We start from the raw sequence: 108,609 nt of genomic DNA on the forward strand, positions 1-108,609 counted from the left end.
TCCGGTTTGAATGGACAGATTTGCGTCAATTTTTGATGCCCGCCGCCGCATCCCCGTCAGACCATAACGGGGCCTGTCGGCACTTTGGGCGGCACCAACGTCAAACCCAAGACCATCATCCGAAACCGCGACCCGCCGGTGGTCGGCATAGACCGTAATCGTGCTGGCACGCGCGTGTTTGATCACATTGGTGATCGCCTCTTGCACGATCCGCGCGATGTGCAAATTGTCAGACGGGTTTTCAGTCGGCCAGAGTGGCTCGTCCTGGATTTGCCACTCAAAGCTGACACCGTGTTTGGCCAAAAGCCCCTCAAGCCGTGTGCGCATCATGCCCAGGAGCGTGGCCAGACTGTCCTGGCTTTCGATGCTGTCCATCATCAAGGCCAGATCGCGCAGGGCGTCCTCCAAAGCGGTGCGCAGGGTCGGGTCGTCGATGGATTGGCTTTCCATATAGGCCAGCGTGTTGACCAATTGGCCCCCTACCCCGTCATGCAGTTCCAACAAAATGCGGCTGCGTTCCTGACTGATTGTTTGGGTCTTTCTCACCGTGGCCAATTCGTTGAAACTTGTTTCAAGCTGCGCTGATTTTTCGGCGATCGTACTGTGCAATGTCGCGGCCAACTCTGCATGCGCCGACAGGCTTCGGATCAATTGCGACAGGATCAGCCAGAGACAGACCAGCGCGGTCAAAAGCGGCATCAGATGCAGCAAATTCATGCTGCGGGCCTGCGAGTGGGTCAACACTAAAAACAACCCGTCAAAGGCAAGCGCAAGGGCAAGGGACAGCGCCGGGAAAAAGATCAGAAAGTCGATTTTTGGCACCGAATGGCGATGCTGCCACATAACCGCAACGGTAACGAGACCGGCGATTGCGGCGCATAAATTGACCGCCATGGTGGCCGGATAGACGTATTGCATGGGCAACAGAAACGCGACCAAAATACCGAAACAGATCAACCACGGCAGCACCCGCTCGCTGCGCAAAGGCGCGATGCCAAGGAAGCTGCGCACAAATTTCAACATGAACAAGACGTAGCTTGCGACAAAAAGGGCATGCAGGCTTTGAGAGATTTGGTAGTCGCCAACGGTGACATGCGTCCCAAGTAAAGCCAAAAAGCCACAGGCCGACACACAGGACAGAGCAATCCAAAGAAACATCCGCTCCTTGGTCCGTGCAAGCCAGACGACAAAATACCCTAAGGTGAGCAGGATCATCAAACCCAAGGCCAACTGTGTCAGTCCCTGCGTGAGCATAAATCGGGTGTCATAGGGCGTGCTCAGCATCTCCAAGTCGCCAAAATGAAAAGGCTGCAAATCAAGTTGCCCCGGTACCGGACCTGACAGATCGAACATCACTCTATTTTCGCCCAGCTTCAAAAGGCTAGGCGACACTTCGACCAGCAAAGGCGCCATCCAAGGATGCCTTTGATGCGGCAGCGCGTGGACCAAGGCCCCATTCACCGTGATCTGTAGGTGATGGTTATACTTGGGAATGAAAAACGCCTGCATCTGTGTCGGCACCTCATCCAAGGGGACCGTAAACTGCAAAACCTGATGCTCGATCCCCGGCGTGTAGCGCGCGGGCGTCGAAAATGGCAGGTCCAATGGCACCGGGTCGTCACAGTCAGGTTGCGCGCAAGAGGCAACACGATCAAAAAACATCGTGTGTTCAATCGGTCGAATGTCTCCGATGTCTACAACGGAGAGCACCGTGAGCATGGCAAGAATCCAGACCACGACACCGCCATAAACCCGCGCGCCCGCTCCCATCAGATCATGCCATTCTTTGCCGCCTGTGCGACGGCCTCAGTGTTGGAACTGACCTTGAGCTTGCGGTAAATCTGCGTGATGTGATTGCCGACTGTACCGCCAGAAATACCAAGCTGATCACCAATTTCGCGACGTTTGTAGCCGCGTGCGATGGCGCGAAGAATTTCCGTTTCACGCCCGGTGAGCATCTCCATTTGGCTCGTCGCTATGCCTGCATGATCGCTCAAAAGGTTCAAAACATGGCGCGCAATCGCCGGGCTGATCGGACTGCCGCCATCAATCAACGTTTGGATATCATCGCCAACTTGCCCGAGATCGCCCCCCTTTAAGATGTAACCCCGCGCCCCCGCTTGAATCGCTTCGACCACACGGGCCTCGTCGCCAAAGATCGAAATGACCAGCGCATCGACCTCCCAATCGGCAGCGGCAACCGCTTTGATCGCTTCGATCCCCGACCCGTCCGGCAGGCCAAGATCAACGAGAACAACCCGCGGTTTGAGATCAAAAAGCCGTTGCAGCCCATGATCCAAAGTCCAACAGACATCGCCCACGACCAAATTGGCATGCACCGCCACAGCATTTTTCAACCGCGCCGCAATGTCTGGCCTGTCTTCTATAATTAAAACGCAATGAGGCATCATCTGCCGACCAATCTTTGGATGTGATCGGGCGAAACTATCATGTTGGGCCCTCTTGCCTAGGGCTTATTGACGTTTAGGCTTCCCCTCATTGCATAACGTTTGCTTCAAGGTTGCAAACAGGGGAAAGCAGACAGGGCGCGATCCACGATTGTGCGTTGAGGCTGTTTTGTGGATTGTCAGAACCGGGGCACAATGGCGCACGTTGCCCGAGGAATCCGGCAATTGGGATTCGGTGTTCAAGCGCTTCCGGCGATGGGTCAAGGCCGATGCTTTTTCAGGATGTTCAAAGCGTTGTCCGGTCAGTCTGACTTGAAATACGCCATGATCGACAGCTCCATCATCAAGGGCCACCGCTCAGGTCAGGACACTAAGGGGGTCTCAGGGCGAAGCTATGGGGCGCCCACGCGGCGTGCCAGAGTTGATCGACGGGCCTGCCGCCGATCACCTGTTGGCAAACCGGGCCTTTGACACAAACCGGCTGCGCGCCGCGCTGTCGGTCAGGTTGCGCCATTTGATCCAAAACGCCTTCGGAAAGTTAAGGGAAAACAGCGGCATCGCGATAAGATCCTGAAAAACCGACCAAATCGTCCGCGCCTTCACCCCTCTGCGACCACCCTTGTTCACTTCAAATGAGCGTCAACAAGCCCTAGATAATTTGGTTTCGCGCGGCGCAACCCACTCGTCATTCGCCTGCCAAAGGGTGGAAAAACACATATTCGCCTACTTCAAAGACCAATCGCTGTGCGAAACCAAGCAATCATTCAAACGCGCATTCCGTCGCACAAAGTGCATAAATCTGCTTGGCACGACGATGCGCCCGAATGTCGGCGGCCATACCGGGTTGAACTTCGTTCGCCGTCCCGAGCTGCCCGATATAGGTCAGTTCATGCGACACATGTAGCGACACGGTCTCCTTGGTGTCAGCCTGTGGAGATCTGACCATGACGAAGCGATCCGATGCAATGTCCGCCGCTTGGAACACTGAAAACCTCTCGTCTGATCGATGTTCATATGGGGCGCCAATCCAGATAACCGACCTTGAACGGCCATTCCGGTCTCTCGGAGCCCGTCAGGATGCCACTGTCGAATCCCATAAGACTGATAGCGATTTTGAACGTGGACGCAGGTGAAATCCGCTTGTCGCACAGCCCTTCCGCAACCAGATGGCCTGTGACCCGATCTCCCACGCCATCGTGCAGATCACACGCTCTGTGGCCACGACTTGAGACGCTAGCACGATCCGTGCCGCTGCTGCGCCATCATTAACTGTCTCATTTTGATAACCCCATCTCTGTTCAAGAGGCGTGTAATCCGGTCAAAGCATGCGCGGCCAAGTCATTGCCGACTGATACGCGCACAAACTGGCATGCTACGGGTATCTGGCAGGCGGCCCCTATCCGGCTTCGGCCAACTTCGGCGTGACCTCGGTAGGCACCCTGTCGAGCCGCCGATTCCTGTGCCCGGTCTGTTATCAGAATCAGCCGGAAAATCATCTGTCCGAGGACCTGCGCAGACCCTTGGCGGTGCCCCCTCACCGGGGCCTCACTCCTCGCCCGAAACCTGAATGACCCGGCAACTGGCCTCGGCGCAGCGTGCCAGGACCTCTGGCGCCAGCGCCGCCCCGGTGACCACCACGTCGTAGTCCCAAACCATCTGCTTGCGGCAGGGCAACTCGCGGCCCAGTTTGGCGCGGTCCATCACCAAGACCCGCCTGCGGGCACATCCAGCGATTGCAGTTCGCGCGGTGACCTCTTCGGTGTTGTAGTCCAGCACCTCGCCCGCCTCCGAAAGCCCGCCACAGCTGAACACCGCGATATCAACAAGATAATCGGCAAAAAAAGCGGTCGAGGCCGTGCCGATCATGTCGAGATCGCGCAGCCGCACCGTGCCCCCCGCCAGCGTTACCACCGCACCCGGCGCCCCTTGTAGCGCGATCACCGCATGGATCGAGTTGGTCGCCACGAACAGCCCCTCGCGATGAGCCGCCAGAATCCGCGCGCAGGCCTCGACCGTGGTGCCCGTCCCCAGCGCCACCCGCGCGCCATCACTGACCAGATTCCGCACCGCCATGGCGATCTGTTGCTTCTCACCGCGCGCCTGACTGATCCTCGGGGCATAGCCGATATTCTCGGACGGCTGCCTGAGGCGCACGACGCCATTGCGTCGCTGCACCAGCGCCGCCTCATCGAGTTCGCGCAGATCGGTGCGGATGGTCTGCACCGAAACTGCGAGCCGTGCCGCCAGATCCGCCGCCGATATTTCGCCCACGTCACACAACAGCCCGATGATTTCATCCCGCCGGCGGGTCATCTCCTCTTTACGCATTCGCTTTCCTTTGAAAGTGAATAATCCTTTCTGCCTCCTAGCAGCACTCAGGATCCACGGGCAAGATAATAATAAATTTGGAAAAATGTCATAAAAAGTTTTCAGACTCCGGGAATAAGGGCCGCCATTACTTTCGTACGAAAACCAACACCGGAGACCTCGGATGAAATCCCTGTTGACCGCCGCCGCCCTGACCCTCGCCGCTTCGGCCTCCTTTGCCGAGACGCTGACCCTTTACACCTCGCAGCCCAACACCGACGCGCAGATGACCGTCGACGCCTTTATGGCCGCCAACCCCGGCATCGAAGTCGAGTGGGTCCGCGATGGCACCACTCAGCTGATGGCCCGTTTGATGGCCGAGATCGAAGCGGGCAGCCCGCAGCCCGACGTCCTGCTCATCGCCGATACCGTGACCCTTGAGGGTATGGCGCAGGCCGGTCAGCTCAAGGCCTATCAGTCGCCTGAAGCAACCGCCTATGACCCGGCGCTCTATTCGGCGGATGGCTACTATTACTCGACCAAGCTGATCACCACGGGCATCATCTATAACTCCGGCGCGGCGATGCAGCCCTCCTCCTGGGCTGATCTTGCCGACCCGTCCCTCAAGGGTCAGGTCGTAATGCCCTCGCCGCTCTATTCCGGCGCGGCCCTCATCCACCTTGCGACCCTGACCGGCGACAAGGACCTCGGTTGGGACTATTACAGCACCCTCGCTGCGCATGACGCCCGCGCCCAAGGCGGCAACGGTGGCGTGTTCAAGGCGGTTGCCTCGGGCGAGAAGCCCTATGGCGTCGTCGTCGACTTCCTCGCGATCCGCAGCAAAGCCGATGGCTCGCCGGTCGAGTTCGTCTTCCCGAAAGAGGGCGTTTCCTACGTGACCGAGCCGGTCGCCATCCTTGAGAGCGCCAAAAACGTCGACGCCGCGCAGAAATTTGTCGACTTCGTGTTGTCCCAGAAAGGTCAGGATCTGGTCCTCGACATGGGTTACATCCCGGCGCGCAACGACATGGGCGTCCCCTCTGGTTTTCCGGCGCGCGAAGAGATCAAGCTGATGTCCTTTGACGCCGCCAAGGCGCTGGCGGATGCCGAAGCCAACAAGGCCAAGTTCACCGAGCTTTTCGGCGCAGAATGAGCCTCGTCGCTACAAACTCCAGCAGCAGCCGGTCCGAGGGCCGGCTGCTGTCGCTCGCCCTCGCGCTGGCAGTGCTGATCACGCTGGCCCCTGTGGCGCGGCTGTTTCTTGAGGGCATCACCGCAGGTGGCAGCCTCAATCCCGGGTTTTTCACCGAGGTGGTGGCGAAACCTGCGACGCTCTCCGCCCTGCGCCATTCGTTGGTGACGGCGGGCCTTGGCACGGTGATTTCTGTACTGATCGGTGGAACTTTCGCCTTTCTCGTGGCGCTGACCGACCTGCGCCGCAAGGGCGCGCTGGTCTTTTGCCTGATGATCCCGATGATGATCCCGCCGCAAATCACCGCCCTATCCTGGACGCAAGTCTTGGGGCCCTCGTCGGTATTCTTAAAGACCCTCGGCCTTGCCCCCCCGATCGGCGCACCGCAGCCTCTCTATTCCTCCGGCGGCATCATTTTCCTCTTGGGGATTCAGCACACCTCGATCATCTTTCTGACTTTACGCGCCGGCCTGCGCGCCATCCCGCAAGAGGTTGTCGAGGCCGCCCGCATTTCCGGCGCAAAGGGTTTTCGCATCTGGGGTCAGATCGTGCTGCCCCTGAGCCTGTCGAGCCTTCTTGCTGGCATCGCCATCACCTTCGTGACCGCGCTTGGCAATTTCGGCATCCCTGCGATGCTCGGTATTCCCGCCGGTTATTCGACCCTGCCAACGCTGATTTATCAACGCCTTGCGAGCATGGGCTCCACCGTCTTGGCCGAGGTCGCGGTGCTCGCCATCCTGATCGGCCTCGTCGCCACTCTTGGCATCCTGTTGCAGCGCTTCTTCCAGCGCCGCCAACGGGTGCATCTGGTGGGCAGCACTGGCCAACCACTGGCGATCCCCCTGAGCAAGGCCCGCCTGCCGGTAGAAATCGCCCTTTGGGCCGTGATCTGCGCCATTCTGGTGCTACCTATGTTGGGGCTTCTGGCGACCTCTTTGGTGCCCGCCTATGGCGTGCCACTCAGGCTCGACACAATCTCGCTGTCTGGTTGGCACGAGGTGCTGTTCCGACAGCCAGTGACCCAACGCGCGTTCGTGAATTCCTTTGCGCTCTCCATCAGCGCCGCAACCCTTCTGATGGCGCTCTGCCTGCCGCTCGCCTGGCTGATGGACCGCCACAAGACGCCGCTCGGCCGCGCTTTCGACAGCCTGTTGGACCTACCCTATGCCCTGCCCGGCGTGGTGCTGGCGATCGCGATGATCCTGCTGCTGATCAACCTGCCCTTCACCGAGGCCACCCTCTACGGCACCATCTGGATCATTTTCCTCGCCTACCTGGCGCGGTTCTTCGCGGTGATGTTCCGGCCCGTGCAATCTTCTTTGCGTCAACTCGACCCCTCGATGGACGAGGCGGCGCAATCGGTCGGCGCCCCCCTGTCGCGCCGTCTGCGCGATATTATCCTGCCGCTCTCCGCCCCTTCGGCGGCGGCAGGTGCGATCCTCGTCTTCCTCACCGCCTTCAACGAGCTGACCGTCTCGGCCCTCCTGTGGTCCTCGGGCACGGAAACGCTCGGCGTGGTGATCTTCAACCTCGACGACAGCGGCGAGACGGTGATGGCCTCCGCCGTCGCCATGACCATCGTCTTTGTCGTCATGTTCCTGATGGCGGTGATCCAAGCGACCTCCCGCCGCCTGCCCAAAGGAGTTGTGCCATGGCAGAACTGACCCTGACCGATATTGCCAAACATTTTGGAGACGCGGCGGCGCTGAAATCCGTCACCACCACCATGCGCGATGGCGAGTTTCTGGCCCTCCTCGGTCCCTCCGGCTGCGGCAAGTCCACCCTGCTGCGCCTGCTGGCCGGGTTTGAACACCCCACCAAAGGCAGCATCCGCATCGGAGACCGCGAGGTTGCCAATGCCGCAAGCCGCCTGAACGTGCCGCCTGAGGACCGTAACATCGGCATTGTCTTCCAGTCCTATGCCCTTTGGCCGCATATGAGTGTGCGCCGCAACGTCGGCTATCCCCTGGAAATCCGCCGCCTGTCCAAAGCGGAGCGCGAGGCGCGCATCGACGCCGCTCTCGCCGCCACTGCGCTGGAGCCTTACGGTGATCGTATGCCTTCCGACCTCTCTGGCGGGCAAAGGCAAAGGGTGGCCTTGGCGCGTTGTCTGGTCTCCGACCCCACTGCCGTACTGCTGGATGAGCCGCTGGCGAATCTCGACGTGGCTCTGCGTGCCTCAATGCAGGCGGTGTTCTCCGACTTCCACCGCCGCACCACGGCCACCATGGTCTATGTCACCCACGATCAGGCCGAGGCTATGGCCATGGCCGACCGCATCGCGGTGATGAACAATGGCGTGATTGTCCAACTCGACACGCCGGAGGCGCTCTACGCCCGCCCCCGCAGCCGCTTTGTTGCCGAGTTCATCGGTGAGGGTGCTGTGGTCCCCCTCACCGGCGCGACCCAGAGTGACACAGGCGCAGAGGCCACCCTGCTCGGCGCCCGCCTCAAGGTGGAAACCGACACCGCCTTGCCCGCCTTCGCCTGCCTGCGCCCGGAGAATCTCACCATTGCGGAAACCGGCGACATCCGCGCGCGTGTGGAGCGTGTCACCTACCTCGGCGGGCGCTATCGCCTCAACCTCACCGCGGCGAGTGGCGAGGCTTTGGTCACGCAATCCGCCACCCGGCTAACCCCCGGCGATCAAATCGGCCTCGCGCTCTCTGCGCCATGGGCCTTTGCCGCCGCCTGACAGGACCCTGATCATGAGCACCATCACCGTTCTCTCCGGCATCGGAGACAAGGGCCCAGCCGCCATGCGACTCGACACCGCGTGTCACCGCTGGCTGCTGGACTGTGGATTCGGCCCTGAGGCCAATGCCAATTTCGACCCCAAGTGGTTGGAGGGCGTCGACGCGGTCTTTGTGACCCACGACCATATCGACCATATCGGCGGTGCCGCCTATGCCGTGGAGGCGGGTCTGCCGATCCACGCCACCCGCCGCACCGCGCAGGCGCTGCCGCCCTCGGCGCAGGTGATCGCGCTGCCGGAACGGGGCGAGACCCTCATTGACGGCATCCGCCTGACCACCGGGCGCAATGGCCATGCGCTTGGCGGCGTCTGGTTCCATTTCGATCTTGGCGAGGGGCTTTTCTATTCCGGCGATTGGTCGGAGGAGAGCGATTGGTTCGCTTTTGATACGCCGCCAAAGGCCGCCACCGCAATCATCGACTGCTCCTATCACCTGAGCGACGTGCCACAATCCCAGCGCCTTGCCGATCTCGATGCGCTCATTGACACCCTGTCTGGTCAAGTGCTCTTTCCGGTGCCGCCTTCTGGGCGCGCGGGCGAGCTGGCCTTGCATCTGATGCGTCGGTTTGGACCTGAGGCGGTGCTGCTGGACCCCGAATGCTGCCATGCCTTGCGTGCGGCGCTCGCCTCCGACTCCATCGCCGCATCCGCGCAGGAGATCGCACCGCTCTTGGAGCGCGGCCCGCTGGACGCCGCGCGTTTCCTGATCTGCGACACGCCGAACGCCGATGGCGGGGCCGCTTGGGCCTATGTGCGCGCCTGGCGCGAGAGCGGACGGCTCGGACGCGACGCCCATGTGGTCTTTACGGGCCATATGACCGCTCACGCCCGTGGCATCGAGACCGTCGAGGGCGGCTATTTCCGCCGCTGGAATGTGCATCCGCCGCTCTCCGACCAGATCGCGATGATCCGCCGCTTGGGCGCACTGCGCTTTGCGCCGACCTTCTGCACCCTGCCAGAAGACTATCTGGTCGAAAACGCCTTTGGGGCACAGGTCTTCCTGCACGACACGGTGACACTGTGAGCCCCCTCTTTTCTGACCTGCCCCGCCTGCCCGCGCGTCCCTTCGTGCTGATCCGCCACGGCGAGACCACGGCGAACCGCGATCAGATCATTGCCGGACGTCTGGAGGTCGAACTGACCGAGGCGGGGCGGGATCAGGCGCGCGCACTGGCCCAACTCGTTTGGCCGCAACCGCTCGCGCTCTTTACCAGCCCGATGCGCCGCGCGCGTGAAACCGCCACGCTCGCCTTTCCTGCGCAGCCCGCCACGAGCCACCCTGGCCTAAAGGAACGCGACTGGGGCATCTATGAGGGCCGTCCCCTGCCTGAGCTGCCCCCGCGCAACGCCACGCCAGAGGGCGGCGAGGGTTGGCGGGAGATGATCCAACGCGTGCACGCCGCCCTCACCGCCTGCCTGATCGAGGCCAGATCCAACCTCCCCGTTGTGATCTGTCATTCCGGTGTGATTCGCGCCACGCGGCTGTTGACCGGCCAGCCCAGCGTCGGCTCCCGTGCGCCCAACGCCCGCCCCCTTCACTACCGTCCGGCACATGGTCCGACGGGCAACACCTTTGAGGAAACTCTAAATGAGCTTTGACAGCCCCAAACTCACCCGCCCCTGCGCAGTCTTCGACATCGACGGCACGCTGGCGGAATTCGACGCCGACACCCTCGGCCCATTGGTGCATGGGGTGGAAAAACACTGGGACGCCTTTCACGACGCCATGGCGACCACGCCGGAAATCGCCCCGGTCGCCCGCGTCCTGCGTCACCTGAAGGTGGGGGGAGAGGCCATCGTCCTGTGCTCCGGCCGCCCCGAGGGCTGGGTCAACCGCACGGTCGAGTGGCTCCACGCCAATGACCTGCCCTTTGACGGCATCTACCTGCGCCCTGACGGCGCGGATGAAATGAGTGACCCTGAGGTGAAACATGCCCTCCTGACCCGGATGCGCAGCGATGGTTTCGAGCCCTGGATCGTGTTCGACGATCGCGCCACGGTCGTCGACTTCTGGCGCAGCGAGGGTCTCATCTGCCTACAATGCGCGCCGGGAATGTTTTGAAGGTGCCTCGGGGTCGGCGTCAGGAGCCTCTTGGCCTTGTCCGTGACCCTGACGATGTCTGTATCTTGGAAAACCGTATCTGGCATTCCCACCACGCAGCATTCGGGATCGCCAACGCCAATGAATACGACGCCGCCCCTGTTGTTCGCCAAGGCTGCAATAGCTCGGATAATTGGCTCCATTCGACGCGGCTCGAATTGCACCTTGCATTCCTGTTCGGACGTCTCGCCATCCCCTAGATACCAGTTGCCTTCGGCGCGCTGAACAAACCTCGCTTGCGCTCGCGCGGCCAGCGTCGACTCGCGTTGTTCCCCGGCTTCAATCACAACGGCCACCTCGGCAGGCGCAAACCGTTTTCCTCGCGCTTTTCGTGCTGGGCGTGGTGATGTGCCTCTAACCTGGCACCGCCCCAGCGGTGCCGACCTGCGGGTTTATCGCGGACTGTGCGCCGCCTTTGCTTTGATCAGCCCCGCGAGATACATGCCATATTCGGTCTTTCTGAACGTCTCAGAGGGGTGTGCATCGTGTCATCACTGATCCCACCTTGTTCATAGGCGCACTCGCCGTCAAAACGCACTGATGAGGCGTGGTCTTTTATATCTGAATCATTGGCGGAGGCTGGTAGTATCTGTCCACCATCTTGGACGATGACGGCCACTCTATCAGCGCTTGGAAACTCAGTACAAATATGCGGGCTGAGGATGTGACGGACACGCTCGAACTGACACCAAACCAAGAAAACCCGTGCCCTCCTCGCAAATGACCACTTTACAAGCGATCTTGTGCGTCAGATCGGGGAGGTCGCCGAGAAGTACAACAACAACCGCGCCACCGCTTGTGGGTGAGAACAGCCCATCGCCCTCAAGTGCAAGGTGCACTTGCCCTAGCGTCTGGGACAATACGAAAGCGCAAAGGGCCAACACGAGCGCATGACATCCAAATAGGCGCAATGAGAGAGAACGCCTTAGGTTTTCCTTTGCGTGATTCGCACTTCATATGCGCATATGATGAACAACACATAAACACGAAAGGAGAGTGCTGCTGCCCCCAAACTTGCTTATTTTGGAGCCATAAAAAGAACGTAGTTTTCGAAGAAATGCAGGGCGCGGACACCCCTGTCGCAAAAGTACCGGCAATTTGACTTACCTCTTCTCCCCGCGTTTTTGCAATTTTCAAATGATACCGAGATCACCCAAAGATAACGGGGGTGAAACGTAAGAGCAGGTTACCTGCCATCATAAACAGGGAGACACGGGGTGCAGATGACAACCCTTGACGGAGCCTGCGCGGTGCGCAGATCCTATGCGTTCATACGGATGGCACCCCTGCATACCGCGGGGGGAGCAGATCGCCTTGCACTCCCGGCAGCGCGAGAGCTTGGCGAGAGCCATGTTCAACGCAGCTGTAGAAACACATACACGCCTTCGTTCTCCTTCGAGATGAGACAAATCGCCTCTCTTTTGTCCAGCTTATGCCTCGACGTTTTCCAGAGAACAGGTGGCACAAACGCTCTTTTGAATTCTCATTCGGATCGCATGGCACAGCCGCTCCACCGATCCCCCTTCTCCCAGCCATCTACTGTAGCCGAGGTCCATGATTATGCGTGATCCCATTAATATCCCCGCTCTGGTCGAACGTCGCGCGGCTTACAAAAGCCTCGAAGCGCCGTTTTACAACTCCCCCGAAATTCTGGACCTCGATATTGAGGTGATCTTCGGCAACCACTGGATTTTTGTGGGCACCGAACCGGAACTGCCCGAGCCGGGCGATTGCATCACGGTCGAGATTGGCAAAGTCTCCGTGTTGCTGCTGCGTGGCGATGACGAAGAGATCCGTGGGTTCCACAACGTTTGTCGCCACCGGGGAGCCAAGCTTGTGGATGAGAAATCCACCACCATCGGCAACATCGTCTGCCGCTATCATGGCTGGACCTACAATGAGGATGGTGAACTGATCCTGGCGGAGCACATGGGCAAGGAATTCGACAAATCCTGCCATGGCCTGAGGACAGTCCATGTGCGCTCCATTGCGGGCCTGATCTTTATCTGTCTGGCCAAAGACGCCCCGACGGATATGGACCGCATGGCGGAAACGATGGAAAAATACATCGCACCGCATGACATCAAGAACACCAAAGTGGCCTTCCAATCTGAATTGATTGAGGAAGGCAACTGGAAGCTGACGCTGGAAAACAACCGCGAGTGCTACCACTGCGAAGGCAACCACCCGCAGTTGACTGTACCGCTGTCCGAATTCGGCTTTGGTTTCTCCCCTGACGAGTTGGACGAACGCCGCTCCGCCGATGTTGAAAAATACGCGCAGGATGTTCGGGACAGCCATGCCAAGTGGGAAGCATGCGGCCTGCCTTCCTCTGAGGAAGAACACCTGTCCGATGTCACGGGGTTCCGCACCATGCGTTTGCCGTTGATGTGGGAAGGCGAAAGCCACACCGTCGACACCAAGGTCGCCTCCAAGAAACTTCTGGGCAAGTTTGACAATGCCAAACTTGGCGGCCTGAGCTTCTGGACCCATCCGAATTCCTGGCATCACTTCATGTCGGATCACATCGTCACCTTCTCTGTGATCCCCTTGTCCGCGGATCGCACCTTGGTGCGGACCACTTGGCTTGTGCATAAAGATGCGATCGAAGGTCAGGATTACAACCTCGACAATCTCACACAGGTCTGGACCTACACCAACCAACAAGATGCCGATCTCGTGCGCCTTGCGCAGTTGGGCAGCGCACAGTTGGGGTATCAGCCGGGGCCGTATTCGCGTTTCACCGAACCGCATGTTGAATCTTTCGCGGCATGGTACATCGGGCGTTTGAAAGCGTATTTCGATCAGACCCAAACCACGGCAGCGGCAGAATGAGCGCGCCGAGCAACGAAAACCTGACCGAAGCGACAGGCGTACCGATGTGGGACCCGGAGGTGGACGATGTTCTCGTTTGCCGCCAGGTCCGGCAGGAAACGCATGACGTGAAGACTTTCGTGTTCTCTGCCCGTGAACCGCGCGATTTCCGGTTCTACCCAGGTCAGCACATGACCTTTGAACTGCCGGTCGACGGCATGGTCACGCGCAGCTACACGATTTCCGCCTCTGCGGCGCGCCCCTACCGGATCGAGATCACGGTCAAACGTGTTCCGGGCGGGCCGGGGTCCAACTGGCTGCATGACAACATGCTGCCGGGCAAGGAGATCAACGTCATCGGCCCGTCGGGGGATTTCACCACCGACGCCAACGCAGAAGAAAAGCTCCTGTTCATTTCTGCAGGCAGCGGCATCACCCCAATGATGTCGATGACACGCACCGCCTGTGATTTGTCAGAGCCGTATGATCTGCATTTCATTCATGCCGCGCGCAGCCCGTCAGATATCATTTTTCACAAGGAACTCGAGCTTCTGGCCAGCCAGAACCCGACTTTGCGTCTTGCATTCACCTGTGACACCACCTCGGCGCATCACAGCTGGAGCGGCTATATCGGGCGGCTCAACATTCAGATGTTGGCCATGATGTCCTCAGACTACAAAGAGCGGAAAATCTTCTGCTGTGGTCCTGCACGGTTCATGGAAGGCGTGCGCGCCATGCTCCAAGACGTCGGGTTCAACATGGACCAGTATTTCGAGGAAAGTTTTGATTTCGGTGCCGAAACGGCTGGGACCATTGAGGAACCGAGCTCTGCGCCAGAGATCAGCGGCGACACCTATCGCGTCAGCTTCCCTAAAACCGGACATGTTGTCGTGGTCAGCCCCGGCATGACCATCCTGTCGGCGGCAAAAGAGGCGGGGCTTTTGCCGATGTCCTCTTGTCAGCGCGGCATCTGCGGCACCTGTAAGTCGAAATTGCTCTCAGGAGAGGTCGACATGCAGCACGGTGGCGGCATTCGCAAACGCGAAATTGATCAAGGCAAAATTCTGATTTGCTGTTCGACGCCGTTGTCCGATGTCGAGGTCGAACTCTAACACTTCACGTTTCGTCGCGCGTGTCAGTGCTTTGCTGAGCTTCGCCACATGGCACGCGCGCCCGTAAATTTTGAACAAAGGTCCATCAAGAGACCTAACGGCGGGACCTACCCGCATAACCGACAATGGAGGGATATCCATGACTGCCCCAAATGATTCCGAACAAACGCCCCACGAGGCGCCACCAGAGAGCGCCATCGACACCGATTACGACATTGGTCAGGACAACATCGAAGGCACTCTCGGGCCATTCGGCTTTGACCTGCACAATCCGGTTTTCCCGATTTCGGCTCTGACTGTCATCGCATTTGTTGTCTTCACACTGCTGTTTCCCGAACTGGCTGGCACGACGTTCAGCGCGGTGTTTTCTTTCGTAACCAAAGGTTTCGACTGGTTCTTTATCGGCGCAGCGGATATTTTCGTGATCCTTTGCCTCGTGATCGTCATCAGCCCCTACGGCAAAATCCGTTTGGGTGGCCCAGATGCCAAACCCGATTTCACCTATACAAGCTGGTTCGCGATGCTCTTCGCGGCTGGCATGGGCATCGGCTTGATGTTCTACGGTGTGTCGGAACCGCTGAGCCACTTCTCCTCGTCTCTGGGCGGCGTCGTCGTCGGCGAAAACGGTATTCGCACCGACTGGGCCCCATTGGGTGCCGCAGCTGGCAACGAAGCCGAAGCGATCCGTCTCGGCATGGCTGCGTCTATTTTCCACTGGGCCCTGCATCCTTGGGCGATCTACGCCATCGTGGCCCTGAGCCTTGCGCTGTTCTCCTATAACAAGGGTCTGCCGCTGACGATCCGTTCCGCCTTTTACCCGATCTTCGGGGAACGCGTCTGGGGCTGGCCGGGTCACATCATCGACATTTTGGCCGTGTTTGCGACCCTGTTCGGTCTCGCCACCTCTCTCGGGCTTGGGGCTGCTCAGGCAAACTCTGGCTTCAACAAACTCTTCGGAATGCCGATCAACGACACGTCTCAGGTGATCTTGATCTGTGGCATCACTGCGGTCGCCTTGTTCTCCGTGATTCGTGGCCTCGAAGCCGGGGTCAAACTGCTCTCCGAGATCAACATGGGCGTCGCCTTCTTGCTCTGGGCTTTCGTGCTCATCGCCGGGCCGACGCTGCTCTTGGCCACTGACATGCTCGACTTCCTTGGCGCCTACCTTAAATACCTGCCAGCGCTGTCGAACCCCATCGGTCGTGAAGACGTCAACTTTGCTCAAGGCTGGACCTCCTTCTACTGGGCTTGGTGGATTTCCTGGTCACCGTTCGTGGGGATGTTCATCGCCCGCGTCTCTCGTGGTCGCACCGTGCGCGAATTCATCATCTCCGTGCTGCTCGTGCCGTCTCTCGTTTGTGTGGCCTGGATGTCCGTCTTTGGTGGATCCGCAATCAGCCAGGTTGTCCGTGACGGCTACACCGCCGTGGCCGAAGCCGCTCTGCCATTACAGCTCTTCACCATGCTCGACGCCATGCCTTGGACCTCTATCACCTCCTTCATCGGGATCATTCTGGTCATCGTCTTCTTTGTGACCTCCTCAGACTCCGGGTCTCTGGTGATCGACACCATCGCCGCCGGTGGTAAGGTGGATGCGCCCGTGCCGCAGCGTGTGTTCTGGTGCCTTTTCGAAGGAATCGTCGCCATCGTCCTGCTGCTCTCAGCCGGTGGTCTTGGGACTTTGCAGTCCATGGTGATCTCGACTGGCCTGCCCTTTACAGTGGTGCTTTTGGTCATGTGTGTCGCCATCTGGCGTGGTCTGGCCTCAGAACCGCGCTGATCTAAAGGGCTTTTCCCCCGCCCCACTCTCGCCGCCGGATGTATATGCCGGCGGCGTTTTCATTCCTTCCCCCCTGCTCTTTCGTCGAGGCCCCCATGTCTGACCGGATTTTTATCAGCAATCTATGCCTCTACGGCTTTCACGGTGTAATGCCCGAGGAACAACGCATCGGGCAAAGGTTTTACATTGATCTGGCTTGTGAACTTGATCTTGCCCCTGCGGGTGAGGCGGATGATTACAACCTCACCACCTGTTACGATGCCCTGTGCCGACTGGCGCAAACCACCTCAGACAGCGGCCCGTTCAACCTGATCGAAACGCTGGGGGAACGCATTGCACAGGCGGTTCTGAGCCAATTCAGCTCGGTGAACTCGGTGCGCGTCACTGTGCGTAAACCCTCGGCCCCGATTCAGGCCAGCCTAGATCATGTTGGTATTGAAATCTTGCGCCGCCGCTAAAACCATAACGCCCCCACCATAGGACAAATGCGGCACGTGCAAACAGGACCGCCCCTCCCCGCTGCGTCGCAGAGTTACGCCCCTCTACAGATGTTTCTCGCGGAATGGGTCGCGCCTTGGACACTGGCCTCGAGTCGATCTCAATTGTGGCCAAAAACCAATAAAACTAAGGGAGATTATGCCAAAATTCTATGCAGTATCCAGATTAGAACAGGCCCGACCCGTTAGGATTTTCGACTAAGACGACAAAAACGTGACGATGACGCATACCTTCACCATCTGTGGCGCAAATATCCGATTATTCGCCCGTTGAAGACGCAATCATCGTCCAATCCCTTCTCTCGCAGAGAAAGTTGCACGATGACTCGCTTCAATGCACTGAACCTTGTTAAGAACGCCCTGACCGGGCACAAAAACTGGACCGAGCAATGGCCGGACTCCCAGCCGAAAACCGAATATGACGTCGTCATCGTCGGGGCTGGTGGTCACGGGCTTGGCGCCGCCTACTATTTGGCCAAACAGCACGGCATCACCAATGTCGCCGTGATCGACAAAGGCTGGCTCGGGGGCGGCAACACGGGCCGGAACACCACGATCATTCGCTCGAACTACCTCTACGACGAAAGCGCGCGTCTGTTCGACCACGCGCTGGACCTGTGGCAGGACCTGAGCCAGGAACTGAACTACAACGTCATGTATTCCAACCGCGGCTGTCTGATGCTGGCCCACACAGTGCATGACGTGCAGAGCTTTAAGCGTCACGTGCATTCCAACCGTTTGAACGGTGTGGACAACCGCTGGCTGACCCCGCAAGAGTGCAAGGAATATTGTCCGCCCATCAATATCGCGCCGGATGCCCGCTACCCGGTGATGGGTGGTGCGTTGCAAGAACGCGCCGGGACCGCCCGTCACGACGCCGTGGCTTGGGGTTATGCCCGTGGTGCCGCCGAGCGTGGCGTGGATATCATCCAAAACTGTGCCGTCACCGCGATCCGCCGCCACCCTGACGGGTCCGTCGCCGGGGTCGAAACCGAGAAGGGCTTTATCAAAGCCAAAAAGGTTGCCGTCTCTGCCTCCGGTCACAACTCCATGGTGATGGAAACCGCTGGTGTACGTCTGCCGCTTGAAAGCACGCCGCTTCAGGCGCTGGTCTCCGAGCCGGTCAAACCGATCTTCCCCTGTGTGGTGATGTCGAACGCTGTGCACGCCTATTGCAGCCAGTCTGACAAAGGTGAATTGGTGATCGGCTCCGGCACCGACCAATACGTGTCTTATTCGCAGCGGGGTGGTTTGCCTCTGATCGAGCACACGGTTGCCGCGATTTCCGAGGTTTTCCCCATCTTCAACCGGATGCGCATGTTGCGCAAATGGGGCGGCATCGTTGACAACACACCGGATCGTTCCGCGATCATCGGCAAAACCCCGGTGCAAAACCTCTACGTCAACTGTGGCTGGGGCACCGGCGGGTTCAAAGCCACACCCGGCGCAGCCCACACGCTTGCGTGGACCGTGGCCAAAGACGAACCGCACCCGATCAATGCGCCTTTCACGCTGGATCGTTTCCGCACCGGCCGGCTGATCGACGAAGCCGCCGCCGCCGCCGTGGCCCACTAAGGAGAGACATAAAATGATTCAGATTCATTGTCCCTATTGCGGCGAAACCCTGCCCGAACTGGAATTCGCCTATGCCGGTGAAGCCCATATTGTCCGTCCGGAGTCCCCCTCGGAGCAGACAGACGAAGAATGGGCAGCGTTCCTTTTCCTTCGTGACAACGTGAAAGGCCCGCATTTCGAACGCTGGCGCCATGCCCATGGCTGTGGCCGGTTCTTCAACGCGGTGCGCAATACGATCACCGACCGTTTCTACATCACCTACAAAGCTGGCGAACCGCGTCCGGATTTGGCCAAGCTTCTGGAGGAAAGCAAATGAGCAAACATCGCCTTCGTGGACGCGGTCGCGTCGACGCCTCCCAACCCGTCGTTTTCACGTTTGACGGCAAACCGTACACAGGCCTGAAAGGCGACACCGTCGCCTCTGCCTTGCTCGCCCATGGCGTGCACCTGATGGGCCGGTCGTTCAAATACCACCGTCCGCGCGGTGCCATCGCCGCCGGGTCCGAAGAGCCGAACGCGCTGATCGGTACGCGCCGCGGGCCGGGCCGGTTCGAACCGAACACCCGCGCCACGGTGCAGGAAATCTGGGACGGCCTGGAGACCAACTCGCAGAACAAATTCCCCAGCCTGAAATGGGACGTGGGCGCCGTCAATGACGCCGCTTACATGCTGTTTTCGGCGGGCTTTTACTACAAAACCTTCATGTGGCCGCGGTCCTTTTGGGACAAGGTTTATGAGCCGTTCATCCGCGCCGCGGCCGGTCTCGGTGTCTCGCCGTCTGAAGAAGACCCGGACACCTATGCCTCGCGCTATCTTTACTGCGATTTGCTGATCGTGGGTGCGGGTCCCGCCGGGATTGCCGCCGCACGCGAAGCTGCGGGCAAAGGCCTGTCGGTCGTGTTGGTGGATGAGAATTCGGAAATGGGCGGGACACTTTTGTCCGAACCACAGTCCAAGATCGACGGCAAATCGGCGTGGACCTGGCTAGAAGACGAGTTGGCCGCCCTGAAAGAGGCCGGTGTCAAGCTGATGACCCGGACCACGGCGATTGGCTACTACCACGAAAACATGATCGGCATGGTCGAGAAACTGACCGACCACCTGCCGACCCTGCCCGCAGACACACCGCGCGAGCGAATGTGGCGCGTGCGTGCGAAACAGGTCGTTCTGGCGCAGGGCGCGCTTGAAAAACCGCTGGTGTTCCATGGCAACGACCGTCCGGGCGTGATGCTCGCTGGCTCCGCGCAGACCTACCTGCATCGCTATGGCGTCAAAGTCGGGGAAAGCCCCGTCGTCGTCACCTCGCATGACAGCGCGTGGTACGCAGCTTTTGATCTTCAGGCGGCTGGTGCCTATGTGCAGGCCATTGTCGATACCCGGCCGCAAGTGCGTCAGGATCTTCAGGCCGAGGCCCGCACCCGCGGCATCCCGGTCAAACTTGGCCACACGGTCACGGCGACCGGCGGTCGTCTGCGCATCAACACGGTGCGAGTGAACCCGCTCAACGGCACCCATGTCGGCAATGGCCAGTGGATCAAATGCGATGCGCTTTTGATGTCTGGCGGCTGGACCCCGTCGCTGCACCTGTTCTCGCACACCAAGGGCAGCCTGATCTGGGACGACGATCTGACCACGTTCCTGCCCAAGGATACACCAGAAGACTGCATCATCACTGGCGCGTCGCGCGGACTTTGGGGCGTCGAAGCCGCGCTCAAAGACGGGTCTGTACGTGTTGGTGAAGCGCTGAGCAAACTGGGTGTCGAGGCCACGGTCTCTGACTACACCGTCGCGGACGACCGCGTCGGCACAGGCGTCACCATGCGCGAATTGCCGACCGATCGCAGCGCGGGCAAAGCGAAAGCTTTTGTCGACTTCCAAAACGATGTGACCGCAAAAGACCTGCGTCTCGCCGTGCGCGAGGGCATGCGCTCCATCGAGCATGTGAAACGCTACACCACCAACGGCATGGCAACCGATCAGGGCAAGATGTCCAACATCAACGGCCTGAACATCGCCGCCGACGCTCTGGGCAAAAAGCAACCGCAGGTGGGTCTCACGACCTTCCGCCCGCCCTACACGCCGACCACCTTTGGGGCCTTCGCGGGCTATCACCGCGGCGATCATTTCGAAGTGGTCCGCAAGACCCAGATCGACGGTTGGGCCGAAGAAAACGCAGCCGTGTTTGAACCCGTGGGCCAGTGGCGCCGGGCGCGGTACTTCCCGAAAGCGGGTGAGACCATGGATCAAGCCGTGGCGCGCGAATGTGCAGCGACGCGGGCTTCCGTGGGCATCTTTGATGCCTCCACTCTGGGCAAGATCGAAGTGGTCGGGCCGGATGCGGCCGAATTCGTCAACCGCATGTACACCAACCCGTTCATGAAACTTGCACCGGGCAAGTGCCGTTACGGTCTTCTTTTGGGCGATGACGGATATATTCGCGACGACGGTGTGATCGCACGCATTTCCGACGAACGGTTCCACGTGACCACCACCACCGGTGGGGCTGCGCGGGTGCTGACGATGATGGAAGACTACCTCCAAACCGAGTGGCCCGACCTGAATGTCTGGCTCACCTCGACCACAGAGCAATGGTCCACCGTTGCGGTGAACGGACCGAATGCCGCGAAACTGCTTCAGCCCTTCGTCAAGGATTTCGCCCTGACCGAAGACAATTTCCCGCACATGTCCTGCGTCGAAGTTGAGGTTGCGGGCTATCCCGCGCGTCTGTGGCGCGTAAGCTTCACCGGCGAGATCGGCTTCGAGATCAACGTGCCCGCCCCTTACGGTCGCGCACTTTGGGAAACCCTGTGGGACGCGGGTCAGGCATATGACATCACCGCCTACGGGACAGAAACCATGCACGTGCTGCGCGCTGAAAAGGGCTACATCATCGTCGGTCAGGACACTGACGGTACGGTGACCCCCTATGACGCGGGCATGGGTTGGGCGGTTGGCACCAAGAAAGCCGACTTTGTTGGGATGCGCGGGCTGAAGCGGCCCGATCTCGTCGCGAAGAACCGCAAACAGCTTGTCGGTCTGGTGACCGAGGACCAGTCCTGTCTCGAAGAAGGGGCCCAGATCGTCTTGGATCCGAACCAGCCCATCCCGATGAAAATGGTCGGTCACGTGACCTCGTCTTATCATCAGGGCACAACGGATCACCCGATCGCATTGGCGTTGGTCGAAGGTGGCCATTCGAAAATGGGCGAGACGGTTTATATCCCGATGCCCGACCGGACCATTGCCGCGAAAGTCACCGGGACCGTCTTTGTCGATCCTGAAAACGCTCGTTTGAAAATCTGATTGGAGGTCAGACATGTCCAAGCATATCTCTTCTCTGGCTCCATCGGTCGTGGTGGATACCGCGGCTGCCCATGTGGCCGTCACGCCAATGACCGGACGGATTTCGCTGCGCGCGCGCGGCGATCTGGCGGCGATCGGCAAGGCCATTGGCGTCAGCTTGCCGACCCAAATTGGCATCTGCGCCAAAACTGACGGGATTGAGGTTGTGTGCCTCGGCCCTGATGAGTGGACCCTGCTTGTGCCGCTCGATCAGATCGAAAAGGTGCAAGGCGCTTTGGCGACCCTCGCCCCGTCGTTGCCGCACTCGATGACCGAAATCACCGGACGCGAGATCACCTTTCAGATCGAAGGCCCGCACGCCGCTGACCTGATGAGCATTGGCTGTCCGCGCGACATTTCCACCATCAAGGTGGGTCAGGCGCGCCGCACGCTTTTTGACGGTGCCACCGTCGTTCTCTGGCGCGATGCCGAGACCAGTTTCCGCATGGATGTCTGGAACAGCTTCGCCCCTTTCCTTGCCTCAACCCTTGAGACCGGTGCGAAAGAACTCGCCGCCGAACTCGCTTGACCCCGAAGGATTTTCCGCATGTTTGACCGCCTGCAAAGACCCGAGATCGCCGATGCCGATGTTGCTTCCGCGATTGGTGAGGAACTCGACCGTCAACAAACCCAGATCGAACTGATCGCTTCCGAGAACATCGTGTCCCCGGACGTGATGGCCGCGCAAGGTTCTGTGCTGACCAACAAATACGCCGAAGGCTATGCTGGCAAGCGCTACTACGGTGGCTGTGAGTTTGTCGACAAGGTTGAAGTGTTGGCCATTGAGCGCCTGAAGAAATTGTTCGGGGCCGAATACGCCAACGTGCAGCCGCACTCCGGCGCGCAGGCCAATCAGGCCGTGTTCCTGGCGCTTCTGCAACCGGGCGACCGTATCATGGGTCTTTCGCTGGCCCACGGCGGTCACCTGACCCACGGCTCTCCTGTGACCATGTCCGGCAAATGGTTCGATGTCGTCTCCTATGAGGTCGACCCTGAAACCCACCTGATCGACATGGAAAAGGTGCGTGAGAAAGCGCTCGAAACCAAGCCGAAGCTGATCGTGGCCGGTGCCTCTGCCTACCCGCGCGTCATCGACTTCGAAGGCTTCCGCAAAATCGCCGACGAAGTGGGCGCCTACCTGATGGTCGACATGGCGCACTATGCCGGTCTGATCGCGGGCGGCAAATACCCGAACCCGGTGCCGCACGCGCATGTGACCACCTCCACCACCCACAAGACCCTGCGCGGTCCGCGTGGTGGCGTGATCTTGTCGAACGACGAAGCGATTGCGAAAAAACTGAACTCCGCCGTCTTCCCGGGCAATCAGGGCGGCCCGCTGATGCACGTCATCGCAGCGAAAGCCGTGGCGTTTGGCGAGGCGCTTCAGCCGTCCTTCGCGGACTACGCCGGTCAGGTGATCGAGAACGCGAAAGCTCTGGCGGACGTTCTCAAAGTCGGCGGTCTGGGCATCGTTTCTGGCGGCACCGATTGTCACATGGTTCTCGTCGATCTGCGCCCAAAAGGCGTGACCGGCAAAATGGCCGAGATCGCTTTGGAACGGGCTGGTCTGACCTGTAACAAGAACTCGATCCCGAACGACCCGGAGAAGCCTTTCGTGACCTCCGGCGTGCGTCTGGGCACCTCTGCGGGCACCACACGTGGGTTCAAAGAGGCCGAGTTCGAACAGATTGGCTCGCTGATCCTGCGCGTGCTCAACGCCTTGTCGGACAATCCCGAGGGGGACGCCGCGGTCGAAGCCGAGGTTCTCGCAGACGTGCGCAAACTTTGCGCCGATTTCCCGATCTACGGCGCATAATCCAGACGCGGCATCCCGCCGGGGGGTGCCGCGCGGCCCGAACACATGTTGATCTTGGATTGATCGCCTGATTGATCGCTCGATATACCTCCGGGGCCTGTCGTAGAACACGCAGGCCCCGATTTGCGAAAGGCTTCCCATGTTCCTGTCTGTCTTCGACGTTTTCAAAATCGGCATCGGGCCCTCTTCGTCGCACACGATGGGGCCGATGGTCGCCGCCGCGCGGTTCATCGAAGAACTCCACGACCGGAATTTCAATATTCCCGGCGCGGGCAAACTTCATCGTCTCGGCGCCAGCCTTCACGGTTCCCTGGCCTTTACCGGCAAGGGCCACGCCACCGATCGTGCTGTCCTTCTTGGGTTTTGCGGCTATACGCCGGAGACCCTTGATCCCAACGCAATCGACGAGATCGAAGACCGGGTCCGGCGCGAAAAGGTCGTGCATCTGGAGGGTCTGGGCACGCTTGCGTTCGATCCTGACGTGGATCTCGTTTTCGACTGGGGCCCCCCGCTTGAAGGCCATGCCAACGGGCTGATCCTGAAAGCCTTCGACAAAGCCGGTAACGCCTATCAAACGCGCACCTTCTATTCCATTGGTGGCGGCTTTGTTGTCACCGCCGAAGAGTTGGCCGCGCAGAAAAACGACACCCAGAGCCTGCACAACGAAAAAGCGGCACGGGCTTTTCCCTACCCCTTTGGCTCTGCCAAGGAGATGCTCGATATGGGCATCACGTCCGGCAAAACCATTGCCGAGATGAAACGTGCCAATGAGCGCAAAGTCTATGGTGCCGATCTGGAACCGAAACTTGACCGGATCATCGAGACCATGAACGAGTGTATCGACCGTGGACTTGCACAAGACGGCATCCTCCCCGGTGGGCTGAACGTCAAACGCCGGGCCAAGGGCATCCATGAATCTCTGAAGGCCGAACAAGGTCTCAACATCACCGCACCGCATGTCGCCAACGACTGGATGAGCGTCTACGCCATGGCGGTGAACGAGGAAAACGCCGCCGGGGGCCGGGTCGTGACCTCCCCCACCAACGGGGCGGCAGGTGTTGTCCCGGCGGTGATGCGCTATTATCGCCATCATTGTGTCGGCGCGAGCGACGCGAAACTGCGCGACTTTTTGTTGGTCGCAGCGGCCATTGGCGGGCTGATCAAACACAACGCCTCAATCTCTGGTGCGGAAGTCGGGTGCCAAGGCGAAGTGGGATCTGCGGCGGCAATGGCGGCGGGCGCGCTGTGCGCCGTGCTGGGCGGCACCAATGCGCAGGTGGAGAACGCCGCTGAAATCGCTCTGGAACATCACCTCGGCATGACCTGTGATCCCGCGGCCGGGCTTGTTCAGGTGCCATGCATCGAACGCAACGCGCTTGGCGCGATCAAGGCGGTGTCGGCGGCATCTCTGTCCCTGCGCGGCGACGGCACGCATTTCATGCCGCTCGACAACTGTATTCAAGTGATGTTGGAAACCGGGCGCGACATGAACCTCAAATACAAAGAGACGTCCACGGGTGGCATCGCGGTCAATTTGCCGGAGTGCTGATCTTCCCCGTGTGACAGGCCTCAAAACGCGCGCAGCTTTGGCTTCGCGCGTTTTTCTGTGTTGGTTCTTCGCCCAACGCGCACGAAAAAGGGCGACCCATGGGGCCGCCCTGTCCGTGTCATCTCGCAAACGGGTCAGCTTGCTTTCAGCATCCCATGCGGGTCGAGGACGAATTTCTTCGCGGCCCCGTGATCGAAGGCATCGTAGCCCGCCGCGGCGTCTTCGAGAGAGATGATCTGGGCATTCACGATTTTCGCAATCGGCAAACGACCATGCAGGATCGCCTGCATGAGCTGACGGTTGTATTTCAGCACCGGCGTCTGACCGGTGTGAAAACTCTGAGCTTTCGCCCAACCCTGACCGAAGCGCAGCGACAGGCTACCAACTTTGGCGGCTTCGTCCACAGCGCCCGGATCTTCGGTCACGTAGAGGCCGGGGATGCCGATGGAACCTGCAACACGGGTGATTTCCATCATCTGGTTGAGCACGATGGCGGGCTGTTCGCCGCCGGTGTGACCGCGGGCTTCAAAGCCCACAGCGTCAATGGCGGCATCCACTTCGGGGCTACCAGTGATTTCGGCGATCATCTCGCCAAGGCGATCGCCCTTGTTCAAATCGACCGGGACAAACCCCATCTTGGCGGCGTGATCGAGGCGCTCTTTGTTGAAATCACCGATCAGAACCACAGCCGCCCCGAGAACCTGAGCGGAAGCCGCCGCAGCCAGACCAACGGGACCCGCGCCTGCGACATAGACGATGGAGCCGACGCCCACACCCGCCTGAACCGCACCGTGAAACCCGGTCGGAAGAATGTCGGACAGCATGGTCAGATCGGTGATCTTGTCGAGGGCTTGATCACGATCCGGGAACTTCAGAAGGTTGAAGTCGGCGTAAGGCACCATGACATAGCGCGCCTGACCGCCGACCCAGCCGCCCATATCGACATAGCCATAGGCCCCGCCTGCACGTTCGGGGTTCACGGTGAGACAGACGCCCGTGTCCTGTTCTTTACAGCACCGGCACCGGCCACAAGCGACGTTAAACGGCACGGAGACGATGTCGCCGATCTCAAGCATCTCGACGTCAGAGCCTTTTTCGATCACTTCGCCGGTGATCTCGTGACCGAGGACAAGGCCCTCGGGCGCGGTGGTGCGGCCACGCACCATGTGCTGGTCGGAGCCACAGATGTTGGTGGACACCACTTTCAGGATCACGGCGTGACCGAGCTTGCGCCCATCCGGCGCGGCCATGGTCGGGTCTGCAATGTCCTGAACCTCGACCTTGCCGGGGCCCATGTAGACGACACCTCTGTTGGAACTCATGATATATCCTCCCATTGCGAGCGGGCTAGGCCGCCCTCTTACTTGCACATGTTCAGGGATCGAACGCTCCGTCCTCTCGGAGCGAGCCAACCCCTTGCACGTTGCGGACTGGCCGCACGCGCGTCCGTTCAGCAGACAGTGTCAGGCCGGGTCGAGGCGCGGAGAGATGAGGCAAACGCGCAGGACATTTGCGCCAGATGTAAAAACGCGCCCTTCCCAGCGGAAAGGCGCGCAATCAGGACAGATGTCTTTGGCAGGAAACCGCTGCTACATGCGCCTTAATGCGCTGCAACCCCCCGGAGCCGTTCAGACCGGCGGCGCAGAATTTCTACGACGGTCAAAAGCGCGATCGAGATCACCACAAGGATCGTCGCCACAGCAAGGATCGCAGGGCTGATCTGTTCGCGAATGCCGCTCCACATTTCACGCGGGATGGTTTGCTGATCCGGGCCCGCGATGAACAGCACGGCGACCACTTCGTCAAAGGAGGTCACAAAGGCAAAGAGACCGCCCGAAATCACACCCGGCAGGATCAACGGCATCACCACTTTGAAGAAGGTGCGGCGTGGGTTGGCACCCAGGCTTGCCGCAGCCCGGATCAGGGACTGGTCAAAACCCGACAGCGTCGCCGTCACGGTGATGATCACAAACGGAATGCCAAGAGCGGCGTGGGCCAAAACGACGCCGGTGTAGGTCGAGGTCAACCGACCGCATCCAAAGCCGAAAATGGCGCAGGGGTTCGAATAGAAAAAGAACATCCCGGTTGCAACGATGATGATCGGCACGATCATCGGGCTGATCAGGATCGCCATGATCGTCCGCCGCCATGGCATTTCCGGGCGTGACAGGCCAAGTGCAGCCAATGTCCCCAGAATGGTTGACAGGATGGTCGCCCAAAAGCCGATGATCACGGAATTCTTCGCCGCTTTCACCCAATCCGCATTGTGCCACAGATCGGACCACCACGCCCCATCACGCACCGCTTCGGAGGCTTGCATCCCCGAGGTCAAAAGCGAGTCATACCAGCGCATGCTATAGCCCTCGGCATCAAAGCTCAGCATTTTCTCCGTGTAGGTGAAATACGGCTCCGCGTTGAAGGACAGGGGGACGATAACAAGGATCGGCGAAATCAGGAAGACGAACACCAGAACGCAGATCACCAGATAGGTGGCATGCCAAGCGCGTTCGAGTGGGGAGGCATAGGTCGGAAGGGCCATCAGTCTCTCTCCTTAACCGAGTTTCAATTTGTCGATGCCGATCAGGCGATCATAGAGCCAGTAGAGCACCAGCACCCCGACCAGAAGCATGGTCGCCAGAGCCGCCGCCATGGACCAGTTGGCCTTGGTCATGTGGAACTGCACCATGTTCGAGAAGAGCTGACCATCGGCACCGCCGACCAATGCCGGAGTGATGTAGTAGCCAACCGCGAGGATAAAGACCAAGAGCACGCCAGCCCCAATGCCGGGGATGGTCTGCGGCAGGTAAATACGGCGGAAGGTCGTCCAGCTCGTCGCGCCAAGGCTACGGGCCGCGCGGGTGTAACTTGGTGGGATCACACGCATCACGGAATAGAGCGGCAACACCATGAAGGGCAAAAGGATATGCACCATGGCAATGATCGTGCCGGTCTGGTTGTAGATCATCTGAATACGGCCATCGTCGCCGATGATGCCAAGCGCCACGAGGATGCTGTTGATGACCCCTTGGCCTTGCAAAAGCACAATCCAACTTGTCGTTCGCACCAAAAGCGAGGTCCAGAACGGCAACAACACAAGGATCATCAACAGGTTGGCCTTGGCCATCGGCAGGGTCGCAAGCAAATGCGCGACCGGGAAGGCCAAAAGCAAGCAAATCGCCGTGATGACTGCAGCAACAACAAAGGTTTTGATATAAAGTTTGAAATAGATGCGCTGGTTCTCATCCACCTTGACGAGTTTGCCGTCCGCATCCCGTTCACGGTCAAAGGCGATGGTGTAAAAATCCAACGTCCAAGGGCTGGAGGCCGTCCGCATCGCATTCCAGACACGCGGGTCCTGCCAATCCTCATCAATATCGAGCAGCGCGGCCATATAAGGCGGCTCAAGATCCGCAGCCTTGCGCGCGGACTTGGTAAAGAGCGAGCGCATGCCAGACACAACATAGTTGATCCGGGTGCCGGCATCCCCCGCCATACGCGTCTCTTTCATCAGGTTGAGATCGGAGGCCAGCGCCGCATAGGCGGCCTCATCGGGCACGGTGCCCTTTGGGTTCGCCTCGAACCATTGCGTCAGCGCCGGAACGGTTTGGGAAAAGCCGTCATTGTACACCGAACGCTGCAACATCTGGCCGATGGGCACGGCGAATGTAATCACAATGAATGCGAGCAACGGCAGGACCAGAAAGAAGGCCCGGCGTTTTGCACGAGCCTGTGCCGTGGCCAAAGCGGCCTTGAGCGGGCGCCCGTCCGCGGTGGTCAACTGAGAAGCGACGTCAGACATCCTTTTTCCTATCTTGCTTTATGCGCCAAAGCGGCGCGCCATGCTGCGGCCACTTGTTGACGTCCGAGTCAGAACACGGTTCGGCGAAAGAGCTCAGAACGCGCTTTCGCCAGTTTGCCGGAAAACGAGGGGAAGGACGTCCTCCGGCAAGCTTTCGATCCGATGTCGGATCAGTTGGACAGGAGCCACGCGTTGAAACGCTCGCCCAGCTCGGTCTCACGGTCGACCCAGAAATCCGCAGAAGAGGCCAGCGCGTTGGTCATGTTCGCCGGGTAGGTCGGCAGGTTCGGCGCCATCGGAATGTCGGTGCCGTTGACATTGCCCACCAGCGGTGCGGCGGATTTACGCGGCGTGCCGTAGGAGATGCGCTCGGAGAAGCGCGCGGAGGGGGCGCTGGAGGTCGCGAATTTGATGTACTCCATCGCAGCTTCTGTGTTTGGAGCACCTTCGGGGATCACGTAACCTTCCCACTCAAACACCTGACCGTCCCAGAGCACTTCGAAGGGTTTGCCTTCGTTCACGGCGGCGTTGAAAATCCGACCGTTGTAGGACATGGTCATGACCACTTCGCCATCGGCCAAAAGCTGCGGCGGCTGTGCGCCAGCTTCCCAATAGATCGCGTCATTCTTGATGGTGTCGAGTTTCGCGAAAGCGCGATCCACACCTTCGTCGGTGTCGAGCACGTCATAAACCTCGGCTGCGGGAACGCCATCGGCCATCAACGCCATTTCCAGAACCACTTTCGGGCTCTTCAAAACCCCGCGTTTGCCTGGGAATTTCTCGGTGTCGAAGAAATCGGCGATGGAGGACGGTGCCGCACCTTCGGCGAATTTCGACGCATCAAACGCAACGGCGGTGGCATAGATGTCGTTCGGCACCATGCATTCGCTCAGCGTGCCTTCGAGGAAATCGTCCATCGCCGGGGTGCCATCGATCCCATCGGGCAGCATCGAGGCATCAATCGGCATCAATTGACCTTCGTCGCACAGGCGCACGGCATCGGAGAGCAGGAACAGCGCCACGTCGGTGGTCACGTTGCCCGCATCCACTTGGGCTTTCACCGGAGTGGCGGGGTTGTCGGCGTCGACAGAAACAATACCAATGCCAGTTTCTGCGGTGAATGGCTTGTAATACGCTTCGGTTTCAGCCGCGGAATAAGACCCACCCCAGCTCATGATGGTGATGTCATCGGCCAGCGTTGGAAGTGCAAGGCCACCAAGCGCCGTGGTGAGCGCGAAAAGAGTCTTCTTGTTCATATTTCTCTCCATGTTGGATCGGGACTTTCGCGCGGTTCAAGCCGCGCGTCTCTTGCCTCGCCCCGGTTGAACCGAAGCGAAGAAAACTCAGATCATGTCCAGCGCACGCGCATCAAGCGGGTTCCAACCAATGCGAATGCGTTGGCCGGGGGACAAGGGAACCTGGTCAATGGTGTTGCGACATTTCAAGACGAACTCATCATGGCCCGCCACCTTCATGCGGGTGCGCAGAATGTCCCCCATGTAAATCACTTCGAGCACTTCCGCGTCGATGGTGTGCGACCCTTCAGGGATCAGTTCGGGTTTGAATTCAACACGTTCCGGGCGAATGGACACCAAAGTCTTTTCGCCTTTTGCGCGGACATTCACCGCCGTCGCATGAATCCGTTCGCCATTCTCAAGACACACCACGGCCCGGTCGCCGTTCAGCTCTTCGATCACGCCGGGCAGTTTGTTATTCTCGCCAATGAAGCCCGCAACGAAACTGTTGTCCGGCCGTTCATAAAGTTCCGCAGGTGGCGCGAGCTGTTGAATGCGGCCATCGTTGAACACGGCGACGCGATCCGACATGGTTAGCGCCTCGCCTTGGTCATGGGTCACATAGACGACGGTGATGCCAAGGCTCTCGTGCAGGTGTTTGATCTCGAATTGCATATGTTCGCGCAGTTGCTTGTCGAGTGCACCGAGCGGTTCGTCCATCAACACCAGCTTGGGGTCAAACACCAAAGCGCGAGCCAAGGCGATCCGCTGTTGCTGCCCGCCCGAAAGCTGGGCCGGGCGACGATTGGCAAAGGCCCCCATCTGCACCATATCAAGGGCGCGTTTGACCTTTGTTTCGCGCTCGGATTTGCCCATGCCGCGCACTTCGAGCGGGAAAGCAAGGTTCTCACCCACCGTCATATGCGGGAAAAGTGCGTAGTTCTGGAACACCATACCGATGCCGCGTTTGTGCGGCGGCACCTGGTTGATCGGTTGACCATCGAGGCGGATCTCGCCATGGGTTGCCGTTTCAAACCCGGCCAACATCATCAGACAGGTGGTTTTGCCACTGCCTGACGGTCCAAGCATGGTCAGGAACTCACCCTTGGCCAGTTGCAGGTTGAGGTCTTTCACCACGAGGGTCTCGCCATCGTAGCTTTTCTGTACATGTTCGAAAGACACGAACGCATTGTCGCTGGATGCAACCATGACCCAAACTCTCCCCGAGTTTTTTATTGTTGAGCCGTGCTGAGCCAATGAAGCCCGCCGACAAAGATTGGGAGGAGTATTGGGAGATGAAAAGTGCGCGGGGAGTAAATATACGTCAAAACAACAGTATTATCACGACATCAGACGAAGATCCCGCCTAACAAATTTGCAAAGCGTCATATTTTTGTGCAAATATGTCACTTTTAAATGCCGTCAAGGTCAATAACGCGTCTAATTTTTAATTTTCCACGACGGATGATTGTCGGAAAGACTGGGGCGTATCGCCGTAACGCCGCCGAAACATGCGACTCAAATGCGAAGAATCACAGAAACCGCAGTCCACGGCGATCTGAGCGACAGACTTTTGCGTCTTCTCAATCAAGTGTTTGGCAAGGTCCAATCGCATGTCGAGAAAAGCCGCCTGTGGTGACGTGTTCAAGGCGAGGCGGAAGTGGCGCTCAATCTGACGTTTGCTGTTGCCCATCCGTAGCGCGACGTCCTGAACCGAGATCGGCGTGTCGATGTTTTGCTGCATCAATAACAGCGCACGCTGGACAATCGGGTCCTGCGTCTTGAGATCAAGCGGCAGACCCGGCTGTGGTTTTTCCGCCTGAAGCGCATCGTCGATGATCATAATATGCAGGCTTTTGCTGGCCTGCGAGCGGCCAACATGTTTGTCCACCAAATAGGCGGCCAAATGCGCCGAACTCACCCCACCCGAACAAGTCAGGCGGTCACGATCGACCACAAAAATCTGATCCGCGACAGGGCTGAGACCTTCGAATTGCTCTAAAAAATCAGAATGATGAAACCAGCTCACGCAACAACGATACCCGTTGAGCAACCCAACCTGGTGCAGGAAAAAGGCACCAGTGCAAACCCCAACCAAGGGAACGCCCGCATCCGCAGCCTGATGCAGAAAGCGGTGATAGGCCTGCCCCAGACTGGGAGTTTCATCCATCAACCCGCCCACCACAACAATGTAATCAAACCGCCGCGGATCGCCCAATCGCTCCTTCGGCTGCACTGTGATGCCACAGCTCGACTGCACAGGATCCATCGTGTCAGACAGCACAGTCCAGTCACAGAGAATCGGACGGCTGCGATCCCCATCATCGGCGGCAAGACGCAACACATCGACGAAATTGGCAAAGGCACAGAGCGTAAAGCGGCGCGCTAGGACAAACCCGACGGAAAGACGCGGCCCCTCATCTCTCGCTTTCAGCGCACGCAAGTTTGTCGTGCGCGGTTGCGAAACTGACTCTTGTGAAGACGGAGTCGTCATCTTTGTCTCTCCAAACAGGAAACCCCATATCTTTGTCGTAGCGATAATCTCGCTTTGACGCAAACATTCTATTTTTCGACGCAAAAAGTCGTCAGGTTGCTCCTCACGATGCCGTAATCCGGTTCTCTTGGTGAAAAACGACAAGTGACGTCGGGAGGGTAGGTCAACAGGATCGCAAACAACCGCTGACACTGGCGGTCCGTCCGAACGTTTGCGAACACCGCTGCACCTGCGCTCCAAAGATAGCCAAAGACCTGGTGATCGGCATGGCAAACCCGGCCAGACTGGGAACGCCACCGGGAGCATCGCTTCGGCACCCTGCTCCCCAATCTTGGAAATAATTCAAAGGCCTCGCCATAGGTGAGGGCCACCCCGAAGACTTTGCGTTTCGGGGCCGACAGAAGAGGGAAACATGAAAGTACTCGTTCCTGTAAAACGGGTGGTCGATTATAATGTGAAAATCCGCGTCAAGGCGGACAATTCCGGTGTCGACCTCGCCAATGTCAAAATGTCCATGAACCCCTTTGACGAGATCGCCGTCGAAGAGGCCGTGCGTCTGAAAGAAGCGGGCAAGGCGGATGAGATCATCGCCGTATCCGTTGGTCCGGCACAAGCGCAAGACGTGTTGCGCACCGCGCTCGCCATGGGCGCAGATCGCGCCATTCTGATCACCGTCGACGGCACTGTTGAGCCGCTCACCGTTGCGAAACTCCTTAAAGGTGTTGTCGCAGACGTGGCCCCCGAACTGGTAATCCTCGGCAAACAGGCGATCGACGATGACGCCAACCAAACCGGTCAGATGCTCTCCGCTCTTCTCGGCTGGTCGCAGGCCACCTTTGCCTCCGAAATCGAGCTGGGCGATGGCACCGCAAAAGTCACCCGCGAGATCGACGACGGTCTTCAGGCCATTGAGGTCAAACTCCCGGCCATCGTGACCGCCGACCTGCGCCTCAATGAGCCGCGCTACGCCTCTTTGCCGAACATCATGAAGGCCAAGAAAAAGCCGTTCGAGACAAAAGAACCCGGCGATTATGGCGTCACTGTCGAGCGTCGCCTGAACGTGTTGCGCGTCGAAGAGCCGTCTCAACGCGAAGCGGGGATCAAAGTGTCCTCTGCCGCCGAGCTGATCGACAAGCTCAAAAACGAAGCCGGCGTCATCTGACCCAGAGGGAACTTTCAACATGGCTATTCTTCTTTTCGCAGAACATGACAATGCGAGCCTGTCGGAGCAAACCGCAAAGGCTCTGACGGCCGCGTCCCAAATCGGTGGCGACGTCGATATTTTGATCGCGGGCAAAAGTGCGTCTGCCGCCGCCGAAGCCGCCGCAAAACTAAGTGGCGTGCGCAAGGTGTTGTTGGCCGAAAGCGAGGCGCTCGAACAGCGTCTGGCCGAAGCCGCCGCAGCGCTCATCGTTTCGCTTGCGCCGGAGTATGACACTATTCTGGCCCCAGCCACGACCAGTGGCAAAAACGTACTGCCGCGCGTCGCGGCGCTGCTCGATGTGATGCAGGTGTCAGAGGTCACCGAAGTGGTGTCCGCCGACACGTTCAAACGTCCGATCTATGCCGGCAACGCCATCGAAGTCGTGCAACCCACGGATGCCACCAAGGTTCTGACCGTGCGCACCGCGGGCTTTGCCGCCGCAACGGACGGCGGCTCCGCAGAGGTCAGCCCCATCGATGCCCCCTCAAACGGCAGCGATCTGTCCTCTTTCATCAAGAACATTCAAACGGAAAGCGACCGCCCGGAACTGAACTCCGCCAAGATCATCGTCTCCGGGGGCCGTGCTCTTGGGTCTGAAGACAAGTTCAACGAGGTCATCACGCCTCTGGCCGACAAACTCGGTGCCGCTGTGGGGGCGTCCCGCGCCGCAGTGGATGCGGGCTATGCGGCGAACGATCTTCAGGTAGGTCAAACCGGCAAGGTTGTCGCCCCCGATCTCTACATTGCCTGCGGCATCTCTGGTGCAATCCAGCACCTCGCAGGGATGAAAGATTCGAAAATCATCGTGGCGATCAATACCGATGAAGACGCCCCAATCTTCCAAGTGGCGGATTATGGCATCGTTGGCGATCTCTTCGACATCCTGCCCGAGCTCGCGCGCCAACTCTGACGCGCGCCTCTCAGACATTTATGAACGGAACCAGACATATGAGCTCCAATTCCTACATTCTGCGCGTCGCCTGTGACGACCAGCCGGGCATCGTTGCCACCATCAGCGCCGCCATGTCCTCACGCGGGGCAAACCTCGCTGAATCCAACCAGTTCTGGGATCGCAAGACGAACAAATTCTTCCTGCGTATGTCCTGCCTTTTTCCCGAGTCTGTCACCAAGGACAGTGTCGAACTGGCCTTGAAACCTGCCGTCGACCGGTTCAGCCTGAAACTCAAGGTCGAGGATGAGACCCGCAAGCCGAAGATCATCATCATGGTGTCGAAATTCGACCACGCGATGCTGCACCTTCTGTACCAGATCAAAACCGGCTGGCTTGACGCCGAAGTGGCGGCCATCGTGTCCAACCACGAAGACGCCCGCAAAGTCGCCGAACAGGAAGGCATTCCCTTCTATTGCTGGCCGGTGAACAAAGAGAACAAGACCGAACAGGAAGATAAACTGGCCGCCCTCGTTCAGGAAACCGGGGCCGAGCTGGTGATCCTTGCACGCTACATGCAGGTGATTTCCAACGAGCTGTCCAATCAGCTCTTTGGTATGATCATCAACATCCACCATTCCTTCTTGCCGTCCTTCAAAGGCGCGAAGCCCTATCACCAGGCCTATGACCGTGGTGTCAAACTCATCGGGGCGACCGCGCATTATGTGACGCCTGATCTTGATGAGGGCCCGATCATCGAACAGGAAACCGAGCGCGTCACCCACACCATGTCCGCCGAGGATTTCGTCGCAACAGGTCGCGACATCGAATCTCGCGTTCTGGCCCGTGCGGTGAAATATCACCTCGAAGGTCGTGTCATGCTGAATGACAACCGTACCGTCGTTTTCACTCCGTAATCCCTGTCCGGGAGGGGGCCGGTACGCCGGTCCCTTTTTGACTTTTCAAGGAGGTGCGTCCATGACGGCACATATCATCGACGGAAAGGCATTTGCCGCAGGTCTTGGGGATCGGATTGCCGAGGGTGCTGCTGCGTTTGCTGACAGGACGGGCCGCGCGCCCGGTCTTGCGGTTGTGCTGGTCGGCTCTGACCCGGCCAGTGAAATCTATGTCCGCAGCAAGGGCCTGATGGCCCGTAAGCTCGGCATGGAGAGTTTCGAACATACCCTGCCCGCAGAGACCACGCAGGACACATTGATGGCGCTCATCGCGGAATTGAACGCCAATGAGGCGGTGGACGGCATTCTTGTTCAGCTCCCCCTGCCCGACCACCTCGACAGCCTTCAGGTGATCGAAGCGATTGACCCGGCCAAGGATGTCGACGGGCTGCATCCGCTGAGCGCGGGGTATCTCGCCTCCGGTCTGCCCGGTCTGGTGTCCTGCACCCCACTGGGCTGTCTGATGCTGCTCAAAGATCAACTTGGATCCCTCTCTGGACTTGATGCGATTGTCGTCGGGCGCTCGATTCTCGTCGGCAAACCGATGGCTCAGCTTTTGTTGGCGGAAAACTGCACCGTGACCATGGCGCATTCACGCACGGCTGATCTGGCGGAAAAAGTCGGCAAGGCTGATATCGTCGTGGCCGCCGTCGGTCGTGCCGAAATGATCAAAGGCGACTGGATCAAAGACGGCGCCACCGTGATCGACGTCGGCACCAGCCGCGTCATCCGCGATGGGCAAAAGTACCTCGTGGGGGATGTCGACTTTGCCGCCGCGTCTGAAAAAGCCCGCGCCATCACGCCGGTTCCGGGCGGCGTTGGTCCGATGACCATCATGACGCTGATGCACAACACGCTGATCGCCGCTTACCGGCGCAAGAATTATCCAGTTCCGGAGTTGGGTGCATGACGCCCTGCGACGATATGAAGATCGGCACAGATTCTGGCCGCGCGACGGGTGTGTCCCGGTGTGTCCCGTCGCGCGGCTTTTGTCGGTTTCGGGGCCGACGTTTTCCCCCGTGAATCCCGGCGCAGTTTCCCCGCGCTATCCACAGACAAGCACCTCGAAAAGAAGGATTGAGAGATATGTCTTCGTTCCCCAACAGGGCCAAAGTTGTCATCGTCGGTCTCGGCGGTATCGTCGGCGCCTCCGTCGCGCATCATCTCATTGAAAACGGCTGGGACGATATTGTCGGCATCGACAAATCCGCCGTTCCCACAGACATCGGATCGACCGGACACGCGTCGGACTTCTGTTTCGCCACGAGCCACGATCTTTTGAGCACGTGGAGCACCATGTACTCGATGGATTTCTACGAGAAGATGGGCCGTTACTCCCGCATCGGTGGGATCGAAGTGTGCCGCAAGGGAGACGATGATCGCCTGACTGAGCTCAAGCGCCGCTGTGACAGTGGTCGTGCCTTTGGCTCCAACGTCCGCATGATCACCGCCGCAGAGGCCAAAGAGAAATTCCCGCTTCTCGAAGAAGACCAGATCGAATGCGCCATGTGGGACCCCGACGCCGGTCTCGTGGTGCCGCGCTCCCAAGCCGTCGCAGGCGAATTGATCGACGCCGCCGAGAAAAGCGGCAAGCTCAAAGTCTTCGCCAACACCCCTGCGCTGGAACTGATCACCGAGAATGGCCGCGTCACCGGCGTGAAAACCCACCGTGGCACGATCATGGCCGATTACGTTGTGGTCTGTGCCGGCCTCTGGGGTCGTTTGATTGCTGAGATGGCGGGCGAAGACCTCCCGGTCATGCCGGTCGACCACCCGCTGACCTTCTTTGGGCCCTATGATGAATTCGCTGGCACCGGTCTCGAAATCGGTCGTCCGCTGCTGCGCGATCAGGGCAACTCCGCCTATATGCGTGACACCGGCGACCCTGCGACCACCGAGGGTGGCCAGATGGAATGGGGCTACTATTACGAGAAAGACGTGCGCATGGTGCATCCGCGCGACATTCTTGAAAAAGAAGAGGCCCGCATGGGTCCGTCCATGCGCGACCTCGTGCTGGAGGACGTGATCGAGCCGCTTGAAAAAGCCATGGAGCTGACGCCGATCCTCGCCGAACTTGGTTTCAACGAAGGTCACTCCTTCAACGGTCTTCTGCAAACCACCACCGATGGCGGTCCGTCGATGGGCGAAAGCCGCAAGCTGCGGGGCCTGTGGTACGCCGTCGCGATCTGGGTCAAAGACGGTCCTGGCATGGGCAAGCTCATTGCCGACTGGATGACCAAGGGCCGCACGGATGTCGACCACAACGGCATCGATTACGCGCGCTTCAACGACTACCAACTGACCGAAGACTACATTTGGGGCCGGTGCGAAGAAACCGCCGCGAAAATCTACAACCCGCCGGTCCACCCGCGCGAACCCTTCGCGAATGCCCGTGGCATCCGTCGCTCGCCTTTCTATGAGCGCGAAGTCGAGCTGGGGGGCTATTTTATGGAGCTTGGCGGCTGGGAACGGGCGCATGGCTATGCGGCCAACGAGCATCTTCTCGAAAAATATGCTGATCAAGTGCCGGTGCGCGAAGCCGAGTGGGACAACCGTCACTTCTGGCGCGTGTCCAACGCCGAACAGCTTGAGATGAGCGCGGATTGTGGCATCATCAACCTGTCGCACTTCCACATGACCGACATCTCCGGTCCCGATCACGTTGCGCTGATGGAATATCTCTGTGCGGCCAAAATCGGCGGTGACAACATGATCGGCAAGGGGATTTACACCCATATGCTTGATGACGAAGGCATGGTGCGCGCCGACTTTACGGTGTTCCGCATGGAAGACCGTTGCCGTCTGGTGAACGGGGCTGACGCCGGTCCGCGTGATCTGATGTGCATGAAACGTATGGCCCAAGATCGCGGTCTCGACGTCACCATCACGGACGTGACCGAGGATTACACCACGGTTGGCATTTGGGGTCCGAACGCGCGTGAGAACCTCAAAAAGGTTGTCGCCGATCCCGATATGCTCGACGTGGAAAACTTCCCCTTCGCTGCGATCAAGACGATCGAGATTGCGGGTAAAAAAGTCTCCGCTTTCCGCATTTCCTATGTCGGGGAGCAAGGCTGGGAACTTCACATGCGCTACGAGGACGGTCTGGCCGTCTGGGACGCGCTGCGGGCTGAGGGTGTTCTGGCCGTGGGGGTTGAAACCTATGCCAACTCGCGTCGTCTGGAGAAATCCCTGCGCCTGCAAAACGCCGATCTCAACACGATGTACAACCTCTACGAAGCTGATCTGTCGCGTCCGAAGGTGAAAGAAGCGGAGTTTCGCGGCAAAGAGAAACACCTCGAATACCGTGCGCGGGACCACCAACCGGCGATGCTTTGTACCCTCGTGATGAAAGAGCACACCGACGCAAACGGCGTGAAGCGCTATCCGAACACCACCCTGCCGGTGATGGACCCGGAAACGGGCGAGGTGCTGATCGACGAGCTGGGGCGTCGGTCCTTTACCTCTTCTGTCGCGTTCGGTCCGACTGTGGGCAAGAACATCGCGCTGGCCTACCTGCCGTGGGACTATTGTCAGGTCGGGCGCGAGCTCAACGTCACCTATCTTGACGAGACCTATCCGGTTGAAGTTGCAGGTGTCGGCTACGCACCGCTCTATGACCCGGAAAACACCAAACCGCGCAGCTAAGGCGCGGGGCCGTGGCTAAACATCAAAGGGGCGCCAAGTGCGCCCCTTTTTCATTTGGGTGGGGAATCGCCGCGTCGTCCTGACGCGTCAGGAAAGAGGCACTGGGGCCGCCTGCGCAGCCCCAGCCAGTTGTATTAGTCTTTTATAGCCCGTTCCGCTTGAAGGCCTCGCGCCACCGCGAAGCACATCAGCAACAACACGACGGTAAACGGCAAACCTGTCGAGATGACCATGGATTGCAGGGATTGCAGCCCGCCCGCACTCAGCAACAAGACGATGGCAACAGCCCCTTCAAAGATGCACCAAAAGGCACGCTGTGGAACCGGTGCGTCCACTTTGCCGCCTGCCGTGATCGTATCAATGACCAGCGACCCCGAGTCCGATGACGTCACAAAGAACACCACCACCAGAACGATCCCGACGAGCGAGGTGATCGCGCTGAGAGGCAAGACATCCAACATCTTGAAAAGTTTGAGTTCAAGAGAGGCGTCCTGCGCCATCGTGTACCCATCGTTGATCACCTGATAGAGAGCCGTGCCGCCAAAAACGGACATCCACAGCACACAGACCAGAGACGGAATCAACAGCACACAGACAACGAATTCGCGGACGGTCCGACCCCGGCTCACACGGGCAATGAACATGCCGACAAAAGGCGACCAACTGATCCACCACGCCCAATAGAACGACGTCCACCCTTGGCTAAAGTTGACATCTTCGCGGCCAATCGGGTTCGACAGCGCCGGAAGATATTCGATATAGGCCATCAGGGAGCTGCCGAAGAGTTTGATGAGATAGGCCGTCGGCCCAATCAACAGAACAAAAACGAGCAGCAAGAAAGCCAGACCCATATTGATTTCCGACAGGATTTTGACACCGCCATCAAGACCGCGAAGCACGGAAACAAGTGCAATCGCCGTGATGCCGGAAATCAAAAGCACCTCAGTGGTTGGTCCGACGGGCAAACCGAACAATTCGTTCAGACCCGCATTGGCCTGCGTCGCGCCGAAACCAAGGGATGTTGCCAACCCAAAGAGCGTTGCGAACACAGCCAGCGTGTCAATGATATGGCCGACCCAGCCCCAAACCGCGTCCCCGAAAATCGGGTAAAACGCAGATCGGATGGTGAGAGGCAGGCCCTTGTTATAGCTGAACAGGGCCAAAGCCAAAGCCACGACGGCATAAATCGCCCAAGGGTGCAAACCCCAGTGGAAAATCGTCGCAGCCATGCCAAGACGCACCGCATCCGCTTCGTTTCCAGCCGCTGCACCAAGCGGCGCCCAGTCCGTGCGCACACCGTTTTCCATCACCGTCCCACCCAAAGAGGATGAGAAATGGCTCATCGGCTCTGACACACCGTAGAACATCAACCCGATGCCCATACCGGCGGCGAATAACATCGCGAACCATCCAACGTAACTGTAATCCGGGGCGGCTTCGGTGCCGCCAAGGCGCACATTGCCCCAAGGCGTTATGATGAGAAGAAGACAAAAGAGCACAAAGATATTTGCGGCGCCGATGAAGAACCAGTCAAAGCCTTTGGTGACAGATGAGAACAACCAGCTGAACAAGGTCCCGGACTGTTCCGGCAGAGCCAGCGCATAGAAAACGAAAGCTACAATTGCGAGGCCGGACACCATGAAAACCGGATTGTGGATGTCGAACCCGAAAGGTCCAAGAGAGCCTTCCACGTTATCTTGTCCGATTTCGTAGTCTGTCTCGATAATTTCAACGTCCCCTTCAGGGGAAGGGATACCTTCTGGTGTAAGGTCCTGAGGTGATTGGTCGGCCATGAGGCCTCCTTTCGTTCCTTTTGGAATGGGTGGTTATTTTGATGGGTGCTTATTCACGCACGAGCATGACAGAAATGTCGCTATGCGCTGCAAGATGTGCACCATGGCCGGACCAGATATAGTCTGTTGCGTTGGGAACATGTGTGGCCATCACCACGAGATCGGCCCCAAGCGTGCTGATCGCTTTTTCGAGCTCGCGATCCTTTTGAACCGCCGGATCTTGACTGACGATCATATGACTTTCGGTTTTGATGTTATACTTTCCGGCCTCCTGCTCCGCGAATGCTGCAAGTTTTGCTTCGAATTCTTTCGGCGTGTGCGCGACAGAACTCGGCATCGGCGTTGTCACTCCGACATAGCAAATGCTGGCATCATGCGTTTGTGCAAGATTTCCGGCCACGCGAAGCGCTTTTTGCAATCTGTCCACATGGGACATGTCGATTGGCACGACTATTTTCTTAAACATTGTCTCTCCTTTATTGCTTGTCATCTCCCCGCATCGGCACATCAACGCCTGCGCACGAGAACCCCGGTCAATCTCAGGCCGGTACAGGATGAAGGAAACTGACCACCCATGGTGGACAGCGAGAACAGCCTTCATGCATGACAAGTCTTACATTTTTCAGGGTAATCGGCAAATGAGATGTCAGATAAATGCAGAGGCCTTCGCTCTGCCGCAAACTTCACGGTAGAATTGGAGTGGCTTGCAGTCCGGCAGAAGTAGGTCCCACGGTCTTTGACTTTGATGTAGGTCTCGTCCATCCGCCACCCATATGGCGACGCTGGCATAGTCACATGTGCCGGGAAACCAGACAGTTTGCGACAGTATCAAACTGACTCAAAACCCAAATGCGGACTTTGTCTAACGGTTGGTGACGCTCACATCAGGATCATCGGCATCCGTTTGCGGCCCTCGCCCTAACGCCCGTGCTTGCTTGCAAACGCGCCAGGTGACAAGCCCTCATGCCGGACAAAAGCCAGTCCGAATGCACTGGCGGACCCGTAACCGACCCTGAGTGCAATCTCGGTATTGTTCAACCTGCCCTGCCGCAGCAAAGTCTTGGCAACGGCCATGCGCCAGTCGGTCACATATTCCAGCGGCGCGCGGCCAACCTCTTTTCGAAACCGTTCGAAGAAGGTTGACCGCGACATACCCGCCTCTTTGGCCAAGTCTGACACGGAGAGGGCACCGCCCGCCTCGGCGTGGATACGCCGCAAAGCACTCGCCAATTGCGGGTCTGACAGGCCGCGCAAGAGACCTGGTGGCAGGGCCGTTGCAGGGCCCGAACGCAGAGCCTCGATCAGCAGGACCTCCAGCAATCGCTCCAGGATCATCTCGCGCCCCGGCCGGTCAGCGCGGGTTTCCTCATGGATCACGGGCACCAGGGCGGTCAGGCGGGAATGACCTGAGACATGAATCATCTCTGGCAGCAGCGACACGAGCAGATCACTTGCCGGCGCGTCAAAACGGCAATGCCCGACAAGGGCGCGAACATCGACCGAAGCGTCGCTTGAGCCAAGCCGGAAACGCCCTGGGCCGGTTTCAAGCGGCAGGTGTGGCGTATGCAGGGGCGGAGGAACTTCGCTGGACATGGTGAAGCCCTGCAGGTGGGGGATCAGCACGAAATCACCAGCCGTCAGCGTGACCGGATCGCGCCCGGTCACCTTTAACTGACACCGTCCTTCGACCATCGCGCAATAAAAGGGGCTGGCCATGTCGCGCCGCGCCACCAGCCACGGACCACCGGCCTCAACCATCTTGGAGATGGAGACCGTCGGTTTGAGCAAGGTAACGACACTGGAAAGGGGATCTGAGACACTGTCGAGCATGGATTTGGACGATTGATATATGATTGTGGACAAATGTATATAGAACGAACGGCCTCCGTTGTCTATCTCTCTGTCACGGAAGACAGGGAGATCTGATATGCCCGCATCCTCATTGCCGGTTGTTCCACCGGTTTCGGTCAGGCCATCGTCGCGCAGTTTCTCGATCAGGGGCGGGAGGTCATCACCACGATGCGCCGCCCCTCTGTCGATGAACTGCCCGGGTCCGACCGCCCGAAGGTGCTGCCCTTGGACGTGACCGACCCCGGGAGCATCGCCCTCGCGCTTTCTCACGCGGGCCAGATTGACGCGCTGGTGAACACCGCCGGCCTTGGCATGCTCAACGTATTGGAAGGCGCGGACATTGCGCAGGTCCGCGAAGAAGGCCTTGCACCATCCTGATCCACACGCCGCAGCAAAGATGCGGCGCTCATCCTCTAGAAAAGGAAACTTTCCCATGAACAGACTGATCAACCTGTCCCGCGCTCTCCCGGCGCCAGAGTCGGACATCACCGTGGCCTATACACCAATCCGGCTGCCTATGCCGGGGCGCCAGCCGCTTGAGCTGCGCCTGACTGCACCGGCGACCGGGGGCAACCTGCCCATCGTGATCCTGTCGCATGGCTTCGGTCCCTCGAATTATATACCATCCAAAGACGGCTACGCCCCGCTTGCCCAGTTCTGGGCCGAACGCGGGGTGGCCGTCATTCAGCCAACCCAGGCCAGCTCCCGTGTCGGCGGGCTGGACCCCGATCTGCCTAATGGGCCGTTCTTCTGGCGCGAGAGGGTGGAGGAAATACGTGTCATCCTCGACCAACTGGCCGAGGTCGAGCGGCAAGCCCCCTCCGTGACCGGGCGGCTGGACCATGACCGGATTGCCGTGGCCGGGCATTCCTTCGGCGGCTTCACCTGCGGCCTTCTGCTTGGTGCGCGTCTGCAAGGCGAGGATTTTACCGATCCGCGCATCCGTGCCGGTATCCTGCTGGCGGCTCCGGGCCGGGGCGGTGCCGATCTGACGCCTGAAAATGCTGAGCGCTTTCCCTTTTTCGACGTGGATTTCAGTGGCATCAACATTCCGACCCTCGTGGTCTGCGGAGCGGAAGACGACCCGCATTTCACGCCCCGTGGCCCGGAATGGCACGCCGATCCCTTCCACGATGCACCCGGAGCCGATGCTCTGCTGACGATCAATGGCGTTGGCCATGGCCTTGGCGGTATCGCTGGGTGGGACGCCCGCGAAACCGAAGCCGAAGTCCCCGACGCGCTTGAGGCGACGTGCCGGTTGACGCTGGCCTGGTTGAGGAGCACGTTTGCCATCGAACCCACGGCTTGGGCGCAGAGCAAGACCGCACTCGAACGAAACGCGGCGGCCATTGCGAATATCACCCTGAACAGAAACACGATTTAGCTGCTTTGGCATCACGCGAAAAGCTCAGCGGCAGCCTCGCCCCTATCGTATAAGTCCACAGATCGAGCCGCGAAAGACGTCTGCCCGGTGTGCAGCCCCAGCAAGGGGCTGCACCAAACCAGAACGACTCATCTGTAAACTTCTTGCTCTGGCCCTTAAGCAGGATTGCCCCCTGCCCGCCTGAACCTGACGGCGTGATAACAGGCCGCTGATCTCAGTTGATCCCATTCACGCGCTGCAATTCGCGGACATAGGCGATGATCGCTTTGACATCGCCCTGTGTCACACCCTGTTGCACGGGCATATTACCAAAGCGCCAGTGATGGGCCTGAACGCCGCGTTCAGCCGCCATGAGAAAGGCCATATCGCCATGATGCGAAGGCTCGTAGATCTTATGAACCAGAGGCGGGCCAAAGCCTTCTTTGCCGGCGGCATTTACGCCATGACAGGCGGCGCAGACGCTGTCGAATGCGCGCTTGCCGATCTGCGCATGGGCTGACAGCGCCTCAGGCAGAGCGACCGCAACAATCGGATCGCCCTGTGCGGGGCGTGAGGAGGCGGCGAGCGGCGCGCTTGCGGGTTCAGGTTTAAAGATGAGATAGGCCCCGAGAGCCAGTGCTGCAGCACCGACCAGAGGCAGGACAAATTTGTTCATGGGTGTTTTCCGTATCAAAGCGTGACGACTGAGCGCGCCACAAGAAAGGGTTCAGGCGAGGCTGAGCCCGATACGGGGCGGCGGGAGGTCAAGGCCCGGCATGCGCGCGAGGATATTCACCACTGTGGGCGCAGGATAACCGAGAGGGCGCAAAGTACGGCTGACCCGATGGTCAAGGCTGCCATTGAGCGTGAAAAGGACGCAGATCGCCCCATGCGGACAGGGGACGTCAAAGGGGGCGGCATCAGACATTCGGTCCGGGCAATCGGGACATGGGCCAAGGCGATGCATGGACATGGCAGTGTCCTGCGCCATCGCAGTCATCTCATGTGACATCCCCGCGCGTGGCGCGGAGAAAACGATCAACAAACCGATGAGCAGAATGGTCACAATACGGTGCAAGCCGTTTCTCCATGGCTTTGGATGGTCACTATGAAAGATCACAGAGATTTGGTCAACGCGGTGCTGTGCCTCTGGCCTCCTGGCTCAAACCGTCCAAGATCGCGCAGTCCGGTGCCTCATCACCATGACATTGCCCGATCAGCGTGGTGAGACGCGTTTCCAACGCCCGAAGATTTGTAATTTTTTCCCGAACCGAAACAAGATTTTGCTCCGCCAGGACGCGCACATCGCGGCTGTGGCGCGACGGGTCCGCCTCAAGCGCGAGCAAAGCCCGGCACTCTTCCAAAGAAAACCCCATCAACCGCGCCTGTGCCAGAAATCGCAGATGCGCGATCTGCCCGGCATCAAAATCGCGATAGCCATTCGCGGCGCGGTCGGGGGCGACAAGGCCGATCTCTTCGTAATAGCGGATCGTTTTGACCGGCAGTCCGGTCTGGGTCGAGGCATGGCCAATGTTCATCGCAATCTCCTTACCGCTTTCATAAAGCTTACAGCAACTGGAGGGTAAAGTCACATCGACGTGAGAGACGCCTGTCGGACATCAATGCGGGCGGCTGACCCCCCCGGAATTTGAAATCTCACATCATCGCACCAGTTTTTAACCCATGCCGCCGAGAAAATTCCGAAATACCCCATTGACCCTCCAGTTGGTGGAGGCCCTACCTGAGGAAGCGAGGTCAGAATCCGAGAGCATCAGGAGTGAACCATGACAGCGCACGACACCCAGCCCCACCACGACCATACACCTGCCGTGATCCGCGATCCGGTCTGCGGCATGACCGTCGACCCGAATGCCGACAAGCCACAGCTCGACCACGAGGGGCATGGCTACCATTTCTGTTCCGAGGGGTGCCGCGAAAAATTCAAAGCCAACCCTGAGGCCTATATCAAAGCGACCGATCCGGTCTGTGGCATGTCGGTGGAACGTGCCACCGCCGCGCATATGTCCAAACGCGATGGGGAGCGGTTCTATTTCTGCTCCCCCGGCTGTCAGGAGACATTCGAAAAAAGCCCGGCACCTTATCTCGGTGCGCGACCGGTGAAAAGAACCATGCCGGAGGGGACACAATACACCTGCCCCATGCATCCCGAAATCATCGAAGACCATCCCGGAGATTGCCCGAAATGCGGCATGGCGCTGGAACCAATGACGCCCTCGGCGGACAGCGGACCGAACCCGGAACTTGTGGATTTCAAGCGCCGGTTCTGGATCATGGCACCGCTGGCGGCCGTCGTGTTTGTGCTTGAAATGGGGTCCCATGTTGGACTGCCCTTCGCGGAATGGATTGGGCATAAACCGTTCCTCTGGCTTCAGTTCGCGTTGGCCACGCCTGTGCTCTGGTGCGCGCGGCCATTCTTCCTGCGCGGTTGGAAATCCGTGGTGAATGTCTCGCCAAACATGTGGACCCTGATCGCACTCGGCACGCTGGCCGCCTATCTGTTCTCCCTCGTCGGATTGCTTGCGCCGTCGGTGTTCCCGCCGGAAATGTTGGGGGCTCATGGCCTGCCGCCGGTCTATTTCGAGGCCGCCGCCGTGATCCTTGTGTTGGTTCTCGTCGGTCAGCTCATGGAGCTGACTGCACGAGAAAGAACAGGGGACGCGATCCGCGCGCTCATGGACCTCGCGCCGAAGACCGCGCGGGTTGTCACCAACGATGGCGAGAAGGACGTCCCTCTCGATGAGGTGCAAACCGGCGATCATCTGCGCGTGCGCCCGGGCGAAAGCGTGCCGGTGGATGGCGAGATTCTCGAAGGCCACTCTTCGGTCGATGAAAGCATGATCACCGGCGAACCGGTGCCGGTCGAAAAAGCGCAAGGCGATGCGGTGACGGGCGGCACGCTGAACACATCCGGCTCCTTCGTGATGGCGGCGCAGGCCGTCGGCGCGGACACCACCCTGTCGCGCATCGTCGCGATGGTGGCACAAGCACAGCGTTCGCGCGCGCCCATTCAGGGACTGGCGGATCGCGTGTCGCTCTACTTCGTGCCTGCCGTGGTTGCCGTCGCCCTCATCGCATTCCTTGCTTGGCTCGCACTCGGGCCAAGCCCGGCCTTGGGCTATGCCACAGTGGCCGCCGTTTCCGTGCTCATCATCGCCTGTCCCTGTGCGCTTGGCCTTGCAACGCCGATGTCAATCATGGTCGGCACCGGACGCGGTGCGCAGGCGGGCGTTTTGATCCGCGATGCGGAGGCGCTCGAACGGTTTGCCAAGGTCGACACGCTCATTGTGGACAAAACCGGCACGCTGACCGAAGGAAAGCCCTCGCTCACCGATGTGATCGCCAATGGGATCTCCGAGGACGATCTGAAATCCTATGCCGCAGCCCTTGAACGCGGCTCCGAACACCCTTTGGCGGAGGCCATTTTGAGCGGCACACAAGACGCGCCAAAACGCGAGGCGACGGGGTTTGAGGCCATCACCGGCAAAGGCGTGGTTGCCATGATCGAAGGCGCACGGATCGCTTTGGGCAACTCTGCACTGATGCTGGAGCTTGGCGCGGAACCGGGTGCCTTGACCGAGGCGCTTCAAAATCTGCAATCCGAGGGCAAAACCGCCATGTATCTTGCCAAAGACGGCGTGGTTGTCGGCATTCTCGCGGTGGCGGACCGGATCAAAGCAACGACGCCAGACGCGATCCAAGCCTTGCACCGCGAAGGCCTGCGCATTGTCATGGCCACCGGCGACAGCACACGCACGGCAGAGGCGGTGGCAAAACAACTTGGCATTGACGAGGTCCACGCCGAAGTCTCACCAGAGGGCAAGGCCGCATTGGTCGAAGTGCTGCGCAAATCCGGCGCACGGGTGGCGATGGCGGGCGATGGCGTCAACGACGCCCCCGCGCTGGCCTCCGCCGATGTGGGAATCGCCATGGGCACGGGCGCCGATGTTGCCGTGGAAAGCGCGGGGCTGACGCTGGTCAAAGGCGATCTGACGGGCATCCTGCGCGCCCGGCGTCTGGCCGAGGCAGTCATGCGCAACATCCGCCAGAACCTGTTCTTTGCCTTCGCCTATAACATCGCAGGCGTCCCCATCGCCGCCGGAGTGCTCTACCCAGTGTTCGGCGTGCTCCTCTCACCCGTGATCGCCGCACTCGCGATGAGCTTCAGTTCGGTGTCGGTGATTGGAAATGCCCTGAGACTGAGGCGCGTAAAGCTCTGAGGTTTCTTTTGCTGCCGATCACGGGCGCATGATCGGCAGCATGTTCTGTCGCCTCCTGCAACACTCGTAGGTTTCTGCTGCCCGTCAAGACACCACGACCGATGCTGACGCGGAAATACCGCGTATAGCAGAGACAGCGGCACAGGTCTCGACACCGCCGACATGAACAGTGCAGGCCCCGCACGCGCCAACGCCGCAGCCCGTATTTGGTTCCGGTCGTGTTAAGCGTTTCGCGCAAAACCCAAAGAAGCGGCATGTCACCTACGGCTATCACCGTCTGCTTTTGTCCGGTGATTGAAAGTCTGTATTGGTCATGGTTTCGAATACCGGCTGCTGAACAAGTTGTTGGGATTGAGCCCCTTTCGGAGCCCGGTCATTCGGGCTCCGAGATTGACAAAAATAGTAAAACTTGGGACTGCGCTCAGTTCAGGCCGCGTTGGACAGCGCCACCGCATCGAGGCCTGCCGGATCGTGCAGGCGGTCCGAGGTATCATTAGCCGCCTGCCGGACCACTTCTGCGACGTCGCTGTCGCTGGTGGTCAGGCCCAGGTTGGCGAAGCCCACAAAGATCGGTTCGGCGAAATTGACGTAAGCCGCGGGGATCAGGTCTGCCACCGGAATGTCAGTATTTTCCCCGAAGCTCGTTGTCGGCCCATAGCCCGGTTCCACCAGTTTGACACCAACGCCGAACGCACCCACGACGCCGATCCCGGCATTGTTTACCAGTACGTCGATCGGTCCTACGACCTTAATCGCGGCGGCGATGCTGTTCGCGTCAGTGACGTCGAGAGCGAGGATGCGAAGGCGATCTGACGTGGGTAGCCCCTCTTTACGCGGAGTTCGCATGGGGCGATTACGTTCCAGCTCTGGGCGTGGAAGTAGCGGGCAGTTTCAAGTCCGTCGCCGGAGGACGTTTCGGTGATGAGAACGGGTTTTATGTTCTGGTCCTTTGTTTGGGTTGACAAGGCTAAGTTGGCCCGCAGGATCAGGACGATCATCACTCATAAATCTCGTTTTAATTTGCAAGAGTCCTGAGTGTCCGATCCGTCGTCTCAAATGATCCAACTCCTGCGACCCCGCGCGGTGTTCTCCAAGGGAATCACCGGGGCGGGTCGTTGGGCCATTCGGTATGAGGAGTTCGGCAAACTAGATTTTTGTGCAGCGCTTGAGGGGCAACGCCAGTTGGCCGGTGACTGTGAAGACCTGGTCATCCTCGAAGAAGGTGATTTCGTCCTCTTGCCGACAACTCCCGCCTTTGTTCTGCTAGGACTGGAGACTGGCCCGGTACAGCGGATCGACTCCCGTCTCGCATCGACCGCAGAGCGCAGAGCGCAGAGCGCGAGGTCCGCTATGGTCGGCAGGAGGGGCTCCTCCCGGGTGAGAGTGCACGCGCTTGGGAAACCTTCAACCCCGGAGATTACCGATGAACGTTCACCCCCATTGCGTTCCACTTGTGATCTGTGCCGGACCCCTGCCTTGTCCAGTGCTGCTTGTTTTGGCCGCAGCAATTCGGGCCCGTCAAAAGCCCCGTGGGGGGACGTCGACATGGCGCGAGAAGGCCACGCTGAAGGCGCTGGGGAATTCATCGCCGATGCGACGCGCGTTTTCGGCGATCGACGCCTGCCGTTGCCGTGTACGGACCAAGGGAGGTGCGCTCAAGGTCGGCCCTGCTTGCGCGGGACAAGAACACTAATGCACCTGCCTTCCATCACCGCCAGTTAACGCAGCGCGTGTGCCCAGTCTCAGCTTTAAAGACAAGGTTCACATTTAAGGGCTACGCTGCACGTCATCTGGAGCCTCGAAGAAATCGTTATCGTCGTTTCCCGATATAAATTCGCAAAAGTCCCTGCGAGCGAAATCACTGGCGCGGGGTCTGGGGGTCTTGTTGCTCAAATCGGGTTCTGAAGATCCCCATGCGTCCTTACCCTACGGCCTGTGTGACAGGGATCACCCGGTACTGCGTAAAAGCCTCTCGACAAAGGCATCCGCCGCCAGAGAGAGCTTTTTCCCCTTCCGCCAGACCACGTGCCAATGGCGTATGATCGGAAAGGGTTCCACGGCCAGTTCCACCAAGTAGCCGTGCCGAAGCTCCAATGCCACGGTCCCACGGCTGAGGACCGCAAGGCCCAGACCCGCAATGACACCTTGTTTGACCGATTCATTCGCCCCCAGTTCCATGCGAACATTTGGCGTGGCACCCGCAGCCTCAAAGCTCCGCTCGGCGGCAAGCCGCGTGCCCGAACCGCTTTCGCGCATCAAGAATGGGTAGTTGGCCAGGTCGCGCATTGTCAGCTCCGATCGCGCCGCCAGAGGATGATCCGGTGGCGCGACCACGACCAGAGGGTTTTCGGAATACCGTTCAACCACCGCGTCCATGTCTTGCGGCGGAGTGCCCAGAATATAGAGATCGTCGGCGTTACTTGCGAAACGGGACAGCAGTTCCTCCCGATTTCCAACAGTCAAGGCGATCTCTATTCCGGGAAACTCGGTGTTGTAGGTGCCGATGTGAGCAGGAATATCGTATTTGGCGGTCGACACGACGGCAAGGCGCAGCCGACCTTTGGCCAAGCCCTGCAACTCGGCCAAAGCCATATCCAGATTCTCGGTTTCCTCAACCAAACGCTGCGCGGATTTAAGGACGATCTCACCGGCTTGGGTAAGGGACAGAGACTTCCCCAGACGGTCGATAAGCTTCTGGCCGAGATGGTCTTCAAGCTGGCGGACCTGCGCGAATGTTGCGGGCTGGGTCAGGTTAAGGGCTTCGGCGGCGCGCGTATAAGACAGATGCGCCGCAACCTCCCGAAAAATCTGCATTTGTCTGAGTGAGTATCTCATGAATAGACGATTGCTTATTCTAAGGATAAAAACAATTCATTTTTTTATATTCATGGAATGTGGTTCCCTTCCTCTGAGCAATAGCCATCGGGAAGAGATCAAAAGACATGAACATGCAAGCAACCAAGAGAAAATATGACGCCGGGGTGAAGGACTACAGGTCCACCTACTGGGAACCGGAATATTCGGTCAAGGAAACCGATATTCTTGCTGTCTTCAAAGTCATCCCACAAGACGGCGTCCCGCGCGAAGAAGCCGCAGCCGCCGTCGCCGCCGAAAGCTCGACGGGAACATGGACGACCGTCTGGACCGACCTCTTGACCGACCTCGACCACTACAAGGGGCGCGCCTACCGCATCGAAGACGTGCCGGGACAGGATGACGCGTTCTATGCTTTCATTGCCTATCCCGCCGACCTGTTCGAGGAAGGTTCGGTCGTCAACGTCTTCACGTCGATCGTTGGCAACGTCTTTGGCTTCAAGGCCGTGCGCAGCTTGCGGCTCGAAGACGTGCGTTTCCCGATCTGGTTCGTGAAAACCTGTTTCGGCCCACCGCATGGCATTCAGGTCGAGCGTGACAAGATGGACAAATACGGCCGTCCGCTGCTGGGTTGCACCATCAAACCAAAGCTGGGCCTGTCGGCCAAGAACTACGGCCGCGCGGTCTATGAAGTGCTGCGCGGTGGTCTGGATTTCTCCAAGGACGACGAAAACGTCAACTCACAGCCGTTCATGCGCTGGCGTGACCGCTTCCTGTTCTGTCAAGAAGCGATTGAAAAGGCTCAGGCCGAGACCGGCGAGCGCAAGGGGCACTATCTGAACGTCACCTCCGGCACGGTGGAAGAGATGTTCAAGCGCGCCGAGTTTGCCAAGGAGCTCGGCTCTCCGATCATCATGTCGGATTACCTGACCATGGGCTGGGCAGCGCACAACTCGCTGTCGAAATGGTGCCGTGACAATGGCATGTTGTTGCACGTCCACCGCGCCATGCACGCCGTGATGGATCGCAATCCGAACCACGGCATCAACTTCCGTGTGCTGGCCAAGCTACTGCGCCTGCTGGGTGGCGATCATCTGCATTCGGGAACCGTTGTGGGCAAGCTGGAAGGCGACCGCAACGCAACCCTGGGCTGGATCAACCTGATGCGCGACAAATTCATCCCGGAAGACCGGTCGATGGGTGTGTTTTTCGATCAGGACTGGGGGGCCATGCCCGGGGTCTTCCCTGTAGCTTCGGGTGGCATCCACGTCTGGCATATGCCGGCGCTGGTTTCGATCTTTGGCAACGACTCGGTTCTACAGTTCGGCGGCGGCACGCTGGGCCACCCCTGGGGCAACGCCGCCGGTGCGGCCGCCAACCGCGTGGCACTTGAAGCCTGTGTTCAGGCCCGCAACGAAGGCCGTGAACTTGAGAAGGAAGGCAAGGAAATCCTGACCGCAGCCGCCAAACATTCACCCGAGTTGAAAGCCGCGATGGAGACCTGGAAAGAGATCAAGTTCGAGTTCGATACCGTCGACAAGCTTGACGTTCAGCACCGCTGATCGCTCGAACCCAGAGAAAAAGGACCAAGATAATGAGCACCATTCAAGACTACCCGTCGCGTCTTTCCGATCCTGCAAGCCGCAAGATGGAGACATTTTCCTACCTGCCGGAAATGACCAGGGACCAGATCCGAGCACAGGTACAATGGATCGTCGATAACGGCTGGAACCCGGCGATCGAACATACCGAACCGGAAAACGCCATGGACTACTACTGGTACATGTGGAAGCTGCCGATGTTTGGTGAAACCGATGTCGACGCGATCCTTGCCGAGATCGAAGAATGCCGCACCGCCAATCCCAAACACCATGTCCGCCTTTTGGGCTATGACAATTTCACCCAAAGCCAGGGCGCGAACATGGTCGTTCACCGCGGCAAAATGGTTTGAGACAAGGCACGGTCCGCGATCATGCGGGCCATGCACAGCAGTCGACGTGTCGCGAGGAGTCAGCCATGAAGGACGTACTTGAAGACTTTCGCGTGAGCGAAGCGCCTTACTGGCGTGAGACGGGGGACGAGATCACCCTGTTCACGGCGGCTTGGGACGCCCGCATCCCAGTGATGCTGAAGGGCCCGACAGGCTGCGGCAAAACCCGGTTTGTCGAGCACATGGCCTGGAAACTGGGCCGCCCCTTGGTCACCGTGGCGTGCAACGAGGACATGACCGCCTCGGACCTGATCGGGCGCTATCTTCTGGATGTCGATGGCACGCGCTGGCAGGACGGGCCGCTGACCTTTGCCGCCCGTCATGGCGCGATCTGCTATCTGGATGAGGTGGTTGAGGCACGGCAGGACACGACGGTTGCTATACATCCACTCACGGACGACCGCCGGGTTCTGCCCTTGGAAAAGAAGGGTGAATTGCTGAAGGCACACGACGATTTCCTGATCGTGATCAGCTACAATCCCGGCTATCAGTCGCTGATGAAGGACCTCAAACAATCCACCAAGCAACGCTTCGGCGCAATGGATTTCACCTGGCCCGGACCGGACGTCGAGGCTGAGATCGTGGCGCATGAAGCCGGAGTAGACGCTGACACGGCACAAAGGCTGGTCGAGATCGGCGCAAGGTCGCGCAACCTCAAAGGGCACGGTCTGGACGAAGGGGTGTCGACCCGGATGCTGATCCACGCGGGCCGCCTCATCAAAGGTGGAATCGCACCCAAGGCGGCTTGTTCCATGGCGCTGGTCCATTCGATCACCGATGACCCTGACATGCGGGATGCACTTGATGCTGCCGTCTCAACCTGGTTCTGAAACCCTCCCCGAAGGTCATGCGGATCTCGGGGACAGCCTTCCCGCCCCGGTCAAAAAAGCACTGTTCGCCGCCCTGCCCGATGCGCGACGCAAACTGTCGCCGAAAGCATTTGAGACATGGCTGCGCGGCGTTGCGGCACTGGCACGATTGGGCCGCGGGGACGACCCGGTCCTTGCCTGGATCGCGGCGGCTCCTGCCCTCGCGCATGATCTTGGCGAGGATGTTCTGACCGAACTGCTACCATTGATCCTCGGCTTTGCCTCGCGCACTTCTGGCACCGTCATTGCCCGACTGCTCGACACCGCACCCGTTGCCGCCCGCCGCCTTGGCGATGCGACGCTGTTCCTGCAATACCTGCGCTTTATCGAACATCTCCTGTCACGCGCTCCGCGCGCTGTCCGGCCCATGTTGGATCACCTGACGGAGCTCCTTGAAGTGCTCACCCTGGGCGGGCTGCGTCGTTGGGCGGATTGGGGCGTAGATGCCCACCGCACCGACTATAAGGAACTGGTGCACTACTTCTCACTGGACAGCGAGGAAACGCGCGCCATCATCCAGCGCGAACGCAAGGGCACTCTGCTGGTCGACGTGCAGCGGCGGCTCATGATGTATCTGCGTGCGCTTTGGGGCCGGGATTTCATGATCACACCCACCGCAGGCGATTTCGAGGATCGCACCGGACTGCGGCCCTATTACGAAAGCTTCAGCCTGCACCTGCCGGACGCGCTGGATGACTGGCACGGCCAACCGGCACTGGACCTGTTCCGGGCACAGTCCGCGCATTTGGCGGCCCATCTGGCCTGTCTGCGCAAACCGATACAGGGCGAAGGATTGAACGCACTTCAATCCACCTGCATCGGATTGATTGAGGATGCCCGCGCCGAGGCCCTGGCCATTGCGCGTCTGCCCCGGCTGCAGGATTTGTGGGCGCGGTTCCACACCGAAACCGGCAATGGTATCGCGGGTGAATTCGACCGCATTGCGCGCGCGTTGCTTTTGACTGAGCGCCTCGCCGAAAGCGAACTGGCAGCGTGGGTTCAAAATGCGTTCGTGGCGCTCGACCTGACAGATATCGACGCCGCCCGCGATTTGGGGCTCCAGCTTGCGGATCGTCTGCGTTCGACCCCCTATTCGGCCTATGCGGATCACCCGTCCTGCCCCTATCGCTGTGACAACCGGCTGCTATGGGAGTTCGACGAGCTGGAATTCGACACCGGCTACATGCCACCGCCACAGCTGCGCAAATATGTCTCGGTGAGCGAGATGGTCAACGAAGTCGAGGTCGAAACCGCCGGCGAGGACGCGCAGGAGATCTGGGTGCAATCGGCGAAGTTGTTCGACGACGATGGCCAGAGCGTCAACGAGAGAGAGGGCAAGGCACCCGTCGCGCCCCCGGTCCTTTATGACGAGTTCGACCACTCCATCCAGATGTTGCGCCCCGCTTGGGCGACGGTCCTGGAACGCCGTCCCAAATTGGGTGATCCTGCCGAGGCGGCGGCTGTCCTGAACAAACATCGGCCTGTAATGCAGCGGCTCAAGCACCGTTTGGACGCCATGCGCCCACAGGGTGTGCAGCGTATCCGCAAGCTGGAGGATGGCGACGAAATCGACATCGCCGCCGCCATTGCAGCCGCCATAGATATTCGCATGGGTCGTCAGCCGGACCCGCGCGTGATGATGCGGCAGCTGCGCAAAACCCGCGATACGGCGGTCATGGTGTTGCTCGACCTCTCGGAATCCACCAATGATCCGGTGGATGACAATAGCACCGTCATGGATCTGACGAAATCGGCCTGTGTTCTGCTGTCCGAGGCAATCAGCCGCGTTGGTGACGCCTTCGCCATTCACGGTTTTTGCTCGGACGGGCGCGCGCAGGTCTACTATGAACGCTTCAAGGATTTCGACCAACCGTGGGACGCGATGGCAACGGCACGTCTGATGGGGGCCGAGGGTCGGCTCTCGACACGAATGGGCACCGCGATCCGCCATGCGACCGCGCAAATGCGGAACGTGAAAGCAACCCGCAAGCTGATGCTGGTGTTGACCGACGGGGCCCCCTCCGACATCGATGTGCGCGATCCACAATATCTGCGTGCTGACGCCCGCCATGCGGTGGACGAGGCGCAGCACGTCGGCGTCACACCGTTTTGCCTGACGCTTGATCCCGGTGCCGATACCTATGTCCGTCGCATATTTGGCCCGAACAGTGCCATGATCCTGGACAGGGTGGAGCAACTGCCAGAACGGCTGCCCCAGCTTTACGCGGCACTCACGCGCTGATCTGAGGCAGGAAGGTCCCATTCAGGGATTCAATCTCCTTTGCACAGCGCCGCGCGGCCTTGGAGGGTTCGCTCCCCTCCTCGTTGCCGTACATCAGATACCAGTGACGCATGACCGGCAGGCCCTGTCCGCGCAACAGCTTCAGTCGCCCTTGGGCAAGCTCGTCATGGATCGTGTGCAGGGACAGAAATCCGACTCCCAAACCTGCAATCACGGCCTGTTTGATCGTTTCGTTCGACGACATGACCACGCGTTTTGGCCTGTGACTTTCAGCCAGCCGATCTATGAACCGCTCCATCAGGATGCGCGTGCCAGAGCCTTCCTCGCGACTTAGAAAGGTCTCGGCCAGCAAGGTGTTGGGATCGAAGCCGTCCTGCTCAGCCAATGGGTGATCGGGGGGCAGGACAATACCGTGCGGATGCGGTCCCAATGGGACCGCCCGGCTCATGGCGTTGCGCGGCGGACGGCCCATGATCGCCAGATCGTATTCGCCTCTTTCGATGGCGGCGATAACTTCGCTGCGATTGGCGACTCTCAGCTCGACATCAATATCAGGGACGGCATCTTGAAGCAGCCGCACCAGCCGGGGCGCAAAATATTTGGCAGTGGACACCGTTCCGAGGACAACGTTCCCGGCCATGCCTTGGGACAGAGCCTGCAACTGCCGCTCAGCATGCGACAAATTCGCCTCTATCCGGTGCGCCGCAATCAACAAAACCTCTCCGGCCCGGGTCAGGTAAAACCCGCTTCCATCGGTGGCCCGGCTCACCAACTCCTGACCGGCAGCAACCTCCAAGTTTTTGATCTGACTGTGAATTGTGGGGGGTGTCTGATTCAGAAATCGTGCCGTTTGTGTCAGTGAACCGGTGCGCGCGACAGATATCAACGATCGCAATTGCTTCAACGTCATGGCATCGGTGCGCATTTTCGATTTTTCCTAATCTATATTACTATTTCTTAAATTCCATAAAAATTCGAATTCATGCAAGTTATTTCCATTCTGGGAGGAATACCAAAATGAAAACGCTGGATCAGTTGCCAGACGGGCTCGACCCCAAACTTTGCGACATACTGGATCGCCTGGCTTCGGTGTTCGTGGCCTTGTCGCATCGTATTGCGCGCAACGGAATTGATGAGAATCTTGGCGGCGCCGCTGGCCTGAACACCGACGGCGATGCGCAAAAAGCCCTGGACGTCATCGCCGACGAGGCTTTCATGGGGGCGTTGGTGAACACTCAGGTTCGACACTATGCCTCGGAAGAACAGGACAGCGTCGTCACCCTGAACGAAGGGGGCGCCTTTGCTCTGGCGATCGACCCGCTGGACGGGTCTTCCAACATCGACACGAATGTTTCCATCGGCACGATCTTTGGCATCTTCCCCGCCAAGGACGATCCGAAAGCGTCATTTCTGCGCGCCGGACGGGACCTTCTGGCCTCTGGCTATGCAATATTCGGACCGCAATGCGCGCTGTTGCTGACGGTCGGCGACGGGGTTCTAAAGTTCGTCCTCGATCCGCAAACCGGGCGTTTCGTGTCGTTGGGCGTGATCGCATCCATCCCCCCGAACTCGGTCGAATATGCCATCAACTCATCGAATTACCGCCACTGGGATGATCCGATCCGCGCCTATGTAGATGACCGCGTTGCCGGGTCCGAAGGTCCGACGAGGATCGACTTCAACATGCGGTGGATCGCCTCGCTCGTGGCGGAAACACATCGCATTCTCACCCGTGGCGGGATCTTCCTGTATCCCGGCGACGCGCGCCCCGGATACGAGCATGGCCGCCTTCGCTATGTCTATGAATGCGCCCCCATCGCTTTCCTGATCGAACAGGCAGGCGGCAGCGCAACCGATGGGCAAGAAGCCATTCTCGACCGCGTTCCGGATGCTTTGCATGCTCGGACGCCTTTTGTCTTCGGTTCAAAGAACAAGGTGGCACGCGTCGCGACCTACCACGACCTTCCTCATGAAGAGACCTCAGCGCTCTTCGGAAAACGCGGCTTTTTCCGCGTCTGACAGACAATTCTCAGGAGTCATCATGAGCAGCAAGTACCCCATCATCAGTGTGACCGGTTCTTCCGGGGCTGGCACGTCGACTGTGAAGAAGACATTCGATCAAATCTTTCGCCGTGAGAAAATCTCAGCCGTGTCCATCGAGGGCGACGCGTTTCACCGCTATAATCGCGCCGACATGCGCGCCGAGCTGGAGCGGCGCAAAGCCGAAGGTGATGATACCTTTTCCCATTTTTCCTATGTTGCGAACGAACTTGGTGAGTTGGAAAGGGTGTTTCGCGAGTACGGCAAGACCGGCAAGGGCCGCACACGGACCTATGTTCATGATGCCGAAGAGGCCGAAAAAACCGGAGTGCCGCCGGGTGAATTCACCGCATGGGCACCGTTTCCTGATGAGTCTGACCTACTGTTTTACGAAGGTCTGCACGGTTCGGTCGTCAATGACGAGGTCAATCTTGCCGCTCTGGCCGACCTCAAGATCGGCGTCGTGCCCGTCATCAATCTCGAATGGATTCAAAAGATACACCGAGACCGCGAATCGCGCGGCTATTCCACCGAGGCCGTGACCGACACCATCTTGCGCCGGATGCACGCCTATGTGCACTGCATCTGCCCGCAATTCACCGAAACGGATGTCAATTTCCAGCGTGTCCCGATGGTCGATACCTCCAACCCGTTCATTGCGCGCTGGATTCCCACGCCGGACGAAAGCCTGATCGTGATCCGCTTCCGGAACCCGCGCGGCATAGATTTCCCCTATTTGACCTCAATGATCAACGGCTCGTGGATGAGCCGGGCCAATTCCATCGTGGTCCCGGGGAACAAACTCGATCTGGCGATGCAGCTCATTCTGACGCCGCTGATCGAGCGTCTGGTTACCACCGCACGCAAACAGCGCCGCTAAGGAAGAACTCCATGAATGCTTATACCAAGACAGTTGATGAACGCCGGATGGCCAACGCCATCCGCGCACTGGCCATGGATGCGGTGCAGGCCGCCAACTCCGGCCACCCCGGCATGCCGATGGGAATGGCGGATGTTGCCGCCGTTCTGTTCAACCGGTTCATGACCCTCGACCCGGCAGCACCGGATTGGGCCAATCGCGACCGGTTCGTGTTGTCTGCCGGGCACGGGTCAATGTTGCTTTATGCCGTCAACCATCTGCTGGGCTATGACGACATGGGCATGGAACAGATCCGCAACTTCCGTCAGTTGGGGTATCGCACGGCGGGGCATCCGGAGTACGGTCATGCCAAAGGGATCGAAGTGACAACCGGCCCCCTTGGCCAGGGTCTGGCCACGTCAGTGGGTATGGCGCTTTCGGAACGGCTGGGCAACGTGCGCTTTGGCGATCTGATCGACCATTACACTTATGTCATTGCTGGGGATGGCTGCCTGATGGAAGGCATAAGCCACGAAGCCATCGACTTGGCCGGGCATCTGCAATTGGGGCATCTGATCGTCCTTTGGGACGACAACAAGATCACCATCGACGGGGACACCGGTCTGTCGACCTCAACCGATCAACAAGCCCGCTTTGCCGCCGCCGGTTGGCATGTCCTGTCGGTTGACGGCCATGACCCGGACAGTATCGCAAAGGCCATTGGAGATGCGCGCAAAGACGCGCGCCCATCAATGATTGCCTGCCGGACAGTCATCGGATTCGGGGCCCCGAACAAGCAGGGACGTCACGACGTGCACGGCGCGCCACTGGGCAACGACGAGATCGCCGCCGCGCGCAGGGAGTTGGCGTGGGATCATCCGGCCTTTGACGTTACCGCGGATGTGTATTCCGCGTGGCACAAGATCGCGGCCCGCGGCGCCGAGGCACGCAAGACATGGGAAGCATCGTTTGCGGCGTCGGCGGACCATGACGCATTGCAGCTACATCTCGATGCCGACATCGGCCCTCTCACCAAGGCAATGATGGATTACAAGGCCAAGCTGGCGAAGGATCAGCCCAAAGTCGCCACCCGCAAGGCAAGCCAGATGGCGCTTGAGGTCGTCAACGCCGCCCTGCCGTTCACCATCGGCGGCTCGGCGGATCTGACAGGGTCGAACCTGACCCAGACCAAGGGTATGACAGCGGTCAACGCGAGAGACTTCACCGGCCGCTACATCAACTACGGCATCCGCGAATTCGGCATGTCGGCTGCGATGAATGGCCTGTCCCTTTCGGGGCTGTTCAAGCCCTATGGCGGAACCTTCCTTGTGTTTGCCGATTACGCCCGCCCGGCGATCCGGCTGGCCGCCTTGATGGGAGTACCCACAACATTTGTCATGACCCATGACAGCATCGGACTTGGCGAAGACGGCCCAACCCACCAGCCTGTCGAGACGCTGGCCAGCCTGCGCGCCATTCCGAACTTGACGGTTCTTCGCCCCTGCGATGCGATGGAAACCGCGGAAGCCTGGGAAGTCGCGATGGCATCGACAAAGACACCGGTGCTGATGGCATTGTCACGGCAGGGCCTGCCCGCGATGCGCAAAACCGCGCTGAGCGAGAACCTGCTGGCCAGAGGCGCCTATATCTTGCGCGAACCGTATGGCGGGCGCGACGTGACGTTGATCGCGACCGGCTCCGAAGTGGAAATCGCAATGAATGCCGCTGATGCCCTGGCTGAGGGTGGCATCAAGGCTGCCGTGGTGTCGGCGCCGTCCTTCGAACTGTTCGGCCAGCAACCCGACGCTTATCGCGCCGACGTACTGGGCAATGTCCCGCGCGTCGGTATCGAGGCCGCCATCCGCATGAGCTGGGAGGCCGTATTGCGCGCCGAGGACGGCTTTGTTGGCATGACGGGCTTTGGTGCCTCGGCCCCGGCGGAAGCCCTCTACAAGCACTTCGGCATCACCGTCGAGGCGGTTATCGATGCCGCCAAGGCGCGCCTCTGATCCTAAATACCAAGAAAGAGAGACAGTCATGACAGTGAAAGTTGCCATCAACGGCTTTGGCCGTATCGGACGGAATGTGCTTCGCGCGATCGTTGAATCCGGTCGCACCGATATCGAAGTTGTCGCCATCAATGACCTTGGTCCGGTAGAAACCAACGCCCATCTGTTGCGGTTCGACAGCGTGCACGGGCGTTTCCCCGGAGAGGTCACGACGGGCGAAGACTGGATCGACGTGGGCCGTGGCCGGATCAAGGTCACGTCAATCCGCGATCCGAAAGACCTGCCTTGGAGTGGCGTCGACATCGCAATGGAATGCACCGGCCTTTTCACCGACCGCGACAAAGCTGCCTTGCATCTTGAAAACGGATCCAAACGCGTGCTGGTGTCTGCCCCTGCGTCCGGTGCCGACAAAACCATCGTCTACGGGGTCAATCACAAAACGCTGACGGCTGCTGACATGGTTGTTTCCAACGCGTCCTGCACCACCAACTGCCTGTCGCCGGTCGCCAAAGCCCTGAATGACGCCATCGGGATCTCCAAGGGTTTCATGACCACGATCCACAGCTATACCGGCGACCAGCCGACACTGGATTACATGCGTGGCGATCTCTACCGCGCCCGCGCCGCGGCACTGTCGATGATCCCGACCTCGACCGGGGCGGCCAAGGCGGTGGGGCTTGTGCTGCCGGAACTGGCGGGCAAGCTGGATGGCGTGGCGATCCGCGTCCCGACGCCAAACGTCTCGGTTGTCGATCTGGTCTTCGAAGCCGCTCGTGATACCACGGTCGAAGAGGTCAACACCGCCATCCGCGCCGCTGCCAATGGGCCGATGAAGGGCGTGCTGGGTTTTACCGACCATCCCAACGTGTCCGCCGATTTCAATCACGACCCCCATTCGTCGGTCTTTCACATGGACCAGACCAAAGTGATGGAGGGTCGCATGGTCCGCATCCTGTCCTGGTACGACAACGAATGGGGGTTCTCCAACCGAATGTCCGATACGGCGGTGGCGATGGGGGCGCTCATCTGATGACGATACCTTCAATCATGGATGTGGGGGGTTGCGGCAAGACGCTGCCCGGTATCGCCGCATTGCAAGACGCCGCGAAAGCGGCCTGAAAGGATTCAAAATGGCTTTGATTACACTTCGTCAACTGCTCGATCACGCCGCCGAAAAGGGCTACGGCGTTCCCGCCTTCAACATCAACAACATGGAACAGGGTCTGGCGATCATGAAGGCCGCCGCCGCCTGCGATGCGCCTGTCATCATGCAGGCCAGCCGCGGCGCGCGGTCCTATGCGGGCGATATCATGCTGCGCCACATGATCCAGGCATTGTCCGAGATGTATCCCGATATTCCGATCTGCATGCACCAGGATCACGGCAACAACGAAGCGACCTGCCTGTCCGCAATCCGCCACGGGTTCACCTCGGTGATGATGGATGGCTCACTCATGGAAGACATGAAGACCCCCGCTGACTGGGATTACAACATTGCCATCACCGAACGCGTGGCCCGGATGGCGCATTGGGTCGGGGCCTCGGTCGAAGGCGAACTGGGTGTTCTGGGCAGCCTGGAAACCGGCGAAGCGGCAAAAGAAGACGGTTCCGGCGCGGAGGGCAAGCTGAGCAAGGAGCAATTGCTCACGGACCCGGATGAATCGCTCGACTTCGTCAAGCTGACCAAGGTGGACGCACTGGCCATTGCCTGCGGTACCAGCCACGGTGCTTACAAATTCAGTTCCAAGCCGACCGGCGAGACGCTGGCAATCCAGCGGATCGAGGACATCCACGCCAAGATCCCCGACGTGCATCTGGTCATGCATGGATCAAGCTCGGTCCCGCAATACCTGCAAGACCTGATCAACGAAAGCGGCGGCGAGATGCCCCAGACCTATGGCGTGCCGGTCGAAGAAATCGAGCGCGGCATCAAGTCGGGTGTGCGCAAGGTCAACATTGACACCGACATCCGCATGGCGATCACCGGCCAGTTCCGCAAGGTCGCGAAGGACAAGCCGACCGAGTTCGACCCGCGCAAATTCACGATCCCCGCGATGGCGGAAATGGAAAAGCTCTGCCGCGACCGGTTTGAACGCTTTGGCACGGCGGGCAATGCCGCCAGCATCAAGGTCATCCCGATGGACGATATGGCGCGTCGCTACGCCGATGGCAGCCTCTGACTCCAGATCAACGATGGGTCGGTGCGTCTGCACCAGCCCACATTCCCTGACCCGAGGATACAAATGACCCGACGTAGCAACGCAATTGGCAACTGGAAGATAAAGGGTCTGACGACCGACCTCTCAATTGTCGACCAGATCGCAGGGGCCCTACCCGAAGGTGACAATGCAGGCAACACGATCATGGCCTACGAACCCGTCTGGGCGATCGGCACCGGGCGGACCCCCGGCATCGGCGAGATTGCACAGACCCACGCCTTCATCCGCTCCAAATTGCCCGATCCTTCGCTTTCGATCCTCTGTGGCGAGTCGGCGAACGCGTCCAAAGCTGCCGGGATTTTCGCTCTTGCAGATGTCGATGGCGGTCTGGTCGGTGGTGCATCCCTGACAGCGGCAAAATTCGTTCCCATCATCCAAACTCTGGAGGCCACGTCATGACATTCCACCGATCCATCAAGATCGCACCATCCATCCTGTCCGCCGATTTCGCGAATTTCGGGGCGGAAATTCAAGCCATTGAGGCACAGGGTGCCGATTGGGTTCATGTCGATGTCATGGACGGGCATTTCGTGCCCAATCTGACGTTTGGCCCGATGGCGGTAAAGGCATTTCGCCCACATGTGAAAACCGTCATGGACGTCCACTTGATGATTGCGCCGGTCGATCCTTACATCGACGCCTACGCGGATGCCGGAGCGGATATCCTGACCGCCCATGTCGAGGCGGGCCCGCACATCCACCGCACGCTTCAGGCGATCCGCGGCGCGGGCATGAAAGCGGGTGTGGCACTCAACCCCGGCACGCCGGCCGAGGCGGTGGCGCATCTGCTGGACCTGACAGACCTGATCTGTGTCATGACGGTGAACCCCGGTTTTGGTGGCCAGAAATACATCGACATGACCGACAAGGTGCGACGCCTGCGCAAGATGATCGGCGACCGTGAAATCCATATCGAGATCGACGGCGGGATGGACCCGACGACCGCACCAGGAATGGCGCAGGCGGGGGCCGATGTGCTGGTCGCCGGGTCGGCCGTGTTCCGGGGCGGGTCTGTTTCCCAGCCTGGAGTCTATGGCGAAAACATGCGTGCGATCCGTGATGCGGTGGAGGCGATCCAGTGATCGATCCGAACACGCTGGCTGACCGCGCCTCTGCGTTGCTCGAGGCTCTCTCTGACGCGTTGCACCAACACCGCAAAGCCGCGATCTAAACGGGAAACGTTGTAACGGCCCATTGATACCGCAGCTTACGCGGCTTGACTGTCCGTTGCGGAAACCCTGGCACGAGCCATGACCATCATCGGTTGCATCGTTGATCCATCCATTGGGCAGGTCAGCCTTGATGGCGAACAGGTTTATGGCAATCGCTGGCTGCGTGGTGATCTGCGCCGTCTGCGGCTCGACAAGATCGGTTTTATCTTTCAGGCCCACAACCTGCTGCCCTTCCTGAATGCCACCGATACCGTGGCTTTGGTGTTGCAACTGGCGGGTAAAAGCCGTGTGCAGGAATTGCTGGAGTATCTTGAGATCGGCCCCCGCGCCCGCGCCATGCCCGCCCTGTTGTCGGGCGCGAGAACGCTCTCGTTATTTCGGACGTCATCGGAATTTGAGATCTTGGGTCGTCTTCATGGACGGGCTACGCCAAGCCTTTGCGGTAGACGTCCTCGCCGTTGTACGGGGTGAATTCAGAAGGTCAATTTGCGGTGTACCCTCCAAGGGCTGGTATCGGTCCAATGGAGGATATCGGCCGTCGCCTGCGCCGAGGTCCCGATGACACCATGCATTCGGCTCAAGGATCTTTTCCTTCGAACATTGTTCCAGCGCAAATAAGGCGTCACACGGCGCACCTAATGTTAGCGCCATGAGACGTTCCTTGATTCTTTCCTTTGGCGGCCTTATGTTTGGTGGTCTAATGACTGTGTGCCTTGCGCTCGCAACGTCGGCGGCTGGATATTTTCAGGTGGCGCATGAAATTGCGCGCGTCGGGCAGACCACATTGGTGATCTGCGGCCAAAACGGTCAGGCCGAGGTGACGCTTGATCAAAATGGCACCCCAGTTGATCCTGTGGAGAGCACCTGCGGCCATTGTACCCACGGCACTCTGATCTACGGTTTCGATTTGCCGAGCGCCGCTGCATTCCCCCGCAAATCTGTTCAAACACAGTTGGTTGCGGGTCTTGCCGCCGAAACAATCCGCTTGATCTCGCGCCAAGCGATAAAAATGCCGCGTGCGCCCCCTAGCAAGGTCATTTCCTGATATGTTGCCCACACCACGAGACCTAACGATCTTTCGCTTACTGGCTCCGCTGGCCTTGATGCTGCTGGCGAGTCTTTCGGCCAATCCCGCGCTCTCGCAAACAGCGCCGACTGTGCTTTCACAGTATATATCTCAGATAAATCCCAATGAAATTGTCGAGGGCAGTGACGCCTTTGGTCCGATTCGTGACGATGTTCCCGTGGCACCTTTGCTACGCCAGGGCGCGGAAATCGGATATGTTTTCATCACTTCGGATTTCGTCGGAACCACGGGCTATTCTGGAAAACCGATCCATACGATGGTGGCCGTCGATCAAGACGCGCGGGTTCTGGGCGTCGAACTGATCAAGCATTCCGAGCCGATCGTGTTGATCGGCATTCCTGACAGCAAGATCAAAGCGATGGTGCATGACTATCGCGGCATTGATCTTGTGGCAGAGGCCCAAGCGCGTGGCTCTGCCCATGATCTTAACATTATTTCGGGCGCGACCGTGACCGTTATGGTGATTGACGACGGTATCATCCGCGCGGGGCTCAAAGTGGCCCGGGCGTTGGGTCTGGGTGGGTTACAGGCGACGACATCAGCCGACCACAGTTTTGAGATCGACCCAGACGCCACGGCACCAGACAGCTGGATGGAGATGGAAGGCGATGGCACTGTCAGACGTCTGTCGCTGGACGTGGGGCAAATCAACGCCGCTTTTGCCGCGATGAACGATCCGCGCACCGCCAAACGGGCTCTGACAGAGCCGACAGAGGCCACTTTTATCGACATGCAAGCCGCACTGGTCAGCGTGCCCAGCATCGGTAAAGCCATTTTGGGCGACGCGGAAAACAGCAATCTTCAGGGCTGGTTGGAGCCAGGTGAAAACGCCATCGTCATTGTCGGCCGTGGCCTATATTCCTTTAAGGGATCGGGCTATGTGCGCGGCGGTATCTTTGACCGGATCGTCCTGATCCAAGACGACGTGACCGTACGTTTTCGCGATCGTGGTCACCGTCGGATGGGGCTCATTGCGGTCGATGACGCACCAGAGTTTACCGAACGCGATCTGTTCAAAATCCCAGCCGACAGTGGCTTTGATCCAACGTTGCCGTTCCGCATTCAGCTCTTGGTGCACCGCGATGTTGCGGCCATCGAAAAGGTTTTTACCACGTTTGAACTCAGCTATCAGCTGCCATCACAATACCAACGCAAGACCGTATCTGAACAGCCCACACAATCGACGGCCTCGGCATCAGGAGAACAGGTCGAAGCCGCTGCGCAATCCGCACTTTGGAAGCGGATTTGGGAAGATAAAACCATCGAAATTGCGGGATTGTTGGCGATGCTGGCGGTTCTGACGCTGGTGTTCTTTTTCCAGCAATATGTGACACGCTCGGCGCGGTTCTATTTCTGGTTCCGGATGTCATTCCTGACTGTCACTCTGGTGTTTCTGGGCTGGTACGCCAATGCGCAGCTTTCAGTCGTAAACCTGATGGCACTGTTCGGCGCGTTGGTCACGGATTTTAGCTGGCAGGCGTTCCTGTTGGACCCACTGACGTTCATTTTGTGGTTTGCCGTCGCCACAGCGTTGCTGTTCTGGGGACGTGGTGCTTATTGCGGCTGGCTTTGCCCCTTCGGCGCTTTGCAAGAATTGACCAATCGCATTGGCCGCGCGCTGCACATCCCACAGGTGCAACTGCCGTGGGGGCTGCACGAACGCCTCTGGCCGATCAAATACATGATCTTCCTCGGGCTGTTCGGGGTCTCGCTCTACTCCATTGAGCAGGCCGAACATTTGGCCGAAATTGAACCGTTCAAGACCGCCATCATTCTGAAATTCATGCGCGCTTGGCCTTTTGTCGCCTATGTCGCGGCCTTGCTGATCGCGGGACTTTTCGTCGAACGGTTCTTTTGCCGCTATCTGTGCCCGCTGGGCGCGGCGCTGGCCATCCCGGCGCGACTGCGGATGTTTGACTGGCTGAAACGGTATCATGAATGCGGCAACCCCTGCCAAACCTGTGCCCATGAATGCCCCGTCGATGCGATCCACCCAACCGGTGAAATCAATCCGAACGAATGCATCAACTGCCTGCACTGTCAGGTGTTGTACCAATCCGAAGCAAAATGCCCCGTTGTCATTAAGAAAATGAAACGGCGCGCCAAGGCCAGCTCATCTGATGCGGCTTTGGACGCTCGAATTGCAAATCATCCCAACGTGAAGAACTCAAGAAAGGAGCTTCAAGATGTCTGATGTGGACAAAAAAGGCCTAAGTCGGCGCGGGTTTATAGGGGCCTCGGCCACCGGTGCTGCACTTTTGGGCGGCACGAGTGGCAGGCTGGGCTTGTTGGCAGGTGGTGCTGTCGCGGCGACAGCGGCAGGCACCGGCGCAGCGATGGCACAGGCCAGCGATCACCTGAGCCCGGTGCCGGGTGAGTTGGACGATTACTATGGCTTCTGGTCCTCGGGCCAAACCGGCGAATTGCGTATCCTTGGCTTCCCGTCCATGCGCGAATTGATGCGGGTGCCCGTGTTCAACCGCTGCTCCGCGACAGGGTGGGGCCAGACCAACGAAAGCCTCAAGATCCTGACCCAAGACATGATGCCCCAGACCAAGGAATATCTGGCGGCGCAGGGCAAAAAGGTCCACGACAACGGCGATTTGCACCACCCGCACATGTCCTTCACCGATGGCACCTATGATGGCCGTTTTATTTTCGTGAACGACAAGGCCAACACCCGTGTGGCCCGCGTACGTTGTGATGTGATGAAATGCGACAAGATCGTCGACATCCCCAATGCCAAGGCGATCCACGGCCTGCGTCCACAGAAATTCCCGCGGACCGGTTATGTGTTTGCCAATGGTGAAGACGAAACGCCAATGGTGAATGACGGGTCTGTACTGGATGAACCGGAAAAATATGTAAACTTTTTCACTGCGCTTGACGGCGACACGATGGAAATCGCGTGGCAAGTGATGGTGTCGGGCAACCTCGACAACACCGATTGCGACTATCAGGGTAAATATGCCTTTTCGACCTCGTATAACTCGGAAATGGGCATGACCCTACCGGAGATGATGGAAGCCGAACGCGACCACGCGGTGGTGTTCAATCTCGCGGAGATCGAAGCAGGTATCGCGGCAGGTGATTACATCGAGCTGAACGGCGTCAAGGTGATTGACGGACGTAAAGGCCAAAACAAGAAATACACCCGGTACATTCCGGTGCCCAACAGCCCGCATGGGATCAACACGGCACCAGACATGAAGCACGTAGTGATTGCGGGCAAGCTATCGCCGACCTGCACGGTGCTGGATGTGACCAAGCTGGACGCGCTGTTCGAGGAAGATGCCGATCCGCGCTCGGCTGTGGTGGCTGAGCCGGAGTTGGGTCTGGGTCCACTTCACACCGCATTTGATGGCAAAGGGTTTGCCTATACGACGCTGTTCCTCGACAGCCAGATCGTAAAGTGGGACATTGCCAAGGCCGTCGAGGCCTACGCTGGCGCAGATGTCGATCCCATCGTCTCGAAGGTCGATGTGCATTATCAACCCGGTCACAACCATACCACCATGGGTGAAACCAAGGAAGCAGATGGCAACTGGTTGATTTCACTTAATAAGTTCTCCAAGGACCGGTTCATCAACGTTGGCCCGTTGAAGCCCGAAAACGAGCAGATCATCGACATTTCGACCGATGACATGAAGGTGGTACATGACGGGCCAACCTTTGCGGAACCGCATGATGTGATCCTTGTGCGCCGTGATATCGTCAACCCGGTGGATGTTTGGGATCGCCATGATCCAATGTGGGCTGACGCCCGCGCACAGGCTGAAATCGATGGCATCGACATTGATGACTGGCAAGACACGGTCATCCGCGATGGCAATAAGGTTCGGGTGTGGATGTCCAGCCAAGCACCAGAGTTCAGCCTGTCGAGCTTTACCGTCAAGGAGGGAGACGAGGTGACCGTCTATGTCACCAACCTCGATGACATCGACGATCTGACTCACGGCTTCACTTTGGGCAATCACGGCGTTGCGATGGAAATCGGGCCGCAGGCGACCGCGTCGGTCACCTTTATCGCCGCAAAACCCGGCGTGTACTGGTACTATTGCCAGTGGTTCTGCCATGCGCTGCACATGGAAATGCGCGGCCGTATGCTTGTGGAGCCGAAAGCCTGATGACACGTCTCGTCCCTCTTGCCTTTGTGTTGATCTTTGCCGCCTTGCCTGCTTTGGCGGACCGGATTGATGTGCAACCCGGTGACGGTGCGCTAGCGCGCGCGTTGTGGGCGGCACGCGCGGGGGACGAGATCGTTCTCGCATCGGGCCACTATGCGGGCCCGGTGCATATTGAAATCCCACTGACATTGACTGGCACGACAGGGGCTATCATCGACGCAGGCGGGGTCGGATCTGTCGTTACGGTTGACGCCCCCGATGTAACCATTCAATCGCTGACGCTGATCAATTCAGGCCGCGTACATGAGCCGGGAGATGCCGGGGTCAAGCTGACCCAAAAGGCACGCGGTGCGCAGGTGTTGAACAACGATCTCAAGGGCAATTTGATTGGTGTCGATATTCATGGTGCCCGTGATGCGCTGGTCCAAGACAACCGGATCGAGGGCCTGCAACTCTCGCGTATGAATGATCGTGGAAACGGTGTCTATGTCTGGAATGCACCGGGATCGATCGTCAAAGACAACGACATTCGCTATGGCCGTGATGGGATATTTTCCAACGTGTCCAAACACAACATCTATCGCGGCAATCTGTTTCGAGACCTGCGCTTTGCTGTGCATTACATGTATACCAATGACAGCGAAATCTCGGGCAATGTCAGTATCGGCAACCATCTTGGGTTTGCCATGATGTATTCCGACCGGATCGTGGCGCGTGACAATATCTCGATCAACGACCGCGATTATGGCGTGATGCTGAACTATACCAACAAGTCCGATGTTTTTGCCAATCAGGTAAGCGGCGGCGCGGAAAAATGCGCTTTTGTCTATAATTCACACAACAACCTGCTGGCTGAAAACAGCTTTAATGGCTGCGATATCGGGATTCATTTCACCGCCGGGTCTGAGCGCAACACCGTCACGGGCAATGCTTTTATCGGCAACCACACACAGGTCAAATATGTTGGCGCAAGTGATGTCGAGTGGAGCTTTGAGGGGCGTGGGAATTTCTGGTCGGATCATCCGTCGTTCGACCTGAACGGAGATGATCGCGCCGACAGCACCTATCGCCCCAACGATGTGATGGACCACATCCTGTGGTCTCAACCCGCCGCCAAGCTGCTGATCGGGTCGCCAGCGGTTCAGCTCGTCCGTTGGAGCCAAGAACAGTTCCCCGCGACCGCGATCGGGGGCGTGATCGACAGTCACCCGCTGATTGTGGCACCCAAGCTGACGATACCACAGAACCTATTGTTACTCGCCCAATCGACACCACATTGGGCAACCGGAGCAAGCCATGACGATGCTACAGATTTCCAACCTGACTAAGCGCTACGGCGGCCAGGCCGCATTGGACAACGTGGATTTATCCATCGCGCCGGGCGAACGCGTGGCCTTACTGGGCCACAATGGCGCAGGCAAATCGACGTTGATGAAAATGGTGTTGGGCCTGCTGCCACCGTCCTCTGGCACCCTCACGATCGCGGGCTACGCACCGGGGTCGCGCAGTGCGCGTGATCTGACCGCTTATCTGCCAGAAAACATCGCCTTTCATCCCGCGCTGACAGGACGTGAACAAATCCACCACTTTCTGCGGCTGCGCGGCCGTTCGGCACAAGAAGCGGACGGATTGCTAGCCAAGGTCGGGCTGGCTGATGCAGCCCGGCGGCGGATCGGGACATATTCAAAAGGCATGCGACAACGTGTTGGCCTCGCGCAGGCGTTAATCGGCAGTCCTGCGCTGATGGTGCTGGACGAACCGACAACGGGGCTTGATCCCGTGTCGCGCCGGGAATTTTATGCCTTGCTCGATGAATTGGCCTCGCGCGGTACGGCAATATTGATGTCGTCCCATGCGCTGTCCGAGGTGGAGGTCCGCACCGACCGCATCGCGATCTTGTCCAAGGGCCGCAAGGTCGCCGACGGATCGCTCAGCAAGCTGCGCAGCGGCGCAGACCTGCCTTTGACTGTACATATACACCCCCGACAAGGATGTTCACCGCAGATCGTCAGCGTCTTTCCAGAGGCGCGACACGCGGGCGAGATCTTGATAGTGGACTGCATGCAGGCCGACAAGCTGGGTATTCTGGCCCGGATCGCGGCCTTGGGCGATATGATACAGGATTTCGACATTCTGCCGCCAAGTCTTGACGACATCTATGTTCAAATCAGCAGGAGCGCTGCGTGATGTTGTTGCGCGTGCTTTCCACCTTCCAAATTGAATTTGCCATTGCCCTGCGCAATCGCTGGCTCAGCATCGCGGTTGTCTTGATGGTGTTGTTTTCTCTGGTTTTGGCCATTGCCGGAGCGGCCCCAACTGGCGCGGTGGGGGCCGATCGCTTGTCCGTCACCGTTGCCAGCCTGACGTCTTTGTCGGTTTATTTGGTGCCGTTGATGGCGTTGGTCATCTCATTCGACGCCATCGCCGGAGAGATCGAGCGGGGGACGCTGCCGTTGTATCTGGCCTATCCGGTCAGCCGGGGCGAATTGCTGGTCGGCAAGCTGTCTGCGCAACTGGTGCTGATTATCGTTGCTGTCTCTCTCGGCTATGGCACAGCAGCGCTGGTCGCCTTTTGGTTCAGCGGTGGGGACGCAATGGACGGGCTGCCAGCCCTGCTGCGATTGATCTGGACCTCGGTGTTGCTGGGGGCGGTGTTTTTATCGCTCGGACAGATGATCTCTGGCCTGTCGCGTCGCCCTTCGGCTGCCGCCGGGCTTGCCATTGGGGTATGGTTGGTAACGGTTGTTCTCTACGATCTGGGACTTCTGGCGGCCATTGTCGCGGACGATGGCGGGGGTTTCACCACAGATGTGTTCCCATGGTTGTTGGTTGCCAATCCCGCTGACGCTTTCCGGATTTATAACTTGGCCGCATCCGACGCGGTTGGCGCGGCGTCCGGCCTCGCGGGAGCGGCGCAATCCATCGCGCTCTGGAAGCCACTGGCATCGCTGCTGGTCTGGGTGGTTCTGGCCGCTGGTCTTGCACGGGGCGCATTTGAAAGGGTCGAACCATGACGCGGAGTATTTTGATCGCATTGGCGGTGCTGTCGCTGAGCGCGTGCAAGACAGAAACCGTCGCATTGCCACAGCCGGTTGAGATGTCAGCAGAAGCCGTGGGGTACTATTGTCAGATGGACCTGCTGGAACATGACGGTCCCAAGGGACAAATCCACCTTGCAGGGTTGCTTGCCCCGATCTTTTTCTCTCAGGTCAGAGACACAATCGCCTATCTGCACATGCCTGAACAGAGCCACGCCGTAGAGGTCGCCTATGTTCAGGATATGGCAGATGCGGCAAGTTGGGCCAAACCGGGCGCTTGGATCGCCGCGGACCAAGCTATTTATGTGGTGGGCTCCGATCAAATGGGCGGCATGGAAGCCTCTGAGTTCGTACCCTTTTCCAGCAAGGCGGCTGCCGTCGCCTTTACCAAGCGCCACGGCGGTACTTTGCTCCGGTTTGAGGACATCACAGCACAAGATGTATGGGCGGCGGCCGCCGTAGAGCCGGCACCCTCAAATCAATCCGACATTGCCAACCGATTGCGCGCATTGGCCCCCAAAGACAGGACAAACTGATATGACATTTATGACCCGTCGCCGTTTTATTTCAATGGCTTGCGCGTCTTGCCTGATCGCCCCGTCCGCGCATGCGTTTCAATGGCAGGGCACCGCATTGGGGGCCCGTGCGCGGATCATCCTTGATCATCCGAATGCAAAGGGCATCACTCAACGTGCGCTTGGAGAAATCTCCCGCCTGGAAGATATTTTTAGCCTGTATCGCAGCCATTCGGAGCTCGTCCAACTGAACGCCGCAGGCCATCTGGAGGCCCCCTCGTTTGAACTCCTGGAATGCCTGTCCATCGCCCGCCACGCGCATCGCCTCACGGAGGGTCGATTTGACCCGACCGTACAACCGCTTTGGCGCGTATTGGCCGATGCCTATAGTATGGGTCGCCCCGCTGATGATACCGAAATATCCGCCGCACGGGCACGGATCGGATTTGATCGTGTGTCATTTGACAGCGAAGGCATTCGTATGTCAGCGGATCAGCAATTGACACTGAATGGGATTGCACAGGGGTATATCGCCGACCGCATCGCGGTATTGATGCGCCGCGAGGGGATCGAAGATGTGCTGATAGATACCGGGGAAATCATTGCCATGGGCGCACCGCATGGGCAAGCCGCTTGGCCTGTTACGATCGCGGGCGAAGTGAAAACGCGCGCCTTGACGGGGCGGGCCTTGGCCACATCCGCGCCTTTTGGAACGCGCTTGAGCGCGACTGGCCAAATCGGCCACATCCTTGACCCGCGCCATGGCGGAATTTTGGAAACGGACATCCGGCAGGTCTCCGTCAGTGCCCAAAACGCAGCACTTGCGGATGCCATTTCAACCGGTCTGTGTGTCGCAAAAGATCGCAATGAAGCTCGGGGTTTGTTGCGCGGAGACAAAGATGCCGTTTTGGAAAGCGTACAAACAATGGCCGACGCCATATAGACGCCACAGAGCCGTGTTGCATGGATCGGTCCTGCGCTGATATTGATGCGGTTTGTTTCGTTCAGGATGTCATAAATGCCGCACACGTTCCTCGCTGATCGCTGTGACAAGATCCTGAAACAAAGGCACCGGGTGATCAACGGGCCGGAAGATAACGACGCGCGGCGGGCAGCCACACTATTCTGATCTGGCGATAGAGATGTGTCTGACGCTGGGCCTGATCCTCAAGCAGTCGCTGCGGCAAACGCAAGGCGTGATCTTGTCAGCCGAGATTGTCTGCTTGGATCTGACCATGGACGGCATCGGCGTCCCAACGCTGTTCCGGACCCGTTGGATCAAGTCGACGGCCCAGTTGAGCTATTCCTCGCAGACGGGGCTTACGGCGGCGGCTTAACACGTGATCTTCTCGTCGACCGCTTTGGCGGACTGATCGAGATTGCGTTCCTGCCTCCCAAAAACACAACCTTGAGGCCGAGCGCGGCGCTACATCCGACGCCACGCGACCGGGCTATTGCACAGATCATGTCCACGGGCGGATGGCTTGACAGAAGATCTCACGCTACAAACAACGGAACCGAGGGGAAACCCAAATGGGCCACTGGAAAGCTGTCATCGAGACCAAGCTGAAAGCGCGCTCCTACGCAAATCAGAAGACAGAAGCCAAGATTGGCGCCCGGATTCTCCACCGGATGACCGGACTTGGTCAGCCCACTTTCGAACGCACCGCCTGAATTCCGTCTCGGGGACGGCGCGTTCCAGACTGCAGTCGATCTATGCAACAAGGCCAGCCGAACACCATGACAAAGCCGTCAAGGCCTACATCAAGCACTTTCACGAACAACAAGCTTGCCCAGAAAATGGCGGAGATGCTCATTTTCGGACGTCCCTTTCAGGACTTCGACCAATCCTTCGGCCATTGCCGAGAGAGGCTGGCGATATGTGGTCAATTTGTAATTCGCGCTATCGGCTTGAGGAATGTCATCAAACCCGATGACGGCGATATCCTCGGGGACGCGGAGCCCCAGTTTCGTGCGGATCGCATCAACGGCCCCAACGGCAAGTGCATCGTTTTCACAAACGATGATATCAACGTTGTTCAAGGCCGGGTGATCCGCAAAATAACCTACAACCTGATCATAAGCCAACTGCGGATCGTAGCGGGCCACTGAAACAAAATCCGGCGTTGCGCCGAATGCATCCTGCCAGCGTTTGAGAAATGTCTCCTTGCGCCCCAAATGCGCCGACGTGGACTGCGGACCCGCAAGAAAAAGCGGCTTTCGATAGCCTTTCTCTACGATGTAATCCGTGATTTCGTTCATTGCCGCACGGTCGTCACAGCAGATCGAAATCGTATCGGGGTTTTCGGAGCTGCGTGCGAAGACGATCAACTTACGCACGCGGCGCGCCCCCAAAGCGGTCGCGAGGCTGCGATCCGTGAATTGTATGCCGATGAGAACCGCGGCATCTACGCGTCTTTGGCTGGCGTTGAGCAGTGCAGCAGAGGTGTCCTCTTCATCGGAGGTGTTCACCAGAAGCGTGTCCAATCCGTTCTTGCGCAGAACTCGGGTTAATCTTTCCAACATGACAAGTTTGTGCGGGTTGGCAAAATCGTCGATCAACAGACAGACAAGATTGCTGCGATCGGAGGCGAGGCTTGAGGCCAGAAGATCGGGCACATAGCCTAACGTCTGCGCGGCACCCATTACTTTTTCCCGACTTTTTCTCGAGATCGAGGCATCTTTTTTAAAGGCACGATTAACCGTCCAGCGCGAGACGCCTGCCAGCTTTGCGACATCGTCTGCGGTCACTGTCTCGTCCGACCTCTGGTTTTCCATCTGGCTCATTCGGCCCTCCGTTCATCCGAGTGTATCGCGACGGAGCCGAAAAAGACAATGTGTTTGCACGCGCGTGCAATTTATTCTTGCACGCGCGTGCAGGTTGCCGTTATGACTCCATACATACCCAAGATTCGGGAAAGGGAGGATGCATGTTGAAGGTTGGACTTCTCGGTGCGGGACGGATTGCGACAGTGCACGCAAAAGCCATCACCGCACACCGCAAGAGCACACTTGTGGCGGTTTCGGATATGATTGCCGAAAACGCAAAACAGCTCGCAGCGAACTTTGGTTGCGAGGTGCGCACCACGGACGAAATCATCGACGATCCAACGATTGATGCGGTGCTTATTGCGACATCGACCGATACGCATTCGGATTTGATTGAACGCGCAACCGCCGCCGGCAAAGCGGTGCTGTGCGAAAAGCCTGTTGATCTCAGCCTTGAGCGGGCCCGCGCGTGTCAAGCGGCGGTCGCACAGTCTGGCCGACCGGTCATGATCGGCTTTAACCGCCGCTTTGATCCAAACTTCTCGGCCGTAAAAGCCGCGCTGGCTGGCGGTGAGATCGGCAAAGCGGAACTGTTGTCGATCACGTCGTTCGATCCGTCCCCGCCACCAGTTTCTTATATCAAAGTGTCTGGCGGGTTGTTCCGTGACATGATGATCCATGATTTCGACATGGCAAACTTCATTATGGGGGAGACACCTGTCAGCATTTCTGCCGTTGGCTCGTCTATCGTAGACCCCGAGATCGGGATTGCGGGTGACGTTGATACCGCCGTGGTGACGATGACATATGCCGACGGCAAAATTGCCGTGATCAAAAACTCGCGGCGCGCCGTTTATGGCTATGATCAACGTCTTGAACTGCTGGGCTCGGAAGGGCTGCTTCAGGCGCAAAACATGCTGGAAAACACCATGGTGAAATCCACAGTGGCGGGCGTGACCGGAGCCAAGCCGACCTACTTCTTCCTCGAACGCTACATGCCGGCATACGAGGCGGAATGGATCGCATTTGTCGAAGCTGTTGAGACGAAATCGACGTTCCCTGTCACCCTTGAGGATGGCGTGACGGCTTTGGCAATGGCTGAGGCTGCAAATCGGTCGTTAGAGTTGGGTCGGGCGGTCTTGCTGGAGGAGGTTGCGCCAGTCTTGGCGTAACAGCGAGCGCTCGAAACAGATTTCTCCGACCGACAAAGGCCGGGGATACGAAATCCGGTACAGCCGGATGAACGCGGGGCCTCGCCCCAAATAATCAGTGGAACCTAAGGGAGGAGATCCATGAAAAAATTTGTAAAAGCCGCTCTGGCTGCGAGCGCGTTTGCGATCGCAACGCCAGTTCTTGCGCAGGACATCGTTGTTGTCGCCCATGGTCAGGCCAACGATCCGTTTTGGTCGGTTGTAAAAAATGGTGCCGAACAAGCGGCCAAGGACGCCGGCGTTAACGTCGACTATCGCTCGCCGGAAACATTCGACATGGTCGCCATGTCACAACTCATCGACGCTGCCGTAAACCAGGAACCGGCTGGTCTGATCGTGTCGATTCCCGACGCAGATGCGCTTGGACCGTCAATCCAGCGCGCCGTTTCGGCTGGTATTCCGGTCATCTCGATCAACTCCGGCTCGGATGTCTCCAAGGGCCTTGGTGCCCTTCTTCATGTGGGTCAGGACGAGTTCGATGCGGGGAAATCTGCTGGCGCAAAGCTGGCTGAGATGGGCGGCAAAACCGCTATCTGTGTGAACCAAGAGGTCGGCAACGTCTCGCTTGACCTGCGCTGCGACGGTTTTGCCGAAGGTTTTGGCGGCTCTGTGACCGTCTTGCCAACCAGCAACGATCCAGCGGAGATCGAAGCCAAGGTGGCCGCAGCTCTATCTTCGGATACCGCTATTGACACGGTGATGGCCCTCGGCGCCTCGACCGCGGGTGAGCCTGCAGTTGCCGCGGCCAAAGCATCTGGTCGCGACGTAAACGTTGCTTCGTTCGATCTGTCGGCCAGCTTCCTGCAGTCCATCGTCGATGGCGATGCTGCTTTTGCGATCGACCAGCAGCAGTTCTTGCAGGGCTATCTGTCCGTCAACTTCATGGCGCTGCACGCCAAATTTGGCCTGATGCCCGGTGGCAATGTTCCCTCGGGTCCGAACCTGATTACGGCTGACAAGGCTGCTCAGGTTATCGAACTGTCGGCTAAAGGCATCCGCTAACTCCGGGTGGCACCAAGCACAAGAACGGAGCGGCACAAAAGTGCCGCTCCACTTGAAAAAGGGAGGTCAGAATGAATGATACCGTCCAAGGCGCTGCGGACGAACGGCTCAAGGCCGAACCGCTATTTGCGCAATTGATCAAACGTCCGGAACTTGGGGCCGTCGCGGGCGTCATACTGGTTGTAATTTTCTTTTCCATTACCGCTGACAGATCAATGTTCAGCCTGTCGGGTATCATAAACTTTATGACCCCCGCATCCCAACTGGGCATTCTGGCCATTGGCGCGGCGCTGTTGATGATCGGCGGGGAATTCGATCTGTCAATTGGCTCTATGGTGGCCTTTTCGGGTTTGTTTTTCGGTGTCTGTGCGGTCACATGGCACTTGCCGCTCGTCGCCGCAATTCCGCTGACATTTATCTTTGCGGGCGCTGTTGGCGCGTTGAGCGGAAATCTTGTTATTCGCTCGGGTTTGCCGTCGTTCATTGTCACGCTGGCCTTTTTGTTCATCCTGCGCGGCTTGTCGCTTGTCGGGCTGAAATGGGCCACAGGTGGCTCGACACAGTTGCGCGGTGTGCGCGAAGCGGTCGAAAACGATTGGCTGGCACCGGTCTTTTCCGGGGACGCCTTTCCGGGGCTGTTTGCGAAGCTCGCGGATATGGGCCTTGTGGCAACCTTCAATAATGGCACGCCAAAAGTGCCTGGTATCCCAGTCGAAATCCTCTGGTTCGTCGCTATCGCTCTGATCGCAACCTATGTGCTTTTGCGCATGCCGGTCGGAAACTGGATCTTCGCCGCTGGTGGGGATCGGACTGCGGCCTCGAACTCCGGTGTTCCGGTCAACAAGGTCAAGGTTTCGTTGTTCATGCTGACCGCATGTTGTGCAGCATTGGTGGCCATCATCACCGTGATGGATGCGGGCTCCACAGACGCACGACGCGGATTTCAAAAGGAATTTGAGGCGATTATCGCGGCAGTGGTTGGTGGGTGTTTGCTGACTGGCGGGTATGGATCGGCCATCGGTGCGTTCTTTGGCTCGATCATTTTCGGCATGGTCGTCATCGGGCTGACCTATACCAACTTCGATCAGGACTGGTTTCAGGTGTTTCTCGGCGGAATGTTGTTGATCGCCGTGATGTTCAACAATGCCATCCGCAAACGAGTGACGGGAGAGCGCTGAGATGACTCAAGACACCAAGTTCCATCATGGCGACGCCACACAAAACGACAGTCCGATTGTCGAAATGAAAAACATTGAAAAGCATTTCGGGAATATCATCGCTCTTGCCGGGGTCAGCTTTGATGTTCGACCCGGGGAATGCCACTGCCTTTTGGGTGATAACGGCGCGGGCAAGTCGACCTTCATCAAAACAATGTCGGGCGTACACCGACCGACAAAGGGCGAAATCCTGTTTGAAGGCAAACCGTTGAATTTCGCCACCCCGCGTGACGCGATGGAGGCCGGGATTGCGACCGTGTTCCAAGATCTGGCGATGATCCCATTGATGAGCGTGACGCGAAATTTTTTCATGGGACGCGAGCCAACGACAGGACGGGGGCTGATGAAACGGTTTGACGTGGCCAAAGCCAATGAGGTCACCATTGAAGCAATGCGTCAGATGGGCATCAACCTGCGCGGTCCCGATCAAGCCGTCGGCACACTGTCCGGTGGTGAACGTCAGACCGTCGCCATCGCGCGTGCTGTCTACTTCGGGGCTAAGGTTCTGATCCTTGATGAGCCAACCTCGGCGCTGGGTGTGCGCCAGACGTCAAATGTTCTGGCAACCATCGACAGGGTGCGCAAACAGGGCATCGGCGTTGTCTTTATCAGCCACAATGTGCGTCATGCGCTGGCTGTTGGCGACCGGTTCACGGTGCTCAATCGAGGTAAAACGTTAGGGACAGCCAAGCGGGGAGAAATCACTCCCGAAGAGCTTCAAGACCTCATGGCGGGCGGTCAAGAAATGGCCGCACTCGAAGGATCGCTTGATGGTACCATCTGAACTCCTCCCGGGATGGGCTGCGCGCGCAGCTCATTCCCGGAGAGTTTGCAGGTCCTTGGACAGTAAGGCGCGGAACGACCTTCCGAGCGCACTTTAGGAAATTGTGTGTAAAATGTACAAAATGCCGGATAAATCGCTTGGTGTGGCCCTGATCGGCACAGGCTTTATGGGAAAGTGCCATGCGCTGGCATGGCGTCAGGTTGCGACGGTGTTCGGGGGCGAGCCGCCCCGACTGGAAATTCTGAGTGATGTCACAAAAGACTCCGCCGTCCGTTTTGCTCGCCAGTTTGGATTTCAGCGAAGCACCGATGATTGGCGGGCCGCCATTACCGATCCTGCGGTCGACGTGGTGTCGATCACAACGCCCAATAGTCTGCACCGACCGATGGCAGAGGCCGCGCTGAAGGCCGGCAAGCATGTCTGGCTGGAAAAGCCGATGGCACTGACGCTGGAAGATGCCGAAGCAATGACCGCCTTTGCCGCGCGAAATCCCGATCAGGTGACGCTTCTTGGCTATAATTATCTGCGCTCACCCGCCTTTCAAATGGCGCGCAAAATACTGGCGGAGGGAGGGATCGGCGCGCCGCTGACCTTTCGCGGGGTCTATGACGAGGACTACAGCGCTGATCCGGACCTGCCTTGGTCATGGCGGATGACCAAAAAAGCGGGCGGTCTTGGGGCGCTTGGTGATCTTGGGTGCCACTTGGTCAGCGTGATGATCCAACTGATGGGGGATGTGTCCGAATTGACCGCCCAGACCCAGATCGCCATTCCCCTGCGGCACTCTCCCGAGGGCCCCAAGGCGGTTGAAAATGAGGACAGTGCGCTGGCGTTGATCCGCTTTGCCTCCGGCGCGCAGGGCGTGTTTGCGACCTCTCGGGTCGCACGCGGGCGCAAGTGTCGCTTGCAATGGGAAGTGCAAGGATCCGATGGCACGATCATCTTCGATCAAGAGAATATGAACGAACTTTGGCTCCACAGAACAGATGACGCGGGCTTCACTCGCCACCTGAGCGGGCCGGAGCAACCCGATTACGCGGCCTTCTGTCCTGCCCCGGGCCATAATTTCGGTTTCAATGAGCAAAAAGTGATCGAGGCCCGCGACTTGATCCGCGCCATAGCGGGCGATGCGCCCTGCGGTCCTGATTTCGCCGAGGGCCTGAAAATCGAGAAAATCATTCACGCGATGGCGACCTCGAACGGTCGCCCGGTGGCGCCTTAAGGAGAGAGACATATGACCAAGCTTGACGTAATCACGATTGGCCGCGCGGGCGTAGACCTATATGGATCTCAAATCGGCGGACGGCTCGAGGATATGGGGTCATTTGACAAGTATATCGGGGGCTCTCCAACCAACATCGCTTGTGGCACTGCGCGTTTGGGCCTGAAGTCTGGCCTGATCACGCGCGTTGGTGACGAGCATATGGGCCGCTTCATCCGTGAAGAGTTGGAGCGTCATGGCGTCTCGACCCAAGGCGTCAAAACCGACAGCGAGCGTCTGACTGCGTTGGTGATCCTTGGCATCCGTGATGAGACGCAATTCCCTCTGATCTTCTACCGTGAGAACTGCGCGGATATGGCGCTGTGTGAGGAGGACATCGACGAGGCTTTCATCGCGTCAGCGCGATCGGTCCTTGCGACCGGCACCCATCTGAGCCACCCGCGCACTAAGGCCGCCGTCATCAAGGCATTGAAACTGGCCCGTCAGTACGGATTGAAGACGGCACTGGACATCGACTATCGCCCAAACCTTTGGGGACTGGCCGGTCACGGCGACGGTGAAAGCCGCTTCGTCGAAAGCGCTGAGGTCACCGCCAAGCTGATGGAGACGCTGCATTACTTCGACCTGATTGTCGGGACCGAGGAAGAATTCCATATCGCGGGCGGCTCGACCGATACGATCAAAGCGCTGCGTGCCGTGCGCAAGGTCTCGAAGGCGACGCTGGTGTGCAAGCGCGGAGCGGATGGTGCGGTGGCGTTTGACGGTGATATCCCTGACAGTCTGGACGATGGCCAAACCGGGCCGGGCTTTCCGATTGAGGTGTTTAATGTTCTGGGCGCGGGCGACGGTTTCTTTTCGGGTCTGCTCAAAGGCTGGCTTGATGGTGAAGATTGGTCGACCACTCTGAAATATGCCAACGCCTGTGGGGCTTTTGCGGTCAGTCGGCACGGCTGTACCCCGGCCTATCCAAGCTGGGATGAGCTACAGTTTTTCTTTGATCGCGGTATTGTGCGCAAAGATCTGCGCAACGACACCGAGTTGGAACAGGTGCATTGGGCCACAAATCGGCATGGCGACTGGTCGACCATACGCACCTTTGCCTTTGATCACCGCCTGCAACTTGAAGAGATGGACGGCTACTCGAAAGACAAAGGCAGCCTGTTCAAAGAGCTTTGCCTCGCGGCGGCGCTCAAGGTCCAGAATGGTCAGCCCGGGTACGGTATCTTATGCGACAATCGCATTGGACGGTCCGCCCTGCACGCCGCGTCCGGCTCTGGCCTGTGGATCGGTCGCCCGACCGAGCTGCCGGGGTCGCGCCCGATCGCGTTTGAAGAGGACCTAGGGCTTGACCTCGGCCGTTTCAAAGAATGGGCGCGCGAGAATGTGGTAAAGCTTTTGGTTTTTTGCCACCCAGACGACACGCCCGAAACCCGCGCGTTGCAGGAAGGTCGCGTCAAGCGGCTGTTCACGGCGGCGCGCCGCAACAATCTTGAATTTCTGCTGGAGGTGATCCCCTCCAAGGTCGCCCCCGTGGACGACACCACAAGCGCGACCCTGATCCAGCAGTTCTACGATGCGGGTGTCTACCCTGATTGGTGGAAGCTTGAGCCGTTTAAGACGGACGCTGCGTGGCAAAACGCGGTGACCGCGATCGAACGCAATGATCCGCGGACGCGAGGGATCGTTGTGCTGGGTCTGGACGCGCCCGAGGCCGATCTTGCGCAGAGCTTTGCGTTGGCTGCCAAACAGCCGCTGGTCAAAGGTTTTGCCGTCGGCCGGACGATCTTTGGAGACGCGGCACGGGCTTGGATGAAGGGCGAGATGAGCGATACGGAGGCCGTGACACAGATGGCGATGCGCTATGAGATTCTGTGTTCGGTGTGGGACAAGGCACGGGCAGATGCTCGTCTAAATGTGGAGTGATCTGATGAGCGGAACAATCCGACTGACCGCCGCGCAGGCCATGGTAAAATGGCTGAGCGTGCAACTCACCAAAGAGGGTGACCGATTTATCGACGGCATTTGGGGGATTTTCGGCCACGGCAATGTGGCGGGGCTCGGCGAGGCCTTGCAAGACGCGGGCAACGGTTTCCCAACATGGCGTGGCCAGAACGAGCAAACCATGGCACATGCGGCCATTGCCTATGCCAAGGGGCTGAAACGCCACCGCGCACAGGCGGTGACCTCTTCCATTGGGCCGGGTGCCACCAACATGGTGACCGCAGCCGCGCTGGCGCATGTCAACCGTCTGCCGGTGTTGTTCATACCCGGCGATGTCTTTGCCAACCGCCGCCCTGATCCGGTTTTGCAACAGGTTGAAAGCTTCGAAGATGGCACCATTTCGGCCAATGATTGCTTCAAGCCGGTGGTGCGCTATTTCGACCGGATCACCCGACCTGAGCACCTTTTGACGTGCTTGCCGCGCGCCCTGACGGTGATGACCGACCCGGCCAACTGTGGGCCTGTCTGCCTTGCCTTCTGTCAGGATGTGCAAGCCGAGGCCTACGACTATCCGGTTGAATTCTTTGACCCCAAAGTCTGGCGCGTGCGCCGCCCCGAGCCGGACAGTCTCGAACTCGCCGAAGTGGTCTCGATGATCAAATCCGCCTCCAATCCGGTTATCGTCTGCGGCGGAGGCGTGATCTATTCCGATGCGGAGGCCACACTCGCCGCGTTTGCCAGCACGCACAACATCCCTGTCGTCGAAACTCAGGCCGGCAAGTCGGCGTTGGCGCAGGCTCACCCGATGAATTTTGGCGCGAGCGGTGTGGACGGCTCTGCCGCCGCCAACGCCGTTTCGAAAGATGCCGATCTGGTCATCGGTGTGGGGACACGGTTTCAGGACTTTACAACCGGGTCGTGGACGTTGTTTGAAAAGCCCGGTCGCAGGTTGGTGTCGATCAACGTGGCGGCCTATGACGCGGTCAAACATGGCGCGATCCCGATGGTCTCGGACGCCAAAGTGGCACTGGAAAAGATCTCCGCCGCCCTAGGCAATCACAGAGCCCCCGCGGTCGATGCCGCATGTCGGACGGAGTGGTTGGCCGCCGTCACGGCCCATTGTTTGCCGCGCGAGGCCACACAAGACGGCCGCCCTCTGGATGCCGAGGTGATCGGCGCGGTTCAGCGCGCGACGGGGGAAGACGCCATCGCGATGTGTGCCGCGGGCACCATGCCTGGGGCGCTCAAGCTGCTGTGGCAACCATCCCAAGGCGGCTATCACATGGAATACGGCTATTCTTGCATGGGCTACGAAATTGCGGGCGCCATGGGGCTCAAATTGGCCCGACCCGAACGCGACGTGATCTGTTTTGTCGGCGACGGATCCTACATGATGGCGAATTCGGAACTGGCAACGGCGGTGATGCGCAAGGTGCCTTTCACGGTGATTTTGACAGACAACCGTGGCTACGGCTGTATCAACCGCCTGCAAACGCTCGGCTGCGGTGGCGCGCCGTTCAACAACATGTATGCCGATTGCAATGTCGAGGCCCAGCCCGATATTGATTATGTTGCCCATGCGGCCTCGATGGGGGCCTATGCGGTCAAGGCCGAGGGCATCGCCGATTTGGAAGTCCAGATTTCACATGCCCGCGGTCGCGACATTCCCACCGTCATCGTGATCGAGACCACCGCCGAGGAAGGTCCGGGCTTCGGCGCTGCGGGGCATTGGTGGGATGTCGCTGTTCCGGCAGTGAGCAAAACGGAAAAATCGCGCGCCGCCTATGCCGATTACCTTGAAAACTTGACCCGCCAACGGCTGATAAACTGACACCCCGGCGGGCATTCCGCCATAGGAGAGACAACCGATGATCCAGTTCGGGACAAATCCCATTGCATGGGCAAACGACGACGACCAGACCCTTGGCGCCGATATTCCGACCGCACGTATCCTGGACGAGGCGGGTCGGCAGATCGGCTTTGACGGAATCGAGAATGGCCACCGCTGGCCGCAGGATGACCCAGAGGCTCTGCGTGTGCTTTTGGCCGAATACGGGCTCGCCTTTATCTCGGGCTGGCACTCGCTCAACCTGCTTTCGCATTCGATTGAGGACGAGAAAACTGCAATCCAGCCGCATTTGGACAAGCTAAAGCACAACGGCTGCAAGGTCTGCATTGCATGCGAAACGTCGAATTCGGTTCAGGGGCTGGATAGGCCGCTGTCGGATCGCCCGGTGCTTGATCGTGCCGGTATGGCCGAGTTTGCGGCTAAGGTGGAAGAGATTGCGCAATATTGCTCTGATCAAGGGGTTGATCTCGTCTATCACCACCATATGGGCACTGTCGTGCAGTCGCCTGAGGATATCGACGCTTTCATGGCGGCCACGGGGCCTGCGACGAAGCTTCTGTTTGATGCCGGTCACTGTGTTTTTGGTGGCGGCGATCCTGAGGTGGTGTTGCGCAGGCATATCGGCCGCGTCCGCCATTTTCACGCCAAGAACGTCCGCCCCGTGATCCGGGACAAGGTCGAGGGGGACGCGCTGTCGTTCATGGATGGTGTGCGTGCTGGGGTCTTTACCGTGCCAGGCGATCAGGAAGGGGGGGTGGATTTTGCTCCGCTTCTGAAGGTTCTTGCCGAGAACAACTATGACGGTTGGATCGTGATTGAGGCTGAACAGGACCCCGACCAGCGCAATCCGCTTCTCTATCAGACCCTTGGCCTGGCCACTCTCAAACGGCTCGCACGCGACGCCGGTTTTTTCGACGGAGGCGCACATGTCTGATCTTTTGAAACGTCCCTTTGGAACGCACGGAAAAGTGCATCAGATCACACCCATGTCGGCGGGCTGGCGCTATGTGGGGTTTGACCTGTTCAAATTGCGTACCGGGGAAAAAATTTCGGATGCGACGGGCAAGACCGAGGTGATCTTCGTGATGGTTGAGGGGAAGGCACGCTTTACCGCTGCGGATCAGGAATGGGGTGAGCTTGGCCATCGCATGAATGTCTTTGAGAAGACCCCGCCGCATTGCCTGTATGTTCCGAACGGAGAAGACTGGGAGGCAGAGGCCACGACGGACTGCACGATTGCGGTCTGTCGGGCGCCCGGTCACTCCGGGCACAAGGCGCGACGGATCGGTCCCGATGGCATCACCCTGACCCAACGGGGCGAAGAGTCAAATTCCCGATTTATCAACAACATCGCAATGGAGAATGAGGATTATTGCGATAGCCTTTTGGTGACCGAGGTTTTCACCCCAGCGGGCAATTGGTCGTCATATCCCTCGCATCGCCATGACGAAGACGACTTCCCGAATATCACCTATCTTGAGGAAACCTATTACCACCGGATCAACCCGGCGAATGGTTTTGGAATCCAGCGGGTCTATACAGACGATTTGCAGCTCAATGAGACCATGGCGGTTCATGATGGCGACGTTGTTTGCGTGCCGCGTGGCCATCATCCTTGCGGTGCGCCGCATGGGTTCGAGATGTATTACTTGAACGTCATGGCCGGGCCGCTGCGCAAATGGCGTTTTATCGCAGCCCCTGAAGTTGAACACCTTATGTAATCCGCCTTTGGGTGGTCCCGGAGATATGAATATGACCCAACCTTTTGCACTGGCCGCATGCGCTGAAATGCTGTGGCAGGACAAGCCGATTGAATGGCGCGCATCGCGCCTCAAAGAGATGGGATTTGGAGTTGGCCTATGGAATTGGCCCGACCATGATCTCGCCAAGTTGGAGGCCACGGGGGCGAACTTCACGATCATGAATGGCTACCTCCAAGGCCGCTTGAGCGACGCAGAAGGCGCCCAAACCCTTCTCGCTTCGGCCCGTGAAACCGCTCACGTTGGCAAACGGCTTGGGGTTGCCCGGCTTAATCTGCATGGCACCGGTCTGGGCGATGGCGGAATTCCGATCCCGCGTCATGGAGTGTTTTCCCCCGGCATGATGCAGCGTGCCATTGATACGCTGCACCGCGTTTGCGACATGGCCGAGGAAGAAGGCGTAACGTTTACATTGGAAAACCTGAATCCGCTGGATCACCCGGGGTGCCCTTTCGGGTCTACGGCTGATGTTTTGGCGCTGGTTTCAACCGTCAATCGCCCCCAACTGCGGATCAATCTGGACCTATATCACACCCAAATTGGCGAAGGCGATCTGGTGCGGTGGTGCGCCGCTTGCTTGCCCTGGATCGGTGAAGTGCAAGTCGCGGATAATCCGGGCCGCTGCGAGCCGGGCACGGGCGAAATCAACTATACAGGCGTTGCGCGGGCGCTCGACGAGATGGGATACCGTGGACCTGTTGGCATGGAGGCCTTTGCCGCCAACGATCCAGATGCCGCGCTCGCCGCCTTCCGCGCCGCATTTACAATATAATTATTCCCGGTTTGTGACCCATGTGGCGTTGGGCCATATGGATCTCGAACATTCGCTGAGGTTGGGCCGTGCGCGCGCCCACCATCCGGCAAAGTGCTCGTTGGGATTGGTTGCCGCACGATCCAGATGTCTACGCAAAACGAACCTTGTCGAACGGTTCTTTTGCAGAGTGAAGGACATGCACAGACTGACAACCAGATGCGAAAAACTCAAACGAAACTTCCTATCAATGGTCTACAGCTTCGCGATCAGATGTTGGATCCATTGAGGCCACAGCCTCGATCAAGCCTCGATGTAAATCAGGAGGATATGATAAAACGACCCTACCGAAAATTGACTCTAGATGAACGTAGAATCTTAGCGAGATGCTTCAGGCGAAGGCCACCAAGACAAAGATCTCTATGACACTTGATCGAGATCGTTCAACCACCCGCCGAGAGATCAAAAGGAACTTCTGGGCTGATGATGCCGTCCCGAAGACGTACGCAGGATACTTCGAAATGGCTGTTATAGGCGCAACCTACCTTTTCAAAGCGCATCTCGCCTTTGACAGCCGTCTTCGGCCTGTCCGAGGTCATGAAGGCGTGTCATGAATGTTATTCACTGCGCCAGCCAATGCCGTGCGATGTAGCACACATGAGCCAGCACAGCTTCGGCCCCCTCTGCAGACCTCATCGGCACCTCAAGCGACAATGGCAGATCGTCAGGCAAAGCCTCCACAAAAGCGCGTAGATCAATCTGGCCCTCGCCCGGCGCAAGCCGCGCTTCGCGCGCGGTGAACAGCAACTCATCGGTTGTATAGTGCTCGGCCACAGGCCCGTCACACAGATGCGCAAAGGGAAGACGATCGGGCGAAATCGCAGCAAGCTGGGCAAGCGAGGACCCCGAGCGATCAAAATGCAAACTATCGACCAAGAGATGCACCTCAGGTCCGGCCGCCTCCACCACCCGCAACGCAGTGTCGAGATCGGGCACATCGGTCCAAGGGAAAAACTCGTGAATGATCGCCACGCCGCGCGATTTACCGGCCTCCGCCAGCGCAGACAGCGTGTCGGACAGTCGCGACAGATCAGGGTCATAAGGGGCGGTGATCAGGTGATGCGCCCCAAGCTCCGCCCCCATGTCAAACAACCACTCATAGTCCGCAACCCGCGTGTCAGGCGTTACCTTGAGAAACTCGATGTCACCAACGGTGATCCCGGTGGCGGCCATCGCCGTTTTGGTGGCGCGTAGCATCGCGGGATCGTCAGACAGCGGATAACCGGGGGACGTGTCCGTCACGCGCAAAAGCCGCAGTCCGACACCATCAAACCCGGCTTTGGCGGCGGCTTCGATGAAACGCGGCGGGGCAAGGTCGATGGCGGTGAGGTGGGCGGCACTCAAGGGACGGGACATGATCAAATCTCCTGTGTGGCGGCATGACGTCCGGCCACAAAACCAAAGGTCATGGCAGGCCCAAGGTTGATCCCACCCGCCGGATAAAACCCACCAAACACATTCGCATTGTCCGTGCCCGCCGCGTAAAGACCCGCGATGACGTGCCCCTGCCCGTCCAGCACACGCGCCGATCCATCGGTGCTCAGGCCCGCAAAGGTGCCAAAGCTGCCCGGCACAACCTCGACCGCATAAAACGGCCCCTGCTCGATCGGGGCGACGTTCGGATTTGGAGTATATTCGGGATCGCCCTGAAGCCGCATATAGGCGGTGCGGCCGCGCCCAAAGACCGGGTCTTCGCCACGCCGGGCACCCTCATTCCACTCAGCCACCGTTGTCTCCAACCCGGACGGATCAATACCACAGGCCTTGGCCAGCGCCGCAATCGTCTTGCCCGTTTTGAGGTAACCGGACTTGACCCAGTAGCCAAAGGGCACCGGCGCAGGCCGCACGACGCCAAGTCCGAAACGCCGCAAGAAACGATGATCACAAACCAGCCAGGAGCGCGCCGGGGCATCGGCGTCGACCGCATCCATCATGGATGTCACATAATCATGATAGCCAAGCCCCTCATTGCAGAACCGTTTGCCGTCCGAAAGCACCCCGATCACACCGGGTTTGCCGCGATCAATGATATGAGGGAACGGGCCTTTGGACCCGTCCGGCCACACAACATGCGACACCGGACAATAGGCGGTGGCGCTGGCCAGATCGAGATCCATCACGGCACCGGCAGCTTCGCCAAGCCGGAGCCCGTCGCCCGTTGCCGAGGGCACGGCGAGGGTCAGGTTTTCGTCATTGCGTTCAAAGGTTTCCGCGCGACGCGCCAGATCATGACCATAGCCGCCACAGGCCAGAACAACGCCACATTTGCCGATCAGCGTTGACCCATCCTTCAGGCGCACGCCTGTGATGCGCCCCCCATCAAAAATCAAACCAGAAACGGATTGCGACACTCTCAGATCAACCCCCGCATCCTTGGCCGATTTCATCAAGCGTCCAATCAAAGCCGCGCCATTGCGCAGCTCCATGCCCCGTTTGTGAAACGCAAGATCGCGGAAATGTCGCAATACGCGGCGGGTCACATAGGCAAAGGATTTGACTGATCGCGTCATGGTCATAAAGGCCTTGAGATCGGCACCGGATTGAATCGTCATACCCTTGAACGAGGTCTCTTTTAGAGGCTTACGCAGGATGTTCACGCTCGCACCCAAAGCCCGCGCATCAAAGGGTTTGGCAATCACCGATCGCCCGCCCATGCCCGCACCCGGCTGATGGCCGTAGGTGTCGGGAATGACCAAGCCGCCGTCAAATTGCAGAGCGGTGTTGTCTTCGAAAAAGGCGACCATTTTCGGGGCGGCATCGAGAAAGGCCTCGACCTTTTCCTCTTTGTAATAGTTGCCCGTGACGGCCTTAATATACTGACGCGGCGCGTCTATGTCCTCGACGATGCCCGCGCGCTGTGCCACCGGATTGCGGGGCGCAAAAATCCATCCGCCGGACCAGGCCGAGGTCCCTCCCATCACCGGCTCTTTCTCAAGCACGACAACAGAGCGCCCCAGATGCGCAGCGGTCACGGCGGCACTCAGCCCGCCCGCACCAGACCCGATCACGATCAGATCAAAGGTCTCTTGGGAAGGGGTCGCGTGAGCAGTCATGATATTTTCCTCCAAATTGGAAAGACTTTTCATACTTGCATGAATTAACGTCAAGTATCATGTATATTTCTACATTAACATTGTGTTATTCATAACCGAGCGTCAGTGCCCGATGAGGACCCATCCATGCGTGATATCACCCTGAGACAAATCGAAGTCATTCGTGCGGTCATGTTGCGCGGCACGATCATGGGCGCGGCGGAGTATCTCGGCGTGTCTGCGCCGGGTGTCAGCCGGTTGATCAAGCACACCGAGGAGACGCTGAACCTGCGGCTGTTTGAACGCCGCTCCGGGCTTTTTGTCCCCTCCGTCGAGGCGCAAACCGTGTTCGACCAAATCCGCGCCGTTTATAAGGGGGTTGAAAACCTCCAACTGTCTCTTGAGAGCCTGCAAAAAGGCGAAAACGTTCAACTCGCCTTTGCCTCTGCTCCCTCCGTCGCCCAATTCATCGCCGCCCGTGCCCTGCGCAATGTCCGCTCCCGTTTCCCCGATCTGTATATCGACCTGAACATTCTCAAGATCGAAGAGACCGTCGACTACCTTTTGTTGGAACGGGGCGAATTTGTGATCATGAGCTCCAAGGTCGATAACCCCGGCATCGAAACCGAAGAGATCGCCGCGACCACGTTGGTCTGTGTGTTGCCAGAGGGGCATCCTTTGGCGGAGAAAGACGAAATCTCGGTCCACGATCTGGTCAATGAACCTCTTGTCGGGGTCGATCCCGATGATCCCTATGGCGCTTTGCTGGTCAAACCGTTTCTGGATCACGGCATAGACATGCAACACAGTATGCGTGGTCGTTTTGCCCAAACCGTTGTCAGCCTCGTGCGCCATGGTCTTGGCGTTGCGTTGATCGACCGCTTTTCCGTTGCCGAAGTGTACATGCCCGGAATCGTGCGTCGTCCGCTGAAAGAGGCCAGCTGCATCCGCAGCTATGTGGTCAAAAAACAGGGGCGCGTCTTATCCAGCTTTGCCGAATACGCGATAACGCAGTTTCGCAAAGAACTGGTGCTTGCAGCAACTGAGCCGTTAAGCTCCTAAAAGGGCACCGCTTTTGCGCGCAAAACTGTGCGGTGGCAGATGACAAAATAACGCTAGGTTAATAATATCAATGTTTCGGTATTTGACGTTATTCACAATTTGCATATCTGTTATGCATAGGGGAGCCAAGGACAGAGGCTCTGCAAAACATTGATGGGAGGACATCTATGAAACGTTTCTTGATCGGCGCAGTCTCCGCACTGAGCCTTATGTCGGCTGCCGCCGTGGCACAGGAGTACCCAGCCAAGGAAATCCAAGGGATCATCCAATGGGGCGCCGGTGGTTCGACAGACACCGTGATGCGTGCCGTGACGCCGCATGCCGAAGAGATCCTGGATGGCACAATCGTGTTGCAAAACATGACCGGCGGTGTTGGCGCCATCGCATTGAACCATGTCGCAAACGAGGATGCTGACGGCTACAAAATCTTGATGGGGGCTGAAAACCCGCTGTTGTATAAAGTCATGGGCTTTGGCGACAAAGATTACTCCGACTTTACCCCGATCAACATTCTGGCCCGCGGCACGCCCATTCTTGTGGCCGGTGCGGATGCGCCGTTTGACGATTATGCTGGCATGATCGCATATATCAAAGAGCATCCGGGTGAAGTGCGCCTTGGGTCCACAGGTCCGGGCGGTGTGCCCTCTGTTGTCACTGCGATGATCGAAACGGTCGAAGGCGATCTTGATGTGATTTCTGTGCCTTACGATGGTGACGGCCCGGCATTGACTGCCCTGCAAGGGGGCGCAATCGACGTGATGCCTGCGGTTTTGGGCGCTGCGATTGAAAGCGTGCGCGCCGGTAAAATCAAAGCCCTCGCCGTGGTGGATGTGCAAGAAAACGAATACCTTCCGGGCGTTGCTCCGGTGACAGCAACCAACGAAGGCTTTGCGACCTATCTGCCCTGGGGTCCGTTCTTTGGCGTTTTCGTCAAAAAAGGCACACCGGATGATGTCGTTAAAAAACTCGAAGGCGCTTTTGCCGTGGCCGCGACCAATCCGGACTTTACCGACCTGATGGAAACCCGTGGCTTCACCTTGATGAGCATTTCGGGCGACGAAGCCGAGGCCTTCCTGACCAAATGGCAGCAAGGCACCACGTGGTTGCTCCAAGACGCTGGCATGACCAAATCTTCGCCGGAAGAGTTCGGCATCGCGCGTCCCGGCGAATAAGCACCAGACGTCCAAAACGCGTTCGGCTTTGGCCGAACACTGGCACCGCCCTTTCCGGTAAGGGGCGGTGTTTCAATTCACAGCAGACAAACTCTTGGAGGAGAGATGCAAGATCACGTTCATCACCATGACTCGACGCGGGACGGCTCATCGGACGCTACCCCTGGTGGCATCGTCGACAAACGTCGCCCTGGCGAGCTTGTCTTTACTGCATGTCTCGTGATCTTCAGCGGTGTCCTGCTGTGGAACGCCTATGGAATCTCCGGGTTTGAGGCGCTGTCCGGCGCGGGATCTGTCCCCATGGCCACAGCGGCCGTGATGCTGATCAGCGTGGCGATTGTCTTTTGGCGCACTGTGAAACTGTCGAAAACAGAAGACGAAACCGTGATGGAAGACATCACACCCCCGCTCGTTATTATCCTTGCCCTGTTTCTCGTCGCCTATGGCGTCCTCTTGAAACCACTTGGATTTTTGCCAACATCCGCGCTTTTCCTGATTGCGTCGATCAAACTTCTCTCCAAACGCAGTTGGGGTTTCACCCTGCTCGTCTCGCTGGGCAGCCTGCTCGCGATCTATCTGGTGTTCCGCATCGTGTTCACTGTCTTGATGCCCGCTGGCATCGTTCCCGAGGCTGAGGCCCTTCAGCTGTTGCGCAATCTTTTTAAAGGAGGTGCATGATGGACGCGTTCATGGCATTTCTGACGATTTTCACCCATCCTGAATTGTTGGTACTTGTCGGCGTGGGCACATTTGCGGGCGTTTACGTCGGCGCGATCCCCGGCCTGTCTGTGACCATGGCCGTGTCGATCCTTATTTCCTTCACCTTCTCCTGGGATGTTTTGCCCGCGATTTCGCTGATGATCGGCATCTATATGGGCGGCGTGTACGGTGGCTCGCGCACGGCGATCCTCTTGAACATCCCCGGCGCGCCCTCTGCCATCGCCACCGCGATGGACGGTTACCCCATGGCGCAACGCGGCGAAGCCGGTGAAGCCATCGGCACCACCACCGTCATGTCGTTTTTCGGCGGTCTGGTCGGGATCGTTGTGCTGGCCGTTCTGGCCCCGGTCGTCTCGGATTTCGCGCTTAAATTCCAACCGCGTGACTATATGCTCTTGGCCGTTCTCGGCATTCTGCTTGTCGGTTCTTTGTCCTCCGGGTCGTTGGTCAAAGGTATTTTTGCGGGCGCTCTTGGGATTGCCATTGGCGCAGTCGGCATGGACCCGTTGACCTTTACCGAACGCTTCACCTTTGACATCCCGTTGATGCGCGGCGGCATCAACTTTATCGCCGTGATGATCGGCATGTTTGGCGTCTCCGAAGCTCTCATGCAACTCCACCACGTCGATACCCCCGCGATCCGCCAGAAAATCAACCGCATCGTTCCCTCCTTTGGCACGATCCGCAAACACTTGCCGCTGTCGCTTCAGACCTCGACCATCGGCGTTCTGATCGGCGCCCTCCCCGGCACCGGCGGCGATATCGCGGCGTTGATGGCCTATGATCACGCCAAACGCGTCACCAAAAACCCGTCCCGTCCCTTTGGCGAAGGCGCGATTGAGGGCCTTGTGGCACCGGAAACCGCCAACAATGCTGCCGTGGGCGGGGCCTTTATCCCGATGATGACGCTGGGCATTCCGGGCGACGCGGTGACCGCGATCATGATCGGCGCGCTGTTCATTCACGGGCTGAACCCCGGCCCGATGTTGATGGTCGAGCAACCCGATATGTTCTGGTTCATTGTCGGCGCTTTGGTCATGGCCAACTTCTTTATGCTGCTGTTTGGCCTCACCGGCATCAAACTGTTCACCAAAATCGTCGAAATGCCGCGCGCTGTGTTGATCCCGCTGATCCTGCTCTTGTCCATCGTCGGGGCCTATGCGGTGAACAATTCGATCACCGATGTCTATTGGATGCTTGGCTTTGGCGTCTTTGGCTATTTCATGCGCCATTATGGCTATCCGCTTGGTCCCGTGATCCTCGGTGTGATCCTGTCGCGCCTTTTGGATGACAATTGGCGGCGCGCCATCATTTCTGAACGCGAAGACCTTGGCCGGTTTTTCCATGGCATCGTGACCAGCCCGCTGTCGCTCGTGCTGTTTATCGCCGTGATCCTGATCTTTGCGTCGCAAACCCCGCTCTGGACCAAATTCCGCAAGAAAGAGACCGCTTCAAAATGAGTGCTCCCGACATTCTCCTCGGCCTGATCGGCGACAATATCGCCGCCTCCCGCTCCCCGCGTCTGCATGAGCTCTGCGGCGCACAAAACGGCAAGCATGTCCGCTATGACCGCCTTGTCCCGCATGACATCGGTGCAAGCTGGGACACGATTTTCGCAGGGCTGGCGGCCAAGGGCTATCGCGGCACCAATGTGACTTACCCTTACAAGGAAAAAGTGGTGGCCAAGGTCGAGATTGATGATCCTCTGGTGCGGGCGATCGGCGCGGTCAACACCGCTATTTTCGAGAACGGCCACACCAAAGGCTTTAACACCGACTATTCCGGCTTTGTCGCCGCCTACACCCGCCAGCGCGCCGCGATGCCCACGGGAGTCACCTTGATGATCGGCACTGGCGGTGTGGGCCGGGCTGTGGCCTTTGGCCTCATTGCCCTTGGTGCGGCTGAAATTCGTCTGGTCGATATGGACCGCGCCAAGGCCGAGGACCTTGCTGCCGATCTGCGCACCGCCGCGCCCGACACCACGGTCACGGTCTTTGACAGCGCCGCAGAGGCCGCCAAAGGTGCCGCCGGTTTGATCAATTGCACACCCGTTGGTATGGTTGGCAAAGAGGGAACCCCCCTGCCCGCCACAGCGATGGAGGGGGCCGAATGGGCCTTTGATGCGGTTTACACACCCGTCGAGACCGAATTTTTGACCGATGCCGCGGCCCAAGGTCTCGACATCATCTCGGGCTGGGAATTGTTCTTTTTCCAAGGCGTTCACGCTTGGGGCCTGTTCACCAACCTGCCGCTTGACCAAGACCGCCTGCGCCAAGATCTTTTGTCCTAAGCTCACTTAAGCTGTCCAAGGAGCCTGCCATGAAAACCTCGATTGCGACCGTTTCTGTTTCCGGCGATCTGCGCGAAAAACTCGACGCCATTGCGGCGGCCGGGTTTGATGGGATCGAGATTTTCGAGCAAGACTTCATCGCCTTTGACGGCAGCCCGCGTGATGTGGGCAATATGATCCGCGATCACGGGTTGGAAATTTCCCTGTTCCAACCCTTCCGCGATTTCGAAGGTCTGCCCGAACCCCTGCGCGCCAAGGCCTTTGACCGGGCCGAGCGCAAATTCGATCTCATGCAGGAACTTGGCACCGATTTGGTGTTGGTCTGTTCGTCGTGCCATCCACAGGCTTTGGGCGGGATTGACCGTGCCGCAGCCGATTTTCGCGAGCTGGGCGAACGGGCCGCAAAACGCGGTCTGCGTGTGGGCTATGAGGCGCTGTGTTGGGGCAAACATGTGAACGATCACCGCGACGCTTGGGAAATCGTGCGCCGGGCGGATCACCCGAACATCGGCATCATCCTCGACAGTTTTCACACACTGGCGCGCAAAACCGCGCCCGACAGCATCCGCTCGATCCCCGGCGACAAAATCTTTTTCGTTCAGATGGCCGATGCGCCGCTGATCGACATGGACCTGCTCTATTGGTCGCGCCACTTTCGCAATATGCCCGGCGAGGGCGATCTTGATGTGACGGGATTCACCCGCGCCGTCATGGCGGCGGGCTATACGGGGCCGATTTCGTTGGAGATTTTCAACGACCATTTCCGTGGCTCCAACACCAAACAAGTGGCCAATGATGGCTATCGCTCCCTCATCGCCTTGATGGATGATGTGCATCGCGCCGAACCGGGCCTCAAACTCGACCTGCCCGCCCTGCCCCAGCGCGTCAAGCCCGAAGGCGTGTCCTTCGTCGAATTTGCCACCCGCGGCAAAGAGGCCGAAACCCTGAGCGAGCTGCTCAAAACCCTCGGGTTTGCCCGCGCCGCCACCCATCGCAACAAAGCCGTCACACTGTGGCAACAGGGCGACATCCGCCTTGTCATCAATGAGGAAACCGACGGCCACGCCGCCCATGCTTACAACGCGCGGGGCACGACCGTTTGCGATCTTGGCATTCTGGTCAACTCCGCACAGGACGTGATCACCCGCGCCACAGCCACGGGGGCACAGAGTTTTTCCCAAGACCTCGACATTGGCGAATTGGACATTCCGGCGATCCGGGGCCTTGGCGGCTCTGTGATGCATTTCATCGACAAAGAGACGGGTCTGGATCGGGTCTGGGAGGTGGAATTCAAGGTCGCAGATGCACCCGATTTGACCGGGGTCGGTCTGATGCATATCGACCATATCGCCCAGACGATGAGCTATGAGGATATGCTGAGTTGGACCCTGTTCTACACCGCCATTTTTGATGTCGAGAAAAGCCCGATGGTCGATGTGATCGACCCTGACGGGTTGGTGCGCTCGCAAGTGATCGAAACCCGCGATGGGGCGTTTCGCATCACCCTCAACGGCGCGGACACGCATCGCACTTTGGCGGGACAGTTTCTGGCCGACACCTTTGGCGCTTCGGTGCAACACATCGCGTTGGCAACGGCTGATATTTTTGACACCGCCGCAAAATTGGCAGGGCGCGGTTTTGCGCCCTTGCCGATTTCCCCCAACTATTACGACGATCTCGCCGCACGGTTCGATTTCCCGCCGGGTCTTCTTGAGAAAATGAAAGCCGCACATGTACTCTATGATCGCGATGAGAAAGGCGAGTTCTTTCAGCTCTATTCCGGCAGTTTCGCCGGTGGGTTGTTCTTTGAAATCCTTCAACGTGGAAGCTACATGGGATTTGGCGCGCCGAACGCGCCGTTCCGTATTGCCGCCCAAAAACGGCGCCTGCGCCCAAAAGGTATGCCGTTGCGCTGACCGATCAGCTCGGCAGGTTGTTCAGCCCTGTCGCCGACACGCCGCCATCGGCCAAAAGGGTCTGGCCCGTGACATAGGCGGCACCGTCCCCGGCCAAAAAGGCGACGATGGCGGCGATGTCTTCAGGCCGCCCCACCCGGCCCAAAGGCACTCTTTGCGCGCGGGCTTGCTCCAACCCTTCCTTGGCATAGATTGCCGCCGTCAGAGGCGTGCGGATCATCCCCGGGGCCACCGCATTGACCCGAATGCCATCGGACGCCCATTCCATCGCCAGATTTTCCACCAGTGAAATCACCGCAGCCTTGGCAGGTGCGTAGGCCGCCTGACCCAGATGCGCTTGCATCCCCGACATCGACGCGACGACAACAATCGTGCCCTTGGACGCCTTGAGCGCGGGATAAAACGCCTGTGCCAGAACGAAGGTTGAGCGCACATTGAGATTGAACATGCGGTCCCATTCCTCAAGCGATTGCTCGGCCAAGGGCGCGGGCTTGCCGGCCCCGGCGTTTGAGACAAACACATCCAGCCCGCCCAGAAACCCAAGCGCCTTTGCCGCGATATCGCGCGCAACCTCGGCGTCTCCCAAATCTCCCGTCAAAAACAAGACCTCGGCCCCGTAGCGTTCAAGATCGGCAATCAGTGCCGCGGGGACGGGATTGCGCCCCGATGCGGTTGTCACAATTTTTGCAGGACGGCCCGCAGCCTGCGCCTCTCGTGCCATCTGGCGCAATGTCGCACCCCCAATGCCCTCGCTTCCACCTGTCAACATAATCCGCATGATCGTCCTCCCTGTCGCGCGTTGGAGGACAGAATTTCAAACCCCATAAGGGGCAACAATGGACATTTCCCTAAGAGCCTTAAACCTTTCGTAAATATCCAAGATTTTTCACGCCTCGTGCATCGCGCCACCCGTCAAATTCCCTCAACGTATCGCGATCGCATAGGGGAGGCATGCAGATGAATTTCAAAGGCAAAACAGTTGTCATCACCGGCGGGGCCGCAGGCATTGGCTGGGCTACGGCCAACCTTTTCGCCGTGCGCGGCGCACGTGTGGCTTTGCTGGATCTCAACGGCGATCTGGCCCAGCACCGCGCAGGCGAACTGGGGGCGGATCATCTTGGCCTTGCGGTCGATGTGACCGACGAGCGGGCGGTGATCTCGACCTTGAATGAGATTGGCCCGGTCGACATTTTGGTCAACAACGCAGGTCTTGGCGACGTCAATACGCCGACAGTCGATCAAACCCTCGCCCATGTCCGGCGTTTGCTCGACATCCATCTTGTGGGCAGCTTTTTGATGAGCCGCGAAGTGGCGCGGGGCATGATCGACAGCGGGCACGGCGGGGCCATTGTCAACCTCGCCTCCATCGCCGCCCTCACCGGCCTACCCCGGCGCAATGCCTATGGCGCGGCCAAGGCAGGGCTTGTGGCAATGACAAAATCCATGGCCGCCGAATGGGGCCGTCAAGGCATTCGTGTCAACGCGGTGGCCCCCGGCTATGTCGCCACCGATCTTGTGCGCGGGCTGATCCGGGATGGGCTTTTGGCCAAAGACAAGATCCTCAGACGGACCCCATTGGGGAGGATGATCGACCCGTCTGAAATTGGCGAAGCCATTGCCTTTCTCGCCTCCGATGCCGCCTCTGCCATCACTGGCACCGTGCTTTCGGTCGATGCCGGTTGGATGGCCTATGGGGCCGCAGAGGATCTTTAGCGCGATGATCTTTAACGCAGCGGAGAAACCGCAATCGGACGCAGGATTTCGTGGCGCGTCGCGCCTTGTGATGTGGCCATCGGATCGCCACCCCACAGCGTGACGGTCTCGCCCGGAGTTTCACCGGACATCACCCGCCAGCGAGCGACCAAGGGCTCATCGCTTTGCACCTCTTTGCCAAAGGTCAGACTTTGAAGACCCGGCGCAAACAGCGGGCCGATCGTGTCATTCGGGTGCTGGGTTTTGCGTCCCGCCTCCGCCGCGTCCAAGGCAACACTTCCCTCAATCCGGGTCATCATCATATTGCGCTGCGCGACGATGAGCGGAAAACCATATGGCACGAACCCCTCGATCCAGTCACGGTTCGCCGCAAACCCAACCCGCGCTGCGGCGCGTTCCTCAAGGCTTTCGTAAATCCACAAATGGTAGAGCCGGTTGAGCGCGCCAGTGTCGGTCAACCAATATCCCGCCATCGGCAAATGAGAGGTCAGCGCCTTCATCCCCGTGCGCATCAACAGCGCCAGATACTCTGACCCGGTTCCGGGTTTGAGGTCATAGACCCGCAATTCGTAAATCATATCATCCTCCACATTGCGCTTGGACAATTCCACGGCTGGCACCGGGAAAACATGTAGAGAGCGCGGTTTGACTTGGACGATTCACGCCTTTTGCCGCTCTGTTTGATAGGTCTCGCGATAGGCGCCGGGCGGTTGACCCACACGTTGCGAAAAGAAGCGCGAAAAATAGGCCGGGTCTTCGAACCCAAGATCATATCCCACCTCGGCCACGGTCATCGTCATATAGATCAAACACCGCTTGGCCTCGATCACCACCCGTTCATGCAAAAGCTGTGAGGCGGTTTTGCCCACCCGTGCCTTGCAGGCCAGATTGAGCCTTTGGATGGAAACGCCCAGTTTGGAAGCATAAAATTCAAGCCCCTTTTCGGATTTGAAATGGGTCTCCAAGATTTCGCGGTATCGGCACAGGAGGTCATAATCGCGGTCCACGCGCTGGGTTTCCTCTGCCCCAACCTCAAGCCGCAACCGCATCAGCGCCACGAGAATACGCTCGAACTGCGCCTTGATCGCCAAGCGCCGCCCCGGCGCATTCCACGTATATTCGCGCCGCATCCACTCAAAACTCTCGCGCAAGGTGCCGCAATTTGGGTCACCCTCAATCAGGGCATAGGCCGCGGGATGCTCCAAAGCGTCGGCAAAGCGCGCGTCGCCTTGGGTCGTTGCCTTGGCGTAGGTGCAGGCGGCAGTGATCACAAAGCCATCCGTGCCCGGCAAAAACCGGATTTCATGCACCATTGCCACTGGGATGACCACCATTGCAGGCACGGGGATTGCATAGGTCCGGGCTTCGATCTGGATCTCGCCACCGCCGCGCTCCACGAACAAAAGCTGGACGTGATCTGGATGCGCATGGGCGCGAATTGTCCAATCATTGGCGCCGGACCGATCGCGGATCGGTTCAACGTGAATGAAGTCAAGCTCCACCTCCGCAAGGGTATCTCCGTAGAGATAGTAGCGCGGAATCGGTTGCTCTGCTGAGATCAGCATGGGGTGTATCCTCCTCTTTGCTCCCAGTTCCTCCCCCGGGAGCACCTGTGAATAGTGCAATGAATATCGGCGTCCGTCCATTCGCGTGACACAGGGCATTTGCCATATCTCAACCATGGGAGGCGGCTGATCCGCGCCGCACAAAAGGAGGAGAAATCATGCAAACGCGTCTCAGGGATGGCACGGAATGCGATGTACTTGTCATCGGGTCGGGGGCCGGTGGGATGGCCACCGCCATCACCGCCGCCAAACAGGGGCTTGATGTCATCATTATCGAAAAAGCCCCGGTCTTTGGTGGGACAACCGCCTTTTCCGGTGGCGTTGTTTGGATACCCGGCAATCCCAATTGCCCGCCGGACGACATCGCACAGGCGCGCGAATATATGAAACACGAGACCGGAAATTTTTATGATGAAAGCGCGGTGAATGCCTATCTCGACACCGGTGCCGAAATGCTTGCGTTTTTCGAACGCGAAACCGAGGTCAAATTCAGCCCCTCGCTTTATCCCGACTATCACCCGGATGCGCCGGGTGGGGCCGACGTGGGTCGTTCGCTGACAGCAACACCCTATGACACCAGCGCCTTGGGGGACAACCTCAAACGCCTGCGCCCGCCGTTGTCGACGATCACCTTCATGGGGATGATGTTCAATTCCTCGAATGCCGACATCAAACATTTCTTTAACGCGACCAAAAGTGTGCGCTCTTTCGCCTATGTCGCCAAACGCCTTGCCGCGCATGCCGCCGAAGTGGTCCGCTATGGTCGCGGCACGCATGTGACCTCGGGCAATGCCTTGGCCGCGCGTTTGGCGAAAAGCTGTTTTGATCTGAACATTCCGATCTACACCGACAGCCCCGCGCGGGACCTTTTGACCGAACACGGGGCGGTTGTCGGCACCAAGGTCAAAGGTCAGATGGGCGATGTGATTGTGCGGGCGCGCAAAGGCGTGGTCTTGGCCGCAGGGGGCTTTGCCCATGACATTGCAAAAATCCGCGAGGCCTATCCGCATCTCAAACGCGGCGGCGAACATCTCTCGCCCGTGCCCAAAGACAACACCGGCGACGGCATTGATCTTGGCCGCACCGTCGGCGGTCAGTTCGAGGTGCGGTTCCCGGAAACCTCCGCCTGGATGCCCGTCTCGAAAGTGCCCACGAAAACCGGGTTCAAACCCTTTCCGCATCTGATTGACCGTTACAAACCGGGCATCATCGGCGTGTTGAAATCCGGTAAACGCTTTACCAATGAAAGTGCCAGCTATCACGATGTCGGTGCCGCGATGATCAAGGCCTGCGAGGGCGAGACAGAGACCGCCTGTTGGCTGATTGCGGACCGTCCGACGATCCGCAAATACGGTCTTGGCTTTGCCAAACCCGCCCCTGTGCCGCTCGCGCCCTATCTGAAGAATGGCTATCTTGTCTCCGGCAAGACGCTTGCCGATTTGGCGCGAAACGCAGGGATAGACGCCAGGGGGCTGGCGGCGACGATTGCCACCTACAACAAGGATGCCGTGCGCGGCGCGGACCCCGAATTCGGGCGTGGAGCCACCAGTTTCAACCGCTATCTCGCAGACCCAGAGGTGGGTCCGAACCCTTGCGTAGCGCCCATCACCGAGGGTCCATTTTATGCGCTCAAACTCGTCATGGGCGATCTGGGCACATTTGACGGGCTGGCAACGACCGTCGAAGGCCAAGTGCTCGACACCCAAGGCACGCCGATTGGCGGGCTTTACGCAGTGGGCAATGACCGCGCTTCGATCATGGGCGGCAACTACCCCGGTGCGGGGATCACGCTCGGCCCGGCGTTGACCTTTGGCTACATCACGGGCCGTCATCTGGCGGGAGTGGCATAAATGAGCTGGATTGATTTTACGGGCAAAATCGTCGTCGTCACTGGTGGATCGGGCGGGATCGGCCGGGCCATGTTGGACGCGTTCAAAGCCTTGGGGGCCACGGTGGTGGCCCTCGATTACCGCGCAGAGGAGGCCGAAGCGGCGGCCCATGCAGTCGGAGGATATGGTTTTGGCTGTGACGTGTCCGACCTGCGCTCTGTTGAGGCGGCGGCGGATCACATCGCCAAACTTGGTGGCGCGGATGTGTTGGTGAACAATGCTGGTATCCTGCGCCCGGGTCCGCTTGAGGATCTGGCGATTGAGGATTGGCAAGCCATGCTCAAGGTCAACTTGGATGGCTGTTTCCTCACCGCTCAGAGCTTTGGCCAACAAATGATCTCCAAAGGCGCCGGGGCTTTGGTCCATGTCGCCTCGATTTCTGCCAGTCAGCCGCAGCCCTTTTCGGGCGCTTATTCGCCCGGCAAGGCCGGTGTGGCGATGTTGTCGCGGGCGCTGGCCTATGAATGGGGACCAAAGGGCGTGCGCTCGAACGTGGTCTCGCCCGGTCTGGTTCTGACTCCGATGTCCGAGCCGTTCTATGCCAATCTTGAGGTCAAAGCCGCACGCGAGCGCCGAGTGCCCACCGGGCGCATCGGCACCGCACAAGACATGGCCAATACGGCCGTTTTCCTCGCCTCGGCGCGGGCGTCCTATATCAACGGTCAAGAGATTGTGGTGGACGGGGGGCTGAGCCAAACCTTGATGGGGAGCGTCCCCCGCCCAGGATATACGGAATAATCTCAAAAAGGTGGGGGTGGCGATTACGCCACCTCCTCCATGTGACCACCAAGGAAAAGCTGGCCCACTCTGGGATCGCCCAGCAAAACATCGGCCCGCTCGTGCATCCGCATTTGTCCCAGTTCCAACACGATCCCGTCATCCGACATCGCGAGTGCGGCTTTGGCGTTCTGTTCGACCATCAGGATCGTCACACCCTCGTCGCGCAGGGTTTTCAGGGTTTCAAACACCTCCTGCACCAGATTGGGCGACAGGCCGATCGAGGGTTCATCAATCAGCACAAGTTTCGGATCAAGCAGCAGCGAGCGTGCGATTTCGAGCTGTTTTTGCTGTCCGCCCGACAATTCAATCGCCTTGCGGTCTTTGAATTTGCGCAGCATCGGGAACTGATCCATGACCAGCTCCATCCGCCGTTTCACGCTCGGTTGATCGGAGGAGGTGATCCCGCCCATTTCCAGATTGTGCCACACAGAAAGCTGCGGGATGACATTGCGGCCCTGCGGCACATAGGTGACGCCATGACCGATCATCTGTTTCGGCGTCGAACGCGTCACGTCTTCGCCATCAAACATGATGGAGCCGGATTGAATATCCAGCATCCCAAAAATGGCTTTGAACACTGTCGATTTCCCCGCCCCGTTCGGGCCGATCACCGTGGTGATCGTACCGCGCGGGATGGAAAATGTCGTGCCATTGAGAATGGTGATTTTGCCATAGCCCCCGTAGAGGTTTTTCAGTTCCAACATTGCCGACATGTCAGCCTCCCAGATATGCATCGATGACGTTTTGATTTGCGCGGATGTCCTCGGGCGCGCCTTCGGCGATGATTTCGCCTTCGGCCAACACGATGATCCGCGTGCACAGCGACATCACGAATTCCATGTTGTGCTCGATGACCACAAAGGTGGTGCCATGTTCGCGGTTGTAGGTGATCAAACGCTCTTTGAGATATTGCAGCATGGTCAGATTGACCCCGCCCGCCGGCTCATCAAGCAACACCAACCCCGGCCCTGCCATAAACGCCATAGCCGCATCCAACAGCTTTTGTTGGCCATAGGACAAGGACCCCGCCATCTCGTCGCGCAGATGCCCGAGACGGAAGAATTCGATCATATCCTCTGCAGCGCCGGTCAGCCCCGCGTCCGATTTGCCGAACAGCCGGGTGAACATCGTGCCATGGTGCTCTTGACCCGCCATGATGATGTTCTCGATCACCGACATTTGTGGAAACACTGAAAGCTGTTGGAAGGTGCGGCCAACGCCAAGCCGGTTGAGATCATGCGCCTGTGCGCCCGCGACAGATTTGCCGTTGATCTGAACCGTGCCCGAACTGGGCGCCAGTTGTCCGAGAATACAGTTGAACAGCGTCGATTTGCCGGAGCCATTCGGACCAATAAGGCCCAGAATTTCGCCCTTTTTCACCTCGAATGAGACACCATTGACGGCTTTGATCGGTCCGAAATGTTTGGTCATGTCTTTGACCGATAGAACGGTTTCAGTTTGCATCACAACTGTGCTCCCTGTTTGAGATCGCCGCGCTCTTTGCGAGGTTTCATCGCGATCAGGAGTTTACGCCCAAGCCCTAAAAGCCCCTGCGGTGAGAAGATCATGACCACAAGCACCAGAAGCGCGTAGATGATGAGGTAATAGCCATCGGTAAAGCGCAGCATTTCCGGCAACAGCACGACAAGAGCCGCGCCAAGAATGGGACCGAAGAAATAACCAGAGCCGCCGACAATTACCATGAGCAGGATTTTAAGCGACAGGATCAACGTGAACGAGCCGGGTTCGATGAACTGCACCAAGGGCGCTTGCAGCGCACCGGCCAGACCGGCCATGGACGAACCGATGGCAAAGGCCAAAAGCGTCATGCGGGTTGTGTTGAGACCCAAGGAATTAGCCCGGATCGGATTTTCGCGCAGCGCTTTGAACGCGCGACCCCAAGGCGAATGCAACATCCATGCCATCGCGCCCGCCGTCACCAGGAAACACACAACCGTAAAGTAATAGAACGGCAGTTGCTTCATGGTGTCGAAAGGGCCGAACACCGGGCGCGGGATGCCGACAAGGCCCAGCGAGCCGCCTGTAAGCCATTCCTCGTTGCGCAAGACCAGAAAGACGAGCGCATTGAAGGCAAGTGTGACGAAGGCCAGAAAATGGTGTTGGACCCGAAGCGCCGGGTAGCCCAAAGCCAGACCGATCAAGAAGGTCGCGGAGATCGAGCAAAACACCGCGACGAGCCAATGCATGCCCGCCATGGTCAAAAGTGCCGTGACATAGGCCCCGATCCCCATGAATGCGGCCTGCGCCAAACTGATTTGGCCGGCGTATCCGAGCGTCAGATTCAGCCCCATGGCGGAGATCGAAAAGATCAGCCAGGAACACAGGATATAGATGATGTAGTTGCTCTGCCCGATCGGTGCGAACAGGAGAGCCACACTAAAAGTGATCAGGAAAAGAATGCGGAAAGCGGTCATACGGTCCTCCCTTCGGACGTGCCCATGATGCCTTGTGGGCGCACCATGATGATGACGATGAGCAGGATAAGCGGGATTGCCGTGCGATATTCGGCAGAGATGTAAACCGCGGCAAGATTGTCCAGAACGCCAATCAAAAGCCCGCCGACCAGCGCGCCTCGGATTTGGTTAAACCCGCCGACGATGGCCGCGATAAAGGCAATCATACCAAGCGTTTCCCCGTTGGAGAATTTGGCCAGATAGACCGGCGAAATCAGGATCGATGCGATGGCGGCCAAGGCACCGTTGATCAAAAACGTGTACATCACCATCCGTTTCACATCGACGCCAAGGATTTCGGCCACGCGCGGATCTTGCGCGGTGGCTTGCATGGCGCGACCCGTCCGGGTGCGTTGCAAAAACAATTGCAAAGCGATGATCGCGGCAAAGGCCACGGCAAGGTTACAGAGATCCTGAACCGACACCGACGCGCCAAAGACATTCATCACATGCTGCGGAAACAGCGATGGAAAGGGCTGACCTTGGGCGGAATAAAATTCCTTGACGCTTTCTTTCATCAAAAGCCCCAGTGCAATGGTGGCGATCACCAAAGGCATCGTGCCATGCGGCAGCATCGGCTCTACCACCAGCTTTTTGAACATCGCGCCAAGGATCACGATCGACAGCACAAAGGCGGTCAGGATGGCCGCCCAAAGCGGCAGTCCAAACAAAGTCATCCCCGCCAACACGAAAAAGGCAGGCAACATGACAAATTCGCCCTGCGCGAAGTTGATGGTTTGCGAGGCCTGCCACAACAGGGTGAACCCCACGGCGGCCAAGGCATAAATCGCACCGGACGACAGGCCCGATATGAGGATTTGCAGGAGTTCGGCCATCGCCATTCCTTCCCGTTTAGTGTTAAAAGACCCTCTGCTCCGATGGAACAGAGGTCGCGGAGCGGTGCCGCATGCGTTGCGAACCTCAGTTGGCGGGGAGAACCTCGGAGACCGTTTCACGGCCGCCCTTGACTTCCACCATGTAGCTTTGGCGCGACACTTCACCGACGTCGTCCCAGCACATGTCGATCAAAACGCCAGGGTAGGTCTTGGCATCAAGACACAGCCCGTGCACAACATCGGCGAGTTTTTGACTGTTCACTTCGCCGACCATTTCCGTGCCATATTTGATCGTATACGCACCGATATAGCCCTTCATCCCGTTGTAATCGGGGCTATAACCGAAGCGCTTAGAAAATTTTGCCGCGAACTCTTGCACCAAAGGATCAGAGGCGGCGATGGTGAGGGCGGCATGGCTTTTGGCGCCATTGGCCGCCGGACCCGCAAGATCAATGACCTTCTCAGAGGTCAAAACACTGTCGCCAATGCGCGGAATGTCGAGACCCTGTTTGACAGCTTCCATCAGGAACCGTGCGGCTTCTTCTTGGGTGAGGTAGATGAAAACCGCCTCAGCGCCGGAGTTTTTGATCTTCAAAACATCGGCGGAAAAATCCGCTTGGCCCTGTTCAGAGGGCACATCCGCCACAACGTCCAAACCGACTGCTTTGACGTTTTCAACGAAACTGTCATGGCCGCCTTTGCCAAATTCCGTATTGGCCCAAGCGACGGCCACTTTGCTCACCCCAAGCTGATCCTTGAGATAGGTCGCGATTTTGGGCATGCCCTTTTGCGCACCCCAATTGGTGCGGAAAATATAGGGGTTGCCCTTTTGCGTGATCGACGGGGCCTCGGAGGCGGTGAATTGTGGGATGCCGTTTTGCTGGGCGACCAACAT

The 108,609-nt window shown here is 58.7% G+C and carries 96 protein-coding genes and 5 pseudogenes (1 of these 101 cut by a window edge); 69 read left to right on the plus strand and 32 right to left on the minus strand.

Annotated features, from left to right (window positions below; all coding sequences use genetic code 11):
- Together B30_RS13210 and B30_RS13215 are read right to left on the minus strand one after the other, a co-directional pair.
- Positions 1-1,770, minus strand: partial view of a sensor histidine kinase gene (locus tag B30_RS13210; RefSeq protein ID WP_009572602.1) — the 5' portion only. 42 nt of this gene lie to the left of the window's left edge; 1,770 of the gene's 1,812 nt are visible here — the first part of the coding sequence; its start codon is at positions 1,768-1,770; its stop codon lies off the left edge, out of view.
- Positions 1,770-2,411: a LuxR C-terminal-related transcriptional regulator gene (locus B30_RS13215; RefSeq protein ID WP_009572603.1), complete on the minus strand. Its 642-nt coding sequence runs from the start codon at positions 2,409-2,411 to the stop codon at positions 1,770-1,772. The genes B30_RS13210 and B30_RS13215 overlap by 1 nt, the downstream gene beginning before the upstream one ends.
- A gap of 88 nt (positions 2,412-2,499) precedes the next feature.
- Here B30_RS13215 and B30_RS22775 point away from each other — a divergent pair, with 88 nt between their 5' ends.
- Both B30_RS22775 and B30_RS22780 read left to right on the plus strand, forming a co-directional pair.
- Positions 2,500-2,724 carry a transposase gene (locus tag B30_RS22775; protein WP_009572604.1) on the plus strand — a complete coding sequence of 75 codons (225 nt, stop codon included), beginning with the start codon at positions 2,500-2,502 and terminating at the stop codon, positions 2,722-2,724.
- 78 nt (positions 2,725-2,802) lie between these two features.
- Entirely contained in the window at positions 2,803-2,982 is a 180-nt protein-coding gene (locus B30_RS22780; protein WP_152003402.1) for a hypothetical protein, read from the plus strand.
- A 186-nt stretch (positions 2,983-3,168) separates the two neighbouring features.
- Here the strand turns inward: B30_RS22780 and B30_RS13220 are convergent, their stop codons facing one another.
- Together B30_RS13220 and B30_RS22785 are read right to left on the minus strand one after the other, a co-directional pair.
- Complete coding sequence (locus B30_RS13220; protein WP_152003401.1) at positions 3,169-3,354, minus strand: hypothetical protein; 186 nt, start codon at positions 3,352-3,354, stop codon at positions 3,169-3,171.
- An 85-nt stretch (positions 3,355-3,439) separates the two neighbouring features.
- Positions 3,440-3,610 (minus strand): annotated as a pseudogene (locus B30_RS22785) (penicillin-binding transpeptidase domain-containing protein); the annotation flags it as partial.
- Positions 3,611-3,796: 186 nt separating this feature from the next.
- On the opposite strand from B30_RS22785, the pseudogene B30_RS22525 reads away from it, so the two are divergent.
- A pseudogene (locus B30_RS22525) lies at positions 3,797-3,979 on the plus strand (hypothetical protein); the annotation flags it as partial.
- On the opposite strand, the gene B30_RS13225 reads toward B30_RS22525, so the two are convergent.
- On the minus strand, positions 3,954-4,736 hold the full coding sequence (locus B30_RS13225; protein WP_009572606.1) for a DeoR/GlpR family DNA-binding transcription regulator: 783 nt from the start codon (positions 4,734-4,736) through the stop codon (positions 3,954-3,956). The pseudogene B30_RS22525 and the gene B30_RS13225 sit on opposite strands and share 26 nt — an antisense overlap.
- A 163-nt stretch (positions 4,737-4,899) precedes the next feature.
- On the opposite strand from B30_RS13225, the gene B30_RS13230 reads away from it, so the two are divergent.
- Genes B30_RS13230 through B30_RS13255 form a run of 6 tightly spaced genes read left to right on the plus strand, consistent with a single transcriptional unit; the run spans position 4,900 to position 10,724 of the window.
- Positions 4,900-5,868: an ABC transporter substrate-binding protein gene (locus B30_RS13230; protein ID WP_009572607.1), complete on the plus strand. Its 969-nt coding sequence runs from the start codon at positions 4,900-4,902 to the stop codon at positions 5,866-5,868.
- Positions 5,865-7,571 (plus strand): ABC transporter permease, encoded by a 1,707-nt coding sequence (locus tag B30_RS13235; RefSeq protein ID WP_009572608.1) that lies wholly within the window; start codon positions 5,865-5,867, stop codon positions 7,569-7,571. The genes B30_RS13230 and B30_RS13235 overlap by 4 nt, the downstream gene beginning before the upstream one ends.
- A complete protein-coding gene (locus tag B30_RS13240; RefSeq protein ID WP_009572609.1) occupies positions 7,559-8,602 on the plus strand; it encodes an ABC transporter ATP-binding protein in 1,044 nt (347 codons plus the stop codon). Before B30_RS13235 ends, B30_RS13240 begins: the two co-directional genes overlap by 13 nt.
- Before the next feature lie 13 nt (positions 8,603-8,615).
- Positions 8,616-9,686: an MBL fold metallo-hydrolase gene (locus B30_RS13245; protein ID WP_009572610.1), complete on the plus strand. Its 1,071-nt coding sequence runs from the start codon at positions 8,616-8,618 to the stop codon at positions 9,684-9,686.
- The gene (locus B30_RS13250; protein ID WP_009572611.1) at positions 9,683-10,261 is read left to right on the plus strand and encodes a histidine phosphatase family protein; all 579 of its coding nucleotides are present in this window, start codon (positions 9,683-9,685) and stop codon (positions 10,259-10,261) included. Before B30_RS13245 ends, B30_RS13250 begins: the two co-directional genes overlap by 4 nt.
- Complete coding sequence (locus tag B30_RS13255) at positions 10,251-10,724, plus strand: phosphatase domain-containing protein (protein WP_009572612.1); 474 nt, start codon at positions 10,251-10,253, stop codon at positions 10,722-10,724. The genes B30_RS13250 and B30_RS13255 overlap by 11 nt, the downstream gene beginning before the upstream one ends.
- A 23-nt stretch (positions 10,725-10,747) precedes the next feature.
- Here the strand turns inward: B30_RS13255 and B30_RS22790 are convergent.
- A pseudogene (locus B30_RS22790) lies at positions 10,748-11,059 on the minus strand (ATP-binding protein); the annotation flags it as partial.
- A 1,264-nt stretch (positions 11,060-12,323) separates the two neighbouring features.
- Here B30_RS22790 and B30_RS13260 point away from each other — a divergent pair.
- The 10 genes from B30_RS13260 to B30_RS13305 all read left to right on the plus strand — a co-directional run bounded on the left by B30_RS13260 (position 12,324) and on the right by B30_RS13305 (position 25,248).
- Positions 12,324-13,598, plus strand: a complete 1,275-nt coding sequence (locus B30_RS13260) for an aromatic ring-hydroxylating oxygenase subunit alpha (RefSeq protein WP_009572613.1) — start codon at positions 12,324-12,326, stop codon at positions 13,596-13,598.
- Positions 13,595-14,689, plus strand: coding sequence for a hybrid-cluster NAD(P)-dependent oxidoreductase (locus tag B30_RS13265; RefSeq protein ID WP_009572614.1), 1,095 nt, complete (start codon positions 13,595-13,597; stop codon positions 14,687-14,689). Before B30_RS13260 ends, B30_RS13265 begins: the two co-directional genes overlap by 4 nt.
- A gap of 139 nt (positions 14,690-14,828) precedes the next feature.
- Complete coding sequence (locus tag B30_RS13270) at positions 14,829-16,469, plus strand: BCCT family transporter (RefSeq protein WP_009572615.1); 1,641 nt, start codon at positions 14,829-14,831, stop codon at positions 16,467-16,469.
- 95 nt (positions 16,470-16,564) lie between these two features.
- The gene (folB, locus tag B30_RS13275) at positions 16,565-16,927 is read left to right on the plus strand and encodes a dihydroneopterin aldolase (RefSeq protein WP_009572616.1); all 363 of its coding nucleotides are present in this window, start codon (positions 16,565-16,567) and stop codon (positions 16,925-16,927) included.
- A 360-nt stretch (positions 16,928-17,287) separates the two neighbouring features.
- Complete coding sequence (locus tag B30_RS13280; RefSeq protein WP_009572617.1) at positions 17,288-18,541, plus strand: sarcosine oxidase subunit beta family protein; 1,254 nt, start codon at positions 17,288-17,290, stop codon at positions 18,539-18,541.
- A 13-nt stretch (positions 18,542-18,554) separates the two neighbouring features.
- Positions 18,555-18,857 carry a sarcosine oxidase subunit delta gene (locus B30_RS13285; RefSeq protein ID WP_009572618.1) on the plus strand — a complete coding sequence of 101 codons (303 nt, stop codon included), beginning with the start codon at positions 18,555-18,557 and terminating at the stop codon, positions 18,855-18,857.
- Complete coding sequence (locus B30_RS13290; protein WP_009572619.1) at positions 18,854-21,844, plus strand: sarcosine oxidase subunit alpha; 2,991 nt, start codon at positions 18,854-18,856, stop codon at positions 21,842-21,844. The genes B30_RS13285 and B30_RS13290 overlap by 4 nt, the downstream gene beginning before the upstream one ends.
- Positions 21,845-21,857: 13 nt before the next feature.
- Entirely contained in the window at positions 21,858-22,412 is a 555-nt protein-coding gene (locus B30_RS13295) for a sarcosine oxidase subunit gamma (protein WP_009572620.1), read from the plus strand.
- Between the two features lie 18 nt (positions 22,413-22,430).
- Positions 22,431-23,699, plus strand: coding sequence for a serine hydroxymethyltransferase (gene glyA, locus B30_RS13300; protein ID WP_009572621.1), 1,269 nt, complete (start codon positions 22,431-22,433; stop codon positions 23,697-23,699).
- A 139-nt stretch (positions 23,700-23,838) separates the two neighbouring features.
- Complete coding sequence (locus B30_RS13305; RefSeq protein ID WP_009572622.1) at positions 23,839-25,248, plus strand: L-serine ammonia-lyase; 1,410 nt, start codon at positions 23,839-23,841, stop codon at positions 25,246-25,248.
- 134 nt (positions 25,249-25,382) lie between these two features.
- Here the strand turns inward: B30_RS13305 and fdhA are convergent, their stop codons facing one another.
- The 6 genes from fdhA to B30_RS13335 all read right to left on the minus strand — a co-directional run bounded on the left by fdhA (position 25,383) and on the right by B30_RS13335 (position 32,776).
- Positions 25,383-26,570: a formaldehyde dehydrogenase, glutathione-independent gene (gene fdhA, locus B30_RS13310; RefSeq protein ID WP_009572623.1), complete on the minus strand. Its 1,188-nt coding sequence runs from the start codon at positions 26,568-26,570 to the stop codon at positions 25,383-25,385.
- A 278-nt stretch (positions 26,571-26,848) separates the two neighbouring features.
- A complete protein-coding gene (locus B30_RS13315) occupies positions 26,849-27,787 on the minus strand; it encodes an ABC transporter permease (RefSeq protein ID WP_009572624.1) in 939 nt (312 codons plus the stop codon).
- Between the two features lie 12 nt (positions 27,788-27,799).
- Positions 27,800-29,047 (minus strand): ABC transporter permease, encoded by a 1,248-nt coding sequence (locus tag B30_RS13320; RefSeq protein ID WP_009572625.1) that lies wholly within the window; start codon positions 29,045-29,047, stop codon positions 27,800-27,802.
- Positions 29,048-29,217: 170 nt separating this feature from the next.
- Positions 29,218-30,303 (minus strand): ABC transporter substrate-binding protein, encoded by a 1,086-nt coding sequence (locus B30_RS13325; RefSeq protein ID WP_009572626.1) that lies wholly within the window; start codon positions 30,301-30,303, stop codon positions 29,218-29,220.
- An 87-nt stretch (positions 30,304-30,390) separates the two neighbouring features.
- Positions 30,391-31,491, minus strand: coding sequence for an ABC transporter ATP-binding protein (locus tag B30_RS13330; protein ID WP_009572627.1), 1,101 nt, complete (start codon positions 31,489-31,491; stop codon positions 30,391-30,393).
- A 238-nt stretch (positions 31,492-31,729) separates the two neighbouring features.
- The gene (locus B30_RS13335) at positions 31,730-32,776 is read right to left on the minus strand and encodes a GlxA family transcriptional regulator (protein ID WP_009572628.1); all 1,047 of its coding nucleotides are present in this window, start codon (positions 32,774-32,776) and stop codon (positions 31,730-31,732) included.
- A 412-nt stretch (positions 32,777-33,188) separates the two neighbouring features.
- Between B30_RS13335 and B30_RS13340 the strand changes: the two genes are divergently transcribed.
- The 5 genes from B30_RS13340 to B30_RS13360 all read left to right on the plus strand — a co-directional run bounded on the left by B30_RS13340 (position 33,189) and on the right by B30_RS13360 (position 39,473).
- Positions 33,189-33,938: an electron transfer flavoprotein subunit beta/FixA family protein gene (locus tag B30_RS13340; protein WP_009572629.1), complete on the plus strand. Its 750-nt coding sequence runs from the start codon at positions 33,189-33,191 to the stop codon at positions 33,936-33,938.
- Between the two features lie 19 nt (positions 33,939-33,957).
- Positions 33,958-34,890, plus strand: coding sequence for an electron transfer flavoprotein subunit alpha/FixB family protein (locus B30_RS13345; RefSeq protein WP_009572630.1), 933 nt, complete (start codon positions 33,958-33,960; stop codon positions 34,888-34,890).
- Between the two features lie 38 nt (positions 34,891-34,928).
- Positions 34,929-35,786: a formyltetrahydrofolate deformylase gene (purU, locus tag B30_RS13350; RefSeq protein WP_009572631.1), complete on the plus strand. Its 858-nt coding sequence runs from the start codon at positions 34,929-34,931 to the stop codon at positions 35,784-35,786.
- Positions 35,787-35,847: 61 nt separating this feature from the next.
- Complete coding sequence (folD, locus tag B30_RS13355) at positions 35,848-36,735, plus strand: bifunctional methylenetetrahydrofolate dehydrogenase/methenyltetrahydrofolate cyclohydrolase FolD (RefSeq protein ID WP_009572632.1); 888 nt, start codon at positions 35,848-35,850, stop codon at positions 36,733-36,735.
- 176 nt (positions 36,736-36,911) lie between these two features.
- The gene (locus B30_RS13360) at positions 36,912-39,473 is read left to right on the plus strand and encodes a GcvT family protein (protein ID WP_009572633.1); all 2,562 of its coding nucleotides are present in this window, start codon (positions 36,912-36,914) and stop codon (positions 39,471-39,473) included.
- Positions 39,474-39,607: 134 nt separating this feature from the next.
- Here B30_RS13360 and B30_RS13365 read toward each other — a convergent pair whose 3' ends face one another.
- The 3 genes from B30_RS13365 to B30_RS13375 all read right to left on the minus strand — a co-directional run bounded on the left by B30_RS13365 (position 39,608) and on the right by B30_RS13375 (position 43,552).
- The gene (locus B30_RS13365; protein ID WP_009572634.1) at positions 39,608-41,266 is read right to left on the minus strand and encodes a BCCT family transporter; all 1,659 of its coding nucleotides are present in this window, start codon (positions 41,264-41,266) and stop codon (positions 39,608-39,610) included.
- Positions 41,267-41,315: 49 nt separating this feature from the next.
- Positions 41,316-41,867, minus strand: coding sequence for a universal stress protein (locus B30_RS13370; protein ID WP_226946385.1), 552 nt, complete (start codon positions 41,865-41,867; stop codon positions 41,316-41,318).
- Between the two features lie 317 nt (positions 41,868-42,184).
- On the minus strand, positions 42,185-43,552 hold the full coding sequence (locus B30_RS13375; protein WP_442852429.1) for an AraC family transcriptional regulator: 1,368 nt from the start codon (positions 43,550-43,552) through the stop codon (positions 42,185-42,187).
- Between B30_RS13375 and B30_RS13385 the strand changes: the two genes are divergently transcribed.
- Positions 43,551-44,501 carry an alpha/beta hydrolase family protein gene (locus tag B30_RS13385; protein ID WP_009572638.1) on the plus strand — a complete coding sequence of 317 codons (951 nt, stop codon included), beginning with the start codon at positions 43,551-43,553 and terminating at the stop codon, positions 44,499-44,501. The two genes, B30_RS13375 and B30_RS13385, sit on opposite strands and share 2 nt — an antisense overlap.
- Positions 44,502-44,715: 214 nt before the next feature.
- Here the strand turns inward: B30_RS13385 and B30_RS13390 are convergent, their stop codons facing one another.
- The 3 genes from B30_RS13390 to B30_RS13400 are packed head-to-tail and all read right to left on the minus strand — an operon-like array spanning position 44,716 to position 46,018.
- Positions 44,716-45,156 (minus strand): c-type cytochrome, encoded by a 441-nt coding sequence (locus B30_RS13390; RefSeq protein WP_009572639.1) that lies wholly within the window; start codon positions 45,154-45,156, stop codon positions 44,716-44,718.
- 51 nt (positions 45,157-45,207) lie between these two features.
- Positions 45,208-45,558, minus strand: coding sequence for a hypothetical protein (locus tag B30_RS13395; protein WP_009572641.1), 351 nt, complete (start codon positions 45,556-45,558; stop codon positions 45,208-45,210).
- Positions 45,559-45,610: 52 nt separating this feature from the next.
- Positions 45,611-46,018 (minus strand): MerR family DNA-binding protein, encoded by a 408-nt coding sequence (locus B30_RS13400; RefSeq protein ID WP_009572643.1) that lies wholly within the window; start codon positions 46,016-46,018, stop codon positions 45,611-45,613.
- A gap of 246 nt (positions 46,019-46,264) precedes the next feature.
- On the opposite strand from B30_RS13400, the gene B30_RS13405 reads away from it, so the two are divergent.
- Positions 46,265-48,718: a heavy metal translocating P-type ATPase gene (locus B30_RS13405; RefSeq protein ID WP_009572644.1), complete on the plus strand. Its 2,454-nt coding sequence runs from the start codon at positions 46,265-46,267 to the stop codon at positions 48,716-48,718.
- A gap of 426 nt (positions 48,719-49,144) precedes the next feature.
- On the opposite strand, the gene B30_RS13410 is transcribed toward B30_RS13405, so the two are convergent.
- Positions 49,145-49,564 carry a short-chain dehydrogenase/reductase SDR gene (locus tag B30_RS13410; RefSeq protein ID WP_009572645.1) on the minus strand — a complete coding sequence of 140 codons (420 nt, stop codon included), beginning with the start codon at positions 49,562-49,564 and terminating at the stop codon, positions 49,145-49,147.
- A 189-nt stretch (positions 49,565-49,753) separates the two neighbouring features.
- On the opposite strand from B30_RS13410, the gene B30_RS22795 reads away from it, so the two are divergent.
- The gene (locus tag B30_RS22795; protein ID WP_009572646.1) at positions 49,754-50,440 is read left to right on the plus strand and encodes a cupin domain-containing protein; all 687 of its coding nucleotides are present in this window, start codon (positions 49,754-49,756) and stop codon (positions 50,438-50,440) included.
- Between the two features lie 225 nt (positions 50,441-50,665).
- Here B30_RS22795 and B30_RS13420 read toward each other — a convergent pair whose 3' ends face one another.
- Positions 50,666-51,532, minus strand: coding sequence for a LysR family transcriptional regulator (locus B30_RS13420; RefSeq protein WP_009572647.1), 867 nt, complete (start codon positions 51,530-51,532; stop codon positions 50,666-50,668).
- Between the two features lie 128 nt (positions 51,533-51,660).
- Here B30_RS13420 and B30_RS13425 point away from each other — a divergent pair, with 128 nt between their 5' ends.
- The 4 genes from B30_RS13425 (at position 51,661) to B30_RS13440 (ending at position 56,633) form a co-directional block, all read left to right on the plus strand.
- A complete protein-coding gene (locus tag B30_RS13425; RefSeq protein WP_009572648.1) occupies positions 51,661-53,094 on the plus strand; it encodes a form I ribulose bisphosphate carboxylase large subunit in 1,434 nt (477 codons plus the stop codon).
- Between the two features lie 32 nt (positions 53,095-53,126).
- Positions 53,127-53,483, plus strand: coding sequence for a ribulose bisphosphate carboxylase small subunit (locus tag B30_RS13430; protein WP_009572649.1), 357 nt, complete (start codon positions 53,127-53,129; stop codon positions 53,481-53,483).
- A gap of 65 nt (positions 53,484-53,548) precedes the next feature.
- Positions 53,549-54,352: a CbbQ/NirQ/NorQ/GpvN family protein gene (locus B30_RS13435; protein ID WP_009572650.1), complete on the plus strand. Its 804-nt coding sequence runs from the start codon at positions 53,549-53,551 to the stop codon at positions 54,350-54,352.
- Entirely contained in the window at positions 54,327-56,633 is a 2,307-nt protein-coding gene (locus tag B30_RS13440) for a nitric oxide reductase activation protein NorD (RefSeq protein WP_009572651.1), read from the plus strand. The genes B30_RS13435 and B30_RS13440 overlap by 26 nt, the downstream gene beginning before the upstream one ends.
- Here B30_RS13440 and B30_RS13445 read toward each other — a convergent pair.
- A complete protein-coding gene (locus B30_RS13445; RefSeq protein ID WP_009572652.1) occupies positions 56,623-57,558 on the minus strand; it encodes a LysR family transcriptional regulator in 936 nt (311 codons plus the stop codon). The genes B30_RS13440 and B30_RS13445 overlap by 11 nt on opposite strands.
- A gap of 92 nt (positions 57,559-57,650) precedes the next feature.
- Between B30_RS13445 and B30_RS13450 the strand changes: the two genes are divergently transcribed.
- The 18 genes and pseudogenes from B30_RS13450 to B30_RS22540 all read left to right on the plus strand — a co-directional run bounded on the left by B30_RS13450 (position 57,651) and on the right by B30_RS22540 (position 75,373).
- Positions 57,651-58,652, plus strand: a complete 1,002-nt coding sequence (locus B30_RS13450; RefSeq protein ID WP_009572653.1) for a class 1 fructose-bisphosphatase — start codon at positions 57,651-57,653, stop codon at positions 58,650-58,652.
- 22 nt (positions 58,653-58,674) lie between these two features.
- Positions 58,675-59,553, plus strand: coding sequence for a phosphoribulokinase (locus tag B30_RS13455; RefSeq protein WP_009572654.1), 879 nt, complete (start codon positions 58,675-58,677; stop codon positions 59,551-59,553).
- Positions 59,554-59,564: 11 nt separating this feature from the next.
- Complete coding sequence (gene tkt, locus B30_RS13460) at positions 59,565-61,541, plus strand: transketolase (protein WP_009572655.1); 1,977 nt, start codon at positions 59,565-59,567, stop codon at positions 61,539-61,541.
- A 28-nt stretch (positions 61,542-61,569) separates the two neighbouring features.
- Positions 61,570-62,571, plus strand: coding sequence for a type I glyceraldehyde-3-phosphate dehydrogenase (gap, locus tag B30_RS13465; RefSeq protein ID WP_009572656.1), 1,002 nt, complete (start codon positions 61,570-61,572; stop codon positions 62,569-62,571).
- Positions 62,572-62,671: 100 nt separating this feature from the next.
- Positions 62,672-63,721, plus strand: a complete 1,050-nt coding sequence (gene fba, locus B30_RS13470) for a class II fructose-bisphosphate aldolase (RefSeq protein ID WP_009572657.1) — start codon at positions 62,672-62,674, stop codon at positions 63,719-63,721.
- Between the two features lie 63 nt (positions 63,722-63,784).
- Positions 63,785-64,159 (plus strand): triose-phosphate isomerase, encoded by a 375-nt coding sequence (locus B30_RS13475; protein WP_009572658.1) that lies wholly within the window; start codon positions 63,785-63,787, stop codon positions 64,157-64,159.
- Positions 64,156-64,842: a ribulose-phosphate 3-epimerase gene (rpe, locus tag B30_RS13480; protein ID WP_009572659.1), complete on the plus strand. Its 687-nt coding sequence runs from the start codon at positions 64,156-64,158 to the stop codon at positions 64,840-64,842. Before B30_RS13475 ends, rpe begins: the two co-directional genes overlap by 4 nt.
- Before the next feature lie 168 nt (positions 64,843-65,010).
- Entirely contained in the window at positions 65,011-65,403 is a 393-nt protein-coding gene (locus tag B30_RS13485; RefSeq protein WP_009572660.1) for a peptide ABC transporter ATPase, read from the plus strand.
- 178 nt (positions 65,404-65,581) lie between these two features.
- Complete coding sequence (locus tag B30_RS13490; RefSeq protein ID WP_009572661.1) at positions 65,582-65,977, plus strand: hypothetical protein; 396 nt, start codon at positions 65,582-65,584, stop codon at positions 65,975-65,977.
- 1 nt (position 65,978) lies between these two features.
- Entirely contained in the window at positions 65,979-68,213 is a 2,235-nt protein-coding gene (locus B30_RS13495; RefSeq protein ID WP_009572662.1) for a NosR/NirI family protein, read from the plus strand.
- The gene (gene nosZ, locus B30_RS13500; RefSeq protein WP_009572663.1) at positions 68,206-70,146 is read left to right on the plus strand and encodes a TAT-dependent nitrous-oxide reductase; all 1,941 of its coding nucleotides are present in this window, start codon (positions 68,206-68,208) and stop codon (positions 70,144-70,146) included. Before B30_RS13495 ends, nosZ begins: the two co-directional genes overlap by 8 nt.
- Positions 70,146-71,474, plus strand: coding sequence for a nitrous oxide reductase family maturation protein NosD (locus B30_RS13505; RefSeq protein WP_009572664.1), 1,329 nt, complete (start codon positions 70,146-70,148; stop codon positions 71,472-71,474). Before nosZ ends, B30_RS13505 begins: the two co-directional genes overlap by 1 nt.
- Positions 71,449-72,333, plus strand: coding sequence for an ABC transporter ATP-binding protein (locus B30_RS13510; RefSeq protein ID WP_009572665.1), 885 nt, complete (start codon positions 71,449-71,451; stop codon positions 72,331-72,333). The genes B30_RS13505 and B30_RS13510 overlap by 26 nt, the downstream gene beginning before the upstream one ends.
- Positions 72,333-73,160: an ABC transporter permease gene (locus B30_RS13515; RefSeq protein ID WP_009572666.1), complete on the plus strand. Its 828-nt coding sequence runs from the start codon at positions 72,333-72,335 to the stop codon at positions 73,158-73,160. Before B30_RS13510 ends, B30_RS13515 begins: the two co-directional genes overlap by 1 nt.
- Positions 73,157-73,720 carry a nitrous oxide reductase accessory protein NosL gene (locus B30_RS13520; protein ID WP_009572667.1) on the plus strand — a complete coding sequence of 188 codons (564 nt, stop codon included), beginning with the start codon at positions 73,157-73,159 and terminating at the stop codon, positions 73,718-73,720. Before B30_RS13515 ends, B30_RS13520 begins: the two co-directional genes overlap by 4 nt.
- 1 nt (position 73,721) lies before the next feature.
- Positions 73,722-74,642: an FAD:protein FMN transferase gene (locus tag B30_RS13525; RefSeq protein WP_009572668.1), complete on the plus strand. Its 921-nt coding sequence runs from the start codon at positions 73,722-73,724 to the stop codon at positions 74,640-74,642.
- Positions 74,643-74,796: 154 nt separating this feature from the next.
- Positions 74,797-74,901, plus strand: a pseudogene (locus tag B30_RS22535) (IS5 family transposase); the annotation flags it as partial.
- 331 nt (positions 74,902-75,232) lie between these two features.
- Positions 75,233-75,373, plus strand: a complete 141-nt coding sequence (locus B30_RS22540) for a hypothetical protein (protein ID WP_009572670.1) — start codon at positions 75,233-75,235, stop codon at positions 75,371-75,373.
- 90 nt (positions 75,374-75,463) lie between these two features.
- Here the strand turns inward: B30_RS22540 and B30_RS13540 are convergent, their stop codons facing one another.
- Positions 75,464-76,486 carry a LacI family DNA-binding transcriptional regulator gene (locus B30_RS13540; RefSeq protein WP_009572671.1) on the minus strand — a complete coding sequence of 341 codons (1,023 nt, stop codon included), beginning with the start codon at positions 76,484-76,486 and terminating at the stop codon, positions 75,464-75,466.
- A 143-nt stretch (positions 76,487-76,629) separates the two neighbouring features.
- Here B30_RS13540 and iolG point away from each other — a divergent pair, with 143 nt between their 5' ends.
- The 11 genes and pseudogenes from iolG to B30_RS22800 all read left to right on the plus strand — a co-directional run.
- Entirely contained in the window at positions 76,630-77,640 is a 1,011-nt protein-coding gene (gene iolG / locus B30_RS13545) for an inositol 2-dehydrogenase (RefSeq protein WP_009572672.1), read from the plus strand.
- A gap of 120 nt (positions 77,641-77,760) precedes the next feature.
- The gene (locus B30_RS13550) at positions 77,761-78,681 is read left to right on the plus strand and encodes a sugar ABC transporter substrate-binding protein (RefSeq protein ID WP_009572673.1); all 921 of its coding nucleotides are present in this window, start codon (positions 77,761-77,763) and stop codon (positions 78,679-78,681) included.
- Positions 78,682-78,752: 71 nt separating this feature from the next.
- Positions 78,753-79,859, plus strand: a complete 1,107-nt coding sequence (locus B30_RS13555) for an ABC transporter permease (protein ID WP_009572674.1) — start codon at positions 78,753-78,755, stop codon at positions 79,857-79,859.
- Position 79,860: 1 nt separating this feature from the next.
- A complete protein-coding gene (locus B30_RS13560) occupies positions 79,861-80,682 on the plus strand; it encodes an ATP-binding cassette domain-containing protein (protein WP_009572675.1) in 822 nt (273 codons plus the stop codon).
- Positions 80,683-80,794: 112 nt separating this feature from the next.
- Positions 80,795-81,904: a Gfo/Idh/MocA family protein gene (locus tag B30_RS13565; RefSeq protein WP_009572676.1), complete on the plus strand. Its 1,110-nt coding sequence runs from the start codon at positions 80,795-80,797 to the stop codon at positions 81,902-81,904.
- 12 nt (positions 81,905-81,916) lie between these two features.
- Positions 81,917-83,827 carry a bifunctional 5-dehydro-2-deoxygluconokinase/5-dehydro-2-deoxyphosphogluconate aldolase gene (locus B30_RS13570; protein WP_009572677.1) on the plus strand — a complete coding sequence of 637 codons (1,911 nt, stop codon included), beginning with the start codon at positions 81,917-81,919 and terminating at the stop codon, positions 83,825-83,827.
- A 4-nt stretch (positions 83,828-83,831) separates the two neighbouring features.
- Positions 83,832-85,676, plus strand: coding sequence for a 3D-(3,5/4)-trihydroxycyclohexane-1,2-dione acylhydrolase (decyclizing) (iolD, locus tag B30_RS13575; RefSeq protein WP_009572678.1), 1,845 nt, complete (start codon positions 83,832-83,834; stop codon positions 85,674-85,676).
- A 37-nt stretch (positions 85,677-85,713) separates the two neighbouring features.
- Positions 85,714-86,628, plus strand: a complete 915-nt coding sequence (gene iolE / locus B30_RS13580) for a myo-inosose-2 dehydratase (RefSeq protein WP_009572679.1) — start codon at positions 85,714-85,716, stop codon at positions 86,626-86,628.
- Positions 86,621-87,415: a 5-deoxy-glucuronate isomerase gene (gene iolB, locus B30_RS13585; RefSeq protein ID WP_009572680.1), complete on the plus strand. Its 795-nt coding sequence runs from the start codon at positions 86,621-86,623 to the stop codon at positions 87,413-87,415. The genes iolE and iolB overlap by 8 nt, the downstream gene beginning before the upstream one ends.
- Positions 87,416-87,446: 31 nt before the next feature.
- Positions 87,447-88,226 (plus strand): TIM barrel protein, encoded by a 780-nt coding sequence (locus tag B30_RS13590; RefSeq protein WP_009572681.1) that lies wholly within the window; start codon positions 87,447-87,449, stop codon positions 88,224-88,226.
- A 312-nt stretch (positions 88,227-88,538) separates the two neighbouring features.
- Positions 88,539-88,732: pseudogene (locus B30_RS22800) on the plus strand (helix-turn-helix domain-containing protein); the annotation flags it as partial.
- Positions 88,733-88,826: 94 nt separating this feature from the next.
- On the opposite strand, the gene B30_RS13600 reads toward B30_RS22800, so the two are convergent.
- Positions 88,827-89,621, minus strand: coding sequence for a sugar phosphate isomerase/epimerase family protein (locus tag B30_RS13600; protein WP_009572683.1), 795 nt, complete (start codon positions 89,619-89,621; stop codon positions 88,827-88,829).
- A gap of 2 nt (positions 89,622-89,623) precedes the next feature.
- Positions 89,624-91,318 carry an FAD-dependent oxidoreductase gene (locus tag B30_RS13605; protein WP_009572684.1) on the minus strand — a complete coding sequence of 565 codons (1,695 nt, stop codon included), beginning with the start codon at positions 91,316-91,318 and terminating at the stop codon, positions 89,624-89,626.
- A 126-nt stretch (positions 91,319-91,444) separates the two neighbouring features.
- On the opposite strand from B30_RS13605, the gene B30_RS13610 reads away from it, so the two are divergent.
- The 6 genes from B30_RS13610 to B30_RS13635 all read left to right on the plus strand — a co-directional run bounded on the left by B30_RS13610 (position 91,445) and on the right by B30_RS13635 (position 98,457).
- Positions 91,445-92,359, plus strand: coding sequence for a LysR family transcriptional regulator (locus tag B30_RS13610; RefSeq protein ID WP_009572685.1), 915 nt, complete (start codon positions 91,445-91,447; stop codon positions 92,357-92,359).
- Positions 92,360-92,526: 167 nt separating this feature from the next.
- Positions 92,527-93,531 carry a Bug family tripartite tricarboxylate transporter substrate binding protein gene (locus B30_RS13615; protein ID WP_009572686.1) on the plus strand — a complete coding sequence of 335 codons (1,005 nt, stop codon included), beginning with the start codon at positions 92,527-92,529 and terminating at the stop codon, positions 93,529-93,531.
- A 105-nt stretch (positions 93,532-93,636) separates the two neighbouring features.
- Positions 93,637-94,209, plus strand: coding sequence for a tripartite tricarboxylate transporter TctB family protein (locus B30_RS13620; protein ID WP_009572687.1), 573 nt, complete (start codon positions 93,637-93,639; stop codon positions 94,207-94,209).
- Positions 94,209-95,711: a tripartite tricarboxylate transporter permease gene (locus tag B30_RS13625; protein ID WP_009572688.1), complete on the plus strand. Its 1,503-nt coding sequence runs from the start codon at positions 94,209-94,211 to the stop codon at positions 95,709-95,711. The genes B30_RS13620 and B30_RS13625 overlap by 1 nt, the downstream gene beginning before the upstream one ends.
- Positions 95,708-96,541: a shikimate dehydrogenase family protein gene (locus B30_RS13630; RefSeq protein ID WP_009572689.1), complete on the plus strand. Its 834-nt coding sequence runs from the start codon at positions 95,708-95,710 to the stop codon at positions 96,539-96,541. Before B30_RS13625 ends, B30_RS13630 begins: the two co-directional genes overlap by 4 nt.
- A 29-nt stretch (positions 96,542-96,570) precedes the next feature.
- Positions 96,571-98,457: a bifunctional sugar phosphate isomerase/epimerase/4-hydroxyphenylpyruvate dioxygenase family protein gene (locus tag B30_RS13635; RefSeq protein WP_009572690.1), complete on the plus strand. Its 1,887-nt coding sequence runs from the start codon at positions 96,571-96,573 to the stop codon at positions 98,455-98,457.
- A 4-nt stretch (positions 98,458-98,461) separates the two neighbouring features.
- Here B30_RS13635 and B30_RS13640 read toward each other — a convergent pair whose 3' ends face one another.
- Positions 98,462-99,235 (minus strand): SDR family NAD(P)-dependent oxidoreductase, encoded by a 774-nt coding sequence (locus B30_RS13640; protein WP_009572691.1) that lies wholly within the window; start codon positions 99,233-99,235, stop codon positions 98,462-98,464.
- A 173-nt stretch (positions 99,236-99,408) separates the two neighbouring features.
- Here B30_RS13640 and B30_RS13645 point away from each other — a divergent pair, with 173 nt between their 5' ends.
- Positions 99,409-100,170: an SDR family NAD(P)-dependent oxidoreductase gene (locus B30_RS13645; protein ID WP_198430613.1), complete on the plus strand. Its 762-nt coding sequence runs from the start codon at positions 99,409-99,411 to the stop codon at positions 100,168-100,170.
- A gap of 11 nt (positions 100,171-100,181) precedes the next feature.
- Here B30_RS13645 and B30_RS21470 read toward each other — a convergent pair whose 3' ends face one another.
- Together B30_RS21470 and B30_RS13655 are read right to left on the minus strand one after the other, a co-directional pair.
- Positions 100,182-100,748, minus strand: a complete 567-nt coding sequence (locus B30_RS21470) for an NIPSNAP family protein (RefSeq protein ID WP_009572693.1) — start codon at positions 100,746-100,748, stop codon at positions 100,182-100,184.
- Positions 100,749-100,829: 81 nt separating this feature from the next.
- The gene (locus tag B30_RS13655) at positions 100,830-101,735 is read right to left on the minus strand and encodes a helix-turn-helix domain-containing protein (protein ID WP_009572694.1); all 906 of its coding nucleotides are present in this window, start codon (positions 101,733-101,735) and stop codon (positions 100,830-100,832) included.
- A gap of 158 nt (positions 101,736-101,893) precedes the next feature.
- Here B30_RS13655 and B30_RS13660 point away from each other — a divergent pair, with 158 nt between their 5' ends.
- Positions 101,894-103,585: an FAD-dependent oxidoreductase gene (locus B30_RS13660; protein WP_009572695.1), complete on the plus strand. Its 1,692-nt coding sequence runs from the start codon at positions 101,894-101,896 to the stop codon at positions 103,583-103,585.
- Positions 103,586-104,362, plus strand: coding sequence for an SDR family NAD(P)-dependent oxidoreductase (locus B30_RS13665; RefSeq protein WP_009572696.1), 777 nt, complete (start codon positions 103,586-103,588; stop codon positions 104,360-104,362).
- A gap of 23 nt (positions 104,363-104,385) precedes the next feature.
- Here B30_RS13665 and B30_RS13670 read toward each other — a convergent pair whose 3' ends face one another.
- The 5 genes from B30_RS13670 to B30_RS13690 form a co-directional block, all read right to left on the minus strand.
- Positions 104,386-105,117: an ABC transporter ATP-binding protein gene (locus B30_RS13670; RefSeq protein WP_198430614.1), complete on the minus strand. Its 732-nt coding sequence runs from the start codon at positions 105,115-105,117 to the stop codon at positions 104,386-104,388.
- 1 nt (position 105,118) lies between these two features.
- Positions 105,119-105,868 carry an ABC transporter ATP-binding protein gene (locus tag B30_RS13675; RefSeq protein ID WP_009572698.1) on the minus strand — a complete coding sequence of 250 codons (750 nt, stop codon included), beginning with the start codon at positions 105,866-105,868 and terminating at the stop codon, positions 105,119-105,121.
- Positions 105,868-106,839 carry a branched-chain amino acid ABC transporter permease gene (locus tag B30_RS13680; RefSeq protein WP_009572699.1) on the minus strand — a complete coding sequence of 324 codons (972 nt, stop codon included), beginning with the start codon at positions 106,837-106,839 and terminating at the stop codon, positions 105,868-105,870. Before B30_RS13680 ends, B30_RS13675 begins: the two co-directional genes overlap by 1 nt.
- Positions 106,836-107,714: a branched-chain amino acid ABC transporter permease gene (locus B30_RS13685; RefSeq protein ID WP_009572700.1), complete on the minus strand. Its 879-nt coding sequence runs from the start codon at positions 107,712-107,714 to the stop codon at positions 106,836-106,838. Before B30_RS13685 ends, B30_RS13680 begins: the two co-directional genes overlap by 4 nt.
- 85 nt (positions 107,715-107,799) lie before the next feature.
- On the minus strand, positions 107,800-108,609 hold an 810-nt coding region (locus tag B30_RS13690), incomplete at its 5' end, for an ABC transporter substrate-binding protein (RefSeq protein WP_009572701.1).

The sequence above is a fragment of the Celeribacter baekdonensis B30 genome, from assembly GCF_000299875.1.
Taxonomy (GTDB): domain Bacteria; phylum Pseudomonadota; class Alphaproteobacteria; order Rhodobacterales; family Rhodobacteraceae; genus Celeribacter; species Celeribacter baekdonensis_A.

Coding starts and splice junctions, on each gene's coding strand:
- B30_RS13215 (WP_009572603.1), bottom strand. CDS start 2,411: ATGATGCCTCATTGCGTTTTAATTATAGAAGACAGGCCAGACATTGCG.
- B30_RS22780 (WP_152003402.1), top strand. CDS start 2,803: ATGGGGCGCCCACGCGGCGTGCCAGAGTTGATCGACGGGCCTGCCGCC.
- B30_RS13220 (WP_152003401.1), bottom strand. CDS start 3,354: ATGGTCAGATCTCCACAGGCTGACACCAAGGAGACCGTGTCGCTACAT.
- B30_RS13225 (WP_009572606.1), bottom strand. CDS start 4,736: ATGCGTAAAGAGGAGATGACCCGCCGGCGGGATGAAATCATCGGGCTG.
- B30_RS13230 (WP_009572607.1), top strand. CDS start 4,900: ATGAAATCCCTGTTGACCGCCGCCGCCCTGACCCTCGCCGCTTCGGCC.
- B30_RS13235 (WP_009572608.1), top strand. CDS start 5,865: ATGAGCCTCGTCGCTACAAACTCCAGCAGCAGCCGGTCCGAGGGCCGG.
- B30_RS13240 (WP_009572609.1), top strand. CDS start 7,559: ATGGCAGAACTGACCCTGACCGATATTGCCAAACATTTTGGAGACGCG.
- B30_RS13245 (WP_009572610.1), top strand. CDS start 8,616: ATGAGCACCATCACCGTTCTCTCCGGCATCGGAGACAAGGGCCCAGCC.
- B30_RS13255 (WP_009572612.1), top strand. CDS start 10,251: ATGAGCTTTGACAGCCCCAAACTCACCCGCCCCTGCGCAGTCTTCGAC.
- B30_RS13260 (WP_009572613.1), top strand. CDS start 12,324: ATGCGTGATCCCATTAATATCCCCGCTCTGGTCGAACGTCGCGCGGCT.
- B30_RS13265 (WP_009572614.1), top strand. CDS start 13,595: ATGAGCGCGCCGAGCAACGAAAACCTGACCGAAGCGACAGGCGTACCG.
- B30_RS13270 (WP_009572615.1), top strand. CDS start 14,829: ATGACTGCCCCAAATGATTCCGAACAAACGCCCCACGAGGCGCCACCA.
- folB (WP_009572616.1), top strand. CDS start 16,565: ATGTCTGACCGGATTTTTATCAGCAATCTATGCCTCTACGGCTTTCAC.
- B30_RS13280 (WP_009572617.1), top strand. CDS start 17,288: ATGACTCGCTTCAATGCACTGAACCTTGTTAAGAACGCCCTGACCGGG.
- B30_RS13285 (WP_009572618.1), top strand. CDS start 18,555: ATGATTCAGATTCATTGTCCCTATTGCGGCGAAACCCTGCCCGAACTG.
- B30_RS13290 (WP_009572619.1), top strand. CDS start 18,854: ATGAGCAAACATCGCCTTCGTGGACGCGGTCGCGTCGACGCCTCCCAA.
- B30_RS13295 (WP_009572620.1), top strand. CDS start 21,858: ATGTCCAAGCATATCTCTTCTCTGGCTCCATCGGTCGTGGTGGATACC.
- glyA (WP_009572621.1), top strand. CDS start 22,431: ATGTTTGACCGCCTGCAAAGACCCGAGATCGCCGATGCCGATGTTGCT.
- B30_RS13305 (WP_009572622.1), top strand. CDS start 23,839: ATGTTCCTGTCTGTCTTCGACGTTTTCAAAATCGGCATCGGGCCCTCT.
- fdhA (WP_009572623.1), bottom strand. CDS start 26,570: ATGAGTTCCAACAGAGGTGTCGTCTACATGGGCCCCGGCAAGGTCGAG.
- B30_RS13315 (WP_009572624.1), bottom strand. CDS start 27,787: ATGGCCCTTCCGACCTATGCCTCCCCACTCGAACGCGCTTGGCATGCC.
- B30_RS13320 (WP_009572625.1), bottom strand. CDS start 29,047: ATGTCTGACGTCGCTTCTCAGTTGACCACCGCGGACGGGCGCCCGCTC.
- B30_RS13325 (WP_009572626.1), bottom strand. CDS start 30,303: ATGAACAAGAAGACTCTTTTCGCGCTCACCACGGCGCTTGGTGGCCTT.
- B30_RS13330 (WP_009572627.1), bottom strand. CDS start 31,491: ATGGTTGCATCCAGCGACAATGCGTTCGTGTCTTTCGAACATGTACAG.
- B30_RS13335 (WP_009572628.1), bottom strand. CDS start 32,776: ATGACGACTCCGTCTTCACAAGAGTCAGTTTCGCAACCGCGCACGACA.
- B30_RS13340 (WP_009572629.1), top strand. CDS start 33,189: ATGAAAGTACTCGTTCCTGTAAAACGGGTGGTCGATTATAATGTGAAA.
- B30_RS13345 (WP_009572630.1), top strand. CDS start 33,958: ATGGCTATTCTTCTTTTCGCAGAACATGACAATGCGAGCCTGTCGGAG.
- purU (WP_009572631.1), top strand. CDS start 34,929: ATGAGCTCCAATTCCTACATTCTGCGCGTCGCCTGTGACGACCAGCCG.
- folD (WP_009572632.1), top strand. CDS start 35,848: ATGACGGCACATATCATCGACGGAAAGGCATTTGCCGCAGGTCTTGGG.
- B30_RS13360 (WP_009572633.1), top strand. CDS start 36,912: ATGTCTTCGTTCCCCAACAGGGCCAAAGTTGTCATCGTCGGTCTCGGC.
- B30_RS13365 (WP_009572634.1), bottom strand. CDS start 41,266: ATGGCCGACCAATCACCTCAGGACCTTACACCAGAAGGTATCCCTTCC.
- B30_RS13370 (WP_226946385.1), bottom strand. CDS start 41,867: ATGAAGGCTGTTCTCGCTGTCCACCATGGGTGGTCAGTTTCCTTCATC.
- B30_RS13385 (WP_009572638.1), top strand. CDS start 43,551: ATGAACAGACTGATCAACCTGTCCCGCGCTCTCCCGGCGCCAGAGTCG.
- B30_RS13375 (WP_442852429.1), bottom strand. CDS start 43,552: ATGGGAAAGTTTCCTTTTCTAGAGGATGAGCGCCGCATCTTTGCTGCG.
- B30_RS13390 (WP_009572639.1), bottom strand. CDS start 45,156: ATGAACAAATTTGTCCTGCCTCTGGTCGGTGCTGCAGCACTGGCTCTC.
- B30_RS13400 (WP_009572643.1), bottom strand. CDS start 46,018: ATGAACATTGGCCATGCCTCGACCCAGACCGGACTGCCGGTCAAAACG.
- B30_RS13405 (WP_009572644.1), top strand. CDS start 46,265: ATGACAGCGCACGACACCCAGCCCCACCACGACCATACACCTGCCGTG.
- B30_RS13410 (WP_009572645.1), bottom strand. CDS start 49,564: ATGCGAACTCCGCGTAAAGAGGGGCTACCCACGTCAGATCGCCTTCGC.
- B30_RS13420 (WP_009572647.1), bottom strand. CDS start 51,532: ATGCAGATTTTTCGGGAGGTTGCGGCGCATCTGTCTTATACGCGCGCC.
- B30_RS13425 (WP_009572648.1), top strand. CDS start 51,661: ATGAACATGCAAGCAACCAAGAGAAAATATGACGCCGGGGTGAAGGAC.
- B30_RS13430 (WP_009572649.1), top strand. CDS start 53,127: ATGAGCACCATTCAAGACTACCCGTCGCGTCTTTCCGATCCTGCAAGC.
- B30_RS13435 (WP_009572650.1), top strand. CDS start 53,549: ATGAAGGACGTACTTGAAGACTTTCGCGTGAGCGAAGCGCCTTACTGG.
- B30_RS13440 (WP_009572651.1), top strand. CDS start 54,327: ATGCTGCCGTCTCAACCTGGTTCTGAAACCCTCCCCGAAGGTCATGCG.
- B30_RS13445 (WP_009572652.1), bottom strand. CDS start 57,558: ATGCGCACCGATGCCATGACGTTGAAGCAATTGCGATCGTTGATATCT.
- B30_RS13450 (WP_009572653.1), top strand. CDS start 57,651: ATGAAAACGCTGGATCAGTTGCCAGACGGGCTCGACCCCAAACTTTGC.
- B30_RS13455 (WP_009572654.1), top strand. CDS start 58,675: ATGAGCAGCAAGTACCCCATCATCAGTGTGACCGGTTCTTCCGGGGCT.
- tkt (WP_009572655.1), top strand. CDS start 59,565: ATGAATGCTTATACCAAGACAGTTGATGAACGCCGGATGGCCAACGCC.
- gap (WP_009572656.1), top strand. CDS start 61,570: ATGACAGTGAAAGTTGCCATCAACGGCTTTGGCCGTATCGGACGGAAT.
- fba (WP_009572657.1), top strand. CDS start 62,672: ATGGCTTTGATTACACTTCGTCAACTGCTCGATCACGCCGCCGAAAAG.
- B30_RS13475 (WP_009572658.1), top strand. CDS start 63,785: ATGACCCGACGTAGCAACGCAATTGGCAACTGGAAGATAAAGGGTCTG.
- rpe (WP_009572659.1), top strand. CDS start 64,156: ATGACATTCCACCGATCCATCAAGATCGCACCATCCATCCTGTCCGCC.
- B30_RS13485 (WP_009572660.1), top strand. CDS start 65,011: ATGACCATCATCGGTTGCATCGTTGATCCATCCATTGGGCAGGTCAGC.
- B30_RS13490 (WP_009572661.1), top strand. CDS start 65,582: ATGAGACGTTCCTTGATTCTTTCCTTTGGCGGCCTTATGTTTGGTGGT.
- B30_RS13495 (WP_009572662.1), top strand. CDS start 65,979: ATGTTGCCCACACCACGAGACCTAACGATCTTTCGCTTACTGGCTCCG.
- nosZ (WP_009572663.1), top strand. CDS start 68,206: ATGTCTGATGTGGACAAAAAAGGCCTAAGTCGGCGCGGGTTTATAGGG.
- B30_RS13505 (WP_009572664.1), top strand. CDS start 70,146: ATGACACGTCTCGTCCCTCTTGCCTTTGTGTTGATCTTTGCCGCCTTG.
- B30_RS13510 (WP_009572665.1), top strand. CDS start 71,449: ATGCTACAGATTTCCAACCTGACTAAGCGCTACGGCGGCCAGGCCGCA.
- B30_RS13515 (WP_009572666.1), top strand. CDS start 72,333: ATGTTGTTGCGCGTGCTTTCCACCTTCCAAATTGAATTTGCCATTGCC.
- B30_RS13520 (WP_009572667.1), top strand. CDS start 73,157: ATGACGCGGAGTATTTTGATCGCATTGGCGGTGCTGTCGCTGAGCGCG.
- B30_RS13525 (WP_009572668.1), top strand. CDS start 73,722: ATGACATTTATGACCCGTCGCCGTTTTATTTCAATGGCTTGCGCGTCT.
- B30_RS22540 (WP_009572670.1), top strand. CDS start 75,233: ATGGGCCACTGGAAAGCTGTCATCGAGACCAAGCTGAAAGCGCGCTCC.
- B30_RS13540 (WP_009572671.1), bottom strand. CDS start 76,486: ATGAGCCAGATGGAAAACCAGAGGTCGGACGAGACAGTGACCGCAGAC.
- iolG (WP_009572672.1), top strand. CDS start 76,630: ATGTTGAAGGTTGGACTTCTCGGTGCGGGACGGATTGCGACAGTGCAC.
- B30_RS13550 (WP_009572673.1), top strand. CDS start 77,761: ATGAAAAAATTTGTAAAAGCCGCTCTGGCTGCGAGCGCGTTTGCGATC.
- B30_RS13555 (WP_009572674.1), top strand. CDS start 78,753: ATGAATGATACCGTCCAAGGCGCTGCGGACGAACGGCTCAAGGCCGAA.
- B30_RS13560 (WP_009572675.1), top strand. CDS start 79,861: ATGACTCAAGACACCAAGTTCCATCATGGCGACGCCACACAAAACGAC.
- B30_RS13565 (WP_009572676.1), top strand. CDS start 80,795: ATGTACAAAATGCCGGATAAATCGCTTGGTGTGGCCCTGATCGGCACA.
- B30_RS13570 (WP_009572677.1), top strand. CDS start 81,917: ATGACCAAGCTTGACGTAATCACGATTGGCCGCGCGGGCGTAGACCTA.
- iolD (WP_009572678.1), top strand. CDS start 83,832: ATGAGCGGAACAATCCGACTGACCGCCGCGCAGGCCATGGTAAAATGG.
- iolE (WP_009572679.1), top strand. CDS start 85,714: ATGATCCAGTTCGGGACAAATCCCATTGCATGGGCAAACGACGACGAC.
- iolB (WP_009572680.1), top strand. CDS start 86,621: ATGTCTGATCTTTTGAAACGTCCCTTTGGAACGCACGGAAAAGTGCAT.
- B30_RS13590 (WP_009572681.1), top strand. CDS start 87,447: ATGACCCAACCTTTTGCACTGGCCGCATGCGCTGAAATGCTGTGGCAG.
- B30_RS13600 (WP_009572683.1), bottom strand. CDS start 89,621: ATGTCCCGTCCCTTGAGTGCCGCCCACCTCACCGCCATCGACCTTGCC.
- B30_RS13605 (WP_009572684.1), bottom strand. CDS start 91,318: ATGACTGCTCACGCGACCCCTTCCCAAGAGACCTTTGATCTGATCGTG.
- B30_RS13610 (WP_009572685.1), top strand. CDS start 91,445: ATGCGTGATATCACCCTGAGACAAATCGAAGTCATTCGTGCGGTCATG.
- B30_RS13615 (WP_009572686.1), top strand. CDS start 92,527: ATGAAACGTTTCTTGATCGGCGCAGTCTCCGCACTGAGCCTTATGTCG.
- B30_RS13620 (WP_009572687.1), top strand. CDS start 93,637: ATGCAAGATCACGTTCATCACCATGACTCGACGCGGGACGGCTCATCG.
- B30_RS13625 (WP_009572688.1), top strand. CDS start 94,209: ATGGACGCGTTCATGGCATTTCTGACGATTTTCACCCATCCTGAATTG.
- B30_RS13630 (WP_009572689.1), top strand. CDS start 95,708: ATGAGTGCTCCCGACATTCTCCTCGGCCTGATCGGCGACAATATCGCC.
- B30_RS13635 (WP_009572690.1), top strand. CDS start 96,571: ATGAAAACCTCGATTGCGACCGTTTCTGTTTCCGGCGATCTGCGCGAA.
- B30_RS13640 (WP_009572691.1), bottom strand. CDS start 99,235: ATGCGGATTATGTTGACAGGTGGAAGCGAGGGCATTGGGGGTGCGACA.
- B30_RS13645 (WP_198430613.1), top strand. CDS start 99,409: ATGCAGATGAATTTCAAAGGCAAAACAGTTGTCATCACCGGCGGGGCC.
- B30_RS21470 (WP_009572693.1), bottom strand. CDS start 100,748: ATGATTTACGAATTGCGGGTCTATGACCTCAAACCCGGAACCGGGTCA.
- B30_RS13655 (WP_009572694.1), bottom strand. CDS start 101,735: ATGCTGATCTCAGCAGAGCAACCGATTCCGCGCTACTATCTCTACGGA.
- B30_RS13660 (WP_009572695.1), top strand. CDS start 101,894: ATGCAAACGCGTCTCAGGGATGGCACGGAATGCGATGTACTTGTCATC.
- B30_RS13665 (WP_009572696.1), top strand. CDS start 103,586: ATGAGCTGGATTGATTTTACGGGCAAAATCGTCGTCGTCACTGGTGGA.
- B30_RS13670 (WP_198430614.1), bottom strand. CDS start 105,117: ATGTCGGCAATGTTGGAACTGAAAAACCTCTACGGGGGCTATGGCAAA.
- B30_RS13675 (WP_009572698.1), bottom strand. CDS start 105,868: ATGCAAACTGAAACCGTTCTATCGGTCAAAGACATGACCAAACATTTC.
- B30_RS13680 (WP_009572699.1), bottom strand. CDS start 106,839: ATGACCGCTTTCCGCATTCTTTTCCTGATCACTTTTAGTGTGGCTCTC.
- B30_RS13685 (WP_009572700.1), bottom strand. CDS start 107,714: ATGGCCGAACTCCTGCAAATCCTCATATCGGGCCTGTCGTCCGGTGCG.